92 protein-coding genes, 2 tRNA genes and 1 other annotated feature (2 of these 95 cut by a window edge) are annotated in these 115,343 nt (G+C 34.3%); of the genes, 32 read left to right on the top strand and 62 right to left on the bottom strand.

The annotated features are described in order from the left end of the window. From A4G25_RS08270 to A4G25_RS08260, 3 genes are all read left to right on the top strand, one after another. On the top strand, window positions 1–138 hold the final stretch of the coding sequence (locus A4G25_RS08270) for an N-acetylmannosamine-6-phosphate 2-epimerase (RefSeq protein ID WP_047132062.1). 537 nt of this gene lie to the left of the window's left edge; 138 of the gene's 675 nt are visible here — the last part of the coding sequence; its start codon lies off the left edge, out of view; it ends in the stop codon at window positions 136–138. Window positions 139–160: 22 nt separating this feature from the next. Further along, entirely contained in the window at window positions 161–889 is a 729-nt protein-coding gene (gene nagB, locus A4G25_RS08265) for a glucosamine-6-phosphate deaminase (RefSeq protein WP_047132061.1), read from the top strand. A 125-nt stretch (window positions 890–1,014) separates the two neighbouring features. Beyond that, window positions 1,015–1,479: a hypothetical protein gene (locus A4G25_RS08260; protein ID WP_047132060.1), complete on the top strand. Its 465-nt coding sequence runs from the start codon at window positions 1,015–1,017 to the stop codon at window positions 1,477–1,479. A gap of 40 nt (window positions 1,480–1,519) precedes the next feature. Here the strand turns inward: A4G25_RS08260 and A4G25_RS08255 are convergent, their stop codons facing one another. The 4 genes from A4G25_RS08255 to A4G25_RS08240 form a co-directional block, all read right to left on the bottom strand. Then, the gene (locus tag A4G25_RS08255) at window positions 1,520–2,470 is read right to left on the bottom strand and encodes a CorA family divalent cation transporter (RefSeq protein WP_047132059.1); all 951 of its coding nucleotides are present in this window, start codon (window positions 2,468–2,470) and stop codon (window positions 1,520–1,522) included. Window positions 2,471–2,597: 127 nt separating this feature from the next. Continuing rightward, complete coding sequence (locus A4G25_RS08250; protein WP_047132058.1) at window positions 2,598–3,548, bottom strand: CorA family divalent cation transporter; 951 nt, start codon at window positions 3,546–3,548, stop codon at window positions 2,598–2,600. Window positions 3,549–3,746: 198 nt separating this feature from the next. After that, window positions 3,747–6,107, bottom strand: a complete 2,361-nt coding sequence (gene lip, locus A4G25_RS13320) for a YSIRK-targeted triacylglycerol lipase (protein ID WP_047132057.1) — start codon at window positions 6,105–6,107, stop codon at window positions 3,747–3,749. A gap of 315 nt (window positions 6,108–6,422) precedes the next feature. Then, window positions 6,423–7,106, bottom strand: a complete 684-nt coding sequence (locus A4G25_RS08240) for a type 1 glutamine amidotransferase domain-containing protein (RefSeq protein WP_047132056.1) — start codon at window positions 7,104–7,106, stop codon at window positions 6,423–6,425. 347 nt (window positions 7,107–7,453) lie between these two features. Between A4G25_RS08240 and A4G25_RS08235 the strand changes: the two genes are divergently transcribed. Together A4G25_RS08235 and A4G25_RS08230 are read left to right on the top strand one after the other, a co-directional pair. Next, window positions 7,454–8,428: an LLM class oxidoreductase gene (locus A4G25_RS08235; RefSeq protein ID WP_047132055.1), complete on the top strand. Its 975-nt coding sequence runs from the start codon at window positions 7,454–7,456 to the stop codon at window positions 8,426–8,428. Next, window positions 8,412–8,651 carry a DUF896 domain-containing protein gene (locus tag A4G25_RS08230; RefSeq protein ID WP_015901637.1) on the top strand — a complete coding sequence of 80 codons (240 nt, stop codon included), beginning with the start codon at window positions 8,412–8,414 and terminating at the stop codon, window positions 8,649–8,651. The genes A4G25_RS08235 and A4G25_RS08230 overlap by 17 nt, the downstream gene beginning before the upstream one ends. Window positions 8,652–8,752: 101 nt before the next feature. Here A4G25_RS08230 and A4G25_RS08225 read toward each other — a convergent pair whose 3' ends face one another. Beyond that, window positions 8,753–9,373, bottom strand: coding sequence for an LPXTG cell wall anchor domain-containing protein (locus tag A4G25_RS08225; RefSeq protein WP_052766751.1), 621 nt, complete (start codon window positions 9,371–9,373; stop codon window positions 8,753–8,755). 202 nt (window positions 9,374–9,575) lie between these two features. Then, complete coding sequence (locus A4G25_RS08220) at window positions 9,576–10,157, bottom strand: histidine phosphatase family protein (RefSeq protein ID WP_047132054.1); 582 nt, start codon at window positions 10,155–10,157, stop codon at window positions 9,576–9,578. Between the two features lie 241 nt (window positions 10,158–10,398). On the opposite strand from A4G25_RS08220, the gene A4G25_RS08215 reads away from it, so the two are divergent. Then, window positions 10,399–11,019 (top strand): LysE family translocator, encoded by a 621-nt coding sequence (locus tag A4G25_RS08215; protein WP_047132053.1) that lies wholly within the window; start codon window positions 10,399–10,401, stop codon window positions 11,017–11,019. A gap of 44 nt (window positions 11,020–11,063) precedes the next feature. Here the strand turns inward: A4G25_RS08215 and A4G25_RS08210 are convergent, their stop codons facing one another. From A4G25_RS08210 to A4G25_RS12985, 4 genes are all read right to left on the bottom strand, one after another. Next, on the bottom strand, window positions 11,064–13,319 hold the full coding sequence (locus A4G25_RS08210) for an ATP-binding cassette domain-containing protein (protein ID WP_047132052.1): 2,256 nt from the start codon (window positions 13,317–13,319) through the stop codon (window positions 11,064–11,066). Window positions 13,320–13,432: 113 nt separating this feature from the next. Continuing rightward, entirely contained in the window at window positions 13,433–15,748 is a 2,316-nt protein-coding gene (locus A4G25_RS08205) for a CDP-glycerol glycerophosphotransferase family protein (protein WP_047132051.1), read from the bottom strand. A gap of 137 nt (window positions 15,749–15,885) precedes the next feature. Next, entirely contained in the window at window positions 15,886–18,441 is a 2,556-nt protein-coding gene (locus tag A4G25_RS08200) for a CDP-glycerol glycerophosphotransferase family protein (protein WP_047132050.1), read from the bottom strand. Between the two features lie 16 nt (window positions 18,442–18,457). Next, complete coding sequence (locus A4G25_RS12985; protein WP_156483159.1) at window positions 18,458–18,619, bottom strand: hypothetical protein; 162 nt, start codon at window positions 18,617–18,619, stop codon at window positions 18,458–18,460. A 367-nt stretch (window positions 18,620–18,986) separates the two neighbouring features. Here A4G25_RS12985 and fadX point away from each other — a divergent pair, with 367 nt between their 5' ends. The 6 genes from fadX to A4G25_RS08170 all read left to right on the top strand — a co-directional run bounded on the left by fadX (window position 18,987) and on the right by A4G25_RS08170 (window position 27,516). After that, window positions 18,987–20,543, top strand: a complete 1,557-nt coding sequence (gene fadX, locus A4G25_RS08195; RefSeq protein WP_047132049.1) for a fatty acid degradation protein FadX — start codon at window positions 18,987–18,989, stop codon at window positions 20,541–20,543. 29 nt (window positions 20,544–20,572) lie between these two features. Beyond that, on the top strand, window positions 20,573–22,090 hold the full coding sequence (fadD, locus tag A4G25_RS08190; RefSeq protein ID WP_047132048.1) for a long-chain-fatty-acid--CoA ligase FadD: 1,518 nt from the start codon (window positions 20,573–20,575) through the stop codon (window positions 22,088–22,090). A gap of 79 nt (window positions 22,091–22,169) precedes the next feature. After that, window positions 22,170–23,378 (top strand): acyl-CoA dehydrogenase FadE, encoded by a 1,209-nt coding sequence (gene fadE, locus A4G25_RS08185; RefSeq protein WP_047132047.1) that lies wholly within the window; start codon window positions 22,170–22,172, stop codon window positions 23,376–23,378. A gap of 45 nt (window positions 23,379–23,423) precedes the next feature. Further along, a complete protein-coding gene (fadB, locus tag A4G25_RS08180) occupies window positions 23,424–25,685 on the top strand; it encodes a 3-hydroxyacyl-CoA dehydrogenase/crotonase FadB (RefSeq protein WP_047132046.1) in 2,262 nt (753 codons plus the stop codon). Window positions 25,686–25,715: 30 nt separating this feature from the next. Beyond that, the gene (locus A4G25_RS08175; protein WP_047132045.1) at window positions 25,716–26,900 is read left to right on the top strand and encodes a thiolase family protein; all 1,185 of its coding nucleotides are present in this window, start codon (window positions 25,716–25,718) and stop codon (window positions 26,898–26,900) included. 127 nt (window positions 26,901–27,027) lie between these two features. Beyond that, window positions 27,028–27,516 carry a GNAT family N-acetyltransferase gene (locus A4G25_RS08170; protein ID WP_047132044.1) on the top strand — a complete coding sequence of 163 codons (489 nt, stop codon included), beginning with the start codon at window positions 27,028–27,030 and terminating at the stop codon, window positions 27,514–27,516. A gap of 68 nt (window positions 27,517–27,584) precedes the next feature. Here the strand turns inward: A4G25_RS08170 and rbsK are convergent, their stop codons facing one another. The 4 genes from rbsK to rbsR form a co-directional block, all read right to left on the bottom strand. Beyond that, window positions 27,585–28,499 (bottom strand): ribokinase, encoded by a 915-nt coding sequence (rbsK, locus tag A4G25_RS08165; RefSeq protein ID WP_047132043.1) that lies wholly within the window; start codon window positions 28,497–28,499, stop codon window positions 27,585–27,587. A gap of 18 nt (window positions 28,500–28,517) precedes the next feature. Further along, window positions 28,518–28,922 carry a D-ribose pyranase gene (gene rbsD, locus A4G25_RS08160; RefSeq protein WP_047132042.1) on the bottom strand — a complete coding sequence of 135 codons (405 nt, stop codon included), beginning with the start codon at window positions 28,920–28,922 and terminating at the stop codon, window positions 28,518–28,520. A gap of 24 nt (window positions 28,923–28,946) precedes the next feature. Next, window positions 28,947–29,828, bottom strand: a complete 882-nt coding sequence (gene rbsU / locus A4G25_RS08155) for a ribose/proton symporter RbsU (protein WP_047132041.1) — start codon at window positions 29,826–29,828, stop codon at window positions 28,947–28,949. Window positions 29,829–30,032: 204 nt separating this feature from the next. Continuing rightward, on the bottom strand, window positions 30,033–31,022 hold the full coding sequence (gene rbsR, locus A4G25_RS08150) for a ribose utilization transcriptional repressor RbsR (protein ID WP_047132040.1): 990 nt from the start codon (window positions 31,020–31,022) through the stop codon (window positions 30,033–30,035). Between the two features lie 178 nt (window positions 31,023–31,200). Here rbsR and A4G25_RS08145 point away from each other — a divergent pair, with 178 nt between their 5' ends. Then, window positions 31,201–31,722, top strand: a complete 522-nt coding sequence (locus A4G25_RS08145) for a VOC family protein (RefSeq protein ID WP_047132039.1) — start codon at window positions 31,201–31,203, stop codon at window positions 31,720–31,722. A 50-nt stretch (window positions 31,723–31,772) separates the two neighbouring features. Here the strand turns inward: A4G25_RS08145 and A4G25_RS08140 are convergent, their stop codons facing one another. The 8 genes from A4G25_RS08140 to A4G25_RS08110 all read right to left on the bottom strand — a co-directional run bounded on the left by A4G25_RS08140 (window position 31,773) and on the right by A4G25_RS08110 (window position 40,216). Then, window positions 31,773–32,828, bottom strand: coding sequence for a zinc-ribbon domain-containing protein (locus A4G25_RS08140; protein WP_047132038.1), 1,056 nt, complete (start codon window positions 32,826–32,828; stop codon window positions 31,773–31,775). Then, complete coding sequence (locus A4G25_RS08135) at window positions 32,825–34,105, bottom strand: PrsW family glutamic-type intramembrane protease (protein WP_047132037.1); 1,281 nt, start codon at window positions 34,103–34,105, stop codon at window positions 32,825–32,827. Before A4G25_RS08135 ends, A4G25_RS08140 begins: the two co-directional genes overlap by 4 nt. Window positions 34,106–34,383: 278 nt before the next feature. Beyond that, on the bottom strand, window positions 34,384–34,884 hold the full coding sequence (gene isaB, locus A4G25_RS08130; RefSeq protein WP_052766750.1) for an immunodominant staphylococcal antigen IsaB family protein: 501 nt from the start codon (window positions 34,882–34,884) through the stop codon (window positions 34,384–34,386). Window positions 34,885–35,170: 286 nt separating this feature from the next. Then, a complete protein-coding gene (isaB, locus tag A4G25_RS08125) occupies window positions 35,171–35,698 on the bottom strand; it encodes an immunodominant staphylococcal antigen IsaB family protein (protein WP_052766749.1) in 528 nt (175 codons plus the stop codon). A gap of 64 nt (window positions 35,699–35,762) precedes the next feature. Beyond that, complete coding sequence (locus A4G25_RS13305) at window positions 35,763–35,885, bottom strand: hypothetical protein (protein WP_257722029.1); 123 nt, start codon at window positions 35,883–35,885, stop codon at window positions 35,763–35,765. Between the two features lie 59 nt (window positions 35,886–35,944). Beyond that, the gene (gene isaB / locus A4G25_RS08120) at window positions 35,945–36,463 is read right to left on the bottom strand and encodes an immunodominant staphylococcal antigen IsaB family protein (RefSeq protein ID WP_052766748.1); all 519 of its coding nucleotides are present in this window, start codon (window positions 36,461–36,463) and stop codon (window positions 35,945–35,947) included. 222 nt (window positions 36,464–36,685) lie between these two features. Beyond that, entirely contained in the window at window positions 36,686–39,502 is a 2,817-nt protein-coding gene (locus A4G25_RS08115; protein WP_047132036.1) for an ABC transporter permease, read from the bottom strand. Window positions 39,503–39,514: 12 nt separating this feature from the next. Continuing rightward, window positions 39,515–40,216 (bottom strand): ABC transporter ATP-binding protein, encoded by a 702-nt coding sequence (locus A4G25_RS08110; RefSeq protein ID WP_047132035.1) that lies wholly within the window; start codon window positions 40,214–40,216, stop codon window positions 39,515–39,517. A gap of 430 nt (window positions 40,217–40,646) precedes the next feature. Here A4G25_RS08110 and A4G25_RS08105 point away from each other — a divergent pair, with 430 nt between their 5' ends. The 7 genes from A4G25_RS08105 (at window position 40,647) to icaC (ending at window position 50,262) form a co-directional block, all read left to right on the top strand. Then, window positions 40,647–43,280, top strand: a complete 2,634-nt coding sequence (locus A4G25_RS08105) for a fibrinogen-binding adhesin SdrG C-terminal domain-containing protein (RefSeq protein ID WP_047132034.1) — start codon at window positions 40,647–40,649, stop codon at window positions 43,278–43,280. Between the two features lie 365 nt (window positions 43,281–43,645). Continuing rightward, entirely contained in the window at window positions 43,646–44,401 is a 756-nt protein-coding gene (gene fabG, locus A4G25_RS08100) for a 3-oxoacyl-ACP reductase FabG (protein ID WP_047132033.1), read from the top strand. A 170-nt stretch (window positions 44,402–44,571) separates the two neighbouring features. Further along, complete coding sequence (locus tag A4G25_RS08095) at window positions 44,572–45,990, top strand: anion permease (protein WP_047132032.1); 1,419 nt, start codon at window positions 44,572–44,574, stop codon at window positions 45,988–45,990. A gap of 848 nt (window positions 45,991–46,838) precedes the next feature. Continuing rightward, on the top strand, window positions 46,839–48,068 hold the full coding sequence (icaA, locus tag A4G25_RS08090; RefSeq protein WP_047132031.1) for a poly-beta-1,6 N-acetyl-D-glucosamine synthase IcaA: 1,230 nt from the start codon (window positions 46,839–46,841) through the stop codon (window positions 48,066–48,068). Beyond that, window positions 48,032–48,349 (top strand): intracellular adhesion protein IcaD, encoded by a 318-nt coding sequence (icaD, locus tag A4G25_RS13380; RefSeq protein ID WP_047132030.1) that lies wholly within the window; start codon window positions 48,032–48,034, stop codon window positions 48,347–48,349. The genes icaA and icaD overlap by 37 nt, the downstream gene beginning before the upstream one ends. Beyond that, on the top strand, window positions 48,342–49,199 hold the full coding sequence (icaB, locus tag A4G25_RS08080; protein WP_047132029.1) for an intercellular adhesin biosynthesis polysaccharide N-deacetylase: 858 nt from the start codon (window positions 48,342–48,344) through the stop codon (window positions 49,197–49,199). The genes icaD and icaB overlap by 8 nt, the downstream gene beginning before the upstream one ends. Beyond that, on the top strand, window positions 49,192–50,262 hold the full coding sequence (icaC, locus tag A4G25_RS08075) for a polysaccharide intercellular adhesin biosynthesis/export protein IcaC (protein ID WP_063164632.1): 1,071 nt from the start codon (window positions 49,192–49,194) through the stop codon (window positions 50,260–50,262). Before icaB ends, icaC begins: the two co-directional genes overlap by 8 nt. Before the next feature lie 132 nt (window positions 50,263–50,394). Here icaC and A4G25_RS08070 read toward each other — a convergent pair whose 3' ends face one another. From A4G25_RS08070 to A4G25_RS08050, 5 genes are all read right to left on the bottom strand, one after another. Next, window positions 50,395–51,606, bottom strand: coding sequence for a PDDEXK-like family protein (locus A4G25_RS08070; RefSeq protein WP_052766747.1), 1,212 nt, complete (start codon window positions 51,604–51,606; stop codon window positions 50,395–50,397). Window positions 51,607–51,621: 15 nt separating this feature from the next. Then, complete coding sequence (locus A4G25_RS08065; RefSeq protein WP_047132027.1) at window positions 51,622–54,918, bottom strand: CapA family protein; 3,297 nt, start codon at window positions 54,916–54,918, stop codon at window positions 51,622–51,624. 191 nt (window positions 54,919–55,109) lie between these two features. Further along, window positions 55,110–55,625: a DUF805 domain-containing protein gene (locus A4G25_RS08060; protein ID WP_047132026.1), complete on the bottom strand. Its 516-nt coding sequence runs from the start codon at window positions 55,623–55,625 to the stop codon at window positions 55,110–55,112. Between the two features lie 223 nt (window positions 55,626–55,848). Continuing rightward, a complete protein-coding gene (locus tag A4G25_RS08055) occupies window positions 55,849–56,298 on the bottom strand; it encodes a MarR family winged helix-turn-helix transcriptional regulator (RefSeq protein WP_047132025.1) in 450 nt (149 codons plus the stop codon). Window positions 56,299–56,339: 41 nt separating this feature from the next. Continuing rightward, on the bottom strand, window positions 56,340–59,168 hold the full coding sequence (locus A4G25_RS08050) for a YhgE/Pip domain-containing protein (RefSeq protein ID WP_047132024.1): 2,829 nt from the start codon (window positions 59,166–59,168) through the stop codon (window positions 56,340–56,342). A 214-nt stretch (window positions 59,169–59,382) separates the two neighbouring features. Here A4G25_RS08050 and A4G25_RS08045 point away from each other — a divergent pair, with 214 nt between their 5' ends. Then, window positions 59,383–61,509, top strand: coding sequence for an amidase domain-containing protein (locus tag A4G25_RS08045; RefSeq protein ID WP_047132023.1), 2,127 nt, complete (start codon window positions 59,383–59,385; stop codon window positions 61,507–61,509). A gap of 74 nt (window positions 61,510–61,583) precedes the next feature. Here the strand turns inward: A4G25_RS08045 and A4G25_RS08040 are convergent, their stop codons facing one another. From A4G25_RS08040 to A4G25_RS08030, 3 genes are all read right to left on the bottom strand, one after another. Next, a complete protein-coding gene (locus A4G25_RS08040) occupies window positions 61,584–63,437 on the bottom strand; it encodes a coiled-coil domain-containing protein (RefSeq protein WP_052766746.1) in 1,854 nt (617 codons plus the stop codon). 94 nt (window positions 63,438–63,531) lie between these two features. Then, window positions 63,532–64,365 carry a CPBP family intramembrane glutamic endopeptidase gene (locus A4G25_RS08035; protein ID WP_047132022.1) on the bottom strand — a complete coding sequence of 278 codons (834 nt, stop codon included), beginning with the start codon at window positions 64,363–64,365 and terminating at the stop codon, window positions 63,532–63,534. Window positions 64,366–64,381: 16 nt separating this feature from the next. Further along, a complete protein-coding gene (locus tag A4G25_RS08030; RefSeq protein WP_047132021.1) occupies window positions 64,382–64,720 on the bottom strand; it encodes a helix-turn-helix domain-containing protein in 339 nt (112 codons plus the stop codon). A 220-nt stretch (window positions 64,721–64,940) separates the two neighbouring features. On the opposite strand from A4G25_RS08030, the gene A4G25_RS08025 reads away from it, so the two are divergent. From A4G25_RS08025 to A4G25_RS08015, 3 genes are all read left to right on the top strand, one after another. Further along, window positions 64,941–65,363, top strand: a complete 423-nt coding sequence (locus A4G25_RS08025; RefSeq protein WP_047132020.1) for a MarR family winged helix-turn-helix transcriptional regulator — start codon at window positions 64,941–64,943, stop codon at window positions 65,361–65,363. A gap of 112 nt (window positions 65,364–65,475) precedes the next feature. Then, the gene (gene mepA, locus A4G25_RS08020) at window positions 65,476–66,831 is read left to right on the top strand and encodes a multidrug efflux MATE transporter MepA (RefSeq protein WP_047132019.1); all 1,356 of its coding nucleotides are present in this window, start codon (window positions 65,476–65,478) and stop codon (window positions 66,829–66,831) included. A gap of 213 nt (window positions 66,832–67,044) precedes the next feature. Then, window positions 67,045–67,779, top strand: a complete 735-nt coding sequence (locus A4G25_RS08015; RefSeq protein ID WP_047132018.1) for an NAD-dependent protein deacylase — start codon at window positions 67,045–67,047, stop codon at window positions 67,777–67,779. Between the two features lie 63 nt (window positions 67,780–67,842). On the opposite strand, the gene A4G25_RS08010 is transcribed toward A4G25_RS08015, so the two are convergent. The 4 genes from A4G25_RS08010 to A4G25_RS08000 form a co-directional block, all read right to left on the bottom strand. After that, window positions 67,843–68,523 carry a type 1 glutamine amidotransferase domain-containing protein gene (locus A4G25_RS08010; protein WP_047132017.1) on the bottom strand — a complete coding sequence of 227 codons (681 nt, stop codon included), beginning with the start codon at window positions 68,521–68,523 and terminating at the stop codon, window positions 67,843–67,845. A gap of 24 nt (window positions 68,524–68,547) precedes the next feature. Further along, window positions 68,548–69,213: an NAD-dependent epimerase/dehydratase family protein gene (locus A4G25_RS08005; protein ID WP_232011937.1), complete on the bottom strand. Its 666-nt coding sequence runs from the start codon at window positions 69,211–69,213 to the stop codon at window positions 68,548–68,550. A gap of 21 nt (window positions 69,214–69,234) precedes the next feature. After that, on the bottom strand, window positions 69,235–69,465 hold the full coding sequence (locus A4G25_RS13235; RefSeq protein ID WP_232011936.1) for an NAD(P)H-binding protein: 231 nt from the start codon (window positions 69,463–69,465) through the stop codon (window positions 69,235–69,237). A 91-nt stretch (window positions 69,466–69,556) separates the two neighbouring features. Beyond that, complete coding sequence (locus tag A4G25_RS08000) at window positions 69,557–69,862, bottom strand: ArsR/SmtB family transcription factor (RefSeq protein WP_047132016.1); 306 nt, start codon at window positions 69,860–69,862, stop codon at window positions 69,557–69,559. Between the two features lie 262 nt (window positions 69,863–70,124). Here A4G25_RS08000 and A4G25_RS07995 point away from each other — a divergent pair, with 262 nt between their 5' ends. After that, window positions 70,125–70,976: an NAD-dependent epimerase/dehydratase family protein gene (locus A4G25_RS07995; RefSeq protein ID WP_047132015.1), complete on the top strand. Its 852-nt coding sequence runs from the start codon at window positions 70,125–70,127 to the stop codon at window positions 70,974–70,976. A gap of 55 nt (window positions 70,977–71,031) precedes the next feature. Here the strand turns inward: A4G25_RS07995 and manA are convergent, their stop codons facing one another. The 4 genes from manA to A4G25_RS07975 form a co-directional block, all read right to left on the bottom strand. Continuing rightward, window positions 71,032–71,967 (bottom strand): mannose-6-phosphate isomerase, class I, encoded by a 936-nt coding sequence (gene manA / locus A4G25_RS07990; protein ID WP_047132014.1) that lies wholly within the window; start codon window positions 71,965–71,967, stop codon window positions 71,032–71,034. Window positions 71,968–71,981: 14 nt separating this feature from the next. Beyond that, window positions 71,982–73,937, bottom strand: a complete 1,956-nt coding sequence (locus A4G25_RS07985; RefSeq protein WP_047132013.1) for a PTS fructose transporter subunit IIABC — start codon at window positions 73,935–73,937, stop codon at window positions 71,982–71,984. Window positions 73,938–74,015: 78 nt separating this feature from the next. Then, window positions 74,016–75,887, bottom strand: coding sequence for a BglG family transcription antiterminator (locus A4G25_RS07980; RefSeq protein WP_047132012.1), 1,872 nt, complete (start codon window positions 75,885–75,887; stop codon window positions 74,016–74,018). Window positions 75,888–76,302: 415 nt separating this feature from the next. After that, window positions 76,303–78,036, bottom strand: a complete 1,734-nt coding sequence (locus tag A4G25_RS07975) for a trypsin-like serine peptidase (protein ID WP_082107858.1) — start codon at window positions 78,034–78,036, stop codon at window positions 76,303–76,305. Between the two features lie 301 nt (window positions 78,037–78,337). Between A4G25_RS07975 and pbp4 the strand changes: the two genes are divergently transcribed. Together pbp4 and A4G25_RS07965 are read left to right on the top strand one after the other, a co-directional pair. After that, window positions 78,338–79,567: a penicillin-binding protein PBP4 gene (gene pbp4 / locus A4G25_RS07970; protein WP_047132010.1), complete on the top strand. Its 1,230-nt coding sequence runs from the start codon at window positions 78,338–78,340 to the stop codon at window positions 79,565–79,567. 48 nt (window positions 79,568–79,615) lie between these two features. Beyond that, complete coding sequence (locus A4G25_RS07965) at window positions 79,616–81,034, top strand: pyridoxal phosphate-dependent decarboxylase family protein (protein ID WP_047132009.1); 1,419 nt, start codon at window positions 79,616–79,618, stop codon at window positions 81,032–81,034. A 121-nt stretch (window positions 81,035–81,155) separates the two neighbouring features. Here the strand turns inward: A4G25_RS07965 and A4G25_RS07960 are convergent, their stop codons facing one another. The 11 genes from A4G25_RS07960 to A4G25_RS07910 all read right to left on the bottom strand — a co-directional run bounded on the left by A4G25_RS07960 (window position 81,156) and on the right by A4G25_RS07910 (window position 93,445). Then, window positions 81,156–82,679: an MFS transporter gene (locus A4G25_RS07960; RefSeq protein ID WP_047132008.1), complete on the bottom strand. Its 1,524-nt coding sequence runs from the start codon at window positions 82,677–82,679 to the stop codon at window positions 81,156–81,158. 140 nt (window positions 82,680–82,819) lie between these two features. Then, window positions 82,820–83,533 carry a hypothetical protein gene (locus tag A4G25_RS07955; protein ID WP_047132007.1) on the bottom strand — a complete coding sequence of 238 codons (714 nt, stop codon included), beginning with the start codon at window positions 83,531–83,533 and terminating at the stop codon, window positions 82,820–82,822. A gap of 237 nt (window positions 83,534–83,770) precedes the next feature. Continuing rightward, window positions 83,771–85,591, bottom strand: coding sequence for an AAA family ATPase (locus tag A4G25_RS07950; protein ID WP_047132006.1), 1,821 nt, complete (start codon window positions 85,589–85,591; stop codon window positions 83,771–83,773). 604 nt (window positions 85,592–86,195) lie between these two features. Then, entirely contained in the window at window positions 86,196–86,675 is a 480-nt protein-coding gene (gene rlmH, locus A4G25_RS07945) for a 23S rRNA (pseudouridine(1915)-N(3))-methyltransferase RlmH (RefSeq protein WP_047132005.1), read from the bottom strand. A gap of 436 nt (window positions 86,676–87,111) precedes the next feature. Continuing rightward, complete coding sequence (locus A4G25_RS07940) at window positions 87,112–87,912, bottom strand: MBL fold metallo-hydrolase (RefSeq protein WP_103163113.1); 801 nt, start codon at window positions 87,910–87,912, stop codon at window positions 87,112–87,114. Window positions 87,913–88,230: 318 nt separating this feature from the next. Then, window positions 88,231–89,019 (bottom strand): two-component system regulatory protein YycI, encoded by a 789-nt coding sequence (locus A4G25_RS07935; protein ID WP_047132004.1) that lies wholly within the window; start codon window positions 89,017–89,019, stop codon window positions 88,231–88,233. Further along, entirely contained in the window at window positions 89,019–90,350 is a 1,332-nt protein-coding gene (locus A4G25_RS07930) for a YycH family regulatory protein (protein WP_047132003.1), read from the bottom strand. The genes A4G25_RS07935 and A4G25_RS07930 overlap by 1 nt, the downstream gene beginning before the upstream one ends. Then, on the bottom strand, window positions 90,340–92,184 hold the full coding sequence (gene walK, locus A4G25_RS07925; protein ID WP_047132002.1) for a cell wall metabolism sensor histidine kinase WalK: 1,845 nt from the start codon (window positions 92,182–92,184) through the stop codon (window positions 90,340–90,342). Before walK ends, A4G25_RS07930 begins: the two co-directional genes overlap by 11 nt. 11 nt (window positions 92,185–92,195) lie before the next feature. Continuing rightward, entirely contained in the window at window positions 92,196–92,897 is a 702-nt protein-coding gene (gene yycF, locus A4G25_RS07920) for a response regulator YycF (protein WP_015901694.1), read from the bottom strand. Window positions 92,898–93,292: 395 nt separating this feature from the next. Further along, window positions 93,293–93,365, bottom strand: a tRNA-Asp gene (locus A4G25_RS07915). Window positions 93,366–93,370: 5 nt separating this feature from the next. After that, window positions 93,371–93,445, bottom strand: a tRNA-Glu gene (locus tag A4G25_RS07910). Window positions 93,446–93,579: 134 nt separating this feature from the next. On the opposite strand from A4G25_RS07910, the gene A4G25_RS07905 reads away from it, so the two are divergent. Continuing rightward, a complete protein-coding gene (locus A4G25_RS07905) occupies window positions 93,580–94,446 on the top strand; it encodes a YitT family protein (protein WP_047132001.1) in 867 nt (288 codons plus the stop codon). Between the two features lie 104 nt (window positions 94,447–94,550). On the opposite strand, the gene A4G25_RS07900 is transcribed toward A4G25_RS07905, so the two are convergent. From A4G25_RS07900 to A4G25_RS07880, 5 genes are all read right to left on the bottom strand, one after another. Further along, window positions 94,551–95,837 carry an adenylosuccinate synthase gene (locus A4G25_RS07900; protein WP_047132000.1) on the bottom strand — a complete coding sequence of 429 codons (1,287 nt, stop codon included), beginning with the start codon at window positions 95,835–95,837 and terminating at the stop codon, window positions 94,551–94,553. A gap of 379 nt (window positions 95,838–96,216) precedes the next feature. Beyond that, a complete protein-coding gene (gene dnaB / locus A4G25_RS07895; protein WP_047131999.1) occupies window positions 96,217–97,614 on the bottom strand; it encodes a replicative DNA helicase in 1,398 nt (465 codons plus the stop codon). Between the two features lie 34 nt (window positions 97,615–97,648). Next, window positions 97,649–98,095 carry a 50S ribosomal protein L9 gene (gene rplI / locus A4G25_RS07890; RefSeq protein WP_047131998.1) on the bottom strand — a complete coding sequence of 149 codons (447 nt, stop codon included), beginning with the start codon at window positions 98,093–98,095 and terminating at the stop codon, window positions 97,649–97,651. Continuing rightward, a complete protein-coding gene (locus A4G25_RS07885) occupies window positions 98,092–100,059 on the bottom strand; it encodes a DHH family phosphoesterase (protein ID WP_047131997.1) in 1,968 nt (655 codons plus the stop codon). Before A4G25_RS07885 ends, rplI begins: the two co-directional genes overlap by 4 nt. Window positions 100,060–100,073: 14 nt before the next feature. After that, complete coding sequence (locus A4G25_RS07880; protein WP_174531732.1) at window positions 100,074–101,000, bottom strand: DUF2232 domain-containing protein; 927 nt, start codon at window positions 100,998–101,000, stop codon at window positions 100,074–100,076. A gap of 222 nt (window positions 101,001–101,222) precedes the next feature. Here A4G25_RS07880 and A4G25_RS07875 point away from each other — a divergent pair, with 222 nt between their 5' ends. Both A4G25_RS07875 and A4G25_RS07870 read left to right on the top strand, forming a co-directional pair. After that, window positions 101,223–101,417, top strand: coding sequence for a hypothetical protein (locus A4G25_RS07875; RefSeq protein WP_047131995.1), 195 nt, complete (start codon window positions 101,223–101,225; stop codon window positions 101,415–101,417). A gap of 130 nt (window positions 101,418–101,547) precedes the next feature. After that, window positions 101,548–101,769, top strand: coding sequence for a hypothetical protein (locus tag A4G25_RS07870; protein ID WP_047131994.1), 222 nt, complete (start codon window positions 101,548–101,550; stop codon window positions 101,767–101,769). Window positions 101,770–102,045: 276 nt separating this feature from the next. Here A4G25_RS07870 and serS read toward each other — a convergent pair whose 3' ends face one another. After that, window positions 102,046–103,332 (bottom strand): serine--tRNA ligase, encoded by a 1,287-nt coding sequence (gene serS / locus A4G25_RS07865; protein ID WP_047131993.1) that lies wholly within the window; start codon window positions 103,330–103,332, stop codon window positions 102,046–102,048. 90 nt (window positions 103,333–103,422) lie between these two features. Further along, window positions 103,423–103,629, bottom strand: a binding site (T-box leader). 83 nt (window positions 103,630–103,712) lie between these two features. Continuing rightward, window positions 103,713–105,227 (bottom strand): histidine ammonia-lyase, encoded by a 1,515-nt coding sequence (gene hutH, locus A4G25_RS07860; RefSeq protein ID WP_047131992.1) that lies wholly within the window; start codon window positions 105,225–105,227, stop codon window positions 103,713–103,715. Between the two features lie 262 nt (window positions 105,228–105,489). On the opposite strand from hutH, the gene A4G25_RS07855 reads away from it, so the two are divergent. After that, entirely contained in the window at window positions 105,490–105,984 is a 495-nt protein-coding gene (locus tag A4G25_RS07855) for a hypothetical protein (RefSeq protein ID WP_126498522.1), read from the top strand. 334 nt (window positions 105,985–106,318) lie between these two features. Continuing rightward, window positions 106,319–107,182, top strand: coding sequence for an NAD(P)H-hydrate dehydratase (locus A4G25_RS07850; protein ID WP_174531722.1), 864 nt, complete (start codon window positions 106,319–106,321; stop codon window positions 107,180–107,182). Between the two features lie 63 nt (window positions 107,183–107,245). On the opposite strand, the gene gyrA is transcribed toward A4G25_RS07850, so the two are convergent. The 6 genes from gyrA to dnaA form a co-directional block, all read right to left on the bottom strand. Further along, on the bottom strand, window positions 107,246–109,930 hold the full coding sequence (gene gyrA / locus A4G25_RS07845) for a DNA gyrase subunit A (RefSeq protein ID WP_047131989.1): 2,685 nt from the start codon (window positions 109,928–109,930) through the stop codon (window positions 107,246–107,248). Between the two features lie 46 nt (window positions 109,931–109,976). Further along, window positions 109,977–111,908, bottom strand: a complete 1,932-nt coding sequence (gyrB, locus tag A4G25_RS07840) for a DNA topoisomerase (ATP-hydrolyzing) subunit B (RefSeq protein ID WP_103163110.1) — start codon at window positions 111,906–111,908, stop codon at window positions 109,977–109,979. 12 nt (window positions 111,909–111,920) lie between these two features. After that, on the bottom strand, window positions 111,921–113,033 hold the full coding sequence (gene recF, locus A4G25_RS07835; protein ID WP_047131987.1) for a DNA replication/repair protein RecF: 1,113 nt from the start codon (window positions 113,031–113,033) through the stop codon (window positions 111,921–111,923). Continuing rightward, complete coding sequence (yaaA, locus tag A4G25_RS07830; protein WP_237651542.1) at window positions 113,030–113,239, bottom strand: S4 domain-containing protein YaaA; 210 nt, start codon at window positions 113,237–113,239, stop codon at window positions 113,030–113,032. Before yaaA ends, recF begins: the two co-directional genes overlap by 4 nt. 378 nt (window positions 113,240–113,617) lie before the next feature. Beyond that, window positions 113,618–114,754, bottom strand: coding sequence for a DNA polymerase III subunit beta (gene dnaN, locus A4G25_RS07825; RefSeq protein ID WP_082107857.1), 1,137 nt, complete (start codon window positions 114,752–114,754; stop codon window positions 113,618–113,620). 254 nt (window positions 114,755–115,008) lie between these two features. After that, window positions 115,009–115,343, bottom strand: partial view of a chromosomal replication initiator protein DnaA gene (gene dnaA, locus A4G25_RS07820; protein ID WP_047131985.1) — the final stretch only. The gene runs 1,027 nt beyond the window's last position; the window shows 335 of its 1,362 coding nt (coding positions 1,028–1,362); the start codon falls outside the window, past its right edge — the gene reads right to left on this strand; it ends in the stop codon at window positions 115,009–115,011.

Genomic DNA, 115,343 nt, shown 5'->3' with positions numbered 1-115,343 from the left:
GAAGGAAACGTCATTACACCTGAGATGTATCAAACTGTCAGCAATCTCGGCGTGCATTGTACAGTAGTAGGCGGCGCAATTACACGTCCGAAACAAATCACAGAACGCTTTGTTCAAGCAGCAAAAGATCAGTCATAAGCAAGTTGGGAGAATCAGAATTATGGAAATTTATAATTTAAAGGACAAAAACACAGCAAGTATTTATACAGCAATAGAGATGCTGAAAACAATCAAGAAAAAGCCTAATGCAATTTTAGGTTTAGCTACAGGTTCTACAATGGTTGATCTCTATCCTCAATTGTCCGACCTATTAAAATCTAATAAAACAGATGTCAGTCAGGTGCGCACTTTTAATCTGGATGAATATGTTGGCCTTAATGCAGACCATACACAAAGTTATCATACGTATATGAATGAACGTTTATTTAAACAATATGATGGCTGGAATCAAAATAATATTCATATTCCTAAGGGCATTTCAGATGCAATGGAGCATGAAGGCGAACGTTACGAAAAATTACTGCAAGAGATCGGTCAACCTGATATTCAAATTCTTGGCATCGGTGAAAATGGACATATCGGTTTCAATGAACCTGGCACTCCTTTTGACAGTGTTACACGCATTGTGGATTTAACGCCTTCTACGTTGCATGCCAATAGTGTACACTTCGAAACTGAAGATGAAGTACCGAAGCAAGCTGTTTCAATGGGACTTTCTTCCATTATGCGCGCGCAACGTATTATTTTACTTGCTTTCGGCGAGAAAAAAATTGACGCGATTCAACGTCTAGCAACCGGTAATGTTTCTGAAGATCTTCCTGCTTCAATCTTGCATAATCACCCGAATGTCGAGATTATTGTTGACGAAACAATTTATCAAGCACTCTAAAACTGGGCTAATGCTCAGTTTTTTTATACTTTATTTTTGTTGTTAGCAATTATTAAAATTATTATAGTAAAGATGTCTAAAATCATTTAAACTTATCTTATAGATTAAAAATGGGGGATATCAAATTGAAAAAGATTTTTAGCATCTTTATTTTTCTTTTCTTACTCATAGGTATATGTTTCACAGGATATCTAGCATTTACAGACGATTCACATCAAAAGGGTCAAAAAAATGTATCAGAAAAGAAAGACTCTACAAAAGAGCCTAAAAAAGACAAAGACAAAGATAAAAACAATAAAGATAACACTGAAAACAATCAAAATGCTGAAACAGAGGCAAGTATACCTACTGAACAAAATTATGGTGCTGACTACAACAATCAAACAGCTGTACCTGATGGAAACAGTTATAATAATCAAAATGTACAAAACCCTCAAAGCAATGCCAATACTCTAGATGCTTCAGTTGAAAACAACACAGAAGATAACTCAGGGTATGCTGCACAACAAGAAATATATGAAAAGGCTGCTCGAGGAGAAATAGCCGAACCTGGAGCTGAAGTAAATTCAGGTTCATCTGTACCACAATAACATGATTTAAGCGCACCCGAGAGGATGCGCTTTTTTGATATCAGAACCATCTTTTCTTTTTGAATAACACGATTAAGGCAATAGATAATAATGCCATTACACCAATAAAGACGAAATAACTATATTTCCAATGTAATTCCGGCATATTAGTAAAGTTCATACCAAACCAGCCTGTAAGTAGTGTTAATGGGAAAAATATAGATGAAAGTATGGTTAAAACATTAATCACACTATTAATTCGTCCTGAATGATAGGACTGATTATTATCTTTAATCTCATCGGTCAATTCTTCGCACGCTTTCAATGTAGCAGATTGGTGTTTCAATTGATTTAATATACGATGCACCATCCGCTTCTTATGCTGATCTCCTACAAAATGATTTGACTCCTGAATGGTTTCTGCCAATTGTTCCATTGGAAGAATAACACGTTTCAATTTAATAATTTCTGCACGTATATTATAAACTTCCTTCATCATTTTCTTATTTTGGTCAGAATCAACATTTTGATATTCTAAGTTGAAGACTTCTTCTTCTATCTCATCAACGTACGTAAAATATGACTTAATAACCTCATGCAATAATTTTAAAGTGATAATTTCTGCATCAGGTTTAATATCACTATTTTTCACAGATTTTTGTAAATAATCTATGATAGGAACCTTAGAATCGTGAATCGTCACTAAACTATTTTCCGTTATCGTAATATTTAATGGACGCGCTGAGAAGTCTTTTGTATCTAATGTATGCACCACAATATGCTTAATATCTTCTTCCTTATTGTGATAGATATCAGGATGACCAAGTGTATAAATGGATGAAGCAACTTCATCTTGGTTCAAATTCAAATCATTTTGAAGATAATCTCGTTCTTCTTTTGTGGGTTGGATACAGTCGTACCATATAAAGTTACTGTCTTTTGGCACATCATCAAGATGACTAGTTGTAACAATGTTTTGATTTTTATCTTGATACATACAAGTTATAGTCATTATGTTCACGCCTTTTCATGTGTTGATTTTATGTATTAATTACCACTGTTGAAGCAGTTGAAAACTCTTTCGAAACAAAATGACCCCTGAAGTAACACGATTACTCCAGAAGTCATTAAGTTTCAGTTTAAAACCATTTTTTCTTTTTAAATAACGTCACCAGCACAGCTGTAATAATAATAGCAATAACAATAAAGACTGGATAACTGTATTTCCATTCTAATTCTGGCATGTATTTGAAGCCCATGCCGTACCAACCGCACAAGAAAGACAATGGAAAGAAGATAGATGAGATAATCGTTAACACATTCATAACCTTACTGATGCGTGTTGTATGATAAGATTGATCGTTATCTTTAATCTCATCTGTTAAATCCTCACACGATGCTAACGTTTCAGTTTCATGTCTCAATTGATTATAAATGTCGTAAAACAACTGCGATTTTTGCGAGTCTTTTTCGAAAGTACCGAATGCTTTAATCGTATCAATTAACTGCTCCATTGGTAATAAGATGCGTTTCAACTTAATAATTTCTGCTCTGATATCGAATACTTGCTGCATAAGCTTTTTATTTCGCGCTGATTCCATATTATATGTTTCAAAGGCAAAGACACGCTCTTCAATTTTTTCTACATGTACAAAATAAGTATCAACAATCTCTTCTAAAAGTGATAATGTCACTAATTCAGCATCAGCCTTAAGTTGATGGTCCAATAGCTTTTGTTCTACATCTGAAACTATCGGCAATTCAGAGTGATGCAATGTAACTAAAGTATTACCTGCAATGGTAATACCTAGTGCACGTGCTGTAAAATCCTTATCGACTAAAGTATGTGCAATAATGTGTCGTGCTTCCCGGTGCTTATTCCGTGAAATATCAGGTTGAGATAATGTATAAACTGATGATTCTATTTCTTTCGTACTTAATTTAAATGTTTGTTTCAAAAACTCTTTTTCTTCATTCGTAGGTGCTATCATGTCATACCAAATGAATTCACTGTCTTTTGGTACTTCATGAATATGTTCAGTTGATTGAAACTGGTGCGTTTTATCTTGATACATACACCTAACTGTCATCTGCTTCACCCCTCTATTTATGATGCAATTTATTGGTCTTTACCACTAATAGAGGGAGCGAAACTCCGCTTCTTCGTTTTCGATTTTTATCGCTTAAGCAAAAATAACTTTCACTACTCTCCAAAATGACTCCCATAGTTCTTGAGGTGTACCTGTCATTTATATTCCTCCTCTCTAAAAAGGTTTTTCTTAAAGTTTTTAGCTTGTAACAGCTTCACTCTTCACTGCATCTTCAGCAATACCTAACCAAAATTGACGTAAGTCTTCTGTTTTAATTTGTGCTTCTGTCGCATCCGTACCAACGAAATCTCCATGATCCCAATCATGTTGAATTGGAGAAACTTGCCATACACCTTTTTGTACTTCATCTGTTACAGGAGTTGCGTTTTGGCCGAATGGATGTTGTGCTGAAATTGTGGAAACTAACCCATCATTTTCACGCCATTCTTTCTCATCAGCTTTACCAATAACATTACCAGTAAGGCGTTTAGATGCAGCCATATGAATATCTGAACGTTGTCTGTCGTTTAATCCTGGACGTGTCGATTCCCCTGTATAAGATTTGTATACAATATTCGGATTTAATGATGTACGTTCATTCAGTTCATTTGCACCTTTGCGTGATAAATCATATAGTGCATTATCTGTAGTGGTCCAAAGTTTACTTTGTTTCTTTACACGTTCAACATAATCTGGGTAAGACTCATCTTCACCTTGTTTGAAGCCCCATTGAGCCAACCCGTAGTCTACTTGGGAATATTTATTACCTTGCAATTTCATGTTGTCATATAATACTTGGCGTATAAAAGCCTCATTACCTACATCAGCTGCATGCGTACCATTATGCGGAGAAGCGACTGTCGTAATTGAAGAGACCATGTTGTCATGGTTACCTTGGAATAATGGCGAGATTGTTCCTCCATGTGCTTTTTGATAATCGATTTCTTCTTGATTGCCGTTACGCAGGAATTCTTCTAATTGACGAATTGTTTGTCCGCCCATACTATGTCCGACCAAATGTACTTTTTGACCTGGCTGCCATTCAGGGTATACACCTTCGTATGTTTTGCCGTAACGCTCATGTCCGTACTTTGCAGCATGAGCTGCCCCATAATCAACAGTACCGCCTTTAATATAGTAATAAAGTTCAACCGCACGATCATAGTTGCTGCCGTATGCTCCGATACTTGCTTCATAGACGTTATAGCCATTATTCTCTAAATCCTTCTGCAAGTCTGTGCGATCACCGCCCCAGTAGTTCCCGCTTGTAGGTCCGGCTGTTTCACCTACTAAACCATTGAAACCATGTACCAGTATAATAGGGTCTTGGTTCTTATATTGTTTTTGTGCAGCTGTTTTATTTGTTTGATCTGTAACAGGTTTCGCATTTTCTACTGTATTCTTATTATTTGTTGTTGCTGCAGCATTGCTTTTCAATACTTCAATACCTTTTTGATTGTCGTTTTTCTTATTGTCTTCAGGTTGTTTTGTATTAGGTTCGTTTTGATTAGATGTTTGCTTCAAAACAAAGTTATTATCTTGTTCTGAATGAGTAGGTTTTGGCGCTGCTTGTGGTTCAGATGGTTGTGCTTGAGCTGTGAATGGTTGTGTCGGCTGCTTTAGGGCAGGTTGTGTATTGTAATCTGAATTTTTATTTTGTAGATTTGTTTTATTTTCAGATTTAGGCAAAGCTTTTTCTATATTTTGTTTTACATTATTTGCAACACTGTTCAAATCTGTTTGAGCATCTGTTCCTACTTCTTTAGGATTGTCTGCTTTTTCATTTTCACTTACTGGTGGTTTAGTTGTCTTATTAGGAAACGCTTGTTTAGAAACATCATTTGTTTTATTGGCTTTATTTTCATTTTGCACATGCTTTAATGTATTTTCTGCTATTTTTTCAACAGGATATTGCTGGTCTTTGTTTGAAGTTGTCTGCGGTGCTTGTTCTGTAGCTATATTGCTTTGCTCTTTCGCTGTATCTTCTTCTGATGATTGCTTTAACGTTGCAGGTTTTTTCTCTATATTACTTGTTTCATCTGAGAGTTCACTTGTTTCGTCTGATGTGTTGCTCACTTGGTTGTTAGTACCCTTTTGAATGTTTGGTTGCACTTGATGTTGATCAATTTTTGACATTTCATTTTCATTTGTACTTTCTGATTGATTGTTTTGTGTAGGCAATGCTTGTGGTTGAACAGACGGCGATGCTGGTTGATTTGTATTCATTGCTTCAGATGTTTTATCTGACGGCTCTGTGCTCTTATGTAAATTTGATTGATCAGATGGACGGTCAATTTCTGGTTGTTTAACAAGTTCTGAAGATGAGTGTGTTTCCGTGTCGTTTTGGGTTGATTGCTGATGATTACTTTCAGACTGCGTATCTGATGTTTGCGTTGCATTAGCAGACTCTTGAACTTGTGCAGTATTTGTCTGCTTTTCAGGTGATGTTTCAGCTGCCTCTGCCCCTCCGCTTCCAATAAAAAATAAAGAAGCTACTAAAATAGATGACGTTCCAACTGCAAACTTGCGTATGCTGTATTTGTTTTCTCTCTTCTCCAAATTAATACACCTCATTTTTGTGATTTCTTAAGTTATACCTCATTCAACATAAGATATTCTTATTCTAATTAACGTGTATTAAAACTAAATTAAATGAACTTAAGTTGTTTGTTAATAATATTAAATATGTATATAACCGGAATATATATAGTGTTCGCCTGTACACCCTGCTCTGAAATTCAGTGTCGTTAAGTATCTTCTTTATATGCGGCATACTCTATTTTTTAAAAGCATCATACCTGCAAAAGTAAATATAAAAAAGATTGAAGCCAAATCTCACTTTGAGATCAGCTCCAACCATTGGATTAAAACAATTTATTTGTGGCCTAATGCTTTCAACGTATCTAAAGCGACTTCTTGGGCAGATTGTGGATTTTGCCCTGTAATCAAACGGCCATCTGCGACTACGAATGATGTCCAGTCGTCACCTTTTTCATATTCTCCGCCTTTATCTTTTAAAGCATCTTCTAAAAGATACGGTAAGTTATCCCCAACACCCATTTGTGATTCTTCACTGTTAGAGAAACCAGCAACTTTTTTATCTTTAATTAAGTTTTGTCCATCATTTTTAATGTTCAACAAGCCTGCTGGTCCATGGCATACGGCTGTTACGTAACCATTATCAGAATAGATTTTTTCTGCTAAGTCAATTAAACCTTTATCTTTCGCGAAGTCCCACATTACACCGTGACCGCCTGCGTAATAAATAACTTCATAATCATCTGCATTCAATTCTTCAGGTTTATATGAGTGATTTAATTTTGTCATGAATTTATGATCTGTATAATATTTCCAATCTACATCAGTCATAAAGTCTTCTTGTAAACTTGCAGGGTCAATCGGTACAAAGCCGCCTTCTGGACTCACATAATCGATTTCATAACCTGCTTTATAGAATTCATCAGCAAAGTGTACGACTTCTCCTAACCATGCACCTGTTGGACGTTCTAAATCTGGATACTTCGATACATTTGTGACTGCTACTAGAATTTTTTTCATTTCAGCTTCACCTCTCCAGTTATTTATACACGTAACTCTAACACTTAAACCTTAGTTTAAGGAAAATTATCTGCTTAAGATTGGTTATTTTTTCTAAAATTATTTCAGTGAACAATTGAGGTATAATACTTATTTTTTAATAGTAAAGAGTGAAAAAATTGTTTCATTCATATTTATTTTTTTATTTAAAACCGCGTCATATCAACGTTTTTGACCTTTTTTGACTAAATCTATAAACCGCGTGAGCACAAGGGTTGCGTTAGTTGCATAAACATTATAGAATACTTGTAGACAACTTGATTAATGCAATCAAAATTGTCTAATCATTCAAGTTAGGAGGGATAGACGTGACAACAATCAATCAACACAATGGTTTCAAACGGACTTTTCAAAAGGACCATTTAACTTTAGGTTTAATCATTCCTTTTGATAACTCTGAAAATATCGCATTGTCGTTTGAACAACAAGCTCAACTGGCGCAGTATGCTGAAGAACTTGGATTTACGAGCCTATTTGTAAGGGACAACCCGCTTTATAGCCCACATTTAGGTAATGTAACGACAAACTACGATCCGTTTGTATTTTTAACTTACCTCAGTGCTCAGACTAGTAAAATTGCTCTCGGAACATCTAGTATTGTTGCGACATTACGTCATCCAATTCACACAGCTAAAGCAGCTGCGACTCTAGACTTGATATCAGGAGAGCGATTATTAATGGGGCTTGCGACTGGAGACCGTAAATTTGAGTTTCCAGCATTCAAAGTCGAACCTGAATCATTATCTTTAAGATTCAGAGAAACCGTTGATTCATTGAAAGCACTATGGCAAGATCATTCCCCTCAAATTTCTAACTCTCTTTTTGAGTTATATGAGGATTCTGGTCTGCAAGTATTACCAAAAAACAATCATATCCCGCTTTTTGCGACAGGATATGCTAAACAAGACATGAAATGGATTAAAGAAAATATGGATGGCTGGATGTTTTATCCACAAGGTTTCCAACAACAAAAAGCGCTTTTACAAGAGTGGCACGACAACGATGAATTCAAACCTTTTATGCATCCGCTTGTTATTGACTTATCAAAAGATCCGAATGAAAGAATTAAACCCGTTAAGGGCGGCTATAGACTAGGCAGAAACACATTAATTAATGTATTAAAATCTTATGAACGTATTGGTACAAATCATATTATGTTGCACTTATTAACGCACGAAAGAACGTACCAAGATTTAATGAAAGAATTGGGCGATTATGTGATTCCACATTTCCCACCAAACATTACTAAGGAGGAACAAACTGATTATGAAATTATTAGATAGAATTAATGAACTTGCAAATAAAGAAAAAGAAATGGTACTTAGCACATCTGAAAAACAAGAACAACATGAATTGAGACAAGAATACCTTAAAATGATTCGCGGACAAGTTGTAAGCACATTCTCAACATTGAAAGTTGTAGATCCACTTGGTGAAGACGTAACACCAGATAAAATTTACAACCTACGCGAAGAAATGGGTACTTTAGATTTAAAACCTGAATAATAGATAAAAATATAGATGAATAGCAAAACCATATTGTAAAAGGCTAGGCAATTCCATAGAGGAGTTGTCTAGCCTTATTTTATGTTTCATATTCAAAATAATTATTTGTTGAAAATTGATTTTTTAAATCTTAGAACTACTAATCCAGCTACAGCAAAAATGCTACCTACTAAACCAGCAATCAAGCCATTAGATGATTCACCAGTTTCTGGTAATACTTGCGCTTCATTTTTTACATCATCATGTAAATCAGTTGCAGGATACCCTGCTGCATTAATTTGTTGAGCTTGTTGTGTTTGTCCATTTTGTTCAGCTTGTGGTGACTGTTGAGCTGCTGGAGCTTGATCAGCTTGAGCAGTTGTTGAAGTATTATCAGCAGGAGCATTGTTTTCAGCAAATTGATAGTTGCCTACATCTACATAAGGATTAGATTCTACTCCTCCGCTTCTATAAGTTACCTTACCATCTTTATAAACACGATATGCACCTGAACCAGAACCTGACTTATTACCAGTTCCGATTATATAATAATCACCTTCATCTCTTGCTGGGAAGAAATCTTGTGTTTCAGGGCCGAATCCATTTTCAGCTGCAACCTCTTGTGCAATGCTTATTGCATTGTCTTGATTTACTGAATCATAACTTGCTGCATCTGCGTTTACACCTGTAAATAATAATGTACCTGTTAATATAGCTGCTGCTGAGAAACCTAATTTTTTCATTCTTATACCATCCTCTTTATTTGTATTTGAAAATAAGAATAAATGTGCAATACATTTTTGTGCACTACAAAATATTTTCAACACAAATATACCACGGTCAACTGTTTAGTTAACCTCTTTCAACAAAAAGTAATAATTCTATTACATGAAATTAATAAATGTAAACTTTCAGAAATAAAAAGTGTACATTTATTGTCGGAATTTAAATCGGATTGATAATTTCCATAAATTTAAATTCACTATCTTCATATTCAAACTTTAAGATACAGCAGTTACCGAAATACATTTTTTCTACTTCTTCAATCGGCAGCCATTTTAACGTAAACAGCATTAATACATCTCCGTGACTAACAGTAATCACATTTTGTTTAGGAGTTTGTTTCATTATGTCAGTAAGTGTATTAACTGCTCTTTCTTGGACTTCATCTGCTGTTTCGCCGCCATAATTCGCAAAAAACTTTCCAAATAAAGCCACCCCTTTTTCACGAGGCGGGTTTAATAATTCTGATTCTCCTTCAAACATGCCGTAATTCCACTCTTTGATACCTTTCAATCTGGTATACGGTTCATTCGGAAACAAGATTTCTAATGTATCAGAGGCACGTTCTTGTGTAGAAGAAAACAATTCATAATCATTCAAATTCAATTGGTTCAAGTAGCATTTTGCTTTTTCTGCTTGTGCTTTCCCTAGTTCTGTTAAAGGTGAATCTGATGCACCTTGTATTTGTTTCTTCTGGTTAAATAGTGTCTGTCCATGTCGGATCAAATATAGTGTTTGTGTCATGCTGTGTACTCCTTCATTTCCTTAAATTTTCACTATTAGCCGTTATTTTTATTTACTAAATATTGAATAATGTTGCCCCGCTTTATTTTACCCTATTTTCTATATAATCCTCATTCATTTTTATAACGCTTATACCTATATACAGAAAATACTAAAAGTGCTAAACTGAACTAATTATCTACCTGCAAATAATAAATTTAAAATTATTTAGTATTTCAATTGAGCAAAGGAGTATCAGGTTTTGGACAACATCATCAGTTATTTACTTGTATCTTTGTTAATTATTATCATTCCTGGTCCTGACTTTTTCATTGTGGCAAACAATACAATGAAAGGAAGTACTAAGAATGGTGTCATGGCAGCACTCGGTATATCCAGTGGTCATGTGGTGTATTCTTCGATTGCAGCACTAGGTTTGATTTTCATTTTAACAAGTTCTTATTACGTATTTACTACTATTAAGTTTTTAGGTGCTTTGTACATTGCATATTTAGGCTTAAAAACAATTTTAAATGCACGGAAACCTGCTCCGATTGCTGCTGAAGATTATCAAATTAGAAATATCAGTTTGCTTAAATCCTATAGGCAAGGCTTTATGAGCACTATTCTCAACCCTAAAGCAATTCTTTTTTATATCTCAATTCTTCCACAATTTGTAAACAGAGACGAAGGCTCACTTAAAATAATCGCATTGTCTTCTTTATTTATATGCATTGTCTTCTTATGGTTTGCACTATGCAGTTTTATGTTTACTCATATTAAGAAATTATTTAATCAACCTGTTTTCAGAACTGTCTTCGATTACATTGTAGGTGTAATCCTTATCGGTTTAGCAGTCAGTATTTTAAACTTCAAACAGTAAAACAAAAACGCTGAATGGGAAATTCATCCATTCAGCGCTTCACTTTATTGTGTATATCTTTTTAAATGTTTTGAAGTCAATGTATCTTCTTCCTTAATGAAGTCTTTAGGAGTTCCGCTAAACAAGACTTTACCACCATCCAGACCAGGCCCTGGGCCAACATCTATAATCCAGTCCGCTTCACACATAATAGATAAATTATGTTCAATTAAAATGACCGTATTATTGCGACTCATCAAATCATCAAAACACTTCATCAACACCGGAATATCCGCTTCATGCAAACCTGTTGTAGGCTCGTCAAAGATAAACACACTATCTTGCACTTGTTCATCTAAATGCTGAGCTAATTTCACACGCTGCATTTCTCCTCCTGATAACGTAGATAACGGTTGTCCAAGTGTCATATATGTTAATCCAGTTTTGCTTAATGCTTCTAATTTAGACTTAACATCACTTTGCTCATCAAAGAATTCAATACCTTCATCAACCGTTAAATCAAGCACATCTGCAATTGAATAACCATCTACAGTCGCTTCTAATACCTCAGGTCTGTAACGTTTACCGTGACAGACTTCACATGTTTGAGAAAAGTCCCCCATAAAAGCAAGCTCTGTTTTAATGTATCCTTTACCTCCGCAATTCGGACAAGCTCCTTTTGAGTTGTAACTAAACATTGCTTTACTTAATCCCGTCTGCTTATGGAAAAAGTTTCTGACACTGTCGAAAACATCTAAATAAGTTAACAAATTAGAACGGCTTGAACCTTGTATCGCTTTTTGGTCCATAATAATCACATTATCTTCATCTTCAAAACCTGCTTTGATCAATGTACTTTTACCTGAACCAGCTACACCTGTAATGACGGTTAACACTTCTTTAGGGATATCTGCAGAAACTTCTTTTAAATTATTTTGTGTGACTGGCCCGATTTGATAAAAACCATCAGGTTGACGCACTTTATCTTTCAAATGATGTTTTTGACGTAGTGCTTTACCAGTAGAAGTATCTGACTCTAGTAATTCTTGATATGTCCCTTGAAAAGTAATTTCGCCACCGTCTTTACCCGAACCAGGACCCATATCGATAATATGGTCTCCATCTTTAATCACATCCGGATCATGTTCTACAATCAACACAGTATTTCCTTTGTCTTTTAAAGACTGCAAAATCTCATCTATTTTTGAAATATCTTCAGGATGCAGGCCGACACTCGGCTCATCAATAATATAAACTAAATCAGACAATGGGCTATTCAAATGACGTATTAATTTTAGACGTTGTGCTTCCCCACCTGAAAGTGTTGTCGTCACACGGTTTAGCGTCAAATAGCTTAAACCAATATAATCCAACGCTTCTAACTGCTCACGTAGTGGTCCAATAATATATTGAGCCGTCGGATTTTCTAATTGATTCAGAAATTCTAAATTCTCCTTAATCGTCATTTGCGTGAAGTCAGAGATGTTTTTACCATTAATTTTACAACTCAATACTTTTTGATTTAACCGTTGTCCGTGACATGTTGGACAAACCTTATTAGTGACCACATGTTTAAGATGTTTAGCATAACGTTTTTTGTTGAATTCTTTATCTCCTAAGAATATTCTGCTAAATCTTGGTATCAGGCCTACATATTTAGCTGATTTACGCCATTCCTCTGGAGGATTTTTTAATTTCATCGGTTCTTGATACAAAAATAAATCCAATTCTTCTTTAGAATAATCTTTTAGTTTTTTATCATTATCGAATAAGCCGCTATCTCGATAAGCTTTTCCTCGTTCTTTATCAGGACCGAAGGAAGGAAAATCAATTGCGCCTTCATTTAAAGATTTATCCCAATCCAGCAATTCGTCTAAATTGATATCTTCAATATAGCCTAGCCCCTCACATGTTTCACACATGCCGTTCGGGCTGTTAAATGAAAACACATCTGAATAACCAACAAAAGGCTCTCCGATTCTTGACCATAATAATCTGACAGCAGCATAGATATCAGAAGCTGTCCCTACTGTAGAACGAGAATTCCCGTTAAATCGCTTTTGACTGATTGTCATAGCAACTGGTAAATTTTTAATCTCTCCTACCTTTGGTTTAGGTTGTTGATTTAAATGAAACTGAATATAACTAGAATAACTTTCATTTAAAAGGCGTTCGGATTCAGCCGCAACAGTATTAAATACTAAAGAAGATTTACCTGAACCAGATTGCCCTGTAAACACTGTAATTAAATGTTTGGGTATATCGATATCAATGTGCTTTAAGTTGTTTTGCGAAGCGTCTTTTATATTAATATTGTTCATCGTTTCTCCTCCAATAGTCTCTATTTAGTTTCATGTTAAATATATTTACCCTGCTCAAACAAATAAAAAAGACTGAAATGCCCTAATTAAAGCATTCCAGTCATGTTATTGTTCTATTTTCTTTGTAGCACACCATCATTTATCAGTTCGTTAATCACACGTTGTGTGTTTTGATTATCATGAAATTCGTTAATACGACGATAGTTTTCTAATACTTGCGATGGCAGTTTAAAATCGTTGTCGATTGCTGATTTTACTGCTTCTACTAATTCATTTTCATTATCTGCAACAACACCTGGTACGTTTTCACGATTTGCTGGCGTTGTGCCTCCATGTTTAGCAATAATATCTTCAAACTCTTTCCAATAGAAAATTGGGAAAGCGCCGTGATTAATCGCATCAAAAATAATAGAAGAAATATCAGTGATATAGATAACAGAATTTTTCAATGTATCCGTTGGATCTTCTACGAAAATATCATTATATTTATTAAAGTGATTTTTAGCATATTGAGAGAATTTATTATGCGCTGCAACTTGCAAACGGTTTATCAATCCTGCTTTTTCAAATGCTTCAATCACTTCCATAATAGATTGATAATAAGTCGTCTCTTCTATATGACCATTGAATACTTCTGCTTCTTCCCAAGGACGCCATGTCGGCATATAGGTTATTTTATCTGCTCCTTCAATTAAGTGTGCATTATCAAACTTAGGCATACCTGTTTTCATTAATTCAAAATCATTATATCCCATATCATTGAAAATACTTGCTTCTACATCGGAACTCACGACTGATTTCACAATATTATTAGTCATATTACTTTTATGGAACCCGACATTTTTCGAATCATCACGCGGTTTTAAGAAAGTTACACCGTGCTGTAAAAAATAGAGAGGTGTCATTTTTATTTTTCGATTTAATTTATCATCAAAGATTCTTGTGTTAACGACATGATTGCTGAGTTCACTAGAAATAAAATAATCTGCTGCAAAAACATATAAATAATTACGGAAGCTGAAACGTTCTACCACCTTGTCTCCCCATTTTCTCTTCATATCTTTATATTGAGGAGAAGATTTATCTAAGATAAATACATTTTTAGATTTGAACTTTTTATTGCTCGCAGCAGCTTCAAAAACATATTTCCCCGACTCAACTGCTTTAGATGCTTCTTTTTCAAAGTAAACATTCAAATTTCGTCCTCTATTGAAAAATTTATAAATCGTAGCAAATTTCTGTGCTATATTAATTTTAAATTTATGCCAAGGGTTATAAATTTTGAGTTTTGGTAAATTGCCGAAACTTAAATTATTCACAGCATTACGTCTTAACACAATTGCATGTCCTCTAGTATTAAAAGTTAACAATACTTTGCGTTGATCATTGGCTTTGTCGCTTTGAAAAAGCGGGTGGAATCTTTTACCATTAATCGCAGTGAAAATTGTATTATGGATTTCTTTTAATTGACGTAGATCTTTAATTTTTACTTTAGCAGTAAAATGATTTTGATGGTCCCATCTCATTTCCGCTAAAATTTCACCCGTTTTTGTCATCAAATAATCTGGTTGGACAGGCGCATTATAATCAATTTGTCCTGAAAGGGTAATATAACGCCCGGATTTTTTAAATTCTATATCGCTGCGTTTATAGAGTAAATCTTTTTCTTTATCTGTTTTGATACTGAGCTTTTGGTTGTGATAACTAATAATGTAAAATTTATTATTTAACTTTAAGTAAATTGGTTTCTGAATATACTTAAAGAAGCCATCGTCTAATTTGATATCTTTCATTCTATTTAAATCATTAAGTCTAATAACTTGTCGATGCTCCCCTTTAGAAACAACCAACTCGTTAGCACTCTTAAAATCAAATTTTAGTTGTTCATTGGTAAGTATTTCTAAAACATTCGTTTTAAATGCGAAGTCTTTTTTAGAATTTGTATACTCTAAAAACATTGTAAAATCAGTATATTTAAATTTAATGAAAATAGCTGGGTCGCCATTACGGTTAGCTGTATCTTCAATAAAAGGTTTTCGTCCCTTTTTAAATACAGAGGGTTCAAGTTCAACCATTTCTCCGCTATAAGTATCTATCACATTATAGCTATATTGTGTTGGCTCAACTTTAAAACGACTATGGAAAATTTTTACTTGCAGGTTTAGACTCCCGTCCGTCTTATCATTCAAATAAGGTGTACAGTAAATCTTATTTTTTTTGATATGCACATAATATGGGAATTCATCATTTTCGATAATTGCAACTAGTCCATCTTCTGCTTTAGTTTTTCCTAAATAAACATCTTCTTTTTTCAATTGTGATGCTTCAATACTGATAATCTGCTCATTTCTAATTTCTAAACGAATTTGAGCAGGTAAATTCGTTTGGATTGAACCGAAGTTCACATTCATTTGTGCTAGTTTCAACACTCTTACTTCACTCCATCTTTCTCTAATACAAAATTTAAAGCGGGAGCGATACAGGAATCAAAAACAGATTCCAAATTTTCGCTCCCACGCAGCTCATCAACTACTGTAACTTATATTCATTTTTGGTTATTCATACTTTATTTCTTTTTTAATTTAGCACATATTTCATCATAAATACGTTGGCTGTTTTGATGATCGATATGATCAAATATTAAGCTTCGATCATAATGTGCAGGTTTCTGACTATTAATTTTATCCGAAATCTTAGAAATCAATTCATTTTCAGAATAGACAATGTCGCCAATAAACGTTTCATCTATCGGTCTTAAAATACCTTTTCGGAAAAATTGGCTGACATCAAAATGATAGAAGATAACTGGTTTATCCATATAATTAAAGTCAGTACTTACAGTACTGTAGTCTGTAATTAATAAATCATGTTCAATTAATAAATCTTGTACTGATTTCTTACCAAGTTCGATAAAGTTTACATGTGATAATTCAGCATCTGCCAAATAGTCTTGGAAGAACTGTTGAGCACGATAATGGGGATAGAAGTTGATTTCTAAATCATACTCTTCACTTAGCGTTTTTAATTTTTCACTGTTAACCAAGCTGAGATAGCGTGATAAATATTCACTCTTTTCAAATGCTTCATTACTATTCAACCAATCACGCCATGTCGGCATAATCAAAACTTTTTTCAATTGTTTTTTTGGTTTAAGCGGTAAACGGTCAAATCGAGCCAATCCTGTTACAGCGATTTCTTCTGGTTTATAACCCATTTCATCTACGACGATATCGTATTTTTCATATTCGCTTGAAACATTGAATAAATCAAATGAATCATCATAATATTTTTTATGATATTCAACATTTTTTCTTCCTAACACGCCATGCTGCAAGAAGATTTTGATTGTATCTTCATAACCCCAGAATTCAGGTGCTGCTTTATAAGGCATAATATTTTCAATATCATGTGTACTCATCACTACTTTAGCCTGAGCTGCAATTTTCAAGTGTTCATCCGAACCGAAACGTAATATATTTTTCATATGTTTAATATCTTGATAATCTTCAGAATCGCCATCTATTACATAATAAACATCTGCGTCTGTATGTTGTTGCAACCATTCAAAAAATTGAATGCCGCTTTCTTGTGCAGTATCCGTACGTTCACCAACCATCCAAATATTATCGTTTTTAACGTTGTTGTCGTTTAATATTTTAATTTGTGCATCACTTAGTTCAAATGTTTCAAACTTAATATTTTTAAATGGTGTCAATGTCAGCATAAAGAACGTTGTATAATTGCCTTCTTTATATTTTTTCAATGTATACACACTGTCTTTTTTATAAATGCCTTCTTTGAATTTAATTTTATCTTTTCTCACTAACTCGTCACCATCATAAATTGTGATAAACACATCGATAATTGATTTCTTTTTAGTGAGTAATTGATTTAAGGCTGCATAATCAATCGGAATATCTTGTTCGCCTCTACGAATTGGAATCTGATATTGATTTGCGGATTCTCTTTCTTCAAATGTTAAATAATAATCACAATGACGATAAACTTCATGAGGTTGGAAATAAATATTAAGTTCGTCTTCCTCTACAGTATTAACACCTGATCTAATTTTCGGTTTTTTATGCGCAATCGTTACACCGTAATGTTCTGAAACAGTTAGCCTATACAATTCTGAATCAATTTGTCGATACCCTGAATACGGTTTTATTTTGCCTCTCAACAAATACGTTTTACCATCAATGCGTATAAATAATTTCTTACGTTTAGGTGTAGTTAATAAAGAAATAGGAATCTTAACTGAAATTTTGCGCAAAGATGTAAATGTCGGTAACGGAATTACATCTGTATAATCAAAGTTGACTACACCGACTTCAATTTGATCATCTTTTCCTGTGGCATCAAAGGATTGAAATGATAAATTAATCACATCATCATCGATTAATTGACTAATATCTATTCTTCCAACCTTATAATAATCTCTAGTAATGTTTAAAGTATTGCCCCACCATCTATATGACATAAAGTAATATGGAACATCTACAGCTTCGTTAATTTGTACGGGGTAGATATTCGTATCCTCTACTGCATAGATTAAAAATGATTCTTTTTTAATCTTATCTTGGATATAAGTATAATTAAGTTCACCGTTACGAATGTCCAGTGTTTTCATATGGTTTTGGTTAATCAGTAAAAGTCCCTCAATCTTTTTATCACTTACTACTGATAACTTCTCATCTTTTTTTGGAGTTAATGATAATTTTACCGGCTCATCAATAACATCATGACCTGTATTATACGGTTTTATGGAAATTGCTTTAGCTACATTAACTTGATATAAGGTATTTCCTACTTGATAAATGTGTTTCAATTTATTTGCAGCAGTAATCCACAACTGTTTTCCATTTAATGAAAAGGTAATTTTTTGAGCGTCTCTTTGATTGATGATTTCATCAGTTTTTAACATCACTACCAACTCGTGTGGATGTTTCGAAGTGATTTCAAACGGAATTTTTTTACCATTCACAGCAACTTCAAATTTTTTAGCATTAAAGTTAATAAAGTTTTCTAAGCGACACGTTAAAAAAATTGACTCATCGCCTACATAAATATGACCTATTTCAAATTTTCTTGTTAATTTGTTTTTAATTTCTTCTAAAATCATAGATGACTCCCTTCAACTAAATAACAGAATTTATTTGTTCATCTTCTTCATCATGGTGTCTATCTTCATCTGATTCGATATCAATTTCATCAAACTTTTGATTTTCTTGTTTTAAAAAATAACCTCTGATTTTAAATAAAATAAATAGCGGTAATAGCGCCATAATCAGTTTTCTCACGTTTAACACCTCACCCAATTTGCCCAAATTATAACATAAGATATTACAAAATTTAACGCTATTTAAATTTATTGTAAAGTTTGTAAAAATAAAAACAGTAAAAAATCATTAAAAATGTAACTTACCATTTCTAATATACAATTAGTCAATAAGTATTAGCTTATTGCATGTAAAACTATTTATTGAGTTTTTTGATTATATCTTTCCAAATGATTGTATTTTCAAGGTTTTCATCTATAAATTGAAACAATTTTCTGAATTGAATGTCTTTTTATTTTTACATTTTTTGTTCATATGTTATATTTTTTGTAAGGGTTTACATATTCGAAAAAGGGGGTTCTAAAATAAAAAGCAAAGGGGTCTTTTTATGGAACAAATAAAATGGCAAGATTTACAGCACATTGTGAAAGATGGCGATGTAATCGGGGTTGCTGCTTTAACTGTTTCTAATTTACCTGCTGAACTTCTAAGAAATTTACTAGACACCTATGATAAAACCGGTTCTCCTAAAGAACTGACTTTTATTAATGCAAATGATATCAGCAGTATGGGGTTAGAACCAGAACTTGATGATTTCGTGGAACGGGGAATGATTTCACGGATTATCATGAGTATTATGACTGCTTCTCCAAAAACTGCAGAAGCTATTAAAAACAATGAGATAGAGGCATACTTTTTACCGCAAGGTGTAATCGCAACACATTATAGACAAACTAATTCAATCTTACCTGGGGTTATTACTAAGATTGGATTAAACACCACGATTGATCCGCGTTATAAGGGAGGACGCACAAACGAAAAGACGACTGAGCAACTTGTCACATTTTTAAACATAGAAAATGAAGACTATTTGCACTATCAGTTGCCGTCTGTTGATGTTGCTTTATTAAGAGGTACGTATGCAGATAAGCAAGGCAACATTTATGTATCGCAAGAAGCTTATTTATCAGAAGGCTACAGCGTTGCGCTCAATGCAAAGTCCACCCATGGTACCGTGATTGTACAGGTAAAAGAAATTATCGATACACCCGATATAAACCCTGATGATGTCTTTATACCTGGTTCACTTGTTGATTATGTATATGTCGTTGGTGATTCCAAACATCATAGACAACTCATCCAAACAGACTATGATCCTGTTTTTTCAGGAGAGGGAACAACGAAAAAACGCATCGATCCTCCCCTCCCGTTTAACACAAGAAAAACAATCTTGCGCCGGGCAGCACAGTTTTTAAATGAAGGAGACACGATTAGTATTGGTTTTGGTATCAACAATGAATTATCTAATTTATTGTATGAAGAAAATGTCGAACATCAAGTGCAGCCTGTTCAAGATATAGGAATTTTCGGCGGATTTATCGGCAGCGGAAAACATTTTGGAATGAATGCTAACTTCGATTTCCGTTTACCGCATGATCAAACTTGGGATTTTATTTACAACGGAGGTATATCAGTCGCTTATCTCAGCTTTGCAGAAATTGACCAGAATGGTAATGTAAATGTTTCTTATTTCGGCAATCGAATGAATGGTTGCGGAGGATTTATAGACATCAGCCAATCTGTTCAGCGTATTATTTTTTCTGGAAGTTTAGTTGCTAGAAGTCAACTAACAATCAAAGATGAACAACTAGAAGTCATCGAAGAAGGTACAACCCAAAAATTCATACCTGAAGTCAGCAACATCGACTTCAACGCATCATACGCTAAGACTTTGAACCAAGAAGTTTATATTGTAACCGACCGCGCTGTTTTTGAGCTGCGAGATGAGGGTTTAACTTTAATAGAAATAGCACCAGGTCTTAATTTAGAAAAAGATATTATTCAACAAATGGGTTTCAAACCGTTAATCGCAAAAGATTTGAAAACGATTGACCACACGATTTATCAAGAACAATGGGGATTATTAGCACGATCAATTCATTGAAGTATGTAAAAAGATAAGGGGGTATACTTATGAATTTCGATTGGATTAAAACAAGATCAGATTTTGACGAAGAAAAACCCGCAGTGATTGACCCGTTTAAAGGAACAGAATGGACATATCAAGACTTGAATATACGCGCTGAAAATTTAGCAAACTATCTCACAGACCAAGGTCTCAAACACGGAGATGTTGTCGGTATTTTTGCACCAAATGATGTGTCTGTTATTGATTTAATGGCAGCTTCTTTCAAGACAGGTATTATATTCTTACCGATGAATTGGCGACTCAACCCGAAAGAAATCGCAAGTATCGTAGAAGATTCTGGAGTAAAACTTCTTTTCTATGCAGAAAAACATTTAAGCTCGCTTTCACTTGTGGATCCAGAATTGTTGCATATGGATATCGATTCAAAAGACTATGATGAAATTACAAATCCGAAACATCATCGTCCATATCAATCAATTTCTGTTGAACCCGATGATACTGCTGCATTAATTTATACAAGTGGTACAACTGGTACACCAAAAGGTGTCATGTTCTCCTATGAATCCTTTATGAACAATGGCGCTAACATCCAACTCACTTATCGACTCAACTCAGATTTCACTACAATTATCAGTACACCGATGTTTCATGTGCTTGGTTTAAATGATACTGTCTTACCATCTATGATGGCAGGTGCAACATTAGTTTTACAACGCTATTTCGAAGGTGAAGCAATGAACCAAATGATTGCCAAATACAAACCAGATTTCCTCATCTTGATACCTACTATGTATTACAGCACGATTCGTCAAGACAACTTTAACCCTGAAGATTTCAGAGATATCAAATTTGTCATTCAAGGCGGTTCTCACCCACTTCCAAGTATTCAAGAAGCATTCAAGAAATACGGCATTAATATTATCAACGGCTATGGTCTAACAGAAGCACCTATGGTTGTTGTTAATACTCCAGACAACGCACAAGCAAAACCAATGAGTATCGGAAAAGCCGTGATGTTCGTTGATGCGCGTATTTTAGATGACGACCATAATGAAGTAGAAACAGGCGAAATCGGAGAGCTTGCAATCAAAGCACGAAACGTTACTCCAGGCTATTGGAACCGTGCAGAGGAAACAGCTGAAATTCTACAAGACGGCTATCTATTAACTGGTGATTTAGCGAAGAAAGATGAAGACGGCGACTTGTATATCATTGACCGTAAAAAAGAAATGATTATTACAGGAGGAGAAAATGTCATCCCTTCTGAAGTTGAAACAGCTTTAGCAAAACATCCGCTCGTTGACCGTTGTGTTGTCGTTGGATACAACGATCCAAAATTTGGAGAATCTATCGGAGCTGCTGTTATCTTACGAGAAGAAGATCCAGACTTCGAAGAAAAATTAGATGCACATATGCGGGAATATGTAGCAGGTTATAAAGTACCGAAGATGTATGAAGTAGTTGAAACAATGCCTTTAAATTCAACTCAAAAACCAGATAAATTAAGAATTACTGAAATTATGAATGAAAAAGCTAAAAATCACTTGGAAGCCAATCAGTAAAAATTTTTACAAGGTTATGTAAGCGTTTACAATTAAACTTTGTATCGCTTACTCACCTTCAAATAAGGGGGATTTTACTATGAGCAATAAAGAAGAAGTGTTAAAAGAACTTTATCCAGAAGATATTATGAATATTTCCAAAGGATTAACAGATGGAGAAGTAAAGCTACTTAAACAAATGGATGATGTTTTAGAAAGCAAATTCCGCAAAGATATCAACAGACATTGGGCAGATGCAACGATTCCTGAAGATTTCTTTGAGGAAATGGGGAAATTACAATACTTCACTAACCCGCTTCTTTATGAAGGACGTGAAGGTGCGAAAACACCAAGCCAACTTTTCCAATTCTTTATGTCATATACTATCGGACGCTTTGATGTATCGCTCATCACTTTATTAGGTGTCCATCAAGGCTTAGGTCATAATGCCTTTTTATTCGGCGGCAGCAAAGAACAAGTTGCGAAATATGTTCCAAAATTGCAGTCACATGAATTACGCACATGCTTCGCACTGACAGAGCCCGATCATGGTTCCGATGTAGCCGGCGGTTTAGAAACTATTGCTGAAAAGAAAGGCGATAAATGGGTCATTAATGGTTCTAAAAAATGGATCGGCGGAGCGAATGTGGCAGATGTTATTCCTGTCTTTGCGGTAAACAAAGAAACTGGAAAACCTGTCTGCTTCGTTGTCAGACCTGAACAAGATGGTGTTGATATTGAAGTACTACAAGATAAAATTGCTTTACGTATCGTGCCGAATGCACTCATTACTTTAAAAAATGTAGAAGTCAGTGAAGAAGACCGCCTGCAAAATATCAACAGCTTTAAAGACATTGCAAAAATCCTATATTCAACACGTGCAGGTGTAGCATATATGGCAACAGGCGGTATAGCTGGAACATTACGCGCTACATTAGATTATGTAAAACAACGTAAACAATTCGGAAAATCACTTAGTAATTATCAACTCGTACAAGAAAAATTAGCAATGATTCAAGGCAACTTAGCACAAGCAATGTCAACATGTGCAGCGTTAGCACGTATGCAAGAACATGGTGAATATGATGAAGTTGCGACATCAGCAGCTAAAATGATGAATGCTTTAAGATACCGAGAATCAGCTGCCATGGGACGCGGCATCACAGGAGGCAATGGTATCTTAGCTGGTGAATATGATATTGCACGTTTCTTCTCAGATGCAGAAGCCGTTTATACGTATGAAGGAACACATGAAATCAACGCGCTTGTTATCGGACGTGCCCTTACTGGAGATTCAGCTTTTGTTTAATTCTCAGCTATACAAAAGTACACTCACAAAACAGGAGGAATGAATATGACAATCAGAAAAGTAACCGTCTTAGGTGCTGGTACAATGGGCGCTCAATTGGCGGCAGTATTAGTCAATGCAGGCTTAAAAGTTAAATTACTAGATATTGTAGTAGATAAAGATGATCCTAATAAAATTTCCAAAAAAGCATATGAAACTATCACAGATAAGAAACGTCCTCTACTTTTTGATTTAAGTCTGGCGGATAACTTAACCTATGGTAATTTCAATGAGGATTTAGAAAATGATGATGCTGATTTATATATTGAAGCAGTCAAAGAAGATATAGATATTAAACACCAAGTATGGCAAGCAGTCACAAAACATGCCAAAGCAGATGCACTTTTTGCGACAAATACATCAGGTATTCCCATTAACGCAATCGCAAAATCATTCGATTCAGCAGACAAATCACGTTTCTTCGGACTTCATTTCTTTAATCCACCACGTATTATGAAATTAGTCGAAGTGATACCAACAGAAGCAACTGACCCAAGCGTCATCGAAGAAATCAGCGATTTCGCAACGAATGTATTAGGTAAAGGTGTCGTTATCGCTCATGATGTTCCTGGTTTCGTAGCAAACCGTATCGGTACACATTCTATGAACGATGTCATGTATCGCGCAGAACAAGACGGCTTCTCTATTACAGAAGTCGATGCCCTGACAGGCAAAGCCATAGGACGTCCTAAAACAGGAACTTATGCGCTGACAGATTTGGTCGGTTTAGACATCGCTGTTTCTGTAATTAAAGGTTTACAACAAGTTCCGGATGAAGCACCTTATTTCCAAGAAGCTGAATTGCCGAATAAGTTATATGAAGCTGGTGCATTAGGCCGTAAGACAAAACAAGGTTTCTATAAAAAAGATAAAGAAAAGAAACAACGTTTAGTCTATGACCCTGAAACAGGAGATTATCTTCCAGTCGATCAACCTCAATTGCCGATTTTAGCAGAATTTAATAAAGACTTGAAACATAATTTAGATGTCATTTTTGAAGCCGATGATAAAGCTGGCAAGTTCTTGTGGGAAACATTGCGTAACAACTTCTATTATTCAGCAAAAAATGTACCGAAAGCATCAGATGATTTCAGAGATATCGACCGTGCTATGGTATGGGGATTCAACTGGAAACTAGGTCCTTTCCAATTATGGGACTTGATAGGATTTGACCGAGTTAAATCACGTATCGAAGACGAACTCGGAGACTTACCTGAATGGTTAGATGATATCGATGGTAATTTCTATGAAGCTGGTGAAAGTATTGAAAATGTAGCACCTGTTTCTGACTTTGTTGATGAAGAAATCTGGGATAATCGAGACTCTAAATTATCTATCGCAAATGGTGATCAATTATTACTGAAATTACAAAGTAAAAATAATGTGATTACAGATGATTTCAATGATGATTTAGTAGAAGCGATTGATATGTTGGAAAACCAAGATTTCTCAAGCATGGTCATTTACGCTGATGGTAATAACTTCAGTGTCGGTGCTAACTTGTACCAAATGAAAAAAGCACATGAAGATAATGTTGTTGATAATGCAATTGGAGATGCTATCGAGAAATTACATTATAGCTTCAACCGCTTGAAATACAGCTTAAAACCAGTCGTTACAGCTGTACAGGGCCGTGCACTCGGCGGAGGGTGTGAACTTGTTCTTTATTCTCCATTCGTAGTCGCAGCAAGCGAGACATATATCGGACTTGTTGAAGCGGGTGTAGGTTTACTGCCAAGTGGCGGTGGTTTAGCTGAAATGGCAGATCGTATTCTCAGCACCTCTCATAAAGCAGATGATAAACAAGCGAGCATGTCTAAAGTATTGATGAATATCGGTTTCGCGAAAGTGTCTACAAACGCTTATGAAGCACAACGGTACGGCTATTTACGCGATACAGATACAGTTATCTTCAACAAAGAAAAACGTGTGGAAGTTGCACTGAAACGCGCTCAATTCGAAGCAGATACTAACTACATTCCTGCAACTAAACAACAATATATTGCATTAGGTGAAGACTTCAAAGCGAATGCTGAAGGTCAATTAGATGCACAAGTAAAAGGTCACTTTATCAGTGAACATGATTACAATATCGCATCACGTATCGCAACAGTCCTAGCAGGCGGAGACCTACCGCGCAATACCTTCGTCAACCAGCGCTATATTCAAACTTTAGAAAAAGAAAACTTTATAGAATTGCTGAAAACGAAAAAGACTTATGAACGTATCAGCCACATGCTTGAAACTGGCAAACCATTACGCAATTAATCATGAAAAGTTAAAGAGAGGATGATGAGCATGCGAGAAGCATATATTGTAGCTTATGGACGTTCAGCAGTAGCTAAAGCTAAAAATGGAGCATTCCTTCATGAAAGACCAGACGATGTTGCTGCGAAAGTATTAAAAGGTGTATTAGAACGTGTAGATGGCAATTTCAAACCAGAAATGGTTGAAGATGTCATCGTCGGAACAGCTTTCCCAGAAGGATTGCAAGGTATGAACACTGCGCGTACTATTGCATTACGTGCTGGCTTACCTGATACTGTACCTGGACAAACCGTCAACCGCTATTGTTCTTCAGGATTACAAACCATTGCGACTGCCGCAAATGAAATCATGGCAGGACAAGGTGATGTTTTGGTCGCTGGTGGTATTGAATTCATGGGGGCTGTACCGATGGGCGGTAATGAACCTACTAATAATCCGACTTTACAAGAAGAAGACGCCGGGGTGTCTTACCCTATGGGACTTACAGCGGAAAATGTCGCTGATCAATATAATGTTTCACGACAAGACCAAGATAAATATGCTGTACAAAGTCATCAACGTGCTGCCAAAGCACAATCAGAAGGTAAATTTGATGATGAAATTATTCCAATTGAAGTTAATACAGTATCTTATACTGAAAAAGGGCCTCAAGTCGGTCATGAGACTTTCGACAAAGATGAATTTATCCGTCCAGACACAAACGAAGAAGTACTCGCGACACTGCCGACTGTCTTTAAAGCAGATGGAACTGTCACAGCTGGTACGTCTGCACCACTATCAGATGGCACAGGCTTTGTGGTACTTATGTCTGGTGAAAAAGTTAAAGAATTAGGTGTTACACCGATTGCACGCTTTGTAGGATATAAAGCTGTCGGTGTTGATCCTAAAGTGATGGGAATCGGGCCAGCCTATGCGATTCCAGAAGTATTATCACTGACAAATTTATCAATTGACGATATGGATTTGATTGAGTTGAACGAAGCTTTCGCTTCACAAACCGTTGCTTCTATCAGAGAAGTCAAACTCAATACAGATATTACAAATGTGAATGGCGGTGCAATATCCTTAGGGCATCCATTAGGTGCTACAGGTGCAATACTGACTGCACGTTTGTTATCTGAGATGAAAAAACGCCCCGATACAAAATACGGTATGGTATCTATGTGTATCGGAGCCGGTATGGGTGCAGCAGGAATATTTGAATATGTGAGATAGATTGATTTGAAAGCAGATTACATCTTGTGGTCTGCTTTTTCAATTGCTCTTTTTATAGAAACAATTGACCAATCAAAGATTAGGGTCTACACTGTTTTAAACTTAAGAACAGAAAAGAGGATTGTAAATGTATCAATTCAGACTTGTAAATGAAAGTGATTTATCAGAAATACTTGAGATTGAAAATGAAGGATTTACACCTAAAGAAGCGGCGACTGAAAAAGCACTTATCGACAGAATCCAAAATATTAAAGATACCTTCATTGTCGCAGAATCTAATGGAGAAATTGCAGGATATGTGAATGGCCCTGTCATTGAAAATATGTATATCACAGATGATTTATTTGAAACGATTGAACCTAATCCATCAACAGGCGGTTATATCGCTATATTAGGATTAGTTGTCGCAAAAGATTATCGAAATCAAGGGCTTGCAGGACAGTTGTTAAAACAACTTGAAAGTACAGCAAAAGATAACCAACGTGAAGGTATTACATTAACATGCAAAGCTGATTTGATTCCATTTTATGAAAAGTACGGTTATACAAACGATGGCATTTCAGCATCTGAACATGGTGGTGTTCAATGGTTCAATTTGATTAAACAATTCACATAAAAAAACTTCGCTAAACAACAGCGAAGTTTTTCTAATAATTATCAATTCAATATAACGATTTCTTATTTTTATATGTTGTCTACTTCGCTTACCAAAGGAATAGAAGCTTGTGCCCCTGGTTTTTGTACAGTTAATGAAGCTGCTTTATTCGCGTAATCAATTGCTTCAACTAAATTCATTTTATTTACCTCAAATCTGCTGACAAAAGCTCCGATAAAAGTATCGCCTGCAGCTGTTGTATCCACTGCTTGAACCGTATAAGCTTTAACTAAACCAGAATCACCTTCTACTGCATAATACGTGCCTTGTTCACCTAAAGTAATCACGACCACCTTAACTCCTAAATCTAAGAAATAATCCGCATTTTGTGCCATAGATTTTTCATCTGCAACTGGGACACCGGATAATATTTCAGCTTCAAATTCATTTGGTACAATGACATCTATTAAACTTAATAGTTCTTCAGGAAGCTTTTCAGCAGGCGCAGGATTTAAAACAGTTGTCACACCCGCTTCTCTCGCAATTTTAAAGGCTTGAATAATCGCAGGTACCGGTACTTCTAATTGTGCCGCTACATAATCTGCCTCTTTAATTTTTGAAGCAGCTTTATCAACATCTTCAGGCGTAATCGCCATATTAGCACCGCCATACACATAAATCGTATTACTGCCTTCTGCATCAACTGTAATAAAGGCTTGGCCTGTATCTTCTGTTTCAGATTCTAAAATATAATCAATATTCATGCCCGCTTCTTTAAAATCATCGAACATAAAATCCGCTAAGCCATCTTTACCGACTTTAGAAATAAACGTTGTCTCTGCTCCCATGCGTGCTGTCGCAATCGCTTGATTGGCACCTTTACCGCCGCCATATAATTTTTGTCCTTTTTCAACATGAAGTGTTTCCCCAGGTTTTGCGTAACGTTCGACTGTTAAGAACTGATCAACATTCGTTGACCCCAAAATTACAACTTTATTTGTCATAAAGCATCTCTCCTTCCCTTAAAATGTCACATTAGACTCAAGAATAATATTTGAAAATGGCGTAATTTCCCCTGTGCGGATATTACCTTTATTTAAAGGATGGCTTAAATATTCTTTCATTTGTGAATGCGGAATGAATTCAATTTCGACATCCTCATCTATCAATCCTTTAATCGCTTTTAATTGCTCTGGGTTATGTGTTTTAATCTCTTCAGCTAAATATATCTTTTGAATTTCCATTTCTGTCAGTACGGTTTCTAAAACATCAATAAAGCGCGGTAATGCTTTTGTTACAGCTAAATCAATACGACGTTCATCATTTGGAATCGGCATGCCTGCATCATTGATTGTTAATAAATCAAAATGTCCAACTGTTGCTGCTGCTTGAGAAACCTGACTATTAAGTAAAGGTGTTTTTTTCATTCTCTATCTCTCCCTAATTATTCATTATTTAATAAAGACTGTCACTGCAGCTGCTGCTAAAATAAGCACCAAACCAATTACTGTAATGACCATTTCTTTAGAAGTTTTACGTTGATTCAAGAAATAGATGCCTGTTAATGTTGCAAGCACTACTGAAGTTTGTGAAAGAATAAAGCCTGTTGCTAAGCCATTCATATCAGGCTGTGCAGAAATTAAGTAAGTTAATGCTGCAAATGCAAAGAAGAATCCTGAAATAATTTGCAACCATGTAATTTTATTTGTAAATGGATTGTCTTTTTTCATATTCATCAAACCGTAAATCACAGCAACAATCAACATACCGATAGCTTGAGGTAAAAATGCATTTTTACCACCGATATCTGTTGCTTGCGGTGCTGCTGAATATAACCAATAACCGATTTCACCAATTAATAAAATGATGACTGCTTTTCTTAAGTTACCGCTATCTGTGGCTTCAGATTTTTCACTCCACACTGTCATACGTGCACCAATTAAAATAACCGCTAATGCGATGAAACCAATGATTTTATTTGTAACGCCAGGCCAGTTGCCGAGTGCAAATACACCCCAAAGTGATGCCCCTAATAATTGGAAAGCTGTTGTTACAGGCATCGCACGTGATGAACCGATATATTCAAATGCTTTGAAAGTTAAAATTTGACCAAAACTCCAACCTGCTCCTGAAAGAATCGAAAAGAATAAATTCATACCTGTCGGAAATTCTCTTGCTGTAAATGCATAAAAGACACTTGCGAAAATTAATGTCCCTACCGTCGTTCCGATAATTTGGTTAACAGGTTTACCACCGAATTTTGATGCGATGGTTGGAAATAACCCCCAACCGAGCAATGGACCTAAACCGATTAATAATGCGACCATATTCATAATTTACACCTCTATTTTTATATTTAATTTGTAAATAGCATTTTAGTAAAACGTTTTACTAAACTATAACACTTTCTTTTAAATGTGTATACGCTTTCATATCGATGTAGAAATTTTGCCATATTCAAATTTTGATATGAAAAAAAGAAAGGTCTCAAAAATGGTGTTTATTCCACTTCTGAGACCTTTGATAATCAATATATACTATATGCGATGTGTCGTTTCTCTTATCACTAACTTGTTCGGTAATTCAATTTTTTCAGTATTTGAACCTTGGCTTTGGATTTTTTTCATAATCAACGTTAATGCAAGCGCCCCTACGTCTTCCATAGGTTGTGCAACTGTGGTAAGCGAAGGAATCATGTATCTTGCGAAATCAATATCATCATATCCCACCAATGATAAATCACTCGGTACTGACAGACCTCTATCAGCCATCCCTCTCATAATACCGATAGCCATTTCATCATTAATCGCAAAAGCATCTGTCGCATTACTTTCTACAATTGAAGATACAATGGATGCACCGCCGGCTTTAGACAAGTCTGTTTCATATATAATCGGATCAGGGATACCGTGTTTTTGACAATAAGACTTGAAGCCGTATACTCTATCTTTCATATTTGCCATCATCTTATGCGGTTGGACAATCGCCATATTTCTGTGTCCTAATCCAACCAAATGCTCCGCTGCAAGTTGCCCGCCTGCCTTTTCATCTGTTCGAATCATATCTGTAAACCCATGATCTTCACTTTGATCCAGCACAACATAAGGCACATTTCTTTTTTTCAAATATGTATCAAGCGCTTCTGGATTTTCGATTAAACGGCCAATCACTAAGCCATCCATACCGCGTTCTACTAAATGCTTGATATTACTCTCCAATTCTTTTCCAGTGGTCGTTAAAAAGAATAAATCGACATCTTCTGGTTTATTTTGATCCATACTTTGCATAATTGTTGAGAAAAATGGATTTGTTAAACTTGGAAGTAAGACACCGATTAATTTAATTTTGCTGCCTCTTAATTGTTGTGCATTCTTATTTGGAAAATAACCTAACGTTTCTTTTGCTTCCATTACTTTATGAATTGTTTCTTTAGAAAAGCGTTCCGCGTTATGGTTTAGTATATGGGATACTGTGGTTACTGATACGCCAGCTTTATGCGCAACATCTTTAATTGATACTTTTTTCATTACTCTATCCCCTTACACTTTTTCACTTTTAAATATTAATTGATTTACTCACATCATATCATGCAACAAAATAATTGGTAGCAGATTATCTTGTTAAATTTTAAATAAGCATAAAATCCAGTTGTTATGGTTAATATAATAAATATAAGTTCTATTTAAAGAAAGAAGTGATAGTGCTATGGATATAACAAGAGGCATCAATCATATTGGGTTAACTGTACCAGATATAGAAGCAGCGACAGAATTCTTTAAGAAAGGATTAAACGGTAAAATCGCCTATGACAGTCAGACAGAAATGGAATCGCCACGTGGCGGTGAAGATGTAGAACGATTTTTAGGGTTGGAATCTGGTGCTAAAATCATTAAAAAACGTATGATGGTGTTCGGTAATGGGCCTAATATTGAAATGTTTGAATTCGCAAACGCGCAACAACGTGCTGCAGAATCACTTCAAGATATCGGATTTACACATATTGCTTTTTATGTAGATGATTTCGAAAGTGCATTAGAACAGATAATTGAAGCAGGCGGCGAACCTATTTCAGAACCTCACTTTAATACAAGATATGAAGATACATCAGGAAATCAAACAGTTTATATTAAAGCACCATGGGGCAGTTTGATTGAATTACAGACAGTGCCTAACGGTTATTATTATCCTGAAGACAGCGAAGCAGAAGTATTTATACCCAAAAAATAAAATCAGAAAATAAAAAAACAGGATTGGTGAGGATATTCACCAGTCCTATTTTAATTCGGGAATTCATCAAAAAACGCTTTTAGTTCCTCATCTAAAGATACATTCTTTTTTTGTGCATTATGCCAAGCTTCAGAATCATGGTTATCAACAAATTGTTCAATATCGTCCAGAATTTCATTTCTTTCATTTTTAAATCCTTGTAATTGCTCTACAATCTTTTGCTCTTCATCAGTATCAGCTTGGTTTTCAATGTCATTTAATAAACCATCCCAGCTATCAGTCATCGATCTAGCTTCAGCTAAACTTTCAGGTTGATCCGTATAATCCACTGCACTAAACGCGGTGTTCATTATTTTGCTAATCCCATCACTATAATTCAGTACATCTCGAGTGAATTTTTCGTTAAGATTTTGAGCAGAATTATTACTTGATTTTATCTGATCTAAACTTGAAGTATCCATTTGAAAAGTGTTCTCTACAGATTGAATTTTTCCATCCTTATGATTAATAAATATTGTAAATCCATTATCAGGATTATCATCATATATCATCTGTTCATCTGTTTGTTTGGTTGGTTCCCCATGTACTTTTTTAAATTCATCCACAGTAACATTATCAGGTAACACATATACTGAGGAAACTGTATTGTCAGAACCATAATACACGCCCATATCACCATATTTATGAACTTTTCCGATACCTAATTCAACTGTCCCATCTTCGTTACCGAATTTATGCTTTATCTCTTGAGGCGACATTCCCAGTTCGAATCCTTTGTATCCACCTGTATTATCTTGGTTCATAAAGTTTTCGCTGAATTCTTTAGATAATACATCAACTTTACCAATAGTGTTTTCATAATGATTTGTATTATTACGAGATGTATCAGATGGATTTTTTAGAAATGTAAATAGAAAATAAATTGCTATCGCAGCAGTTATTAATGCTACTAAAACTGCTGCTATAATAATCCATGCTTTACCCGTATTTTGTTTTCTGTTTCTTCTGCTGTTTTGTGTATGTGTTTCATTTAACATTGTCCCGCAATTACTACAATATAACTGTCCCTTTTCTACTTCCTCTCCGCAATTAGGGCAATATCTCATTCATTTTCACCTTGTTGAATCAACGCTTCTTCATTTCTAAAGAAGTCTATTTGATTCAGACCTGCTTTCATTAAGATAAAAACAAAAATCCAAGCAATAACTATCAATACAACATATTTCAACGTACCGCTACCTAATAAAGTAATATCTGTATCCCAAATGGTATGCAGTAATACTGAAACAAAAAAGAAAAATAAGAAACTTTTATTCCCAATATTATTGAATGAGAATTTCGTATTATCTTTAGCGATAATAATTACAGCCCCTATAATGGCAGACCAAACAATATGGGTTCCAATAGCAGTCCAAGATCTTATGAATACTAGGGTTGTTAAATTATCCACATTACTTAATGAGTACGTAAGGATATATCCTGCTGATTCAAATACTGCAAATCCAGCTCCTATTGCTGCTCCTATCAATAAACCATTTAAAATTTTATTCGTTCTCATTTTATTAATGAAATAGACAATAATAAGTGCTTTCCCAGTTTCTTCTACCAATCCTACTAAAAATGCATCAATGATTGTAAGCGTTCCATATACATTATGTTCATCACTAAATGTAACAAAACCATACAAAAACATAGTGCTTAGAAGAGAAAGTACTCCTCCAATAAAAAACATTTTCATCACTTCAAATAGACTAATGTTCTTAAATGCATTAGATTCATAGAAAAAGAAAAGGCAGGATAGAGGAACCATTAAAGCACCAATAAAGATTAATCCAGGTATTGCTAATTCATTTTCAAAAGAATTTACTAAAACCCACAATACTGCAAATGTAATAGCAAATGCTAAAAACACTCTAGAAAACAACCAAGGTCTACCCCATTCTTCTGAAATTTCATCAAGCTTAGGTGTAGTGCTCTTTGTACCTGCTATAAAAATTTCATCTGATTCTTCCTTTGTATGCTTTTTAAATACCTCAGAAAACATATCTTTTAGGTTGATGTTTAAACTTTCTTCGTTACCTGCTAACTTACCGATTGATTTAGTCGTATTTCCAAATAAATTTTTAGCTCCTTGTGTAAAACTGTTTTCTTCAGGTACACCTTTTACTGAAGATTGATTGGAATAATTTTCATTTGTATTTGGATTGTTAAAATTATATCCGCAGTGCCCGCAGAACTTATCATCTTCGCTAACATTATTTCCACATGAAGGGCATGTCTTAGCAACTAACTGATTAGCTTTTTGCTCTTCTAAATTAGATCCGCAACGCATACAAAATTTATCATTCGGATCTACACTCTCTCCGCAATTCATACATTTCATAATCTTTCCCGCTTTCACATTTATTTCAAATTTCAATAATTTAATATTACCTAAATAACCCAAATAAATCTATAACAATTTTTAAAATAAATTTCTTTGTTGTTCCATATATATGTTTGCAATGTAATATATATTCTCTGCTTACGCTTTCAACTCATAAAGAGAGATGTTTTTGTTTTTTTATTTAAAAAATAAAAAAACAAGAAAGGGCCACCAAGCCTTCCTTGTTCCTTTACACATATTACCATTCTATTTATGATATCGAATTTTTATAAAAGTTAAGTAATCGTAGCAGAATCTGCCATATTATGATAGATTTCGATATTCACTGTACTGCCATCAAATTCATAAACCATCATACCTGTGTCATTTGACATTTTTTCACTATGGAACTCATAGTCTGTTCCGTAGGCATTTTCGATTGCCTGTCTGCTGACCTGACCTTGATTGATTGGGAACGAAGCAGAAACAGCATTATTCGTTTCTTTATTAATCGCTATTAGTTGATCATATACTTGTATATTCTTAGTAGAGTTCGGCACTGCTTGATGTTGCCCTTGTATTTTATAGCCATTAAATGTGACATTATGATATTTGACTGCTCTCACGAAATTCGGATCTACAAAGAAACTTGAATCATACGCTGTATAGCCTGTGTAATTATAATAAGGTTGCGTTGCTGCATGTGCTTCATTGCCTGCATCGTTGTTTGCCGGAAGGACGCTTGTACCAAGTGCCAAAGTTAAGGTTACGCCGGTTGCTGCAATTACTTTTTTCATGGCTTTTCAACTCCTATTTATATTTAAAAATTATCTCACTATATAATGTTAGCGGCTTGAATACTTATGATTCGTTTCCCATCCTACCATCATTCCATAAAGGATTGCGTATTTATAATAATCAATATTATTTAAACTGATCTACTAGGTTTCTGGTTGAAACCAATCGTTTAATCATACATTTCAACTTGCTCAGCAGACCTTAAGTTATATTCTTTCTGAGAGGAAAATTGATATCTGTTAGGTTATTTAATTACAATATAACTTTGTTCTCATATCGTTAATGCTATATTGAGGATAATACACCTCCATTAATACCAACGCTAGTTAAATAACCATTTGAAAAGTTAAAACTCACTGAGCTGCCGTCAAATTCATATTTCATTATTCCCGTACCGTCCGGATCATCTGGATAAGATTTTAAAAAGTTATAATTTGTACCATATGCATTAATAATATCTTGTTTACTAATTTGTCCTGATTTAACTGGAAACGCTGCATTGATAGCTCTATTTGTTTTAGGATTAAGAGTTATTTTTTGATCATAAACACTTACAGATTCCTTGTCTACAGTTGTTGCTTGATGTTCTCCTTGAATCTTATAACCATTCAATGTGACGTTACCAATCTGTATAGCTTTCACAAAATACGGATCTAAAACAAAACTTGAATCATACGCTGTATAGCCTGTGTAATTATAATAAGGTTGTGTTGCCGCTTGTGCTTCATTGCCTGCATCGTTGTTTGCCGGAAGGACGCTTGTACCAAGTGCCAAAGTTAAAGTTACGCCGGTTGCTGCAATTACTTTTTTCATGGCTTTTCAACTCCTATTTATATTAAAAAATCATCTTATTGTATGTTACTAATGGCTTGAATACTTAATTATTTGTTTCCCATCCTACAATCGTTCCAGAAGTGACTATATCTTTATAAAAATCAATAATGATTGTACTGTCGTTTAATTGATACAATATTAAGCCAGTATCATTAACTTGTACCATCTTTTTTGCGAGATCGAATTTTTTAAATATCATGCAATGTTGTTCTCATATCATTAACGTTATAACACACCACCATTAATACTAACGCTTGTTAAATAACCATTTGAAAATTTAAAATTAACCGCGCTTCCATCAAATTCATATCTCATTGATCCAGTATCGTCCGGATCATCTGGGTATGCTTTTAAAAAGCTATCATTTGTGCCATATGCATTAATAATATCTTGTTTACTAATTTGTCCTGCTTTAACTGGAAATGCTGCTCTGACAGCTCTCTTTGTTTCAGAATTAACACCTATATTTTGATCATAAACTCTTTCAAGTTCTATAAATTCAGGTGTTACTTGATTTTCTTTTTGAATCTTATATCCATTCAATGTGACGTTACCAATCTGTACAGCTTTCACGAAATACGGGTCTAAAACAAAACTTGAATCATAACTTGTATAGCCTGTGTAATTATAATAAGGTTGCGTTGCTGCATGTGCTTCATTGCCTGCATCGTTGTTTGCCGGAAGGACGCTTGCGCTAAGTGCCAAAGTTAAGGTTACGCCGGTTGCTGCAATTACTTTTTTCATGGCTTTTCAACTCCTATTATTTTTAGTGCTTAGTGTTATATTACAATAAAATAACAATCATTACAATTATATTTCAGAAAATTCAATATATTTATCCATACAAATTATTGATGAAAATGAAAAATTACAATAACTATTTAGTATGTTTATATTGTGCTTTTTTGTATGTATATAGAAAAAATCCGACAGAAATCATCTTTCGATTTCCATCGGATTTAAGGTTTAGTCTACTGAGTTCAATGCACCCAGCATATCTATTTTGCTTATCTTGCGTGCCATAATCAGCATTACAATGAATGAGAATAATAGCGTCAAACCTGTTGATATTGCGAAGTTAGTCCAGTATAGCGTCATATCTGCCATCGCATTATTCGGCGGTAATGTACTCATGATAAATTGATGTAAGTAATAACCACCAAGGAATCCGACAAGTATACCTATGATTGTAAGAATAATTGTTTCACGATAGATATACATCACTGTTTCGCGTTTATAGAATCCTAAGACTCTTAATGTTGCTAATTCGCGTGTACGTTCTGAAACGTTGATATTTGTCAGTGTAAATAATACAACGAATGATAACGCTGAAGAAGCTAACACAATAATTAATACGATATTATCAAGTCCATCTAAGATAGTATTGATTGCAGTCTTAGATTGGTTAGACTGTACTGCAGTCATCGCAGCATCTTGACTGTTAAGATCTCTTGATACTTTATTGATGTTTTTATCAGAACGATCTTTCAGGTTAATAATTTTACCATTGTATTTCACTTTCTTATCGAATGCTTTTTGGTAATAACTACTATCCATAATCACATCATGTCCTGCATACATTTGTGTGATTTGTGCGATTCTTACTTTATGCTTGCGTCCTGCTTTATCTTGGATGTTCATATGGTCGCCTACTTTGTAGTGACCTAATTTCGCAAGTTTTTGCGTAATTGCTACACCGTCATCTTTCAATTTCATTTTATGACCATTATCAATATTGCGTAATGTCACAAAGTCATTGAAAGTATCTTTGTGTTCTGGAACCATCATTGTGATTTGTTGGTTATCGATAACACCTTTAGGTTTTGCAGTTACAGATTCAAAATAAACATTATCTTTCTTTTTCACGCCATCGATATCATTGACTGCTTTGTCATAATCATCTTTTTCTTTTTGACTAGCATCAGGGTTATAAACACCGATAATGTCGTAATGAATGATCTTCTTATATTGGTTATCAATAATACCGTTCAAGGAATCTTTCATACCAAAGCCTGTAATCAATAATGCTGTACAGCCTAAGATACCGAAGATAGTCATAAACATACGCGCTTTATATCTGAATAAGTTTCTGACTGTAACTTTGTAATTGAATGATAATCTGTTCCAGATAAATGGAACACGTTCTAATAGCACTTTAGATCCTGCCTTAGGCGGTTTTGCGATTAATAGATATTTAGGATTTTCTTTTAATGATTGCCAAGCAATATATACTGCCGGTACAACTGTACATAATAACGCGAAGACTAAACTAATAATAATCCATAACCATGATGGCGGTGTTTGAATTGGCGGTACAGCTAAGTTTGCGGCATAAGCTTGATAAATTCTTCTAGGTAATAAACCTGTACCGAAGAAGCTTCCAAGTGCCGTACCTAATAACGCTGCACTTGTACCATAGATAAGGAATAATCTCATTGCATCAAACTTCGTATAACCTAATGCACGTAACACACCCATTGTTGTACGTTTTTCTTCAGCCATACGTGACATTGTTGTAAATGTTACTAAGATTGCTACCGCGAAGAAAATAATTGGGAATGTGTTAGAAAGTACATCGATACGTTTCGCTGATTCACCAAATTGGTTATATCCTTGGTTATAATCACTGCGTGATTGTAATTGATATTCTAAATTACCCATTGATTGGATTTTTTGTTCTTGTGAATCAAGTTCACTTTCTTTTGATGCGATTTTTTCTTTAGCATCTTTTAAGTCATCAGAATTTTTTTGCCATTCATCTTGTTTAGACTTAAATTCTTTTGCTTGTTCATCAACTTGTTTTTGTTGAGCTTGCTGTTGTTGTGCCATTTGATCTTTTTGTACCCCAGCAGGCATTTGATCAACTTGTTTTTTAGCGTCGGCAACTTGTTGTTTTGCTTGATCTAACTGTGCTTTGTTGCCATCTAATTGTTCTTTAGACTGTTTTAAAGATTGTTCTTTGCTGTCGATAGATGATTTTTGTTTTTCTAATTTTTCTCTGCCGTCTTTGATTTGAGCTTTTTTATCATCTTTAATTTCTGAATCACGTTTGTCTGCCCATTTTGTTAATCCAGGAATGTTTTGATTAACGTCTTTTTGCAATTGCTTTTCAAATTTGTCAGAGTAACTTGCACCTTTCAAATTATCATAAGAAATTTTAGCAACGTTCGGTGTTGTATCACTGAAACCACTTTTATCTAGCACTGCAAATGTATCAATTTGCCCTTTACCTACATTTGTCATACCTAAATCATGTTTTTGCATGAAGTCACTAGATGTCACAAAACCAACGATTTTGTATTTATGATTTTTTAATCCATCAATTTCTTTGTCGCCTTTACTGTTCTCTAAATTGATGTATTGGCCGATTTTATATTTACCTTTGTCTTGAGTGCTTAAAGCAATTTCGTTTGATTTATTCGGTAAGCGTCCATCTTCTGCTTTAAAGATAGATAACTTAGACGTTTTTTCATTCAAACGCATTGTTTTTTTAGAATTTGAAACAACTGCATCTTTATAAACACTATATTCAGTTTTCTTCACATGCTTCATGTGATTGATATAGTCTTTATCATCTTTATTAAATCCTACAGGACTTGTGACTTGAGCGTCTGCCATCTTATGTTCTTTAAAATAATCATTACCTGTTTGACGCATATCACTGCCTGTTACTTTCAATCCAATCAGTACGAAAGCACCTAAAGCTAGTAAGATTGCAATTGAAATAAAACGCGGTAAAGAAGACTTGAATTCATGTAATATAGTTTTTCTTAACATTTTCATCGCACTTACCCCCTAGTACTCAATCTCTGAAATAGGTTGTGGATGCTCATTCATATAGTCTTCTTTAATTTTACCGTCAAAAATTTCAATAACATGATCCGCCATGTCTTTAAGCGCTGCGTTATGCGTTACAATAATAACTGTTTTACCGTCTTTATGACTTAAATCTTGTAAAACTTGTAAGATTGTTTTCCCTGTATTATAGTCGAGTGCACCTGTAGGCTCATCACATAATAATAGATCAGGGTTTTTCGCAACCGCACGCGCAATTGAAGCACGTTGTTGTTCCCCACCAGAAAGTTGTGAAGGGAAGTTGTTTTTACGTTTCTCTAAGCCGACGCGTCTTAATGTCTCTTCTGAATCTAGTGCTTTAGGAGAAAGTTCTGATGCTAATTCAATATTTTCTAATGTTGTAAGGTTTGGAATCAAATTGTAGAACTGGAATACAAACCCAATTTGATTACGTCGATATGTTGTAAGCTGCTTCTCTGAAAATTTTGCGATATCTGTACCGTTAATAATTACGTGTCCTTCACTCGCTGTGTCCATTCCGCCTAAAGTATTCAATAATGTTGATTTACCTGCCCCAGATGCACCAACAATTACCATTAACTGTCCTTTTTCTAAAGTAAATGAAATATCATCATTCGCTCTGACTTCTTGATCACCACTGCCAAATATTTTTGAATAATTCTTTACTTCAATATATGCCAAATGTGTTTTCCTCTTCTCGTTTAATTTTGTATAACCTATCTCTCTGTTAGTTGACTAAGTCAACTATTTGTTAAAGCATATCAACTAATCAAGAAAAGTACAAGCTTATTTGCCCAATTCTTTCAAAATATTTTCATATCACACTTTTAAAATGACAAAGTTAGCATAAATGAAAGATGCTTACATACAAATAGCTATAATTTTATAGATTAATAGGAAATAAAAGTGAAAAACACTTAAGAAAATAGGCATTGTGACAACATTATAAACATTATTTCTTGAAAATTTTTATAAATTGTAAGCCTTTTACTTTATTAACTAAATATTAACCAACTATAACAAAAGTATAATATGAATTATTTCCATTGATTATATAAATGTGTATCTGTATATTTATTTGAGCTACTAAAAATTCAATAAAGAGGTATTTATGGACATCAAAGATAAAAAATTCAAATTCAGTGTAAGAAAATACAAAACAGGCACAGCATCAATCTTATTAGGAACATGCTTAGCGCTTGGTATAGCGAATAGTAATGAAGCAAATGCTGCAGAAGAAACAAATGAGGAAACAACAGTAACAGCTCAACCTACTACAAGTGAAAATCAAAAGCCGGAAACTGCAACTCAAACAAATACTGGAGAAGCATCAGTGCCTGCTCCAATAGATAATAAAATTGAAACTAATGTGGTTAAAAAAGAAAATGCAAAAGAAAGCATTCAACTTCAAACTTCAACACAAGAAATTGATTCAACAGAAAACAAAGATGCAGTAATAACAGAAGTATCTGATTCAAAAGACGATACAAAAGAAAATATTTCTGCAACTCCTAGAAGTATTCAAGCTAGTGAGAAGCCAGCAGAAGAAACAAATACATCAGTTGAAAACATTAAAAATGAACAAAGTGCTCCTGATGATAAATCAGATCAACCTCCTGACTCTACAGATTATAAAATCTATATTGATGGTAAGACACCTATGTTAGAAGAAGATTCATCCACAACTCCAAATAAAGAATTGAAAAAAGAAACAATTCAAGAAGGGAAAGACATTTCAAACAAAGTTAAAATTAAAAAGGATAAAATCGAAAGTAAGGATGCTGTTAACCCGCAACAAGGAGAAAGAGTAACTTTAAAATATGATTGGGAATTTGAAAATGGTATAAACCCTGGCGATTATTTTGATTTCACTATTTCAAATAATGTAAATACAAATGGTGTATCTGTAATTAAGAAAGTTCCTGACATTAAAAATGGCAGTATAACTATGGCTACAGGAAAAGTAATGGAAAACGGCAAGATTAGATATACATTTTTAGATTATATTCAAAATAAAGTTAATGTTACAGCTAATTTATCACTCAACTTATTTTTAGATCCGAGAACAGTTAAAAATGATGGAGAACAAACTATCACATCTACCTTGAATGGACATGAAACTTCAAAAACTATAAACGTTAAACATTTGAACGGCATTAGCCAAGCAGGAATAGAAGTAAATGGTATTATGGAAAACTTAGATAAGGATAACAATAAATTCACGCATATTAGCGTTGTTAATCCAAAGGGTTATAATATTCAATACCCTATAATTCATGGAAAAGTTTTGAAAGGCGCGCCATCATCTAATAAACAAGCAAATGTTAAGATATACGAGTATATTGGGAAAGAAAATTTGCCACAAAGTTTAAGTGTAAATTTTTCAAACACTAACTTATTTAAAGAGATTAGCAAAAATTTAAAAATAGAACTTTTTAACGATGGGTCATACAGAATAAATTTAGATAAACTAGATAAAACGTATGTTATAAAGTACGAAGGCAGCTATCAAAACGATGCTGAAGATTTAATATTCAGAACTACTTTTTCTGGTTATAGCCCGTTTTATTATAATTATTATTCTTACGCTTCTTGGGATAACGGCTTAGTTTTATACCAAAATAATGCAAATGGTAACGGTAAAAACGGTCCTATTATAGACAATAATGATATTAATTGGCAGGAAGATACTTTACCTGACGGTAAGAGCGGTCACAACAATGGAGAAACTGAAGAAGAGGATTCAAAACCTATTGAATGGGATGAACACACTGTTCCAGACGATGAAAGCGGTCATAACAATGGGGAAACTGAGGAAGAAGACTCTAACCCTATCGACTATGATGAAGATACCCTTCCTGATGGTGAAGAAGGCCACAACAACGGGGAAACCGAAGAAGAGGACTCTAACCCTATCGACTATGAAGAAGATACCCTTCCTGATGGCGAAGAAGGTCATAACAACGGGGAAACTGAAGAAGAAGATTCTCACCCTATCGATTATGATGAAGATACAATCCCGGATGACGAAGAAGGTCACAACAACGGGGAAACTGAGGAAGAAGATTCTAATCCTATCGACTACGAAGAAGACACAATTCCGGATGGTGAAAATGGACATAACAATGGGGAAACTGAGGAAGAAGACTCTAACCCTATCGACTATGATGAAGATACCCTTCCTGATAACGAAAATGGACATAACAATGGTGAGACCGAAGAAGAAGACTCTAATCCTATAGACTACGATGAAGACACGATTCCGGACGGCGAAAACGGCCATAACAACGGCGAAACTGAAGAAGAAGACTCTAACCCTATCGACTATGATGAAGATACCCTTCCTGATGGTGAAGAAGACCATAACAATGGGGAAACCGAAGAAGAAGATTCAAAACCTATTGAATGGGATGAACACACTGTTCCAGACAGTGAAGGTGGTCACAACGACAAAAAGACTGAACAAAATTCTAGCTCTAAAATCATAGATAAAGAGAAGCCTAAACCGCAAGAACATCAAAACATTATTACTGCAAATAACGTTGAAATGCCTAAAGTACAACAGTTAAATTCTGATCAAAAATTATCAATCAAACCTTTAAGCACTTCAACTCCTAAAACTGAAAAGAATAATGAAAAATTACCTGAAACAGGTCAAGAAAATAAAAATACTCCTATTTTCGGCGCATTATTAGCAATACTCGGTGCAACATTTATTTTCAGAAGACAAAAAAACAAACAATAATAAAGACTTAAAGATAGAGGCGGCTGAGTATATTAACATCAATCGCCTCTATCTTTATTTGTGATTCACTAACTTATTTTATTTGAGATGCAAATAATGACATGATTTTCTTTTTACTTTTCATATAAAAAACAAGTACGGCTCTTTCTCCCTTTTTCAATGTCTTGCAGAGAATTAGAAGCTACCAACTTATCAAATATTCAACTCATCACTTCTCTTTTCACAAATATAAGTGAAAAAAATGAATTCTTGAGTGCTTTTCTTATTAACCTTTGAACAAGGAGTGACAATTCTTGTGAAATTGTTAACATAGTTCAACTAAGGGGAAAGTATTAATGAAAATGAATACCGAGAGGTGACTATGAATGTTTAACTTAAAAGGACAAGTAGCTTTAGTAACTGGTGGAGCTAGCGGAATAGGAAGAGGTATATCAGAGTGCCTATTTGAAGGGGGTGCTAAAGTAATTATTGGTGGTATTTCTGAAGAAAAAGGCCAACAAGCCGCTAAAGAACTGAACGGAGATTTTTTCAAATTAGATGTAAGAGATACTTCACAAATTCAACAAGTCATTGATCAAGTCGTTGAGAAATACGGGAAAATTGATATCTTAGTTTCTAATGCAGGCGTCTATCCGCAAATCAATATTGAAAATTTAACTGAAGCGGACTGGGACTACGTTCAAGATGTTAACCTAAAAGGTACCTTCTTTGTGACACAAGCAGTTCTCAAAGTCATGAAGCAACAACAATATGGTCGTGTCATTGTTACTTCTTCTGTTACAGGGCCAAATACAGGTTACCCTGGTTGGTCACATTATGGTGCTTCAAAAGCCGGGCAACTTGGTTTTGTTAGAAGTGCCGCTTTAGAATATGCTAAATATGGCATTACTGTAAATGCTATTCAACCTGGAAATATTCTGACTGAAGGGTTAGAAGAACAAGGAGACGATTATTTAGAAGGCGTTCGTAAAATTATACCTACTCACAAATTAGGTATACCTGAAGATATCGGTTATGCTGTTGTATTCTTCTCTTCTAAAGAAGCTGAATTTATTACAGGACAAGCATTAATTATCGATGGTGGCCAAGTCTTGCCTGAAGAACCAAGTGGTATCTTGTAAATCTTAAACAGTTTTAAAAGCGTACCCTTTTGGATACGCTTTTCTTTATACCCCCACATTTTAATAATTATTTTAATTGTTAAATATTAAATAATCTATGTACATGAAGTACCGATAAGGCTATCCTAATACATGTAATGGTACTTTATTGAGAAAGAAGGAAAGTAATTATGAAAAATACGGTAAAATATCGTAAGTTTATTTTACCAATTGTGGTAGGACTTGTTATTTGGGCACTTACCCCATTTAAGCCTGAATCTTTAGATACACAAGCTTGGTATATGTTTGCGATATTTGTTGCAACTATCATTGCATGTATCACACAGCCTATGCCAATTGGTGCAGTATCAATTATCGGTTTTACCATAATGGTACTTGTCGGAATAATTGATACTAAAACAGCTGTACAAGGATTCGGCAATAACAGCATTTGGTTGATTGCTATGGCTTTCTTCATTTCACGCGGATTTGTTAAAACAGGGTTAGGTCGACGTATTGCATTACAATTCGTTAAGCTCTTTGGTAAAAAGACCTTGGGGTTGGCCTACTCACTTGTAGGCGTTGACTTGATTTTAGCTCCCGCTACACCAAGTAACACAGCACGTGCTGGTGGAATTATGTTTCCTATAATCAAATCACTCTCTGAATCATTCGGATCTAAACCAGATGATGGTTCAGAACGTAAAATGGGGGCTTTCCTTATTTTTACGGAATTCCAAGGAAATTTAATTACATCAGCAATGTTCTTAACTGCAATGGCTGGAAACCCTTTAGCACAGAACCTTGCTGAAAGTACAGCTCATGTGCATATTACTTGGATGAACTGGTTTTTAGCAGCACTTGTTCCCGGTCTAGTTTCTTTAATTGTAATTCCATTTATCATTTACAAAATTTATCCACCGACTGTCAAAGAAACACCTAATGCGAAATCTTGGGCTGATCATGAATTAGAAAAAATGGGCAAAATATCATTAGCCGAAAAATTTATGATAGGCATATTCATCATCGCATTGGCACTTTGGGTTACAGGCAGTTTCATCAATATAGATGCGACATTAACAGCATTTATCGCTTTATCATTATTATTGATAACAGGTGTACTTACTTGGAAAGACATTTTAAATGAAACAGGTGCTTGGAATACATTAGTTTGGTTCTCAGTACTCGTATTAATGGCTGATCAATTAAACAAATTAGGTTTCATACCATGGTTAAGTAAAGTCATCGCAAATAGTTTAGGTAGCTTCAGCTGGCCGATTGTGTTGATTATCTTACTTATCTTCTATTTCTATTCTCATTATCTTTTCGCCAGCGCAACAGCCCATGTCAGTGCCATGTATGCTGCATTATTAGGTGTTGCTGTAGCAGCAGGAGCACCACCATTATTAAGTGCACTTATGTTAGGGTTCTTTGGTAACCTGCTTGCTTCTACTACACATTACAGTAGCGGTCCGGCTCCTATTCTATATGCGTCAGGATACGTTACTCAAAAACGTTGGTGGACTATGAATTTTGTTCTTGGACTTGTCTACTTTATTATTTGGATTGGTCTAGGTTCAATTTGGATGAAAATTTTAGGGATGATGTAATTTTTAAAAGCTTTCTTATAATGCAACAGAGCTTCAAAACAAGCTCTGTTGTTTTTTCAATAATTTACTGAAATAAAAACCTTATAATGACGTTTCAAAACAAAATATCTTTCTCTCCCCCCAATCTATCACTGCATTTATTCCGCAAAACAAATAATTTATTTATCAAAATTGATGTTAAAAACTGTTTTTAAAACATAATAAAAAAATAAACATATTTACACACCAAAACTAATTTACGCATATTCATTATGAGTATCTGTTTTACTCAGCTTTTTTAAATCTTCTTTTATTTTCTGAAATACGATTATTTTTTCAATAATACATATCAATACTATACTTCTATTAACACCCTCAAAACCGCTCTACTACACTTTGCTCCCTACTATTTATTATTAAAATCAAGTACATTCTAAAAGGCTGTCTGTTCTCTGAAAATACACTCTCATATAATGTTACAAAAATTTAATATTGCAACATGGAGTTTGGCGATACATTGTTATACCCTACTTCTCATTTAATTTTTTTATTTATTTTGTGTTCAAATTTGGTTAAAAACTTTATAAATAACTTTATTAGTGGTATGATTCCTTTGCCGGTATAATTCCGTGTATATCTATCAGATTTCAATGTATTAAATATGCACAAAAGCACTAATATTTATAGGCCAAACAATTTTAGTCACAATCTACATCTAACGAAAATCAGGTTGATATCTCGGAGATACAAAATATTCAGTCACAATTATTAAAATAACGAAGCTCAACAAGAGACAAATTAAAATTATTTTAATAATTAAAATTGAGTGATTTTGTCTTTTGTTGTGCTTCTCAGGAGTTGATTTTTGTTTGAAAATATTTAGTTTGCTGCTGACTTATCCACTTTTCATGTCGATTTATTGGATTATTGGAACTATTTATTATGCCGTATTTAAAGAATTGAGACTTAAAAAATTGCCGAATTATGAAAACCAAACAGAAGGAATCACATTTTTGATTCCTTGCTACAACGAAGAAGACACAATTGAAGATACAATCAAAAGTATTTTAGATTTAAAATTTCCCTTAAAAGAAGTCATTGTAATTAACGATGGAAGCTCAGACAACTCTGAACAAGTTGTGATGGATTTGCAAAAAGATCTAGATTTTATCTTTGTTAATTTGAAAAAGAATAACGGTAAAGCAAATGCTTTGAACGAAGGTATTAAACACGCAAATTATAACTACATTATGGGAATTGATGCAGATACCATTGTCGATGATAACGCACCTTATTTTATGATTGAGTCCTTTAAGCAAGATCCAAAATTAGCTGCGGTAACAGGAAATCCAAGAATCAGAAACAAAAGTTCAATTCTAGGTAAGATTCAAGCGATTGAATACGCAAGTATGGTCGGCAGTATCAAACGCGCTCAGTCTATTGCCGGAAAAATCAACACAATTTCCGGAGTGTTTACTTTATTCAGAAAAGAAGCCATACAGCAGGTTGGTGGTTGGGATATAGATATGATCACAGAAGACATTGCGATTTCTTGGAAATTCCATTTGAATGATTGGCGTATCAAATATGAACCACGTGCACTTTGCTGGATGCTCGTGCCTGAAACAATCGGAGGTCTTTGGAAACAGCGTATTAGATGGGCTCAAGGTGGACAAGAAGTATTAATTAGAGACTTTAAACAATCATTAAAAACTTTCAACTTAGCACAATATTTGCTGCTATTTGAACAAATTGTATCTTTAGTATGGGTTTATTCAGTCGTGATATTACTCGCATTATCTATTATCAACACCGACTTTCTTGATATTTCTTTCTTACAGTATCAATTCACTATCATTATCCTTTCAGCTCTTTTGTTAACTTTTATCAATACGATTCAATTTGCTATCTCATTATTTATAGATAGTACTTATGAAAAAATAAATATCTTTACCATTATATTTTTAAGCTGGTATCCGACATTGTATTGGGTACTTAACGCTTTAGTTGCAATTTTCGCCTTTCCTAAAGCCTTAAAAAGAAAGAAAGGAGCTTATGCGACATGGACAAGTCCAGACAGAGGCAATATAAAACGGTAAAATCTAGCTTAAACTTTACGCGTGAAATCTTTATTCTCCTATTCACTTTGGTATTTTGGGTTTATTGTTGTTCTGCATTGATAGTTATAGGAGGGTCGCTGCTCGGCATTAAAAGTGATAGTGTTCTTTTATTACGGGCTGTCTTAAATATAGAAAACTCTGACTTGGGTAATATCTTTAAATTAATGGGATTATTTGTGGTTGTCATTTTCTTCTTATTAACTTATTGTCTCATTTCACAGAGCATCAAAAAGTGGAGAGAAGGTGCTCCTCTTGATTAAAAAAGCGCTACTCATTTTAATAGTTGCTGTATTATTTATAAGCACCAATTCTTTGGAAAACAGTCATGAAACATATGCTAAAGAAGATATATCACATTATGATGAAAATAGTGCACTTGCATTAAATTATCATAGAGTAAGAAATGGCGGTTTCTTCGAAAGCTTTCTAAATATTTTTTCGAATAGTAAAGAACTGTCGACTTATAGCCTTACAAAAAAGGAATTTGAAGATCAAATCAAGTGGTTGAAATCAAAAAATGCACGTTTTTTAACTGAAGAAGAAGTTATCAAATATAAAAAAGAAGGAAAATTTCCAAAAAGAAGTGTATGGATCAGCTTTGATGATATGGATCAATCTATCTATAAAAATGCCTATCCGATATTAAAAAAATACAACATCCCTGCTACAGGTTTTATCATCACTAGCAAAGTGGGTCAAAAAGACTTCCATAACTTGAATATGGCTACGTTAAAGCAACTTAAAGATATGCACGCTTCTGGGCTTTGGACATTTCACTCGCATACTAATAATCTTCATTCTATAAAAAATAATGTGTCTCAAGTAATTGTTACTAAAGATGATAAAACGTTAACTGCAGATATTAAAAAAAGTAATCAGTATTTAAAGAAACATTTCAACTCAAACACTAACTCAATTGCTTATCCTTATGGCCAAATTAATGATAATAAGATAAAAGCGATTAAAAAAGCAGGAATCAAATATGGATATACGCTAGAAGAAAAACCCATCAGACCTAATGATGACGATTATTATATTCCTCGTATTCTCATTAGTGAAAACACATTTCATCAAGTAGTCCAAAAATGGAAAGGTTTTAAAGATGGTTAAAAACAAAAAAACAGAACTTATATATTTTCGTGCCTTTATTTGTATGCTGATTATATTGACACATGTATTTACAGAACTGATGAGAAATATAGAAGGGTCAGATATCAACCAATTGAAACTTATCTATTATGTTCAAAATATGTTTATATTTGGGACGCCCTCATTTATTATTTTAGCTCAGTTACTCGTCACACTTAACTACAAAGTGTTATCTATCCATTATTTATGGTCGCGTTTCAAATATATTTTTATTCCCTATTTAACGATTGGTCTATTCTACTGTTATACCGAATCTTTAAAGTTAAATAGTCCGTTCAGTCATCAATTTTTTGAAAATATCATATTAGGGAAATGGTATGGTTATTTCATTATCGTTATTATGCAGTTTTTCATCTTGAGTTATTTGCTATATAAAATTTCGTATAAGATCTTTAATAGTAAACTTATATTGTTGTTATCACTCGTCATCCAAGTTACTTTCTTACATTTACTTGATAATAATAAAGCTTTTGCACATGCATTCCATTCTATTTATCCATTGAGTGATAATACTTTTATTCTAGGCTGGATTTTCTTCTTCTTTTTAGGAGGCTATATCGGCTTGAATTATAATAGAATTGTTAACTTTTTAAATAAGTATATCTTTGTAGTAATAGGTTGTGCAGTTATTTCATATCTTATATTTGTGGTATTTAAAAATCATGATTATTGGTATGTCACAAGTTATACAGATTATTTAGTACTCTATCATACGTTTATGTTTTTATTACTGCTAGGAGCTTGCTTGCAGTTTAAATCATTTATGTTTTATTCCATTAATTTAACAAGTACATTTTCATTTTTCATCTTTTTATTTCACCCTATGATTTTAAGTTACGTATATGAATACACCCTCGTGTATAAGGGGAAAACGATTCTCTTCATTGTATTAACACTGCTATTTGTTTTAGGGCTATGTGTAGGCGTAGGCGTTTTCTTACGAGAGTTTTATATCTTCCGATTTGTGATTGGAAAGCAGCCTTATCTTACAAAATTTGATTTAAAAGAAAATACGTCTAAGTAATATTCAGAGTTAGCAAAATAAAATAAACAGAGGTCACTCTTAATGAGGACCTCTGTTTTGATTTTATAATTTAAGTTCAAACTAATAAGAAGGCTCATTTTACCTTTTAACGTCTTATCTAATTTAAGCTAATTAAATAGAGTCTCTACTTTTAGGAGTATGCTTAAAATTTTGGATTAGTACATCTTCTAATTTAGGTAAATCATTGTCAATGAATTTTTCGAAAGCACGTTTCGTTTTTTCGAGAATTTCTGTGTGACTCAACTCTTCATTCGGATTATTCTTATATAAAGTTTTCGAAAAAAGGTTTGTATATTGACCAGTCAAAGTTTTTCTAGCTCCTTTAAACAACTTTTCATTCGATACAGCTATCTCGTGAAGATGCTCTCTAATTTCAGTATCTGCAGGCCCTACAACTAAATGTATGCTTGTAGCTTTATCTATATTTTTCACCTCAATCAAAAGCATTCTTCGACTCGCCGTCCATTTATTACTTGTTTCATTGAGTGGGATTTTTTGATCAAGTTCTTGTGTCGTAAACCTTATAAATCGTTTACTGCTATAATCTGCTACGAGAGTTTCTTTTTCTACAATTAATTTTTGTAGCATTTCAGAGATATCATTTAAAATGTCTGGTTTATATTCAAATATTAAATCTAACGCTCTTTTGTGTTTAAAGTAGATATCATTACATATTTTTTCTAATTCTTCGTCTCCCAAAATATACCTCCTCAATATATTTAAATACTGATTAATAAAGTCTGATGTTTCTTTGTTAAGTGTATTTTCTTTGCTTACTAATATTTCATTGATGCCTTCACTTATATCTTTATAAGATATGTGATGCCAAGTTTCAATATCGCTAGCCTCATCACCATTTGGTGTTAAAAATATAAAGAGTTTTTCGTAATCTGGAAACTCTCGATCAATCACTTGCTGATACTTTTTAAGTTGATGCTGTGATTCTTTGCTCCATATTTTATTTTCAATAGTAATTACGGTTTTATTTTGTTCAGAAATAACCAATAAATCTATATTATTCCACTCTCTTAGTACAATAGCGTCCTCAAAATTACTTAATAGTAATTTAAATGTGTTTTTCTGATAATCAGGCTTATAAAAGGAATTAATATAAATTTGAATTAGCTTTTTTATAAAACTTTCATCCAGTCCATGTATCTCTTTGGGATTTAATAACCAAGCTAGCATATTGCTATGGCGAATTTCTGTATTCACTACTCCTAAAATTTCGAATACATTAAATTGATTTGAAAATTTTTCAACTTCTTGCAAAACATCAATATCTTTCAAAAATTCTAGTAAAGCAGCTTCATTTTTATCCACTAAGTTAACCCCTTTCTATATGTTCATTTCAAAATAATAATACTCATCTTTGCCTGTTCCCATTGAAATGGTATTACGTGCTTTCAACATTAATCTGCAATGTTCGAATTCTTCTTTTGTCACAAATCTTGGTTTCCAGAAGGTATCTAAGTTGTTTCCATAAATTGGATAGAAGCACAGTTTCATTTCATTATTTTCACTTATAATAAGTTGTGCAATCATACTGTATGCTGGAACGAAACGTTTATTGTACTCGCCGTTACTATTAAATACACCGTTCCCGATGCTATAGGCCACAGTGGTTTGATTTATTTTTTGTATACCTTGAATCATATGTGCACCGTGCCCAATTATGATGTCTGCACCTGCTTTACTCAACTGCTCGGCAAACCTTCTTTGAAGTGGTCTGACATCTTTGAAATCTGCACCCCAATGAGCAATCACAATAATTTTTCCATTTGGATGATTTTCTTTTTCTTGTTGAATTTTTTCAAATATAAACGGGTTCATACATGCAACTCCAGGCTCTTCACCTATCGCATAAAAATCAAATTCTTCATACATCGGCTGACGATACCAATAGGCATTAAAGAAAGTCATTCTTTGACCGTTTACATTCAAAACAAACGGCTTTTCTGCTTCTTCTTGATAATCTGCTGCTCCTATTGTGTGAATACGCTCTTCTTTAAATTGCTTCACTGTTTCAGTTAAACCTTCAACACCGCAATCCATTAAATGATTATTCGCAAGTGTAGCTAAATGAATATTTTCTTTTTTTAATGCTTCTACAGTTCCTTCAGTATCCGCATGTAATACAAAAGGTTTACGCATCTTCAAATATTCATTGCGGTCATCTGAAATCGCCGCCTCAAAATTACAGATATTAAAGTTTCCTTCTGTTAAAAAAGCACGTATATCATCAAAACTGTAATTACGGCCGAAACGCATAAGTGCATCTTCTTTACCTTGTCTTTTACGAATTCGTGTATAAAATTCACCGAAATAGGTATCGCCGATAACATTGATTTTATAAGGTTGTCTCGTATGCACATTCTGTTGATCGGCTAAATGATTGTCTGGTTTCTCATGTAAAGCTGCTACACTTTCTATACTTTTAGATAGCAGCGCATCTCTATGAAACATATTTTCAGCACCTAAGACAACTGAAACATATTTTTTACCATGAATATCAGAAAGCACTACTCCGATTGAATCACTTTGTCCATAGAAAAGACCGTGAGTAATTCGTCCATAATGATATAAATTCGTTTTACTTCTAAAAATATTATTACCATGAATAAACAAATTTCTGGATAATAGATCTTGAATAAACGGCATTTTATTAAAAAGAAGTCGTCCCACTTTAAATAAAGCTTCCAGCGTAATAGTTTGCTGCTTATTAGAAATTCGTCTTCCTGTGATATTAAGTGCTGCTTCTGGCGGTAAACCTAGTTCTGCAACTGTCTCTCGAATCATTTGCATACTCTTTCTATTAGAACCTACAACTGTATTAGCCAACATCAACAAAGCATTAGGCGCTGATTTGACAATTGATGCACCTAAAATATCATTCAATGTAAATGTACTGTTCTTTCTAAGTAATAAAGCATTATCCGATTGGCTTTCTCTTATAGCTTGCGCATCTGGCAGATACTTAGTTGTTAAAGATAATTTTTTCGCAAAAATTCGGTCAAGAATATGATTAATTAAAATTAATCCGCCGATACCTTGGTTTTGAGTTACTTCTTGATCACCATAACCAGAAACTTTTTGACCAGACTCTAAATCAAATGTTGCGACTCCGTATCCTGTACTTGGAGGGTGGATAATATTTTGTTTTGATTGCTTTTTGTTAAACTGTATCGCTTTCAACAACTCATCTTTTACATGTTTGAAGTTGCTGGAACGCGGTGAACCTTTTAATAAAATAATGTCATCTTCTTCAATGATATTTGCGACATGAGATGCAATCTCTTCAGCACTTTCATAATAACCGCCAATCATCTCTGGAGGTAATTTTCTAAGCATATGTTTCATTTCAGGACCATGAGCAAAAACAATGTCTACGTTTGAATCTATGAGTGTTTGAGCAACTGATTCATGCTGCTTTTTAGCTTCTTCAGCACTCAAATTTTCAATCCGACCTAAAAGTGCAATGGATTTACCTTTATAATATTTACTTTTTTGACTTAACAAATCTACTGCTGCATTCATAGCAATTCCTGTCGCATTCCAAGTATCATTTAAAAGCGTAAAATGATGACCTTTTCCTGTTTGATAAGATTCAAAATTCTGTACAGCTTTATTTGGCGTATAATCTTTAATCGCATCTACTATAGTATCAAGTGCGACACCAGCAAGTTTAATCACTGTAAGTACACCCACAATATTTTGTACCATACCTTCACCATTCAATTGTGTTTCAAACGTGATCTCTTCTCCTAAAATACGTGCTTTCACAATCGTAGTGGTACGAGTTTCTGTTACTTCCAGTATTAGACTATCTGCGTTTTCATCAAATCCATAAGTCACAATGTTTTGATTATATTGCTGCACTTCTTTTTCTACTGTGTCATATTCATTCATGTCTTTATTCAAAACGACATGTCCTTTATGATGCATCCCTTCAGCAATTCTCGCTTTTAAGATTGCTGTTTCATGCGCACTTTTTTTCTGTCCGCCATCAATAGAAGTAATCATCGCAATATCTGGCGGGTAATTTTTCAAAATACCTCCAGAGCGCATCCAAAGTCCTGAAATCGCAGTTTCAACAATTGTAAATTCAGGTTGTGTAATAGCACAGGCAATTGTTAAAGGGACACCTGTTCTTGTATTATGATTTCCGCGTGTCGCAATGGTAGTGTGATTGATGCCTAATAGCTTATCGAGCAATCCTTTAGAAGTAGACTTGCCTGCTGTACCTGTAATTGCAATCATTTGTCCTCTTCTATGCTGATAGGCATAATTAGCTAATGCCTTAATGGCACTGTAAGAATTCTCTATAATATATTGCGGAATATCAGGATTCAATTCCGGTATCGGGCGCGCTGCAATAATACCGTCAATATAACTTTCGTGATTGGCAACTGTTGTATGTGTATCTGTCCAACCTGCATACATGCCTCTATTGCCCGTACCTTTATGCCACGTATCAGAATCAATTGCGATGAATAAGACTTTCTTTCCTTTTTTCTTTTCCATCTTAGCTTGTGCAGGATTGATGACTACATTATCCACAAACCAATCTTCTTCTGGTTGGCGATACCATTTTCCTTCTAGTAAGTGTTCGATAGTTTTCTGATTATAGTTCATGCTTTCACCCCGGACCCAATGTATTATTCGTTATAATCAAAAGATTAACATTTAAAATAATTTTTTAGTAGTTTTTTTGAGCATATATAATTATAAAAACTCCCTATAAAGTTTTCGCTTTTAAGTGCTTACTTTATAGGGAGCTGATCAACTCTATAAGTGCTTGTTTTTTCTATAACCTATGTACAACATTAAATTGAAACTTCTGAGTCTATCACTTCTGGCTTCTCTATACAGCTTCCGCCATCACCATATCTATTTGGCCCTTTATTTCCTGGTGCTATCAATACATATAATGTATACAGTGTGATTACTCCTGCCACAACTGTACCAAATGCGCCAGCCATCAATGTTGCTCCGATTACACCAGCATGTCCAGAACTTGCAATTGCTAATACTGCAATAATGAATACCACCGCTGCAATTGTTGTAATTAATCCGCTGATTTCCGCTACAATTGCGAGAATCAAAGTGCGATTAGTATCATGTAAACGTCTGGCCATCACAGTGAATGATGGAATAATAATTGCAATCGCAAAAAGACTGCTTAATAAACCAACAGAAAATATTCCTAACAACGAAGTAATAATGAAATTAATCCAAAATGGATGCCAAAAATCAGCACGACTAGATCTGCCGCTGACATCTAAAGTGCGTGTCCAAAAATCTCTGTAACTTTTAAAAACTTGATTTTGTGATTGCTCCATGGAGTTCCTCCTTACAATTCGTTAGTAATAGTATACAAATATAAAGTTGCACATTGCAATCAATTTTTTAAATATTTATATACTTTACAAAATAAAAATTAAAAAGATAATATTGGTGTGATAATCCAAAAAGAGCCGGAAACAATTGATGTTCCAGCTCTAAAAATTAGTTCTATAAACTCATTTAATGAATGCGTGTAAATATATTCTTCAAACAAACATTTTAAATGAATAGCTTTTTGAAATATATAAGTTGTTCTACAAATTCTTCGAACTCTTGCTCAGTTTTACAGCAATCCAAACATTGTTTAATTGAATGTGTTAATGCTACGGTGGCCTCTTCTAACAATAATTCTCCCTCAAGCGTTAAACAAACTGCTTTCAAGCGTTTATCATCGGTAGGAAAAATTTGTACATAACCACATTCTTCTAATTTTTTAATACGTTTTGATGCAGCTGTTTTGAAAATCTTTTGTTCTTCAGCCAATTCGTTAATTGTGATGCTCTCATTAGAATGAATAATACTCAACGCCGTTATTTGCTCAAAAGATAAAACTTGTCCAGATTTCAATTCGATTTGTCGTAAAATATTAGTGATTTCCTTATTTATTTGAGGAATTGCGATATAAAAATTGCGAATTGCCGATTTTAAATCCTGATTAATCTGCTCCATGCTCTTCATCCTTATTCAAAAATTAAGCACTCTTTAATTCTTTATTCCATAACATCACTTTTCTCTGCTCTTTCTGCTACTTTTCTCATAATCGGATCAGTAATTGGTTTAAATATAATTCCAATTAGTAAGAATATAATTCCAAATAATGAAAGCGTCATTACTTTTCGTGTTAATATTTCCGGAACATATCCACCAACCGCTTCTCTCAACGCATCTACTGCATAAGAAAACGGTATAAATGGGTGTATAATTTGGAAGAACTCAGGTGTGACTTCTATAGGGAACGTTCCTCCACCGCCGGCTATCTGCAACACTAATAAAATAATAGCAAGCGCTTTTCCTGGGTTGCCTAATAATGAAACTAAGGTATACACAATCGTTACGAACACAATCGAAATTAAGACAGTTAGACCTATGAACCAACCCACATGCTCTACTTGTGCATGCAATATTACAATATCTCCGATAGACACTATCAATGCTTGAACAATACCTATGAGATAGAATAAACCACTTTTACCTAAATAATCTTCTCTTTTAGTTAAATATGGTTCTAAATCTTTATGTTTATTATCTGTTGATAATAAGCTCACCATTAATAAAGCGCCGACCCAACATGCTAATGTTGTATAGAACGGTGTACTTGCAGACCCATAATCTTTCACAGGGAAAATATTTTCTTGGTTGATTTTAATTGGATTCGCCACTACATCCGCTTGTTTTTTCAAATCATTTTTCAGAAAATCAACCATTTTATCTACCGCATCATCATCGTCTATCTCATTAAAGAGTTTGTTTGCTTTCGCCAAATCCTTTTCGACACCTGGTAAATCATTACGTATGAATTTTGCTAAATCATGCAGTTTTTGTTTAGCCTCTGGCTGATTTTTATCTAACAGGCCTACTAATTGATCATAGCGATTAAATAATGTCGGAATATTTTCGTTTACTGTTGCCGTTGTATCCGCTAAACGCTGCTCTAAACCAGGTAAATCATTTCTGACAAACGAAGCGGCTTTATTCACATCTTGTTCGAACTCTGGATAATATCGTTGTGCAACAGCCATTGCATCATTATATCTTTGTTCAATAAGCGGCAAAGCACTTTGAATCGTTTCAATTCTATTTTGGCCGTCTTTTAAAATTGCTTCTCCTTCATCAATCACTTGAGAAATAGTATTCAACTTAGATTGAACTGTTGAAAGTTTTGCATCACCATTATTTAATACTGAAGTCACTTGATTGGATACGTTCAATAAACTTTGGTTCAGTTCTGTTTGAATATAATTTCTTAACCCTTTCAAGTCACGATCAACTTTAGGCAATGTTTTCAATAAATCTACTGCTTCTGCTTTACCAGAGCTGCCTTGAGATAATGCATCTCTAAGGAGATTTTGTTTTCTAATTAAGTTATTCACACTATTATTCGCTTCTTCTAACTTATTGATTTCAGAGGAAAGATCCATATCTTCTCTATCTTCAATTTCAGATAAGATATCAATAAATTGCTGATTAGATTTGCTGGTTGCTTCAAGTCTAGAATTCATATTATCTAATACAGATTCAAATTCTTCAGGTTTATCAGAAGACAAGATTCCATAAGCGATATTTTCTAGTGTTCCTAAATTTTCTTGCGTACTTTCTGCTTGTTGATCTGTATATTGAGATAAGGACAATAACCCTTTAGACAAAGAAGATTCCATTGCATTTGCATCTTCGCTGTCAAAAGAAGTCTTATTTGAATTACCGTCCGTACTCATTGGTGAAAATTTAATGTTATTCTCACTTGTTTTTGAAGTACTTTGAGGTGCTGCTTGTAAGTTGTTTTGTAATCGATTATTCACGACTTGATTACGGTTTTGCGCTTCATTAACAATTCCTTGGTACGTATCTACACGTTGATTAATTGCACTCAAATAACCTCGTGCATCGTTTATGCCTTGTAAACCTTTATCTACGCCATTACTAGCAATGTCGACACCCCTATTAATTCTTGGAAATGCTTCTGGTACATCATTAGAAGCAATATTAAGTGCCTTTTTGATATTCGGCATATATTCATTTAATGCTAAAACTAGTTTAGCTTTTTCATTTAATGCAGGTACTGCTGAGTTAACTTGATTCAGTTTATCTACGCCATTTAAAACGTCGCCCTTGTAATTATCCAAATCTCTAAATTCATCTGCGTAGTTATCTATTTGGTCTTGATGTTCATCCAAATATAATATTTTTTTAGCAAACTTATTAATTTCAGGCACAGAATTATTAGCTGTAGAGACTGCTTTTTGAATTTTATTAATCGTAGGGATTTCATTTTCAAGTTTAATACCTAACCGATTAGCTTCTTTAAGTAACGCTTTGGTTACTGTTTCATTAAATTTATCATTAGCTTTCTGTACAATCGCACTGGTTCCGGCATCCGTCATTTTAGGTGCGATTGCATTCAATTTCTGGTTTACTTTATATTCTATATCAGCACGTTGAGGGTTTTTGCGAAGCGTCCCTGTTATTTGATGTGTGAATTTTTCTGGTATGTACATAGCTGCATAATATTTGCCCATCTTCAAATCATGGTCTGCTTTTTTACGACTGACAAATTCCCAACCAAAATGGTTATCTTTTTTTAATTGTTTAGCAACTTCATCTCCTACATTTATCTTTTTACCTCTGACTTTATCGCCTTTATCTTCATTGACGACTGCAATTTTTATATTTTTAGTGTTTCCATATGGATCCCATGTCGCATCTAAATTGAACCATGCATAAAAAGAAGGGAGTATCATTACGCCTCCTAAAATGACTAAAACAGCGGGTGCTTTAATAATCTTCTTTAAATCCATCAGAAAGAGCTTTATTGCATTTTTCACTTTATACACCTCTAGAAACCTTTCTATATTTCTATACATTAATTTCAAATCGCTATTTGTTTATTTCATATAAATTGATATAATGACCTCATTGCTAAAGGTATGTCCCAAAAAGTTGAAACCTGTCAACGTTACTAACAACTATCAATAGTTTAACAAGACACGCAGTATTTTGTATATAGCAAATCAATTTATTTAAAAGAGAGGTATTATCATGAGGAATCAAAAGTTATTAGCCTATATTTTTTCATCTTCTTTATTGATTTCAACACTCCCTTTCAACGCTGTTGATGCCGAAGTCTCAGAAGAATCACCGACACAATTAAAAGAAAAAGATATAGATGATAATAAAAAGCAGCCATCTTCTGATGAAAATAATGAATCTACAAAAGATACAAATAACACTAATAAAGAAACTACTAAAAATGATGATGACGAGATAAATCAACCATCTTCTTCAAATAAAACGCGCAATAAAAACGCTTTAGATAAAAAAGAAAACACATACAATAAACAAGATGAAGAAACATCAGATGATCAAAAATTAAATCCTCATCAAGATATACGTAAACAAACTTATGCTGATTATTATAAAAATAGCTTGGATTTTTTTAAGCCAGCACCATTTAAAGAACAGAAAAATAGTACACCGAGTTTGTGGGAACAAATATTTTCTAATTCTGGCTCATCATATTTAGACGTTAACAAAACAGAACAAGGACAAAATAATGAAAATAAAACAGAGAATAAATCTGATCATTCTATAATCACTGATTCTGACGAAGAAAAAACGTCAACTTCCCAAAACGAATCACGTACTGATATAACAAATAATCAAGAGGATGAACTCTCAAATACTCATGAAAATAACAAGCTATCACAAGATGACAATGAAGTGTTAAGAAAGTTAGATGAGGCAAGTTCTTCAATTAAAGAGAGTCATTCTGAATCCGTTCAAGAAAACGAAAATCAAGAAGAAGATAGTGTATCTCAGCAAGATATACCTGAACAAGACAAGTCGGAGCAAAGTAAAATTGAACAAGATAACACACCATCTGATAATGAAGCTGATTCCGAGGCGCAAAATAAAAAAACGACTGATACCTCACAACAAGAAAATGAGCATGATGATTCTGTAATCAACGCTATTTTAGATGAATATAGTGAGGATGCTAAAAAACAAAAAGATAAATACGATAACCAAAACGAAACAAATGATACACAAGAAGAAAACAAAAAAATAGAAAGCCAACATTCAGATACATCTACAGCTAATCCTCAATTGCCGACTCAATCACAACTTGAAGATAAGACAGATCCAAAACAATCATTTGAAGATGGTTTAAAACAATCTAATAATAGATCGACAGCGATGTTCCAACTTTTACCTGATTTATCAAACAATGATGAAAATAACAGTGATTTTAATGTTGCAGAAAACAGCGATACACGACAATTTATCAAAAAAATTGCTGAAGATTCTCATGATATCGGTCAAAATAGAGATATTTATGCTTCTGTAATGATTGCACAAGCAATTTTAGAGTCTGATTCAGGCAATAGTGCACTTGCACAGTCACCGCATTATAACTTATTCGGAATCAAAGGAAGTTATCAAGGTAAATCTGCAGATTTCAATACACTTGAAGATAGCGGAAATAGTATGTATCAGATTTCAGCACAATTTCGCAGTTATCCAAGCGAAAAAGAATCTCTCGAAGATTATGCTGAGTTAATCAAAAATGGAATTGATGGTAATTCTGACATTTACCGTCCTACTTGGAAGAGTGAAGCTTCATCTTATCGTGAAGCTACTGCACATCTCGCAAAAACCTATGCGACTGATACACAATATGCTGATAAGCTTAACAGTATTATCAAACACTATGATTTAACACAATTTGATAAGAAACAAATGCCAGATTTAAATAATTACCAACCAAGCAATAAAGAAAATGCTTCAGATTTCAAACCGTTTGTCGAATCAACGAGTGATTCACCTTATCCTCATGGTCAATGTACTTGGTATGTTTATAATCGAATGGCGCAATTCGATAAACAAATCAGTGGTACTTTGGGAGATGCACGCAATTGGAATAATCGGGCAGAAAACAAAGGTTATACCGTTACGTCAACACCAGAAAAATATAATGCAGTTGTGTTTGAAGCAGGCCAACAAAATGCTGACCCTATCTATGGTCATGTCGCTTTTGTAGAAAAAGTTAACAGCGATGGTTCGATAGTGATTTCAGAATCTAATGTGGAAGGCCTCGGAGTCATTTCTTATAGAACAATTGATGCCGACGATGCTGCTCAATTAAGCTATATTAAAGGTAAATAATAATATTAATGAAAAAGCTTCATTCAATGACTCAATTATTTTTGAGTTTCTTGAATGAAGCTTTTATTTATACTTTAAATCTGGTTTTTTGTTTTTCTTTTACGATGTTTTACATACCATACGATACCGCCGCCCATTATAACCATAGATGCTCCAAATGGTAAAGCAACTTTCTTGGCAGCTTCTCCGGCTTTAGGTAAATCAAAGTTACCTTCATGATCGAATAAGCCGCTTAAAAAGTCATCAGATGAATCTCCTAATGATAAGGCACGTCCTTGTGAAGGATTAGGTATATCTGGAATACCATCTAATAAGCTTTTGCCATTTAATAATTTATCTAACAAGCTTGAAGAACCGAATAAATTAGAATGGCCACTTAATAAATCCGGTTTAGATTGTTTATTGCTTAATTGATCAAGTAAACCAAATGTACTATTTAATGGATTGAATATTCCATGTAATTTCGATTTCATTTGTTCAACTTCATTGTCAGTTTTCAGCAATTGATTAATACGGCTATCTGCATCTGACTTCATGAGTTTCAACAGTTCTGCTTTACTATTTCCTTTGTCAGCAATTTTATTAGCAAGTAAACGTGCTTTATTGTCGCTCAATTTTGAAGCCAGAATCGTTTCTATTGCTTTTTGTTTATTATCAGCTCTATCTAACACATTTTCTAAAATATCGTCCCCAGAGATGTTTTCACCATAATGTTGCTTCAATAATTCAACGATACGAGCATTATCTGGATTGTTTTCCATAATTTTTTTAGCAATAGCTTTTGCTTCTTGCTCATCAAATTTAGTTGATAATAAAACTTCAATTAAATCTTTTCGATTATCTGCTTTAGCAAACATTGATTCTAATAAACCATCACTTGAAAAAGATGACAATTTATCTAGTTCACCAACAACTTGACTCGTGATTTGTTGATTTGTTTTTCCTTTGGTATCAATGTGCTTTAAAATATTCTGTGTTTCTTTATCGTTTAAATTATCACCAATAATATCTTTGACAGCTTGTTTCTTGTCAGATGTTGATTCTAAACGATTGAATACTAAATCATTTCTTTGTTTTAAATCACGTTTACTTTCTTCAATTTTTTTCTCTATACGTGCTTTATTTTCTTTTGAAATTGTATCTCGTTCTGAAACTTTAGATGCTAACAAATCTAAGTTCTTTTCTTTGTCTTGTACATATTGATTCAAATCAGAATTAAGGTTTTCAGATTGATTTGCCAAGTTATCTACTTCATCTTTTAAATCTTTAATTTGTGACTCAGTTTGATTAGCTTGTTCTGTTACTTTATTATTTGAACTTTCTTCATTTGTTAGAGTTTCTTTTTCTTTTAGTTGATTCTCATCAACTTCTTTTGAAATATTTTCTATTTTCTTAACAAATTCCTCTACTTCTTGATTAGATTGCTCATTTTCTAAACTTTGTTTGATAGGCTTTTCCGGAGCGTTAAGTTTGGTTGGTAATGCCTCGCTTTTTTCAGAAAGATTTTCAGCACTTTCTTTTGTTTTAAGTTTATTGGGTTCTTGTTGTTCTAATTCATCCTCAATTTTTACTTTGTCAGCATTGCTTTTCAAGCTATCATTTTTTGCTTCTTTCAACAAGTTATCAATTTCTTTAAAACTTTGAGCTTTACCGATTTGCTCATTTATCTTTTCTTTTTGATTCGTTTCAAGTCCTTGAATACGATTGAGCTGCTCTCGGTTTTTTTGAATATATTCTTGAAGTTGATGCGTTTTCTCTGAACTTTGCTCTTTATTTAAATTTGGCGTTTCCTCTGCATCTAATGAAGGAGACAATACTATATTTGAACCTATTAAGCTTGAAGTTATAACAAGTATTGCACTTGAAATTTTGAATTGGCGACTTAATTTATTCTTATAATTCAAATCGTAATTTCTCTCTTTATTCATTCCATTCACCTTTCCTACTCAACAGTTACCATTATTATATCTGTTACATTGCTTGTTTCCTAGTGAAAAAGCAGTTTCTTTTCTTGCACAATTTTTATTTTTCTATTAATTGAAACCTTCTCCAATAAATAAAAATAACAGCTACTGTAATATAACCGATAATAGAGATGCCAGATGCATCCATTCCATAAGCGCCGCCTGTTATGAATGGATTATTTGGTTTGATAATATATTGAAATACTCCATAGTCCATATTATGATCCGTTACTGTAATAATAGAACTCATATTCCAAAACATGTGAAGTGGAATGCTTGCCCATACTGTATTAAATTTATAAGCAGCAAGTCCATACATTAATCCTACCGATGTTCCAGCTGCCACCAACATAATCAAACTCACGCCTGTCAACTTTCCATTAACTAAATGAATCGCTCCGAATAAGACGGAAGTCAGACTTAGCGCAACGTATATATTGGTTTTCTCTTCGATATATTTAAGTAAGAATCCTCTAAACATCATTTCTTCTACCATAGGCGCGACAATTCCGCCAAGGAAAATTATCTCAATCATCATCTCACTATATTCTTGGTGACTTTTCAAACTAGTAACAATCCAATGGCCAGGGACAAAAATAAGATAGAAGCTAATTACTGTGACAGGTAAAAGCAGTCCTAAAATTACACAGACTTTAATAAATTTAAAACGCGTAATTCTGAAGTAAGCTAAATTCCTTTTATATATCTTATTAGCAACAAATTTAAAAAGAAGGAGAGCTACAGTTAAATAAGTAGCGCCATGTAAAATATATTCAAAAGAATACAGATGCAATGCATGCCAAACGATTCCAATATTCTGTGCAAACACTACCACTATAAATAATAAAAGAATGGTTCCAATAATTTTAAACCCATCGAATAAATATTTCATAATTTTCGCCCTCTCCTTACCCACCTAATATTTGGGAAAGCGTGCCGCAAATTATAATTAATATTATAAGAATAAGCCACCACTTTTGAGAGATGAATTCCCAAAAGTTCATAGACTGAGATTTACCCTTATACAAGCATTCATCCTCATAATGATTTTCATCACCTTTTACTAAGAAGTCTAAACTTATTCCGAATAACTCAGAAAGATTTAGAAGCATCTGAAGATTAGGTTCTAAAGTGCCTTGTTCCCATTTCGAAACAGATTGTCTTGTAGTATGTAATTTCTCTGCTAATGCTTCCTGTGTAAGACCGGCACGCTTTCTATATTTTTTTATATTTTCTGCTAATTGCATTTTCATCTCACCTCCCTATAAACATAGCAAATTTCGATGTAATATTCTGTACACAAATGAAAACATTACGAACAAATTATAAACATTAATGTAAACATTTAAGTTCATGAATGTTACATGAATGAAAAATAACAAAACTCTACTTTCCAAAAAATAATTGACATTTACTTTTATACGTTGTATATTTAGTTAGACCTCTAACGAAAGTGATGTGTTGATAATGGAATTTACTTATTCCTATCTATTTAGAATGTTAAGTCATGAAATGAAGCAAAAAGCCGATCAAAAATTAGAACAATATGATATTACAAACGAACAAGGCCATGCACTTGGCTACCTATATGCACATCAACAAGACGGCCTGACACAAAATGATATTGCGCATGCACTACAGCGCACACGTCCAACTGTCAGCAGTTTGCTGAAAAATCTAGAACGTAAAAAGCTGATTTACCGCTATGTAGACGCTAAAGATTCTCGCAGTAAGAACATTGGTTTAACAACATCAGGAATCAAATTAGTAGAAGCTTTCACCTCTATTTTTGATGAGATGGAAAAAACGATGGAAGCGCAATTCACTGCAGAAGAAAATAAAACAATGAAAGAAAACTTAGTAAAAATGCTATCTAGTTTACAGCAATAAGCACCTAAAGTAGCTGGTCAGAATATCAGCTACTTAATCTTTAATCTAATAGTTAGAACTCTAACTATTAGAACTCTAACTACATTTTCAATTCATAAAGGAGAGACAAAAAATGAAAGATGAACAATTATATTATTTTGAAAAATCACCTATATTCAAAGCCATGATGCACTTCTCATTACCTATGATGATTGGTACATTACTCAGTGTTATTTATGGTATTTTAAACATCTATTTTATCGGTTTCCTAGGAGACAGCCATATGATTTCTGCTATTTCACTTACATTGCCTATTTTCGCAATATTGATGGGACTTGGTAATTTATTTGGTGTCGGCGGCGGAACCTATATTTCTCGATTACTCGGCGCGAAGGATTATAGCAAAAGCAAGTTTGTCAGCAGTTTCTCAGTTTACGGAGGAATTGTCCTCGGACTTATCGTCATTCTATTAACTTTACCTTTCAGCGATCAGATAGCAACTCTATTAGGTGCTAGAGGAGAAACATTAGCTTTTACAAGCAACTATCTAAAAGTCATGTTTTTAAGCGCACCTTTTGTCATCTTATTCTTTATCTTAGAACAATTTGCTCGAGCAGTCGGTGCCCCTATTATCTCAATGGTCGGTATGTTGATTAGTGTGGGACTAAACATTATTTTAGATCCTATCTTGATTTTCGGTTTCCATTTAGATGTTGTCGGTGCAGCACTTGGTACAGCTATTTCTAATATAGCAGCTGCATTATTCTTCATCATTTACTTCATGAGAAATAATGATGTCGTTTCATTAAATATTAAGTTTGCTAAACCAACCAAACAAATTTTAACAGAAACTTTTAAAATCGGTATTCCTGCATTTTTAATGAGTATACTTATGGGCTTCACTGGTTTAGTTTTGAATTTATTCTTATCTCATTACGGTAACTTCGCAATCGCAAGCTATGGTATTTCTTTCAGACTCGTTCAAGTACCAGAACTCATTATTATGGGACTATGTGAAGGCGTTGTACCTTTAATCGCCTATAACTTTATGGCAAATAAAACACGTATGAAAGACGTCATTAAAATGGTAATTGCATCCATTGGTGTTATATTCATCATTTGTATGGTAGCAGTATTTACAGTCGGCCATCACCTCATTGGTCTCTTTTCAACAGACCACGCTATTATTGAAATGGCTACATTCATCTTAAAAGTAACAATGACTTCGTTATTATTAAATGGTATCGGCTTCTTATTTACTGGGATGCTGCAAGCTACTGGACAAGGCAGAGGTGCAACAATTATGGCCATACTTCAAGGTGTCGTAATTATACCTGTATTATTTATTATGAATGGTTTATTCGGTTTAACAGGTGTCATTTGGTCACTCTTAATCGCTGAAACTATCTGTGCGATTGCTTCTATGCTCATTGTATATGCACTGCGCGATCGTCTTACCGTGGATACTTCTCAATTAGTAGAAGGTTAAACAATGATAAATATTTAGTTTTAATAGAAGCATAGCAAATACAACCCTTTGCTGATGCTTCTTTTTTTATCTAACTAATCAATAAACTATGTTTGATACCCGCTCCATAACTGAAGTCATTTGCGAAAGTAAACATTAAATCTTAAACTTAAGTTGAACAAAAATAACAAGTCGACTTTTGATTATGCTTTTAAATAGTATGGAGTGATAAGCATGGAAAATAAAATTGAACAGTTAAAAGAAATTATTAATGATTCTAATAAGATTACATTTTTTACAGGTGCTGGCATTTCTGTCGCGAGCGGTATTCCTGATTTTCGTTCTATCGGCGGTTTATATGATGAAATTTCAAAAAAAGGATTATCTCCTGAGTACTTATTAAGTACAGAGTATTTTCAAAATGACCCTGATGGCTTTATCAATTTCTGTCATGAGTATTTATTATTCGCTGATAAAAAACCGAATATTGTACATGATTGGATTGCTGAATTAGAAAATGAAGGTAAATCTTTGGGTGTCATCACTCAAAATATTGATGGCTTGCATACAGATGCCGGGAGTGAAGAAGTGGATGAACTCCATGGTACATTAAATCGTTTTTACTGTATTGAATGCGCCCAAGACTATTCTAAAAGTGAAGTCATTGAAAAAAATCTGCGTCATTGTGAAAATTGCGGTGGTCCCATCAGACCTGACATTGTGCTGTATGGAGAAATGTTGAATCAAAGTACGATTTTCAGTGCGTTGAATAAGATTAAAGAAGCGGATACTCTCGTTGTCTTAGGTTCATCTCTTGTAGTACAACCTGCAGCTGGATTAATTTCAAACTTTGAAGGCAAAAATCTAGTGATTATTAATTTAGATACAACACCTTATGATCATGATGCAGATTTAGTAATTCATGAAGATATGGTTAAAGTCATCGAAGCGTTAAAGAACGAAGCATAACTTGAGTAAAAAACAAAAAAGCGTGTGCGGAATATCTGATGATAATTCCGTACACGCTTTAATTTATAATATTTTAGAAACAGCTTCTGCAACTTGTTTTGGTGATTCTGGATTTTGACCTGTTACCAATCGACCGTCTACCTCAACATACGGTCTTAACGGTAATTTAGCTTTGCTGTAGTTTGCACCACGTTTTTTCAACTCGTCTTCTAACATGAATGGAACTAATTTTTTACGATTAGCTAATACTTCTTCCACATTAGAAAAACCTGTAATAGCTTTATGATCTATAAGGAATCTGCCATTATCATCTTTGACATTCAATAAAGCAGCTAAACCATGACATACAGCAGAAACAATTCCGCCATTGCTGTATATCTCTTTAATTGCACGTTGTATGTCTTGATTTTCAGGAAAATCAAACATCACACCATGTCCGCCAGTAAAGTAAATTACATCATATTCACTTGGGTTCGCATCACTCACTGCTGGTGAATTTTTCAGTAATTCCATAAATTGTTCATCTTCATAATATTTTTTTGTCACTTTGTCTAAAGTGTAAGGTTTCAAACTAACTGGATCAATCGGTGTATTACCACCTTCTATATTGAATAAATCAATTTGATAATTATCATTATTGAAATAGTCATAGAAATGCACAAGTTCTCCTAACCATAATCCTGTAGGTTTTTCGTTTTCCCCAAAGTGATCGCTGCTTGTATTAACAATCATTATTTTTTTCATTACATTCATCCTCCGATGTTTGTTTTACTTTTTAAAGACTTGTTGAATGCCTTCTTTGTAAGTTGTGATTTTAAAGTCTGGGAATCTTTGTTTAAATTTATTTGAATTGAAAATGTTGTCATATTTATATCTTGGTAACAGTTCCATCAATTCTTTAACTTGTTTGTTGAAAAGGCTGCCTATTTTAAATACCCACATTGGAACTACTGAATATTTAATATTTTTGCCAGTTACTTCTTCTGTGATTTCAATTATTTTTTTGTAAGTGACACTTTTATCTGTCGGCAAGTGCCATGTTTGTCCAAAAGCGTCAGGGGTATTACCAAGTAAAGCTAACGCACGGCTTGCATCTGGTGTCCAAATTAAAGTACGTAAAACAGAATCACTAACAGGAACAATGGCTTTTTTACCGTCTTTAACACGATTGAAGACTAAAGAATTTGTGATACTTTGTGTTAAATCTGGGCCGTAGAATTCTGGGGCACGTCCGATGAGAGCTTCAATTTTTCCATCTTTCATCGCTGACAATAACATCTCTGCCATTTTCGCACGAACTTTAGATTTTCCTCCTACTGGACGGAAAGGGCTTGTTTCTGTTTGTACATTTGCATTTTTTTCATACATATAAGTATTATCGAAAAATGCAAGTTTACTATGTGTTTCTTCACAAGCTTTAATGACATTTTCCATAATAACTGGGAAACGGTCCTCTCACATTTCTGTATCAGCTGGTAAGCCGACAGCAAAATAAACAATGTCACTGCCTTCAATAGCGTTTAAAGTATCTTCATATTTCATTAAATCAGCTGGAACAACTTCATCTGTATCATGAATTTTTCCAGGTTTTCTACTTACCAATCGAATATCTTTAGTATAGTTTTTATAAAGTTCTTTCGCGATTTCTTGGCCGATTTGTCCATTACTTCCTAAAACTGTTTGCATTTTTTAGCACTCCAAACTATTTTGATTTATTACTACTACCTTATCCATAGGTTTAAACATATAAACATAGCGATTAAAAATAAAAGGCTTTTTATTTTTTTAAATTTGCTTCAAGCGAATTTGTCAGTTCTTTCAACCATTCTAAAGTGTCATCCAAATCAGAACTGTAATAGCGTTCAAGTCCTGTTTGAGTTACTGATAAAAGACCTGCATCCAACATTAATTTTAAGTGATGAGAAACAGCGGGTCGTGAAATGGGTAACAATGATGTGATTTCATTCACTGTCAGTTGTTTCTCCTTGCACAATAACACAAGAATTTGTTGTCTTTTTTCGTCTTGAAGAATATTTAAAATACGTGTTCCTCTTTTAAATATTTCTAAAGTCTCTTCTCCCATAATTCAAACTCCATTATTTAATTTTCATAGAATCATTGTGTCCTATCGATATATAGATAATTACACAGCATAAAAAATTATACAAGCAAATGAACTTGAAAATTTTAATAATAGTTCACCTTCCTTTCTATCTAATAATAAGAATAATGAATGATGATTTTTCAATTTGTATCATTTGTTGTTTAATCGGCTTTTCTCTATAATGTGTCAAACAAGCACATGAAAAACTTTTTCAAAATATAAGAAAAAAAGGTGAAGAATAATGACTAAAATATTTGTAACAGGTGCTACAGGATTAATCGGTACGAAATTAACAAAACGATTATTAGAAGAAGGTTATGAAGTCGCTGGCCTTACAACTTCTCAAAATGGTAAAGAAAAGTTACAGAATTCTGGCGTAACACCGTATGTTGGTGATATTTTCGATTACGACACAATAGATGAAGCTATCGGAGATTTCAAGCCAGATGTCATTATGAATGAAATTACTGACTTAAAAAATGTTGATATGGCAGCTAATACGAAAGTTAGAATTGAAGGTACCAAAAACCTAGTGGATGCGGCAATTAAGCATGATGTAGAAAACCTTCAATCTCAAAGTATCGCATTTGTATATGAAGGCGGAGAAGGTTTAGTAACTGAAGAAACACCTTTAGATTACAATGCTACAGGAGATCGTAAAGTTACTGTAGATGGTGTTGAAGGTTTAGAAAATGAAACAAAACGCATTAAAAACCATGTTATTTTACGTTATGGCTGGTTATATGGACCAGGCACTTGGTATGGCGAAGATGGCATGATTTATAATCAATTTAAAGATGGCAAAGTAGATATGACTGATGGCGTACTCTCATTTACCCATATTGATGATGCTGTTGAAACAGCAATACAAGCATTAAACTTTGAAACAGGTACTTACAATGTCGCAGATGATGATCCGGTTAAAGGTGATGTTTGGGCTGATTGGTATGCCAATCAATTAAATGTTTCTCCCGAGATTAACATTAAACCTGCAGAACCATTTGAGCGTGGTGTAAGCAATGAGAAATTTAAAGATCAAGGTGGCACTTTGATTTACCCTTCATGGAAAGACGGAATGAAAGATATTAAATAAAACAGAAATAGAGACGGAAAATCGATTTTCCGGCTCTATTTTTACTTATATTTACTTAAACATAACTCACTATAATACTCATATCACCCTGAAATTCAATATGTTGATCATCTGCTGTTATGATAAAATGGCTACCTTTTTCAACAACAGTTTTTTCTCCATCGACATTAACACTTCCTGTACCTTCAATAACTGAAACCAAGTAATATTCTGATGGTTTTTCAAAAGATAATTCACCATTAATATCCCATTTTTCTACTGTGAAAAATTCATTAGATACAAATTGTGTAAAAGATTGTCCTTCTCGTATTTCATGAATAGGTTTAGTGTTAGGATTTTGTATATTTACATCGATAACTTCTTTGCTTTGTTCTAAATGTAAATCACGTGTTTTTCCATTTTTATCTTTTCTATCATAGTCATAAATACGATAAGTTGTATCTGAAGATTGTTGTGTTTCCAATATCAATATTCCTGAGCCTATTGCATGCACAGTCCCAGCAGGAACATAGAAGAAGTCTCCTGGTTTTACTTTGACCGTATGAAATAACTCTTCAAATCGCTGTTCATCAATTAGTTTTTCCAATTCTTCTTTATTATCAACATTCACGCCATATATGATTTCAGCATCATCTTTTGCATCTAAAATGTACCAACATTCTGTTTTACCATATCCGAGACCATGTTCTTTAGCATACACATCGTCTGGATGAACTTGAACTGATAATTTATCATTTGCATCTAGAATTTTAGTTAGTAACGGAAAATCCTCATGGGTATCATTACCGAATAAGCTTTTATCTTCATTCCAAACTTGTTCTAAAGTTTTCCCTTTATGTTTCCCATTCTCTATAATATTTGATCCATTAGGAAGTGCTGAAATTGCCCAGCATTCCCCTGTTAAATCATTCGGTATATCATAATTAAACTGATTTAATGCCGTACCGCCCCAAATTCTTTCTTGAAATACGGGTTTTAAAAATAAAGCCATTTTTAATCATCCTTTTATATCATTTTTAAAATGTTATAAATTTCATCTTTCGTTGTTGCATTAATAAGATTTTCTCTTGTTTCATCATCCATCAATGCTCTAGATAATCTTTGCAGTAATTTCAGATGTGTGTCGTTACTGTTATTAGGTACTACAATCAAGAATACGATTTTCGGTAAAGTTCCGTCTAAACTTTCCCATTCAATTCCTTGTTTATCTTGTAAAACAGCCACAGCAGGTTGCTTTACAGCATCTGATTTTGCATGTGGAATTGCAACATTCATTCCTATAGCTGTTGTAGATTCTGCTTCTCGTTGTAATACAGCTTCTTTTACTTTATCCAAACTTTCAATATATCCAGCATCTTTTAGTCTCTCTAATAACTGATCAATAGCGTTATCTCTTTGCATTGATTCTTGTCTTAATTCAATTAAATCTTTGTGGAAAACTGAATCATCATCTTTTTGTTCATTATTTTCAGTGTGTGATTCTGCAACCTGACTATTTGAGCGAGACTGCTCATCACCTATTCCACCTTCTAAAACACCTTCACCTTCCAATACAGCTACAGGTGTATTCTTTTTAAATAGCAAAACAGTAAACATTGTAATTAAACTACCTATGATAACTGCCACAAAGAACCATAGAACATGTTGAATACCGCCAAGTACAGCTACGATAGGTCCACCATGTGCTACTCTGTCTCCTACGCCACCTAATGCAGCGATAACTGCTGCTACCATTGCTCCAATCATATTGGCTGGGATAATACGAAGTGGGTCTTGCGCAGCAAATGGAATTGCACCTTCAGTAATACCAAATAATCCCATTGTGAATGAAGCTTTACCCATTTCTTGTTCTGAATTATTGAATTTACCTTTTTGTAAAAATGTTGCTAAACCTAAACCGATTGGAGGTGTACATACCGCAACAGCAACCATACCCATAACTGCATAGTTACCTTCAGCAATTAAAGCTGAACCAAATAAAAAGGCTACTTTGTTAACTGGCCCGCCCATATCAAAGGCAATCATTGCACCTATAATTAGAGCTAGGACAACGATATTAGCACCTTGCATACCTTTTAGCCAACCTGTTAAAGCAGTAAATATACCTGAAATTGGTGCACCTATTAAGAATATAAAAATAAGTCCAACAATAACTGAAGAAATTATTGGTATGATAATGATAGGCATAATTGGTGCCATTGCTTTTGGAACTTTAACATTTTTAATCCATTTAGCAATATAACCTGCAAGGAAACCTGCAACGATACCTCCTAAGAAACCTGCGCCTGCTTCACTTCCATAAAAGCTGCCATCTGCTGCAATTGCTCCCCCTATCATACCGGGTACTAGGCCTGGTTTATCAGCTATACTATAAGCGATATATCCCGCTAAAATAGGAACCATAAAGCTAAATGACAGTGCTCCGATTTTCTCAATAGATTTCCAGAATGAATCATCTGGAATAACTAAACCTTTTGCTGAAGGTTCACCGCCAAGTGTTAAAGCGATTGCAATTAATAGTCCACCAACTACGATAAACGGAACCATAAAAGATACACCATTCATCAAATGTTGATATACCATTTGAACACCGCTTTTCTTTTTCTCTTCATCCTCATATGAATCATTATCAGAAGCACCTTTTTCGTGATGGATAGGTGCATTTTGATCAATGATACGTTGAATCAGATCTTTAGGGTGGTGGATGCCTTCCCTAACATTTTCGTTAATTAAACGCTTTCCATTAAAGCGAGATAAATCTACTTGTCTATCTGCTGCTATGATTATTCCATCAGCTTCTCTGATTTCTTTAGCTGTTAATACATTTTCTGCGCCAACGCCACCTTGTGTCTCAACTTTAATATCTACACCCATTTCTTTAGCTGCTTGTTCTAATTTTTCTTGAGCCATATATGTGTGAGCGATACCATTCGGACAAGATGTAATCGCTAAAATTTTCATCTTAATCACACTCCTTATTTTTATTGTAAGCGCTAACACCAAAACATAAAAAAAGATAATTGCCGTTACTAGTGGCAATTATCCCTTAATCAAGTTTAATAATTTATCTTTAAATTTCGCATCATCTAAATATATAAGTTCATTGATTGTCTTTTCATCTATATGAGCTATCGTTTGGATAATACGTTTCGTAAGTTCAATATCTCTTTGAGCTATTGCTAAAAAGAACACAAGCTTAACTTTATTCTCTTTCCAGTAAAACCCTTTATTACTTCTAAAGATAATAACATGCGATTTTGAAATCTTTTCTGGATCACCATGTGGAATAGCAATTTCTTTACCAATATACGTAGAAGACATTTTTTCTCGCTCTAATGCAGTTTCAATGTATCCATCAATCGATGCATGGTTATGATTCAAAATTTCATCTGCTTTTTGAAAAATTAAAGGCATCGTTATCTCTTGGTCGTCAGTACTTCCTACTATAAAATTAACTTCTGCCATTTCGTCAATCTGCATTGTTGGTTTTAATTTTCTATTCATAAACTGTTGTAACTGATGTTGATCATTATCATTGAACAAAGGAGTCACTTGCAACAATTCTAAATGATTCGGTATTTTGTTATTTTCAGGCTGATGTGTAGTCATTAATAAATCAATATGACTAAAATCATACTGTTCAATCTCTTCTAATTTAAGTGTATCTATCACTTCAATACGATTGCTGAATTTCGAAATTTTTGTAGCTAATAATTGAGAAATACCGATACCATAAAAGCACGCAATAACAACTTTAATCACATCTTGTTCATTTCTATCTATAGATGATTGAAAATGAATGGTTAAAAATGCAATTTCATCTTCAGTCAATTCAACACCAGAATCGTTTGACATTCTCTGCACAATTTCATAAAGTATGTTGAAAATAAATGGATATAGTGTCTTAATCTCTTTTGTTAATGGGTTATTTAAGTAAACATCTTTCATTATTCTTAAATATGTTCGACTAAAGTGTGAATATAAATTTTCTTTAAGCGTTTTATCTTTGGTAAATTGTACACTGATTCTATGTTCCATTTTTTCAATCAACAAATTAATATAACTTTCAATAAAAAGTTGTTGAACCCCTAAATCGAATTTATCAAAATGATAGCCAATAAAAAATGAGAATAATTGAATAGTTTCAGTATTTATATCATATCCTAACTTTCCGTTAATTTCGTCCACAATTCTTTTTGAAATATTAAAAGCTTCATCATTAACTTCCTCACTTATTAATTCATTTTGGATTTGTCGGCGTTTCATAATTAAAATGAGATGTATGATAAGTTGTTCAATTTGAATATCTGAAGTCTTTACACTGAATTCTCCTAATGTTCTTTTGATAACCTCTTTAATTATTTGAACGTGTGCTTTTGGAAGTTCATTTAAAATTAATGTTTCTACTGAGTTTTCATGTGATGATAATTGATTTAAATGCAAAATAGCATTATTAATATCTGTTTCACTTCCAATTACTTCTAATCCCTTACGTTGCTTCATGTTGATAATTACATCAAATTTTTCACACCAAGCCTTAATACGATTCAAATAATCTAATATCTCATTTTTGGTAAGGTGATATTCTTTTTCTAATTCGGATAATGTTAATTGTTCTTCATACATCAATAATTGATAACTTAAGGTCATTAAAATTTTATTATCTTTATCTGTATATTCTTTTAATCGTGATTCAATATATTCGATACTATATCTATCTGTATCTAATTGATATCCTCGTGATTTTATACTTTTAATTACATCCTTTAAAAATGAAGAATTTATATATTTAATGTCATTTCTTATCGTTCTATTTGAAACATCCAAGAAAGATGCAACTTCATCAGACGTCAAAAATTGATATTCGTTGTTCAAAAAGAGTTGTATTAATTTAATCTGTCTTGCAATCATAAATTGCACCTTCCTTTTTGATGTTTTTATATAAATTTATTAGTCTACGTGATTTTTACGCTAGTTATTTAATGTCTTTTACTTTCTCATAGGTTATTAAATTTTTTATTAGTTTAAGCTTTATTATCTCATACTTTCTTATTTGCGTTACTTTATATTCATTTCTTTTCATTCCACTCTTTATAATACAATATTTATAAATCATAGTGCTATATGCCGGTTGATTTAAGTGCTTTTCATTCTATTCTTTATCCACTTCTTTATAAAATTTAAAAATGATAATCAACATATTATTCTATTTCATTCAATGTTGTCCATTCTATGTTTAAATATGATTGAAAATATTAAAAAAGACCCTACTACTGATTGAAACAACTTTCAATCAGCGTAAGGCCAATCATTGTTATTGCACTCTTTATTTTATATTTTTTATAACTTCTTTTCTTAAATTACCTCTTAGCTCTGCCATTGTATTGAGATTGTACTTTTGGTACTCTCCTGAAGCAATTCTAAAAGCATGTACACCTAAAACTTCATTTTTACTATTTAAAATTGCTCCTCCTGAAGAACCGGGTTCAGCCATCATTTGATAATAACCGATAGGATTCACATTACGTGCCATCATTGAATATTTACCCTTAGAATGGTACATCGTTCCCATAGGATCCTTTTTAAAGTTACCTGAAGGCAAACCATAATGATACAAGTGAATAGGCGTATTAGCTTTGATATTTGTAATAGCACTTTCAGGTGCAATTTTACGAATCGTCATGTATTTTGAAAGATCTTCATTTGTATATAATAATGTCACATCACCATACTGCATCATTTTAACTCCTGTCACATTTACAGTACGTGCCACTTTTGAGCCTTCTCGCAATAAGTCGATTTTTAAGTTTTGGATTTTCGAAGGAGACATCGGTTTATGCGCTTGTTGATCATTTACCACATGATTTGCTGTTAATATAGTATGTTTGCCAATCGCTGTTCCAGTACCATAAGTAAGTTTTTTAGTAGTCGGATTCCAATTAAATACTGTCGCAATATTAGCTTCTTTAGCTTTAGTATGTTCAATTGTTACACCTTTATTGCCAGAAGCTTTCATAATCTTTAAGGCATCATTAATTCCAGAAGCATAAGTAGTTTGACCGAAATCACGGACATTTTCACTTCCAGGAATATTAGAAGGCCAACGTTTTGGTGCTTGATTATAATAATTGCTTGTTGTCGGTTTTGGCGTAACTTTTGGTACTGGTTTTGGTGTCGCTTTAGCTTTAGTCTGAGTTGTTACTGTAGTTGTTGCCTTTTTGACAGGTTGACTTTTTGTAGTTGCTGCTAAAAATTGAACCTTTTTCGTAGATACAGATTTTGTCTTCTTATTTTTCACAGTTTTCGATGGTGCTTTAATAGCTTTACTTTGTTTTGGCTTAGCTACTTGTTTTACTTTTTTCTTGTTAACTGGTGCTAGTTGCTTTTTATTTACTGTTACTTTTTTAGCTGGTTGAACCTTTTTCGTATTAGCCTTTGTTGTCTTAACTGGTACGTTCGTCTTTTTAAGGTTTGTTTTCTGGGCAGCAACTTTGATTGTATTATTTTGTTTTGGTTTTGTTGCTACTGTTGTACTTTTCTTTTTAACAGGTTGCGAAACCAATTTAGTTTTAGTATTGACTGCTTTTGCTATTTTTTGAGGTTGCTTGTTTTGAATTACTTTTGGAGCAGTTTGGATATTTTGATTGGCTTTAATTTGAGGCTTTGCTTGTACTTCATTTCTTGAGACGACAGTAGTTTTGACCGGTACAGCATTTGTTGTTACTACTTTGTTGGTTGGTACTGAATTTTGTTTATTTTGTACCACTGCTTGATTGTTTTGAGTAACATTCACCTGATTAGATTGTGTTAATGGCACATTTTTGTAATTTGTTTTAATCTCATTTGCTTTGTTTACTGTATTCGTCTGATTCACTGGCTTAATTGCACTTGTTTGTCCCTGATTTACTTTTTGATTGGATACTGGATTAACGTTTGTAGTTACTCCTGCAGCTTGTGCTTGTACATTTTGAAAGATTAATAATATCCCTGCAATTATCACTATTAAAACACTGCTATAAAGAAGTTTCTCCATCTTTAATTTTTTAGCCATAATATCCATCCCCTCCCCTAATTACCGTGTGAAAATACACAATCGATTTCTTCTTTCATATCATAAACTTTCGAACTATATATAGCAATACATTTTTGTATTATCAACTAAATATTTTTAATTTAGTTGATTACTCAATTTTTTAGTTTGATTTTCACCTTCACAACTTGCTTTTTATCTATTAAGTCTAAATATAAGAGTTTTTTATTTCTTATCTTAATAATTTATATTTCTAAAATTAAACTTGAATACATTTTTCTATTATTGTAATATTACGTTATATAATTGCGCAAAGAGGAGATTACATACATTGAAAAAAGTTCTAAGCATTTTTATTTCGTTTTTATTGTTATGGACACTATTTATTACGCCAAGTACTTATGCACAACAGACCCCAACTGAAATTGCTAAACAGTATCATCAAACTCTAGATAAACAATACAATCCTAAAAGTGCATATGTCACTACACAACAAGGACAGATACTCTATGATTATCATGGAAACCAGAGTATTGATCCTGCTTCCACAACCAAATTAATAACAGCTTACTTAGTACTTGAAGCGATTGAACAAGGGAAAATTAAATCCTCTGACAGCGTTAAAATTACACCGAGTTATGAAAAACTAGCTCAATTACCAAACCTCACTACATTTCCTTTAAAAAATAAGCAAACATATACAGTCGACCAACTTCTTAAACAAGCAATGTTGGAATCGAGTAATGCATCAACACTTGTTCTAGCTGATAAAGTATCAGGTGATACATCTAAATTTACAGATAACATGAATGTAAAAGCTAAGGAATTAGGCATGAATCATTCACATTTTACAAATCCAAGTGGTGCTAACAATTTTTTAATCCAACAATTTGCACCTAAAGCTTATAGAAGCGAAACATACTCTCGCAGTACTGCTCAAGATATGACAATCCTTTCAAGAGCACTAATTAAGAAATATCCAAAGATACTTCAATATTCCAGTTTGAAAACTGATCAGCAATATGGAAAGAAATTAACGAATACAAACTTATCGCTTCCATCTGCTTCGGATGCTTTAAATGGTGCTCAAGGTTTAAAAACTGGTACAAGTGACAATGGTTATAACTTAGTTCTCACAACTAAACGCCACAATTTGCGCATTGATACGACTGTAATGAATGTGCAGCCTTATCCGAGTGAAGTTTCAAAACATGCACGCCAAAAAATAGCGAATGCTTTAACTGAAGATGCATTCAAACATTATGAATATCGTAAAGTTATCAGCAAAGGTGAACATGAATTGGACGGAAAAACTTATGATGTCAAACAAGATTTATATGATGTTGTACCGAAGGATAAAAATAAATACAAATTGAAAATTGAAAATGATAAACTGCGTGTTGATTACCCACGCCAATTCTTAAAAGGTTCACATGCACCGAGTGTTAAAGTTGAACATGTTGTGCATTGGGGGAAATTATTAATGGGTGCCGTCACTATGATTGGCGGCGTTTTGTTAGTCTCTGCTATCATTTATATTGTAGTAAAACGTCGTTACTAATACGTCTGTCTTTTATTAAAATTTATAATTGAAGGAGAGGGTATTGAAATGGAATTCAACGAAAACAATATCGACTTAGAAACAATTATCAAAGATGAAGTCAATAAATATTTGACTAGAGATGTTGGTGATTTACCTGCAACTCAACAGGCACCACTCGAATTAAGAGAGAAATATGAAAAAATGGAAGTTCCAAATAAAGGTCGAGATATATACGAAGTGCTGAAAGATTTAAACAATGAAGTATTAAACTATTTATATCGTCCGAACCATCCACGTTCATTTTCATTTATACCAGGTCCAGCCTCTCGTTTATCATGGCTAGGAGATATTTTGACTACTGCTAATAATATCCATGCTTCAAACTTTGCCAATGCCACTTTACCTATTAATATAGAACGTAATTTAATTAATTACTTAGCAGGTAAAATAGGATATGAAATTAAACCTGCATGCGGTGTATTTGTATCTGGTGGTTCTATGGCAAATTTAACTGCGGTTGTAGCAGCTAGAGATGCGCAAGTAGAAATGGAAGATATTAAAAAAGCAACAGTATATTTAACTTCTCAAACACACCATTCTGTTGGAAAAGCATTACATGTCGCAGGTTTTCTCAAAAAGAATATCCGCAGAATAGAGTATAATGATGATTTCACAATGAATACTGACAGTTTAAAAGCAGCAATTGAAAAGGATATTGAAGAAGGTTATAAACCTGCTATTGTTATTGCGACTGCAGGCACTACCAATACAGGTTCGGTAGATGACTTTACAGCTATCGCCGATATCTGTGATGAATATAATCTTTGGTTACATGTAGATGGCGCTTATGGACTTTCACATATCTTATCAGATGATGCACAACACCTATTCAAAGATATTAACCGTTCAGATAGTGCAAGTTGGGATGCTCATAAATTACTTTTCCAAACTTATAGTTGCGCGATGGTAATTGTGAAAGAAAAAAATCATCTTCTTCAAAGTTTTGGGGAGGATGCTGAATACTTAGATGACATCTCCTCAGATGATGATGTAATTGATCCTGAAATGTTAGGTATTGAACTCACTCGCCCAGCACGTGCATTAAAATTATGGATTACACTTCAAGTGATTGGTGAAGATGAAATTATTGAACGTATTAAGTATGGAGAACGCTTAGCTGAATATGCTGAAGAATATGTAACAAGTCTTGATAACTGGCGTATCATTTCTCATGCAAATCTTTCAATCGTTAACTTTAGATATGAAAATAGCGATTTAACTGAAACACAAAATAATCACCTCAATAGTATGGCTGCTCAAAAAATTGCTGATTCTGGTTATGCGATAGCCTATACGACAGTATTAAATAATCAATGTGTCATCCGCTTATGTACGACAAATCCATTAACTACACATGATGACATCAGAGAAACCATTAATCGACTTGATCAGTATATTAATGGTTATGAAATGAAAAATGCTTAATTAAAAATAATTTCCTTATAGTAGATATTCAAAGTATAGTAAATCCCCAAAAAGTTGAACTTTTTGGGGGTTATTTTTCTCTTATAAGGAACACGGAAAGTTTGAAATTGTAAATAAAATATCATTGAGAATGTAACGATTGATTTCCTAAATGCAACTTAACATCTTTAGGAGGTTTCGCTGGCGTAATACGTCTACCTTTTCCTAAAATCATTTGAATAATAGAAGAAACGAGCATCGTAATATTAAAAATAATCATTAAGAAAAATACTTTGTGATCGGCATTGATGGCTACATCTTGCATTTTCTTCATATAGATTAAAGGATTAGAAATATCTTCACCATATAAAGATTGCGTTCCTTTTTGGATATTATTTTTCATCATATACGCAATGATAGGAACTAACATAGCCGCACTATAGTTACGTAATGTATGCATTGTTTGCGAGCGCTGAGAGGCTTTTAATAAATCACCATCTAATAAGGTTGCCATAGCACCACTTACTAAAGTCATGCTTGCGCCGAACCCTAACAAGAAACCTTGGATATAAAGAAGCGGAACATTAACTGTGTTTTCTAAGATAATCCAATGCACACTCACATATAACAATGCCGTTGATCCTAGAACACCTAAGAATCCAGCACCAACTGCGCTATAGAAGAACATTTTCAAAAGCCCTGTAATAATAACTCCGATGAAAAAACAGATATAAAATCTAAGTGAGATTGAAAAAGGCAGTTTCAAAATACGCAAAATATAAACATTAATTCCAGCAATTCCAGCTAATAAAGTTAAATGAGAAGAAATCGCCATTACTGCACCGACAAGGGGTTTCTTGGTCAATAAAGATTTAAAGTGCACTACTGGATGTTCAGCTGCCTTATTAGAAATAACAAAGTTGACAATAAATAGTAAAGCTAAAAGCAATAACGGCCACACCCATAGTGAACTCCAACCTTTTTGCGTTAAGACTGACATAGGAAGAAGTAATGCTAAGGTGCCTAAGATAAGTGTCGTAATCATTGGTTTACTAATATGAATATCAGATGTTTGATGATGTTCTTCTTTTGTTAATAAAAAATAACCGATGATTAAACATAGCACTGCTGAAATAATGTTAATTATGAACACCCATTGCCATTTATCTAATTCTAGCGACAAGCTGCCAGACAAACCACCTAAAGCGTTAGCCCCGAATAAACCGACAATGACCATGAACAAGAAAACATTACGATATCTTCTTGGAAAATTGACAAATAGTTTAGGTAATAAAGTAAAGAATAATACTCCTGTACTAAAACTTTGTATAGCTTTAGCGATGGATAAAATAACTAAATCGAAAGAAAACAAACCTATAATAGATCCAATCAAAAATAAAAAAACGAAAAATAAATAATTACGTTTAAAGCCGAATTTGTGAGTAAGTGTATGGCCAAGAGGAACACCGAGCGCAAATGCAAAATTGCCTATAACTGAAGGAATAATAAGATATTGAGAGCCGATTCCAAATGAAGTTTGAAGTATACCTTGATTTAGACTATATGCTAAATTTGAAAAATATTGGGAACCAATGCCAAACACAGTAATAAAGGCAAGTACCATAATTTCTAGTACACGCCCTTTTTTTGTTAACCAAAAATCCATAATAAAGACTCCCCACTAATTTTAAATACTCAAATAAATTGTATAACTTAAATATTCTACTCCTATTTTTGGCATTGGTAAATAATAAAATTAGAATCTTACTCTTTTTAGATGGTTATATTGAAATAGCCTATCACTTATTATAAGTTTTCAGGAGGAACAAATACTGGATTTTTATACTCAGGTGAGTCCATTCTCAAATCAAGATGTTTGTCGATTACATCCATTACGACATGACGAAGTCTATCTGCAGGTTCTTCAACTCCTGTTCTTATGTTGTAAGCATCTGTTAAGTATTCTTTCTTTTGTGCATCATAATAGTCTTTATAAAAAGCATTATATATGTCATTACTCAATTCTCTTCGAAGAATTTGTTTTTTCTGTATATATTTATTTAATGATTCTAATACCATATTCAAGGCATCTTCAGTCGGCTCTATTATATCATCTTCATCATATGGTACTATTTCATCAATTAATGTTTCTTTTAATGCTTCATAAAGTTCATTATACAAAACATTTTTATCTATTGTATTTTCTGTTAAAGTTATTTCGTTAGGCCATTCATACAATTTAAATGTCTCCAATATTTCATAAATTCCATTTTCTACACTTTCTTCATTCTCAGGATCATATAAATATTTTATTACTAATTTTTTAATTAAGCTTTTAAATACTTCCTCTTCCTCTTTTATACCTCTAAATTTAAGAACTAAGTTGTTATTTTCGTCTATTTCTTTTTCTGAATAATCTTTGATGATGTCAAGTGTCATATCAAAAGGTACCTCTTCGCACATATAAAGATATCTCATATACCATTCAACAATATCTGCATTCAATCTAAGGTTTAGCATGACAATTACTCCTCACAAATAATATTTTCAATTAAAATTTTCTAATCTAACAGTCGCCAAGTCAATAAAAATAATATGGAGTTTAAAACTTTTATGTACATTTCATATATGAGGTAAATATAACACATACTATTAAAGAATATTTGATGTAATACCTCACCGTTAATGATGAGGTTTTTGTTATAACTATTTAATATCAAATTACTAACAAAAGTTAGGATTCTTAAAAAAACATGGTTATGTGTATTCTATTAATTTTAAATTGTTTTTTAACGGGTCATTAAAAGTGATATATTTAATTTTTTTATCTTGGTAATCACTAATCAAAACTATATCTTCCTTTAATATTCTCTCTTTGAAATCATTCAAATTACTTACCACTATTTCGATTTCACATTCACTGTATTTAAGAACATCTTCTTTTTCATAAAAGCTTAAATTTGTTTCACCTACTTGAAAACATATCTTTCTTTTTCCAGGTGTGCTTTTTTGATTATCTTTCAATTCAAAACCTAAAACTTTACCATAAAATGACTTTAATTTATCATTATTAAGTTCAGGTACAAAAAATTTAAAAGACACCTCATTTTTATCAAAAGATTTAGTTATAATTTTATTCACATTTTTATATAAATCTATATTGTTAATAATTATAATTTTTATTTTTTCTCTAGCTCTCGTCAAATTTTGAAATAACATTTGTCTAGGATTATAGTAATACTCTCCGTAGTATCCTAAGTATCCATTTTTGTACTGAAATCCTTCATCTAATATAACAGCAACTTTATTAAATTCTTGCCCTATAATTCTATGCGTATTGAAATAACTATTAGTTGGACAATATTTATGATAACTAATTTCATCTTTGCTTTTCGTAAAAGATAAATATGTCCATCCCCTTTTTTTCAAACTTTGTAAATAAGATATCCAATCATCTCTATTAGATAAATATTCAATAGAAATATTTTCATATTTAAACATATGTTTATTTCTTAAATTAAAAATACTTTTAATGAAAGATGATATTTCTGGATTAGATCTAATTTTGTTACCCATTTTTTTATAATAAGTATCAGTATAACTTTTTAAACGTTCTAAATTTTCAAAATCATTTTCGTTATCTTTAAGATACTGAAGAGGATCTATAGTTGTTATCACCTTGATATCTTTTTTAATTGCAATACTTAGTACATGATCCAATTGACCAGGATAGAATCTATGAGATTCATCAATAAAAATATAATCTTTTCCTTCATAATAAACTTCATCATATACCCAGTTTTTATGAGCACTTTTAATATTCCAATTTTTTTCAATCATTTCCTCGTGCCCTTCATTTAGCAATGCACAATGTATCATTAATATATTAAAATCACGTTTAAGCGTTCTAGCTATATCGTATAATAACAGTGACTTACCCGTACCAGGTCTTCCCTCAATAATAGCAATAGTACCTTGATGATTCATAATTTCTTTTTTTATTTCTTCTTGCTCTGCTGTTAAATAATATTGTCCTTTTAAAAATTTATCAGTATCATTAAAAGGTGATATTAAAAAATTAGAAGGTTTGAATAAATAATCAATATCTGAAATAAATTTTTCTTCAGAAAGTTCACAAAATTTCTCTCTTACTTCACCTACGCTTATTTCTATTGATTCTTCAGTTTCTTGACAATATTTATAAAATTTTCCTTCTTGATTATTATAAGTTATAATGTCTACATGTTTATTTAATGTCTTAAGATAAAAGTAGTTATGCTTTTGTTGTTTATTTATTTTTATGAACTCAGATTGACTTTTTAATTCTATATTTAAAATAGCATTATCCACAACTTTCAATAAGTCCATCTCATGACCAATATATGGAACTTTGTAACTAAGAAAAAAACCTTCAAAATCTTTATAACTTAATGCCAAAAGACTTATTAATGATTTCAAATCCTCAATTTCATTTTCTTTAAGAGGTAAATAATCAGACTCTATATATGTATTAATTAATTCTATATCTTTAGTAGCATAAATATTCAAGAACTTTTTCAGATTATATAATTTTCTCATTTTAATCCTCCCGTAATCTCACTAATTATCATAATTCAATAACTTAATAGATCTACTTTTAATTAATCTACAAAACTTATTTCTACCTTGATTATTAAAATCATGACCTTTTAACCTTATCTATGAAAAATCAAGATTAGATAAACTCATAGCCTTTTCTCCTAACCACTGTATCTCAGTAAAATGTAACTTGAAAATTCTTACTTATTATACAACATGTACTAATTAAAAAAAATAATTGTGTACATCTTTGGTTTTTAAATAAAATTTGATGGTATTTTTAGATGGATAAGAAATATAGTGTAATTATAACATTGATGTTTAACGTAACTGGAAAGATGATAAAACAATACCTATGGATATGTGTTCTATACTTGTTAAATTCAGCTGCATGATATAAAAACATGCCAACTAAAATTAAACTGACAAAAATAAAGATTTCCATTTATCCAACCTAATCCTAATCATTATTAAAAATTAATTTTTAGTTACTACTCCTATTTTCATTGCATACCGTTGTAAGTGGCAGGCTACTCGTTAAAAATATGCGAAAAACATCACTTATATACTTTCAGCAAACATAAGTACTCTTTTTAAAAAACCATCATTTATGATATGCTTCTCCTCTCATTATCTTAAATGCTCTATATACTTGTTCCAGCAATATCACACGCATCATTTGATGTGGAAAAGTCATCTTACTGAATGAGAGGGCATAGTTACTTCTGTCTAACACATCTTGATGTAGACCGTTTGATCCTCCAATTACAAAAGTAAAATCGCTTTGTCCCTGCACCATACGTTGCTGCAAATTCTTTGCTAAACCTTCAGAAGTTAACATATTACCTTGTATTTCTAATGTAATGACTGTAGATTGCGGTTTAATTTTTGCTAGCAGGCGTCGCCCTTCTTTTTCTTTAACTTGCTCTACTTCTTTATCACTCATATTTTCTGGCGCTTTTTCATCAGGTACTTCAATAATTTCGATTTTAGTATAGGCACCTAAACGCTTTTGATATTCTGCAATCGCTTGTTTCCAGTATTTTTCTTTTAACTTACCAACAACTAAAATTGTAATTTTCATTTGAATCCTCCAAATATTCAGAAGTTATTCGAGTTATCCACAAGTTATTCACTTATTCACACACTTCTGTCTTAATAAATCGGTTATGTATATAAATTCAGTGCACTTTTCCTGAATTTTATCCTCAATTGTGTGATTAACCTGTAGATATGTGGATAACTCTGTTGATAATGTGGGTATTTCTATGTGGATTGTGCACAAATGTGAGTAACTTATCCTCTTTTTGTGAATAACTTTAAGGTGAGTCTTACATAGTTATTCACAGTTAGGCGCTTTCTTTACACAAAATTGTGCATAACTCCCTTCATTATCCGCTCCCCGCTCCCCCAAATTATAACACGTCCCATCGCTCATCTTTCACCCACTCCCTCAATTTTCCCACAAAAAAAGACTCCCGGATGTCATATCCAGAAGTCGCTTCATAAACTTATATCATTTAAATCGTATAAATCGGTGTCGGTTCAGCTTTATCCGTATCGCACAGCAACACTTCTTTATCCGTATCAATATCATGTTGATTCAAGACTTGTCCTACACTCATACGTGCTAAGTCTTTCATGTTATTATCACGAGACAAGTGAGAAAGATAAATCCGTTTCGTGCTGCCTGTAATCACATCACACATCGCCATCGCCGCATCTTCATTTGACACATGTCCCATATCGCCTAAGATACGCTGTTTTGTTTTCCATGGGTAACGGCACATACGCAGCATATCCACATCATGATTACTTTCGAACATAAACGCATCACTGCCGCGAATCATACCTTTCATACGGTCTGACACATAACCTGTGTCTGTTATCATCGTAAATTTCTTATAATCATTATGGAAGATATAAAATTGCGGATCAATCGCATCATGAGAGACATTAAACGATTCAATATCAAATCCACCAAGTGAATGTGTTTCATAAGGATTAAAGATGAACTTTTGATCCATCGGAATCTTACTGTCTTTCTTTTCAATCGCTTTCCATGTCTTTTCATTCGCATAAATAGGCAACTTATATTTACGGGCTAATACGCCAAGTCCTTTAATGTGATCCACATGTTCATGCGTCACAAGAATACCATTTAAATCTTCAATATTTCTATCAATCTTGCCAAAGAGCTCTTCCATCTTCTTGCCAGTTAAACCGACGTCAACGAGCAGGCTTCCTTTATCACTTTCAACATAAGTGGCATTGCCTGTACTGCCACTCGCAAGTACGCTCATACGTATCAAGCGATTCACCCTTTCTAGTTTACAAATTAGCATTTCTATATTTCGATTTTATATATCGGTCATTAATAAATAAGTTCATTAGTACTATTATCGCAAAGATACAGCATTTTGTTAAAAATACGGCTTATTCTATCATCCTATATTATCGGTCATATTGCCGCTTGAGTGACCGTACACTGCGGTATCTCTAAAATACGAAATTTCACCCTACAATTATACACCTTTTTGCCCTTGCTTCCCACCTTGCAGGTAAAGAAAATCTTTAAAACAAGCTACATAAAAAGCGCACCCATAATAGGATGCGCTTAGAAATAGAGTCAATTCCTGTTATCTCACAATAATTTTAGGATTTTTTGAAGTCGCTTCTACATAGTATGTCTTATCATCTTTTGAATCTGCATGATTGACTTTAATTTCCCAGTTCGCTTGGAAAACTTGTACATTTGTTTCTTTTACGACTGAATAATAACCCAAGCGTACACTTGTAACTGCATCATTGCGTTTTAAGTAACGATTGTAATATAAAGCTTCGATTGCTTTACGTGCACTCACGACTTGTTTTTCTTGGTTATTTTCTCCCTTAGAAGGACCAATCTCTGCAATTGCTCTTTGGCGGTAACCATTAGTCTCTTCATTATCATTGATCTTAAATTTCAGTCTGGCTTTTTCATTATTCATGATAGGCAAACCGTGATATGTTTGTTCGAATACCGCTTCATGTTCACTCGTATTATAGAGTTGATAATATTCACCTTTATAGATGTTCTTTTTCATATAGCCTTTTAAGGATGTTACCTGGTCTGAAGAAGCACTAATCGGCGGTTCAATGGTACCTGCAGCGAGGTTGCCGCCATCTTCTGCTTTAACGTTTGATTTCGATTTTGCGTAATCTTTAAAGTCCTTAGAGCGTCCAGTAATCAATTGTGTTTTAATCCCGCGTACATCCGGCAATTCTTTAGGAATCGTAATTTCTTCTTGTTTAAAATCGACTTCATTGGTATCTTCTACGTCATTAATATGCGATTTATTGATTTTGTTCACATACATAATGGCTAAGCTTATATTAATGATAATGAAAACGAAGATAAAGAGCGTCTTAGCATATTTCCAGTTCATTATTGCAAGCCTCCATTCTCGTAGACATACCATTTGCCGTTATATTGGATATACCATTCTGGTACGTATTCACTTGTACGTTGTACTTCGATGTCGTTATCATCTTTTTCCTGCATTTTATAACCTATTGTCATGTTCGTCACTTTTTTAAAGTCAAGATTAGGATTGTTAGCTAATTCAGAACGTACCGCTTCAGCACCTGGCAAGTTTTTCTTTTCTTCACCGCTATCAATCGTAATATTCGTTTTCAGTAAAGAACGTGCATAACTGAAGATGCCTTTTTCTCCCCAAGCTACTTGAATCGTGCTCAGTTCGTCTTTATTGAAGACTGGGACACCATTCAAGAACATTTGATAAGTCAGTTCTCCAGTTTTCGGATCCGCTTCAAACAACCGGAAATCATCTGTAAAACCACCATGACTATTAATAAAATCAAATGTGCTTGGAATAGATTTGATCATGTCTCTTGATTTGGACTCATCTTCAGATAAGTTGGTATAGCGATAAAATTCACGTTTCGTATTATAGTTTGCGACGCCTGTATTGTTATTATATGTTGTATTACCGCTCTTAGAACTGCGTACAACAACTGAATCGTTAAACAAAATCGAATTCATCGTTTCCACACTGATATGATTAAAAATCGTACGGTATGTTTTCAGATGATTCGGCTTCTGCGGTGCAAAAATATGTGATGCTGAATCAATCGTTTCTTTACCTGTAATAATTTCAGAGAATGGTGTAAGTTCTGGTTGAATCGATTTTACTGCTTTTTTCACTTTGCTGCTTGGAATAGACGTATTCAAGCGCATTACATGATGGCGATCATTACCGATTGCATATAATACAGCTGTCTTTTCTTGATCTGCATCAATAATGAGACGACTGAATTTAAATTTATTCGGAATCTTAGCATCCATATTCATGACTTGTCCTAAATAGGTGGTCAGTGGCATGTCATACGTAAAATCCAATGCGACAAAGTTATCACTGAGTTCAGGAATAAATAAATTATGATCATGATAAATTTCAGATGAATCTGTTACTCTTTGGTTTTTCAAAACTTTCGCAACATCACGATTCAATTTTCGTGTTTCTAATGCACCATCTGTCTTATCGCCATGATTATAAACAATCTGATAAGGAGAAATCGCATTGTCCATTTGCTCTGAATTCGGCTTGCCGATGGTTTTCTCATTCGCTTTTTTACTGTCTTGATTTTCCAGATTCGATAAATCCGGCGAAAAGTTCCACATTAAATACGTTAAGACGATACTCATTAAAACCAATAGTGTCAGGATAACGGATTTTGCTGCTTCCTTATGCCTCATCCCAATCACCATCTTCTATGACTTCACACGGTAAAGTGATGAAGATTGAAGTACCTTGACCTTCGACACTATTTGCCCAAATGCGTCCATTATGTGCTTCGACGATTTCTTTTGAAATCGCTAAACCAAGACCAGTACCACCCATCTTACGTGCACGTGCTTTATCTACACGGAAGAAACGATCGAATATCTTATCGACTTTAGTAATCGGAATACCGATACCATTATCTTTGATACGAATCGTCATACGGTTATATAACGGGTTAGGTTTCACATGAAACTCTACGCGCTTATCGCCGCGTGAATATTTCGTCGCATTGGTAATCACGTTATCGAATACTTGCGTCATCTTATCTGGATCAATTTCTGTGAAGATTGTTTCTTCAGGAATGTCACGAACGAATGTCACATCTTTCGCTGCCATTTCATGACGGTTGATAATTTTATTGATGAACATATTGAAGTCGACAATTTCTTTTGTAACTTGGTTTGAAGCATTTTCTTCATTCGCATTATCCATTTTAGATAATTGCAGCAAGTCATTAACAAGACGAATCATGCGGACTGTTTCTTCTCTAGTCACAGATAAGAATTGTGGTGCGATTTCTTCATCTTTCCAAGCACCTTCTTCTAATGCTTCAAGGTAACTGTTCATCGATGTTAATGGTGTACGTAATTCGTGTGATACATTGGCTACGAATTCACGACGTTCGCGTTCGTTTTGTTGTTGTTCCGTTACATCATGCAGCACTGCGATGTAACCTGTCACAAAGCCAGTGTCTTGAACAATTGTACTGAAGCTGACACGTGCAATAATACCTTCTTCTTCATTAATATCGAGTAAGAAACTATTATTGTTTTCTTGCATTTCGTCTAAAGCAAACTCATCTTCAAGGTCTAAAACACTAAGCATGTTATAGCCCATGACATCTTCTTTAGCCATACCTAGCATTTTCAGTGCCATATCATTCACAATACGAATACGGCCGCGGCGATCGGTCGCAATGACACCATCGCTCATGTGGGTGATAACGGAATCAAGACGCCGTTTTTCACTCTCGGTATTAGCTTGTGCTTCTTGTACACGTTTAGATAAGTTATTAAACGCTAAAGCAAGTTCGCCAATTTCATCGTTACCATATATCTTCACGCGCTGCGTATAATTCCCTTTAGACATTTCCACAGTTTGGTTTCTCATATCTGTAATCGGTTTTGTGATTGTACGGGCAATGAAGAAACCTAATATTCCTGTGATAAATAAAGAAATTGCTGTACCTACGATAAAGATTTGGTTAAAGTTATTTAATTGATCATAAACATTATCAATATCTGATTCGATATAAATATCGCCAATAACGCCTTTAGATGATTTTACTGGCAAGTTATATACCCAAACGCGCTGTTTCCCTTTTCCATAGTCTTTCAACATTGTATGGTCATTAGGCTGACCAAGTGATAATGCTTTTTGGATAGAGGTATCATTCGCTTTTTGGTTCACAATACTTTGACTGGACTGTTTGGTAGTCGCAATGATAATTTGATTGCGATCGATATAGTTAATTTGTTCTATTTCTTGACGGTTGGCATACTCGTTTAATAAATTTTGTATTTCTTTTTGCCCATTGTCTGAATTATCTTCTTCTTTTACCTTCTCAATATTAATCTCGATTTGTTTCGCATATTGCGAAATATTATTTTTAAATGTCTGTGTTAATTCTCGTTCTAAGTTATTGGTAAAATATAAACCGATAATCTGCATACCGATAATAATCAACAAGACATAAACAATTACGAGCTTAGTATGAAGGGATTGAAATTGTCTAAGCCATTTCATAAATCATGGCCTCAGTCGTGCTGTTGAAGGAAGTATCCAACGCCGCGACGTGTCACAATGTATTCTGGGTGAGACGGATCATCTTCAATTTTCTCTCTTAAACGTCTGATTGTTACATCGACTGTACGTACGTCGCCGAAGTAATCATAACCCCAAACAGTCTGTAATAAGTGTTCGCGTGTCATTACTTGTCCCATATGATTTGCTAAATAATGGAATAATTCAAATTCACGGTGTGTAAGTTCGATATCTTTACCGCGTTTTTTAATAGAATAAGCATCTGGGTAAATTACGATATCTTTAATTGTAATTTCATTTGGTGCGTTATCTGCTTCTTGTGCCGGTTGTGTATAACGACGACGCAAGTTGGCTTTTACACGTGCAATCAATTCACGTGTGCTGAATGGTTTTGTGACATAGTCATCTGCACCTAATTCAAGTCCTAATACTTTATCAATTTCAGAGTCTTTTGCTGTTAACATAATAATCGGCATTTCATATTTCTTACGAACTTCACGACAAACCTCCATGCCGTCACGTCCTGGAAGCATAATATCTAAAAGTACGATATCTGGTTCTTCTTCGTAAATTAAGTCGATTGCATCATTACCATCGTAAGCACAAAAGACCTCGTAACCTTCTTTTTTCAAGTTAAATTCTAGAATATCAGCAATAGGTTTTTCATCGTCTACTACAACTACTTTTCTCGCCATAATCCTAAACCTCATTTCTAATCTTAAATAATCGTACATGAATCTATTATAATTTTGACATAAGTATCTACTCTATAATTTACCATTTTTAACGTACCAATTCTATTTTCCGAACAAATTTAAATGGATTGTTGACAACTGAACAAGAATTCTATAGAGGATGTAGTGAAATCGAAGAGTTAAAATGTGGGTGTAACTTACAAATGGATTATGTCATTGCTTTAAAGTAAGACTCATGCATACGGGTCTATTATAGCATTTCATCGCTATTTCGCATTGCAAGTTGTTTATAAGGTCTTTTTAACCATTTATTTAAATGTAAGTTTGTTATACTCATATTAAGTATTTAAAAAAGGACAAATAAAAAATGCCCACCCTATTGGATGAGCATTATACGGTCTCGACGGGAATCGAACCCGCGATCTCCTGCGTGACAGGCAGGCGTGTTAACCGCTACACTACGAGACCTGAAATGGTGACTCCTACGGGACTCGAACCCGTGTTACCGCCGTGAAAGGGCGGTGTCTTAACCGCTTGACCAAGGAGCCATTTCTTAAGCACAAGATTGATTATATCAACCTGTTTAAAAAAACACAAGCTATTTTTAAAAAAATTTTGTATAATTTTTACATAACCCAATTTAGGAGGGAATTTATGGAACATACTACTATTTCTGGGGGTCATAACAAGAAAAAGAAAAAAATTATCACTCACACAAATTGTTATACGTATTTTATTTTTAACAATAGGCGCAATGCTTACCGCAACGGGTCTAGAACTCTTTTTAGTACCGAATAAACTGCTTGATGGCGGCATTGTCGGTGTCTCGATTATTTTATCCCACTTAACTGGATGGTCTCTCGGTCTATTTATTTTCTTACTTAATTTACCGTTCTTCTTTTTAGGATATAAACAAATAGGTAAAACATTCGCGATTTCTACTTTATATGCCATTACGATTTTATCAGTCGGTACAACACTTTTACATCCTGTTCCTGCAGTTGTTAAGGAACCGCTTCTCATTACCATCTTCGGCGGTGCGATTGTCGGCATTGGTGTAGGTCTCGTAATACGTGCAGGAGGCACAATGGATGGTACTGAGATCATGTCTATCCTCTTGAACAATAAAGTTCCTTTTTCCGTAGGTGAAATTGTGATGATCTTCAACTTCTTCATCTTTGCGGTTGCAGGCTTTATCTTTACATGGGAAAGTGCGATGTATAGCTTTGTAGCTTATTTTATCGCCTTCAAGATGATTGATTTGATACTCGTAGGTCTCGATGAGTCGAAAGCAGTATGGATTATCAGCGATGATTATAAAGAAATCGGAGAAGCTATCAACGACCGTTTAGGACGTGGTGTGACGTATTTAAATGCTGAAGGCGCTTATACAGGCGAACCGCGTAAAGTCGTGTTCTGTGTCATTACACGTGTCGAAGAAGCTAAATTAAAAGAGGTTGTAATGAAGATTGATCCGAATGCGTTCTTATCCTTCGGTAACGTATCTGAGGTACGTGGCGGTCATCATCGTAAGAAAGATATTCACTAAATTCAATCTAAGATTAATTCAATCATTGAAGTTCAATATGCTTATATATAACAAAAGAGGGTGCTTATCGCTGTGATAAGCACCCTCTTTAAATGTATCTAGAATTAAGACCATAAAGGTTTTAACATATTTGTTTGTGTACGGTCTGGACCTACTGAGAAGATTGAAATATCTACACCAGAAAGCTCAGAAATACGTTCTAAATAATGACGTGCATTTTCTGGAAGAGCTTCTAAAGATTGAACACTTGTAATATCTTCAGTCCATCCAGGTAATTCTTCATAAATTGGTTTGCAACGTTTCAAGTCGTTTAAGTTCGCTGGATATTCAGTGATTTCTTTTCCATCCAACTCATAAGCTACACAGATTTTCACTGTATCTAAACCAGTTAAAACATCAATAGAGTTGATAGATAAGTCTGTAATACCGCTCACACGACGTGCATGACGTAATACAACTGAGTCGAACCAGCCGACACGACGAGGACGTCCTGTAGTTGTACCATATTCACGGCCGACTTCACGGATGTGGTGACCATCTTCATCAAATAATTCAGTAGGGAATGGACCATCTCCTACACGTGAAGTATAAGCTTTACATACACCAATAACTTTAGAAACTGCAGTCGGACCTACACCGCCTCCGACAGTTACATTACCAGCAATCGGGTTGCTTGATGTTACGAATGGGTATGTACCGTGGTCGATATCAAGCATTACACCTTGTGCACCTTCAAATAATACACGTTCGTCAGCTGCTAAAGCATCATCTAAAATTTTAGGTGTGTCTGTTACATAGTCTTTCAAACGTTGACCTGCTGCATAATATTCTTCAAAAATATCTTCAAAAGCAGGTGCTTCTTCATTAAACATACCTTTAAAGTATGCTGATTTATATTCAAGATTTGATTTCAATAATTTTTCAAAAGTTTCTTTGTCTAATAAATCCGCCATACGGATTCCGATTCTTTGTGCTTTATCAACGTATGCTGGGCCGATACCTTTCTTAGTTGTACCGATTTTGTTGTCGCCGCGAAGACGTTCTTCATACTCATCTTGCAATAAGTGGTAAGGCAAAATAACTTGAGCACGATTTGAAATGCGCAAATTATTTGTTGGAATACCGCGTTCGTTTAAAGCGTCCAACTCTTTCAATAAAGCAACAGGATCTACAACTACACCGTTACCAATCACTGAAAGTTTATCTTGATAAAAAATGCCTGATGGTACTAAGTGCAATTTGTAAGTTTCGCCGCCGAATTTGATTGTATGGCCAGCGTTATTACCGCCTGAAAAACGTGTAATCACGTCTGCTTGTTCTGCTAAAAAGTCTGTAATTTTACCTTTACCTTCGTCTCCCCATTGTGTCCCAACAACTACGATTGATGACATAAGAGCACCTCCAAGTTATTCTCAATTAACCATTAAGTATTCTATCAATTGTAAGCGTGTAATGCAAATAGAAAACGAACATTATTTTTTACAGTTTTAAGACAAATTTTGATATCATGAAATTACCTTTAAAACCCTATAATCCTTTTATCAATGGTGTTTCAACGCAATCCTCCACAAAAACACCACACATACTTATTGACAATTCCTATCTTATAAATCGACCAAAAACCGTACAATAAATACATAACTTCTATAATTGTACGTAAAAATATTTTTTTATTGCCTCAAAAATATTTCTTTAAGTATAAAAAAAGAGGCTGAAACTTTAATTTCAACCTCAATAAATTATTGGCACTTCGAGTCTGTGTATTCATCTCTACATCATATCTGCATGTGCATAATCGATATCTGTAAATTTATTATATTGTTTCATGAAGTGCAGTTTCACAGTTCCTGTCGGGCCGTTACGCTGCTTAGCAATAATGACTTCGATTTCACCGTTATCATCATTTGTGACAGGTTCCATACCGCCGTCATCATCTTCTTCATCACCTTCACGATTATAATAATCATCACGATATAAGAAAGCGACAATATCAGCATCTTGTTCAATTGACCCGGATTCACGAATATCACTCATCATCGGACGTTTATCTTGTCGTTGTTCAACACCACGAGATAACTGACTCAATGCGATAACTGGACATTCCAGTTCACGTGCGATGGCTTTAAGTGTTCTGGAAATCTCAGATACTTCTTGTTGACGGTTGTCTGACATACGAGAACCGCTTCCCATAATCAATTGCAAATAGTCGATAACGATCATATCTAAACCGTGTTCTTGTTTTAAACGACGGCATTTTGAACGTAAATCTGTAATACGGATACCTGGTGTATCATCAATAAAGATTTTCGTTCTTGATAACTTACCGACCGCAACTGTAAAACGATTCCAGTCTTCTTCAGTCATTGTACCTGTACGTAATCGGTTAGAATCAACATTGCCTGAACTACAAATCATACGTGTTGCGAGTTGGTCAGCACCCATCTCTAAAGAGAAGATGCCTACCGTATAATTTCCTTCGTTCGTCGCAACTTTTTGCGCGATATTTAATGCGAAGGCAGTCTTACCTACTGACGGACGGGCTGCTAAAATGATTAAATCATTTCGGTTAAAGCCCGCTGTCATTTGGTCTAAATCTCGATATCCAGTTGGAATACCTGGTGTCTGACCGCTATTTTGGTCGAGTTCTTCGGCATTCTCATAAACCTGTCCTAAGACATCTCTGATATCTTTGAATCCTTCAGATTCTCTTGTAGCAGACAGTTCTAAAATTTTTCTCTCTGCATCACTTAAAATATCATCTAATTCAAGCTCTGTATCATAACCATCTTTTGCGATTTGATCGGCAACACGAATCAAGTTACGTTTTGCCGCAAGCTTATAGACGATTTCTCGATAATATTCAATATTGCGGGTCGTCGGTACTTTATTGGCTAGCTCCGCCAAGTACTGCGGTCCGCCCGCTTCACTTAATGTTCCTTCTGATGTCAGCTGATCCATCAAGGTAACGACATCAATATCACTATTTTCCTCAGAGAGGTGCATCATCGCACGGAAAATGTGTTGGTGAGCGCCTCTATAAAAGGACTCAGGAAGTAAGACTCCCTGAGTTTCCCCGATGAGCTGCGGATCAATAATAATGGCACCTAAGACAGATTGTTCAGCCTCATTGTTATGCGGCATTTGGTTTTGTTCGTACATTCCATCCATTATGATTACACCTCTGATTTATTCCATTTCAAACTTATTGTTCTACAGTATGGACGCGAATTGTACCATCGACTTCTTTATCTAATTTAACGGGTACATTTGTATAACCTAACGCATGAATACCGTTCGGCAAGTCCATTTTACGTTTATCAATTTTGATATCGTGTTGTTTTTGTAATGCTTGTGCGATTTGTTTAGTGCTGACAGAACCGAAAAGTTTGCCGCCTTCGCCTGATTTAGCTGTTACTTCAACTTCGATATCTTCTAATTTTTTCTTCAATGCTTTTGCATCTTCGATTTCTTGTTCTCTTTCTTGTTCAGCGCGTCTGTTTTGTTGTTGTAATTGTTTTAAATTACCTGGAGTTGCTTCAACTGCAACATTTTTCTTGAATAAGAAGTTATTTGCATAACCTACTGGTACGTCTTTAACTTCGCCTTTTTTGCCTTTACCTTTAACATCTTGTGTAAAAATTACTTTCATGCTTCTTCACTCCTACTCATTTGTTCATCTATCGCTTGTTGTAATTGTTTAACTGCTTCTTCTACTGATACACCTTTAATTTGAGTTGCAGCATTAGTTAAATGACCGCCGCCGCCTAATGCTTCCATTGTTAACTGAACGTTAACAGAACCAAGCGAACGAGCAGAAATACCAACTAAGTCATCTTCTCTTCGTGCTACAACGTAAGAAGCTTCCACACCATCTAAACTTAACAATTCATCTGCTGCTTGTGCAACTGTTACAGGATGGTAGATTTTATCATTTGAACCATGTGCAATGGCAATACCGTGATCTTGTAATTTCACTGTGCGGATTAATTCTGAACGGTTGATATACGTATCAATATCATCTTTCAAGAAGTGTTGTGTCAGAATTGTATCTGCACCGTGTGCACGCAAGTAACTTGCCGCATCAAATGTTCTTGAACCTGTACGTAATGTAAAGTTCCTTGTATCTACAATAATACCCGCATACATAATCGTTGATTCAAGTCTTGTTAAACGTTGCTCTGTCGGTTGATATTCAAGCAACTCTGTTACCAATTCTGCTGTAGAGCTGGCATAAGGTTCCATGTATACCAAGAGCGGATGGGAGATAAAGCTTTCACCACGACGATGGTGATCAATTACCACTTTGCGGTTTGCTTTATTTAAAATATTTTCATCTAACACCATCTCTGGTTTATGTGTATCTACAATAACTAATGTTGTTTTGGATGTCATCATATCCCATGCTTCATCCGATGTTAAGAATCGATCTTTCAATTCTGGTTTCTTATCGATTTCATCCATCACGCGACGTAATGTCGGATCGATATCTTCATCATTCAAGACGATATAAGCATCTAAATTATTCATCATCGCAAAACGTGAAACCCCGATGGCTGCACCAATTGCATCCAAGTCAGGACGTTTATGACCCATGATGATTACTTTGTCGCCTTCCATTAAGATATCTTTTAAAGCGTGAGAGATAACACGAGCACGTACACGCGTTCTTTTTTCCATCGGGTCAGTCTTACCACCATAGAAGCGAACGTTACCATTAATATGTTTAATTGCAACTTGGTCACCGCCGCGTCCTAATGCAAGATCAAGACCAGATTGAGATAACTCACCTAAATCAATCAAGTTCTCTGACCCTTCACCTACACCGATACTCAGTGTTAACTGGGCACGATACCCAACACTTTTTTCACGCAGATGTTTTAAGATATCAAAATTAGAATCTTCTAGTTGAGACAAAATACGTTGATTCAAGTAAGCTACGAATTGATCTGAACTATAACGTTTAAAGAAGATATCATACTCAGAGGCCCAACGGCTAATCACACGCGTTACCATAGAGTTGATTTCAGAACGTTGTGTATCATTCATGTTTTGTGTAATTTCATCGTAGTTATCTAAGAACAGTGTCGCAATTATCGGTTTAGAGTCTTCATATAATTCAGTCGTATGCACTTCTTCAGTAATGTCGAAGAAATAAAGTACATGTTCTTCTTCTGAATAACGGACACGATAATGGTAACTGCCATCTGTAATTTCAATTTCTTGTGTTTTCTCTAATTGTTTCAGAATGTTGGGATACACTTCATTTATCGGATCTGAGATAACATTGCGATCTAATCGATCAGACATGAAATGGTTCATCCATTCTACATCCTCGTTTTCATCTAGGACAATTACACCAATAGGCAAGCTTTTAATTGCGATACTGTTGCCTGATGATATCTGTCCGCTTAAATCATCTACATAATTATCCAAACGTAAGAATGCATTGCGCAGTGCAAATGCACTGATAAAAATCATTACGAGTAAAACTGCTGATGCGATACCTGCAATAAGCTGATTAAAGACAAACCAGACTACAACAATTGCAATCGCAGTTAACACCATTAATAAAAAGGGAATCATCAGTGCTTTCTTAGTGGATTGACGATTCATTCTGTCACCTCAAATCATTTTTTGATAAATCGTTTTAAGTTGAAACATAAATCAACGACACCTAATAGTCCTATGACAGGTAAAACAGGTGTCAATAAAAATCCTAATACCATTAATAGAATACCTACACCTGGAGGCAGACGTTTAACTTTCGCAAAGAACGCAATCACGCTTAAACCTTGAATAAACATTACGAATGAAAGAATCACTTGCATATTCAACACAATACTTTGGAAAGTTCCAGGTTGTGTTGCAAACATCACACACAATAGAACGATAAAGTAAATATATGCTAAAACACGATTAAATTGCCAAGCGAATAACGGTCTGAATACAGGTGTTGCAATCTTGAATTTACGTAAAATCGGAAATGTTACAATCAAATTAATCAAAATCAAGAAGAAAATTACGATAATGATGTAACTTGGTAATTGGACAGCCATTTGACGGAAACCCTCTTCTAAAACACCGCGTGAAGCTGAGTCTAAACCACTCATAGCCATCATATCGTACAATTGATCTTTAGACGGTTTAACGAGTACTTGTGTATTCGGAATACGCTTGAATACTTGCAGCATCATAAACGCGCCTAACGTTAAAATACTCATATATGTAGTTGCGATATAAAGTATGCGTTCTTTAGAAGTACGTTCTTTTAATAACTGACCTACAATTAAACTTAATAATAAGACAAAAATAATGTAGCTCAGAAGCCCTTCACTTCCAAAAAATACTACTAAAACAACTGTAATGAGTGCGCTTATGCCGAATGACATGCGGGACTTATGCCAAAGAACAATCCCAGGTACTGTCGCAACAAAGAACAGTAACAGTCCAGCAAACGGCAGGAAATAGGTGACTGCAGCAACAACAATGAGTGCTAATGTTGCTAGAAACGTCGCCTTAAAGTCTATTTTTGCAAACAAATTCGCCACTCCTATACTTTAGTAACTATAAGAATTATTTTAACATAGTTGGCAAGAATCACCTACTTGATTTACCTTAAGAGAAACAAGTAGCTGCAAGTGTTGATTAACCTATTGCTACCCCACAACTTACATCATCAAGCATATTTCTTCTACCCATGTTTTCAGAAGAATAATTGAGGTACAATTTTATTAAAGAAAGCATTCGAAATATGTAAAGATAAGGGGGTATTTCATATGTCAATCGGATCTATTATTGTTTACGTGATTGTATTTTTATTGTTATTCATCGCAGGTGCTATATTGTTAAAAGAACTTACTAAACCTAAACATTTACGTAATCAATATCAGACGCTTGTTGCTAATATTATGGTGCTTGTCGCTATGATTATTTTATTAATCGGCAGCTTAATACAACACTTTATTAAATAATTACGTTTTATTAATTATTTGTTAAAATCCTAAAACATCTATCGTAATCTGTTATAAACCGCGTTATAATTGAAACATAAAAAATGAGAAAAAAATAAAGTTTTAAATTTAAAAAGGAGTACCAGTCGAAATGCAGAAAGTCCTTTTTGGCGGAAGTAGTTTAGCACTATTTTTTGCCAGCGTTTTATGTTTTGTTTTACATGCATTAATTAGAATGACAATAACAGGACTCATTTTCTTTAATGCTGGAAATTTCCTTATCCCTTTAGGTTATGGTTTATTCACATTAAGCGTGATTAGTTTTGTTGCATTCCTATTCTCGAATGCCTACGATTCAACAACATTACGTTGAACATACATAACAGGGGGTCAGACTACCGTTTGTCTGAGCTTAGACTTCCAGAACACTTAAAAACGTTGATTCTATGCTATTTTTAGTATATGCTGATATACCGATTATCTGAAGAAGGTAATCGGTTTTTTGTTTGCTTTCAGGGAAATAAATTATCGGGAAATAAAAAAGATGAGTGCTGTATTGGTAAGTACAGCACTCAAAGTGGTAGGTAAATATATATTGGAACGAGGTTGGATCATCTTAATTCGTTTTCCAACTACTCGATGATCCTATTTATTTTGTTGCTGGGCCGATTTTAGTTTTTCCGCCCATGAACGGAACTAATGCTTCAGGAATTGTAATTGAACCATCAGCATTTTGGTAGTTCTCAACAATCGCCGCGAATGTACGTCCGACTGCCAAACCGCTTCCGTTCAAAGTATGAACTAATTCTGGTTTAGCATCTTTATCACGTTTGAATCGGATATTTGCACGGCGTGCTTGGAAATCTGTCATGTTAGAACATGAGCTGATTTCTTTGTATTCATCATAACTTGGAAGCCAAACTTCTAAGTCATAAGTTTTACTTGAACTGAACCCAAGGTCGCCAGTACAAAGAATAACGCGGCGATATGGTAATTCAAGTTCTTCAAGAATTGCTTCTGCGTTGCTTGTTAATTGTTCTAATGCATCCCAAGAATCTTCAGGTTTTTCAAAACGTACCAACTCAACTTTATCGAATTGGTGTAAACGGATTAAACCACGTGTATCACGTCCGGCAGAACCCGCTTCACTTCTGAAGCAAGCTGACTGTGCAGTGAACTTGCCTGGCAATTGATCTGCAGACAAGACTTCTTCGCGGTAGTAGTTAGTAAGTGGAACTTCTGCTGTAGGAATCATGTACAATCCTTCTTTTTCCACTTTGAACAAGTCTTCTTCAAACTTAGGTAATTGACCTGTACCATACATAGAATTAGCATTCACTAATTGCGGTACCATCATTTCAGTGTAGCCATGTTGTGTTGTATGTTTAGTCAGCATGTAGTTCATTAATGCACGTTCTAATTGTGCACCTTCATTAGTTAAGAATACGAAACGTGCACCTGAAACACGTGCAGCACGGTCAAAGTTTGCCATTCCTAATTCTTCAACTAAATCCCAATGTGCTTTAGCTTCGAAATCGAATTTGCGAGGTGTACCCCATTTTTTAACTTCGATGTTTTCTTCATCAGAGTCACCTTCAGGCACATCATCATGCATAACGTTAGGAATTGTAGATAATCTATAATTTAATTTTTCATCTACTTCATTTAATTCAGTGTCTACTTCTTTAATGTCATCGCCTAATTTTCTCATTTCAACGATTACATCATCTGCATTTTCTTTGTTGCGTTTTTTCTCAGCAATTTCATTGCTGACTCTGTTTCTTTCAGCTTTCATTTCTTCTGCTTTACCGATTAACTCACGGCGTTTGCCGTCTAGTTCTAAAACTTCGTCTACTACTTTTGGATCCATACCACGTAATTTAACTTTTCCTTTTAAGTAGTCCGGTTCGTTTCTGAATAATTTGATATCTAACATAATACGGTCATCCTTTCCAATATATACCTAATAAGTGAATTAATTTGAATCTATAAGGAGGCAAAAAACATAAAAAAATACCACGCCCCTACAAGGGACGTGGTACTACGTGTTGCCACCCTATTTAACAGTACAAATATAAAATAAGCACTGCACTCTCGCTAAAATAACGGTTATTACCGGTTGTTCCTTCAATAAGCAGGTAGATTCGTCACAGATATTGATTGCTTATTCACACTCACCATAAGCTCTCTGAAATCAATTATCAGGATTACTTGTCCTGCGAACAATGTCTTATTAACTTAAGTTCACTATAGCAAAGGTTTTTATAATTTGCAATACGTATTTTCAACTTTTTCAGAATTCAATAAAAATTCATGTTATTTACATTCAATCTTTGTATAAGCCGTTTGCTGTAAGTATCGAGCCACTTTTGTAATGTCTTTATGGAACTGACGATCTTCTGTAATAGAAGGCGTGATATTGCGTAATGTCTCATATTTTTCACGAGAACGCGGCGATAATTTATCAATCCCTTTCAACTCTACGGCTTGCAACGCAATGATTAATTCAATCGCTAATACACGTCTTGTGTTATCCACAATTTGATAACCGTGACGTGAAGCAATTGTTCCCATAGACACATGATCTTCTTGATTTGCAGAAGATGGGATAGAATCTACACTTGCCGGATGAGCTAATGTCTTATTCTCAGACACAAGACTTGCTGCTGCATATTGCATAATCATCGCCCCACTTTGCAGACCAGGTTCTGGACTTAAGAATGCAGGTAAGTCTCCGTTAAGCTGCGGATTGACTAAACGTTCAAGACGGCGTTCTGCAATATTGCCTAATTCACTGACTGCTACTTTTAAGAAATCTAAGGCATAAGCTACAGGTTGTCCATGGAAGTTTCCACCTGAAATGACAAGTGTTTCATCGTCTTCATGGAAAATAAGCGGATTATCATTTGCTGCATTCATTTCACGTTCTAATTGTTTTTTCACAAAGTTTAAAGTTTCAAAGCTTGCACCATGCACTTGTGGAATACAACGTAATGTATAAGCGTCTTGAACACGGATTTCTCCTTGATGTGTCGTTAAATTAGAATCTTCCAACCAATACAACATACGGTCAGCTACTGCGCTTTGTTCTGGGAAGTTGCGTACATCATGCACTTCAGGACGATAGGCATCTGTAATACCGTTTAATGCTTGGTGTGTCAATGAAGCAATCCATTCAGATTGATAAGCTAATGATTCCGCTTCAATCCAATTAATGACACCTTGTGCTGTCATGGCTTGTGTACCGTTGATTAACGCTAATCCTTCTTTAGCAGATAATTGCAGCGGCTTACGTCCTAATTCTTCAAGTACTTCGCTGCTTTCACGTTCTTCTTGTTGGTAATATACTTTACCTTCACCAATTAATGCTAAAGCAAGATGAGAAAGCGGTGCTAAATCTCCTGATGCTCCTAATGAACCTTGCTGCGGAATAATTGGGATAATACGATGATTGATGAAATAAATCAATTGATCTACCAATTCAGTAGTCACACCTGAATGGCCTTTTAACATTGTATTTAAACGTAATATCATCATCACAAGTGCAACGTCATGCGAGAATGGGTCACCTGTCCCGCAAGCATGAGAACGAATCAAATTCACTTGCAGCTGATTATATTGGTCTGGATCAATCAAGACATCACTGAATAAACCAAATCCTGTAGTAATACCATAGATTGTTTCTTTATTTTTAATAATATCTTCTACAATCGCACGACTCTTCTTAACACGCTCTAGTGCATCAGATGAGATTGCAACTTGATCTTGCTGATGTAAAAAATTTTTTATGTCTTCAATTGAGAGCGACGCTCCGTTTAATTCTAATGTCAATTGAATTACCCCCTTAGTAATATAAATACTTACAATTATCACAAGTATACGCTTACATTCAGAGAGCGACAATAGATTTCAACAAAGCCGTAGCATGGTAATACGTCACTAATTTAACAAGTTAAAATCTTTTCTACCTTAAGTAGTATTTAAGTTTATGAATCCTCCTTCATGATATGGTATGGATTCTGTAAATGATGAAAATAATATGGCTTTTGATGATACACTCCAAGTGACAAAAAAAGTAGAGGAGTGTCATCCAGTGAGGAATTCTAAATTGATTGTTTCATCTATCATTGCAACCTCATTGTTCATGGGCAGTTCGACTTCATTATTCAACCAAGCAGAAGCGGCAGAAGATAACGAGAAAACAGACATCCAACTTGTTACACCTTCAGAATGGCAAAAACAGCACGATAATTTGCTGCAAGCCAGATTAAGCGGTTCTAATTTAGGAGAAGGCGGCGACATCGGTTCTATCAACAGCTATCAAAATTCATATCGCGACTATGTTGAAAGTACAATTGAAGCAGCTGAAGACCAATCTGCTTATGGCGAAGTTATTATTCCAAGAGAGGGACAAGACTATTTGAATACACATGGCACACCTGTAGAATCTAAGCAACAACCGAGACAAAATATCGAACCGCTTCCTGATACAGGAAAAGATAGTGCAGATACAACTGTTATGACAATCGTAGCAGGTTTATTCATTGCATTTGGTACCATCATCACATTTAGAAAGCATTTTAAATAATTCGATTTGCTTTATTGAGCCAAAGTCTTTTCTAGGCTTTGGCTCTTTTATATTTTGTGGTATCTATAACGTATTTCACACTACTTATTATCAGGTATTTCACACATTCTGACATCGTTAATAAAGTATTAATATTTACTTTAAGTTTTAGTGTTGACTTACTCAAAGGACAGGTATAATATGAGTTATTGCATTAAGAAAAAGTAGATTAACGACGATTTAAAAAGCTCATCTGTCATTCGCAGATGTGCTTAAATTTTAGGGTTATCAATCAAAGCAGAATACAGACAATTGAGTCAACGAGAACAATAACAAGGTGTCTATTGCTTATTTAATGATTTTTAAGAAAGATGGAGGGATTGTAGTGGAAATACTAAATAACGTATCTATTCCAAAAAGAAAAGATGATACGCATAAAGGTGATTATGGTAAGATTCTTTTAATTGGAGGAAACGCGAATTTGGGTGGCGCTATTATTATGGCTGCACGTGCTTGTGTTTATAGCGGAAGCGGCTTAATTACTGTTGCGACACATCCAACTAACCATGCTGCTATCCATTCACGTTGCCCTGAGGCAATGGTGATAGACATTAACGATACGAAACAATTAACAAAAATGGTTGAAATGACGGACAGTATCTTAATTGGTCCTGGTTTAGGTAAAGATTTCAAAGGTAATAACGCGATGACAATTTTACTTCAAAATATTCAACCGCACCAAAACTTGATTATTGATGGAGATGCGATTTCAATCATCAGTAAATTGAAATTAGATATTCCGAAATGTCACCGTATCGTTTACACACCGCATCAAATGGAATGGGAACGCTTGAGCGGTATTCCTATTGATGAACAAACAGAAGAACGTAACCGTGAAGCGGTTGATGAAATGGGTGGTGTTGTTGTTTTGAAAAAACATGGCACTGAAATCTATTTAAAAGATAAAACTTACAAATTAGATATCGGTACACCTGCAATGGCTACTGGCGGTATGGGTGATACACTTGCTGGTATCATCACAAGTTTTGTCGGCCAATTTGATGATTTTGATTATGCTGTTACAACAGGTACTTATGTACACAGTTACATTGGTCAATGCTTATCTAAAGATATGTATGTCGTACCACCATCCAATTTAATTACTGAAATTCCTTATGCGATGAAACGTTTAGAAGAGAAAGACGGCGAAGACGCATAAAAAAGAAGCTTTCTGCTTGCTGATGATAACCAGCACTGCAGAAAGCTTCTTTTTGTTTATCTATTATTCTTCATCGTTTTCTTCATCATCTTCATGATCCGCGCTTTCGATATCTTCATTTACGCGATCCATAAAGTCTTGTCTTAATTCTTCTTTTTCTCCATCTTCATCAACTGTTTCATCGACTTCAGTATGGATAGTTTGCCCTTCATCGTCAGTTTCAACAACATGCTCTTCAACTGAAACTGTTGCTTCGTCTTCACCAGGAACAGTTTCGCTGTCTGATGTTCCTTCTAATTCATCTTCAGGGTCTTCTTGTACTTTTGCAACAGTAGATACAAATTGTTCTTCACCTAAACGGATAAGGCGTACACCTTGTGCAGCACGTCCATTTTGAGAAATATCATCTACATCAATTCGGATGATAACACCTTGGTTCGTTACAATCATAATATCTTCTTCGCCTGTCACAGTTGTGATGCAGACGATATCACCATTTTTCTCAGTGATTGTCGCAGTTTTAATACCTTTACCGCCTCGGTTTGAAATACGGTATTCATTAAGCGGTGTACGTTTTCCGTAACCATTTTCCGTTACAACTAAAACTTCATCTTCACTATCTTCAGTTGCTACCGCTAAGCCGACAAGTTCATCACCTTCACGTAAGGTAATACCTTTCACACCTGCTGCTGTACGGCCTAATGGACGTAACTTAGATTCTTTAAAACGAATCAATGAAGCGTGTGATGTTCCAAGTAAGACGTCTTTAGTACCATCTGTAAGACGGACAGCTACTAACTCATCGTCCTCTCTGAAGTTAATCGCAATTTTACCATTACGGTTAATGTGTGAGAAGTTGCTGAGTGATGAGCGTTTCACAATACCTTTCTTAGTCGCAAATACTAAGTAAGCATCTTCTTTTTCAAGGTCATTTACTGCAATCATTGTACTGATTGATTCATCATTTTCCAATTCGATTGCGTTAATAACCGGAATACCTTTAGACTGACGTGAGAGTTCCGGCACTTCATAACCTTTCAATTTATATACACGGCCTTTATTCGTAAAGAATAAGACATTATCGTGAGTACTCATTGTAACGATTTGGCTCACGAAGTCTTCTTCTAAAGTATTCATACCTTGAACACCGCGGCCGCCTCGATTTTGTGCACGATAAGTTGAAACTGGAAGACGTTTAATATAATTGTTATGACTTAAAGTAATTACGATTTGTTCTTCTGGAATTAAGTCTTCATCTTCAATTTGGTCTAAACCGCCAAGTTGAATTTCAGAACGACGTTCATCACCGAAGCGTTCTCTCACTTCTGTTAATTCTTCTCGAACAAGTTCTAGTAATTTTTCTTCATCCGCCAAAATAGCTCTCAATTCTTCAATGTAAGCAACTAACTCATTATATTCTGATTCTATTTTATCGCGCTCTAAACCTGTTAAACGTCTTAAACGCATATCTAAAATCGCTTGTGCTTGACGTTCAGATAATTTGAAACGACCTTGCAAACGTTCCATTGCTTCTTTATCTGTTTCAGACTCACGGATTGTTGAAATAATCTCATCGATATGATCTAACGCAATTCTTAAACCTTCTAAGATGTGCGCACGATCTTCAGCTTTTTTCAAGTTGTATTCAGTACGTCTGCGAACTACTACTTTTTGATGTTCTAAGTACTCAACTAAAGCTTCTTTTAAATTGATTAACTTAGGTCTGCCATTGATTAAAGCAATCATATTCACACCAAATGATGTTTGAAGTGGTGTTAATTTGTATAAATTATTAAGAATAACGCTCGCATTTGCATCTTTACGAATATCAATCACAACACGCACGCCTGTACGTAAACTTGTTTCATCACGTAAATCAGTAATGCCATCAACTTTTTTATCACGCGCTAATTCTGCAATTTTTTCAATCATACGTGCTTTATTGACTTGGAACGGGATTTCAGAAACTACGATACGTTGACGTCCCCCGCCGCGTTCTTCGATTTCAGCACGGGCACGCATTTGAATAGAACCGCGTCCTGTTTCATAAGCACGGCGAATACCGCTTTTTCCTAAAATCAATCCTGCTGTAGGGAAGTCAGGACCTTGTATATCTTCCATCAATTCACTGATTGTAATATCTGGATTATGGCTTAAACTTAATACACCGTTAATCACTTCTGTCATGTTGTGAGGTGGAATGTTAGTAGCCATACCTACTGCGATACCTGAAGCACCGTTAACAAGCAGGTTAGGGAAACGAGCAGGTAAGACTGCCGGCTCTCTTTCTGTACCATCATAGTTATCAATAAAGTCAATTGTATCTTTATTGATATCTCTTAGTAATTCTGTCGCAAGTTTTGTCATACGTGCTTCTGTATAACGCATTGCGGCTGCACCATCGCCATCCATTGAACCGAAGTTCCCTTGTCCATCAACAAGAGGGTAACGATAGCTGAAATCCTGTGCCATACGTACCATAGCTTCGTAAATAGAAGAGTCACCGTGAGGGTGATATTTACCCATTACATCCCCAACAATACGTGCAGATTTTTTATACGGTTTATCAGGCGTCATTCCTTGTTCGTTCAAACCATACAAAATACGACGATGTACTGGTTTTAAACCATCTCTGACGTCTGGCAAAGCACGAGATACGATTACACTCATCGCATAATCTAAAAACGATTCACGCATCTCGTTACTGATGTTTCGTTCAATTATTCTTGATTCAGGATATTCAGCCATCAAGAACTCCTCCTTAAGTTATTAATTCCGCTGCTGTATTTCAAAATTAGAAATCCAAGTTTGCGTACACAGCATTGTCTTCGATGAATTGTCTACGGTTTTCAACCACATCACCCATCAACATTTCAAATGTCGTATCCGCTTCAATCGCGTCTTCTAATGTAACTTGAAGCATTGAACGGTGTTCAGGGTTCATTGTTGTTTCCCATAATTGGTCAGCATCCATTTCTCCTAAACCTTTATAACGAGAGATTGACCATTTTGGTGTTGGTTTCAATTCTGATTTTAATTTTTCCAATTCTCTTTCGTTGAAGACATAATATTTTTGTTTGCCTTGTGTTAATTTAAATAATGGCGGTTGTGCAATATAAACATATCCTGCTTCAATCAACGGACGCATAAAGCGATAGAAGAATGTTAGCAAGAGTGTTCTAATATGAGCACCGTCAACATCGGCATCTGTCATAATAACGATTTTATGATAACGTGCTTTAGAAATATCAAACTCTCCGCCGATTCCTGTTCCGAAAGCAGTAATCATTGAACGGATTTCGTTATTATTTAAAATTCTGTCTAATCGTGATTTTTCAACATTCAAAATCTTACCGCGCAACGGTAAAATTGCTTGTGTTCTTGAGTCACGGCCAAGTTTTGTAGACCCTCCGGCAGAGTCACCTTCGACTAAGAAGATTTCACTTTCATCAGGATTTTTACTTGAACAATCTGCTAATTTACCAGGTAAGCTGGAAACTTCTAAAGCAGATTTTCTACGCGTAACTTCACGCGCTTTTTTAGCTGCAATACGTGCACGAGAAGCCATCAAACCTTTTTCGATGATGGTACGTGCGACTTGCGGATGTTCGTACAAGAAACGTTCCATATCTTCAGCGAAAAGTCTGTCTACAATTTGACGTACTTCAGAGTTGCCGAGTTTTGTTTTTGTTTGTCCTTCGAATTGAGGATCTTCGTGTTTGATTGAAACAATCGCTGTCATACCTTCACGCGTATCTTCACCAGACAAACGTTCTTTATCCTCTTTGATTAAACCTGATTTTGTACCGTAGCTGTTCAATACACGTGTTAAAGCACGTTTGAAGCCATCTTCATGCGTACCGCCTTCGTAAGTGTGAATATTATTCGCATAAGATAATAAGTTTGTTGTGAAGCCGCTATTGTATTGAATTGCGATTTCAACTTCTACATCATCTTTACGGTCATGAATATAAACAGGTTCATCAAATAGCGGTTCTTTATTTTCATTCAATAATTCTACGTAAGATTTAATACCGCCTTCATAGTGATATGAATCTTCGCGAATATCATCTTCATCACGTTCATCGCGTAAAGTGATTTGAATACCTTTATTCAAGAAAGCTAATTCTCTAATACGTTTTTGTAATACTTCATATTGGTAAGTTGTTGTTTCTGTAAAAATTTCAGGATCGGCTTTAAAACGGATTTCTGTTCCGTTATGTTCTGTTTCGCCGATTACTTTCAAGTCATATTGCGGAATACCGCGTTTATAAGCTTGATTATAAATTTTATTGTTACGGTGAACGTAAACTTCTAAGTTTTCTGATAGTGCGTTTACAACCGATGAACCTACACCGTGCAACCCACCTGAAACTTTGTATCCGCCGCCGCCGAATTTACCGCCGGCATGTAAAACAGTTAAGATAACTTCGACTGCAGGACGTCCCATTTTTTCTTGAATATCAACAGGAATACCACGTCCGTTATCTGTTACTCGAATCCAATTATCTTTTTCGATAATGACTTCGATTTTATCAGCATAGCCAGCTAATGCTTCGTCAATACTATTGTCCACAATTTCCCAAACTAAATGGTGCAGACCTCTTTCTGAAGTTGAACCAATATACATACCTGGTCGCTTACGAACCGCTTCAAGTCCTTCTAAAACTTGAATTTGTCCAGCACCATAATTTTCCGTGTTGTTCACATCTGACAATGCTTCCACCTTCACTTTCTATCACTTGATAATTTCACCTTGATTTATTCGGTAAAGTTTTGCATGTTTCATAATTTCGTGGTCGATACCTTCAACAGATGTTGTTGTAACAAATGTCTGCACCTTATCTTGAATCGTACTAAGCAGGTGAGTCTGACGGGAGTCATCTAATTCACTCAATACATCATCCAGTAATAAGATAGGGTATTCGCCTACTTCAATATTGATTAATTCGATTTCAGCCAACTTGATAGATAACGCTGTCGTACGCTGCTGACCTTGTGATCCGTATGTTTGCGCATCCATTTCATTAACCTTAAAACCCAAATCATCACGGTGAGGACCATAAAGTGCCACACCGCGTTCTATTTCGCGTTCCATATTGTCTTGTAAAAGCTTTTGTACTTCTTCGTAAAGCTTTGCTTCATCCGTTTCTTCTGAAAGTTTTAAACTCGGTCTGTATTCAAGATCCAAAGTTTCACGTTCATCAGTAATGCTTGAATGAATCGGTTTTGCTAGTGTTTCCAATTCATTGATGAAATGCGCGCGCTTTAACGTAATTTTCAGCGCATACTCTGCAAATTGCTGATTTAAGACTTCTAACATCGTGCGATCTGTCTTCTGCTTCATTTGCATTTGTTTTAAGTAATTATTCTTTTGTTTCAAAATGCGCTGATATTGAGACAAGTCATTTAAATACACTGCTGAAATCTGACCCAATTCCATATCGATAAATCTTCGGCGTACTTGCGGCGATCCTTTAACGATATTGAGGTCCTCTGGGGCAAAAAGAACAACATTCAAGTGTCCGACATATTGTGTCAGACGATGTTGTTCTAAGTGATTTACTTTAACCTTCTTGCCTTTTTTAGTTATAAACATCGTCAGCGGCATCTTGCCATGTCTATAACTCAGCTCACCTTCTATTTTAGCATACTCAGCGTTAAAACGTATGAGCTCTTTGTCATTTGAAGTACGATGACTTTTAGCCAGTGCAAGTGTGTAAATTGATTCGAGCAAGTTGGTTTTGCCTTGTGCGTTTTCTCCAATCAAAATATTGACGTCAGGATGGCAGTCCAACACAACTTCTTCGTAATTTCTATAATTTTCAAGCTGGAGTGCAGTTAGTTTCATTGGTCACCTTGTTGAGCAATTACAAATGAACCAACTTCAGGAATGTCGATTTGATCACCATCTTCTAGTTTTTTGCCGCGACGTGTTTCGTGTTCGCCGTTCAAATAAACATCAAATTCTTTTAAGAACCATTTTGCTTGTCCACCAGATTCAATTATCCCTTCAGTTTTCAAAAATTGTCCTAAAGTAATTTCACCTTCAACCATGATTTTTTCAACCAATTTACTCACTCCATTTCTTTATAAGGTCATTAATATATTATACCTTTTTTTGTCATAAATTTCATGTATTAGAGCCTAGTTTCTAGGTAGTTTTACATATAATTTTCAACTTCTTGCAGAAAATGTAGATTTAACACAAGCCATAACAGAATTTTGCATTTTAAAAGGTGTCATTGATTTTTGATTTAAAGACGATATTTTTATCCAATAAATAAATTTAACGCGTTCAGCGTTCTCTGAGACACTTTAAAATTGATTTTTGTCTTTAATTTCAAAATGATTCAGCCTAAAAAATAAAATAAGCAGAAACCCGAGTTGGATTTCTGCTTATTTTTAAATGATGTCACCTTTTATTTTGGCAAATTAATATGTTCTGATTGGAAGAATTAATTGAACAACCGAATCGTCATCTTTCGGTTTTAAAGTAAATGGTTTCATCGTACCGAAGAATTCAACTTCAACTTCGTCGCTGTCGATTGCTTTTAATGCATCCATCATGTATTTAGAGTTGAATGAAATTTTTAAGTTGCTGCCTTCAACTTCATTGGCATTCACATCTTCTTTTACCGTACCGATTTCAGGTGAAGTAGAAGAAAGTTCAACTTCTTCATTACCAGTACTTAATTTAATAACGTTATTGCCGCCTTCACGTGCAAGTAGTGATGCACGATCAATAGCATGATAGAAATCGCTGTTGCTCATCTCAATTTTTGTTTCATAGTTTTCAGGGAACAAACGAGATGTATCTGGATAATGTCCTTCAAGCAAACGTGAAATGAAATTAATGTGTCCGACTTTGAATAACACTTGGTTAGAAGCAAAGAAAATATTGATGTCATCTTCAGAGTCAGAAACGATTTTGTTTAACTCAGCTAATGCTTTTCCTGGAATGATGACATTTTTGTTATCAATGTCTTCGTCTTCTAATTTTAATTTTCTTACAGCTAAACGATGTGAATCTGTAGCAGTGCATATTAATTCATTATCTTGAATCAACCAGTTCACACCAGTTAAAACTGGCCGTGTTTCTGAGGTGGACACAGCGAAGTTTGTTTGTGCAATCACGTTTTTCAAGACTTTAATCGGTAATTGGATAGCATCATCTTGTGAAACCTGCGGCAATAATGGATATTGGTCTGGATCTAAGCCGCTTAAGTTAAATTCAGAATGACCTGATGTGATTAAAGTTTGGAATTGTGCATTTGTTGAAAGTTTAACATCTTTTCCTGGTAATTTTTTAATGATATCAACAAAGAAACGACCAGGAAGTACTACTGAACCTGTCTCTGAAATAGTGACAATGTCTTCGCCATCAACTTGTTTTGGTATTGAAATTTCAATTGAGATTTCTGAATCTGATCCTGTAAGAATCACTTCATCTTCTTTAGCGTCGATTTTAATACCTGTCAAAATAGGTAATGTTGTTCTTGGTGAAATTGCTTTTAATGTGTCGTTTAATTGGTTTATGAAATAATCTCTTCGAATCGTGAATTCCATCATTTTATTAAACTCCTTCCAGTCGTTTATAAATTAATTATATAGGTTTTAAAACCGTAGTAATAGTAGTAGGGGCTGTGGATTAGTGGATAACTCGAAAAAACCCTGAAATACGAAGTTATTCACATGTGGATAAACTGTGCATGGTGTGTATAACTTTTTAACATTATCCCCAACCTGTTTTTATTGACTGTCATATAACAGTTTCTGATTTCCACTCAATTTTACCCCGTTTTTTAGTAAAACATTTAATTTGTTTACTGATTTCGAATTTCTTTTTCTAAATTTTCTACTTCTTGTTTAAAAATAGAGTCTTCTGACATATCTGTTTGAATTTTCATATGTGCATGAATCACAGTTGTATGATCACGGCCTCCGAATTCTTCTCCGATTTTCGGAAGTGAAAAATCAGTAAGTTCTCGAGAAAGATACATTGCTATCTGTCTAGGATAAGCAATTGATTTGGTTCTTTTTTTCGCAGCAAAGTCTTCAAGACGCACATTGTAGTATTGGCCTACCACTTTTTGAATGTCTTGAATTGTTATTTTTTTGGATTTTGGAGTTTGAATAATATCTTTCAATGCTTCAGCAG

The organism is Staphylococcus condimenti (assembly GCF_001618885.1).
Classification (GTDB): Bacteria; Bacillota; Bacilli; order Staphylococcales; family Staphylococcaceae; genus Staphylococcus; species Staphylococcus condimenti.
Note: the sequence above shows the minus strand (reverse complement) of the source record. Positions and strands in the feature narration are given on the sequence as shown.

Bases quoted from the DNA above. Each gene is read 5' to 3' on its own strand.
- A4G25_RS07955 (WP_047132007.1), bottom strand. From the start codon at position 83,533: ATGCTAAACCTTAGATTGAATGCAGATATTGTTGAATGGTATATGAGA.
- A4G25_RS08060 (WP_047132026.1), bottom strand. From the start codon at position 55,625: ATGGAGCAATCACAAAATCAAGTTTTTAAAAGTTACAGAGATTTTTGG.
- A4G25_RS07900 (WP_047132000.1), bottom strand. From the start codon at position 95,837: ATGTCATCAATCGTAGTTGTTGGGACACAATGGGGAGACGAAGGTAAA.
- A4G25_RS07965 (WP_047132009.1), top strand. From the start codon at position 79,616: ATGGAATTCAACGAAAACAATATCGACTTAGAAACAATTATCAAAGAT.
- A4G25_RS08140 (WP_047132038.1), bottom strand. From the start codon at position 32,828: ATGAGATATTGCCCTAATTGCGGAGAGGAAGTAGAAAAGGGACAGTTA.
- A4G25_RS07975 (WP_082107858.1), bottom strand. From the start codon at position 78,036: ATGGATATTATGGCTAAAAAATTAAAGATGGAGAAACTTCTTTATAGC.
- A4G25_RS08240 (WP_047132056.1), bottom strand. From the start codon at position 7,106: ATGAAAAAAATTCTAGTAGCAGTCACAAATGTATCGAAGTATCCAGAT.
- fadX (WP_047132049.1), top strand. From the start codon at position 18,987: ATGGAACAAATAAAATGGCAAGATTTACAGCACATTGTGAAAGATGGC.
- A4G25_RS07950 (WP_047132006.1), bottom strand. From the start codon at position 85,591: ATGAGAAAATTATATAATCTGAAAAAGTTCTTGAATATTTATGCTACT.
- A4G25_RS08225 (WP_052766751.1), bottom strand. From the start codon at position 9,373: ATGAAAAAATTAGGTTTCTCAGCAGCAGCTATATTAACAGGTACATTA.
- dnaN (WP_082107857.1), bottom strand. From the start codon at position 114,754: ATGATGGAATTCACGATTCGAAGAGATTATTTCATAAACCAATTAAAC.
- walK (WP_047132002.1), bottom strand. From the start codon at position 92,184: ATGAAATGGCTTAGACAATTTCAATCCCTTCATACTAAGCTCGTAATT.
- A4G25_RS08200 (WP_047132050.1), bottom strand. From the start codon at position 18,441: ATGATTTTAGAAGAAATTAAAAACAAATTAACAAGAAAATTTGAAATA.
- A4G25_RS08255 (WP_047132059.1), bottom strand. From the start codon at position 2,470: ATGACTATAACTTGTATGTATCAAGATAAAAATCAAAACATTGTTACA.
- A4G25_RS08030 (WP_047132021.1), bottom strand. From the start codon at position 64,720: ATGCAATTAGCAGAAAATATAAAAAAATATAGAAAGCGTGCCGGTCTT.
- A4G25_RS07980 (WP_047132012.1), bottom strand. From the start codon at position 75,887: ATGATTGCAAGACAGATTAAATTAATACAACTCTTTTTGAACAACGAA.
- A4G25_RS07870 (WP_047131994.1), top strand. From the start codon at position 101,548: ATGCAGAAAGTCCTTTTTGGCGGAAGTAGTTTAGCACTATTTTTTGCC.
- A4G25_RS07885 (WP_047131997.1), bottom strand. From the start codon at position 100,059: ATGAATCGTCAATCCACTAAGAAAGCACTGATGATTCCCTTTTTATTA.
- A4G25_RS08040 (WP_052766746.1), bottom strand. From the start codon at position 63,437: ATGAATAAAGAGAGAAATTACGATTTGAATTATAAGAATAAATTAAGT.
- yaaA (WP_237651542.1), bottom strand. From the start codon at position 113,239: ATGGTTGAAGGTGAAATTACTTTAGGACAATTTTTGAAAACTGAAGGG.
- mepA (WP_047132019.1), top strand. From the start codon at position 65,476: ATGAAAGATGAACAATTATATTATTTTGAAAAATCACCTATATTCAAA.
- recF (WP_047131987.1), bottom strand. From the start codon at position 113,033: ATGAAACTAACTGCACTCCAGCTTGAAAATTATAGAAATTACGAAGAA.
- A4G25_RS08025 (WP_047132020.1), top strand. From the start codon at position 64,941: ATGGAATTTACTTATTCCTATCTATTTAGAATGTTAAGTCATGAAATG.
- rbsR (WP_047132040.1), bottom strand. From the start codon at position 31,022: ATGAAAAAAGTATCAATTAAAGATGTTGCGCATAAAGCTGGCGTATCA.
- A4G25_RS07995 (WP_047132015.1), top strand. From the start codon at position 70,125: ATGACTAAAATATTTGTAACAGGTGCTACAGGATTAATCGGTACGAAA.
- rplI (WP_047131998.1), bottom strand. From the start codon at position 98,095: ATGAAAGTAATTTTTACACAAGATGTTAAAGGTAAAGGCAAAAAAGGC.
- A4G25_RS08010 (WP_047132017.1), bottom strand. From the start codon at position 68,523: ATGAAAAAAATAATGATTGTTAATACAAGCAGCGATCACTTTGGGGAA.
- A4G25_RS07960 (WP_047132008.1), bottom strand. From the start codon at position 82,679: ATGGATTTTTGGTTAACAAAAAAAGGGCGTGTACTAGAAATTATGGTA.
- A4G25_RS08230 (WP_015901637.1), top strand. From the start codon at position 8,412: ATGAAATTATTAGATAGAATTAATGAACTTGCAAATAAAGAAAAAGAA.
- fadE (WP_047132047.1), top strand. From the start codon at position 22,170: ATGAGCAATAAAGAAGAAGTGTTAAAAGAACTTTATCCAGAAGATATT.
- A4G25_RS08055 (WP_047132025.1), bottom strand. From the start codon at position 56,298: ATGGAGCAGATTAATCAGGATTTAAAATCGGCAATTCGCAATTTTTAT.
- A4G25_RS08065 (WP_047132027.1), bottom strand. From the start codon at position 54,918: ATGAACTATAATCAGAAAACTATCGAACACTTACTAGAAGGAAAATGG.
- serS (WP_047131993.1), bottom strand. From the start codon at position 103,332: ATGTTAGATATCAAATTATTCAGAAACGAACCGGACTACTTAAAAGGA.
- rbsK (WP_047132043.1), bottom strand. From the start codon at position 28,499: ATGACAAATAAAGTTGTAATTTTGGGGTCAACGAATGTTGATCAGTTC.
- A4G25_RS08250 (WP_047132058.1), bottom strand. From the start codon at position 3,548: ATGACAGTTAGGTGTATGTATCAAGATAAAACGCACCAGTTTCAATCA.
- rbsD (WP_047132042.1), bottom strand. From the start codon at position 28,922: ATGAAAAAAACACCTTTACTTAATAGTCAGGTTTCTCAAGCAGCAGCA.
- A4G25_RS07850 (WP_174531722.1), top strand. From the start codon at position 106,319: ATGATTTTTAAGAAAGATGGAGGGATTGTAGTGGAAATACTAAATAAC.
- gyrA (WP_047131989.1), bottom strand. From the start codon at position 109,930: ATGGCTGAATATCCTGAATCAAGAATAATTGAACGAAACATCAGTAAC.
- icaC (WP_063164632.1), top strand. From the start codon at position 49,192: ATGGTTAAAAACAAAAAAACAGAACTTATATATTTTCGTGCCTTTATT.
- A4G25_RS08015 (WP_047132018.1), top strand. From the start codon at position 67,045: ATGGAAAATAAAATTGAACAGTTAAAAGAAATTATTAATGATTCTAAT.
- A4G25_RS08115 (WP_047132036.1), bottom strand. From the start codon at position 39,502: ATGAAAATGTTAAGAAAAACTATATTACATGAATTCAAGTCTTCTTTA.
- yycF (WP_015901694.1), bottom strand. From the start codon at position 92,897: ATGGCGAGAAAAGTAGTTGTAGTAGACGATGAAAAACCTATTGCTGAT.
- A4G25_RS08135 (WP_047132037.1), bottom strand. From the start codon at position 34,105: ATGAAATGTATGAATTGCGGAGAGAGTGTAGATCCGAATGATAAATTT.
- A4G25_RS08000 (WP_047132016.1), bottom strand. From the start codon at position 69,862: ATGGGAGAAGAGACTTTAGAAATATTTAAAAGAGGAACACGTATTTTA.
- A4G25_RS07875 (WP_047131995.1), top strand. From the start codon at position 101,223: ATGTCAATCGGATCTATTATTGTTTACGTGATTGTATTTTTATTGTTA.
- A4G25_RS13235 (WP_232011936.1), bottom strand. From the start codon at position 69,465: ATGCAAACAGTTTTAGGAAGTAATGGACAAATCGGCCAAGAAATCGCG.
- A4G25_RS08220 (WP_047132054.1), bottom strand. From the start codon at position 10,157: ATGACACAAACACTATATTTGATCCGACATGGACAGACACTATTTAAC.
- A4G25_RS08105 (WP_047132034.1), top strand. From the start codon at position 40,647: ATGGACATCAAAGATAAAAAATTCAAATTCAGTGTAAGAAAATACAAA.
- A4G25_RS07935 (WP_047132004.1), bottom strand. From the start codon at position 89,019: ATGAACTGGAAATATGCTAAGACGCTCTTTATCTTCGTTTTCATTATC.
- A4G25_RS08035 (WP_047132022.1), bottom strand. From the start codon at position 64,365: ATGAAATATTTATTCGATGGGTTTAAAATTATTGGAACCATTCTTTTA.
- manA (WP_047132014.1), bottom strand. From the start codon at position 71,967: ATGGCTTTATTTTTAAAACCCGTATTTCAAGAAAGAATTTGGGGCGGT.
- icaD (WP_047132030.1), top strand. From the start codon at position 48,032: ATGGACAAGTCCAGACAGAGGCAATATAAAACGGTAAAATCTAGCTTA.
- isaB (WP_052766748.1), bottom strand. From the start codon at position 36,463: ATGAAAAAAGTAATTGCAGCAACCGGCGTAACCTTAACTTTGGCACTT.
- dnaB (WP_047131999.1), bottom strand. From the start codon at position 97,614: ATGGATGGAATGTACGAACAAAACCAAATGCCGCATAACAATGAGGCT.
- A4G25_RS08210 (WP_047132052.1), bottom strand. From the start codon at position 13,319: ATGAACAATATTAATATAAAAGACGCTTCGCAAAACAACTTAAAGCAC.
- isaB (WP_052766750.1), bottom strand. From the start codon at position 34,884: ATGAAAAAAGTAATTGCAGCAACCGGCGTAACCTTAACTTTGGCACTT.
- fabG (WP_047132033.1), top strand. From the start codon at position 43,646: ATGTTTAACTTAAAAGGACAAGTAGCTTTAGTAACTGGTGGAGCTAGC.
- A4G25_RS08005 (WP_232011937.1), bottom strand. From the start codon at position 69,213: ATGGAAAATGTCATTAAAGCTTGTGAAGAAACACATAGTAAACTTGCA.
- A4G25_RS07985 (WP_047132013.1), bottom strand. From the start codon at position 73,937: ATGAAAATTTTAGCGATTACATCTTGTCCGAATGGTATCGCTCACACA.
- A4G25_RS08175 (WP_047132045.1), top strand. From the start codon at position 25,716: ATGCGAGAAGCATATATTGTAGCTTATGGACGTTCAGCAGTAGCTAAA.
- A4G25_RS13305 (WP_257722029.1), bottom strand. From the start codon at position 35,885: ATGGTACAAGTTAATGATACTGGCTTAATATTGTATCAATTAAACGAC.
- rlmH (WP_047132005.1), bottom strand. From the start codon at position 86,675: ATGAAAATTACAATTTTAGTTGTTGGTAAGTTAAAAGAAAAATACTGG.
- isaB (WP_052766749.1), bottom strand. From the start codon at position 35,698: ATGAAAAAAGTAATTGCAGCAACCGGCGTAACTTTAACTTTGGCACTT.
- fadB (WP_047132046.1), top strand. From the start codon at position 23,424: ATGACAATCAGAAAAGTAACCGTCTTAGGTGCTGGTACAATGGGCGCT.
- nagB (WP_047132061.1), top strand. From the start codon at position 161: ATGGAAATTTATAATTTAAAGGACAAAAACACAGCAAGTATTTATACA.
- rbsU (WP_047132041.1), bottom strand. From the start codon at position 29,828: ATGAATATGGTCGCATTATTAATCGGTTTAGGTCCATTGCTCGGTTGG.
- A4G25_RS08170 (WP_047132044.1), top strand. From the start codon at position 27,028: ATGTATCAATTCAGACTTGTAAATGAAAGTGATTTATCAGAAATACTT.
- A4G25_RS08145 (WP_047132039.1), top strand. From the start codon at position 31,201: ATGGATATAACAAGAGGCATCAATCATATTGGGTTAACTGTACCAGAT.
- A4G25_RS08045 (WP_047132023.1), top strand. From the start codon at position 59,383: ATGAGGAATCAAAAGTTATTAGCCTATATTTTTTCATCTTCTTTATTG.
- A4G25_RS08095 (WP_047132032.1), top strand. From the start codon at position 44,572: ATGAAAAATACGGTAAAATATCGTAAGTTTATTTTACCAATTGTGGTA.
- fadD (WP_047132048.1), top strand. From the start codon at position 20,573: ATGAATTTCGATTGGATTAAAACAAGATCAGATTTTGACGAAGAAAAA.
- A4G25_RS07930 (WP_047132003.1), bottom strand. From the start codon at position 90,350: ATGAGGCATAAGGAAGCAGCAAAATCCGTTATCCTGACACTATTGGTT.